This is a genomic window from Photorhabdus aballayi, assembly GCF_026153155.1.
Classification (GTDB): domain Bacteria; phylum Pseudomonadota; class Gammaproteobacteria; order Enterobacterales; family Enterobacteriaceae; genus Photorhabdus; species Photorhabdus luminescens.
This window is the reverse complement of sequence record NZ_JAPFCD010000001.1, coordinates 230,686-333,002: the sequence shown is the minus strand read 5'-3', so window position 1 is coordinate 333,002 and position 102,317 is coordinate 230,686. Positions and strand designations below refer to the sequence as shown.

The following is a 102,317-nucleotide window of genomic DNA, read 5'->3' as shown; positions in this document are numbered from 1 at the left end:
CCGTCGCCGCTGCCATTGCCAGGGTTAAGGCCAAAAAAGACGCTCAGGAACAACAGAAAATTTCAATAGAATAGTGATTGTTATAAATGAAATTCAGACCCGTTCAGACTGACAACAAAAAACTAAAAGTCGCAAGTTCGCCTTTTACACACAATCAGCAAAGTACCAGCCGCATCATGCTGTGGGTTGTGCTGGCAGCGATACCCGGTATTGCCGTACAAACTTACTTCTTTAGTTACGGTACCTTGTTCCAGATCCTGCTTGCAGTGATTACCGCCCTGCTTGCAGAATCATTTGCCCTATCTTTGCGTAAACAGGCAATTATGCCTCGTTTACAGGATAATTCGGCGTTACTGACAGGTTTACTTTTAGGGATCAGCCTTCCTCCGCTGGCTCCCTGGTGGCTAATTGTATTGGGGACGGCCTTTGCAGTAGTTATTGCCAAACACTTATATGGCGGCCTTGGTCAAAATCCATTCAATCCGGCAATGGTGGGTTATGTCGTACTGCTAATATCATTCCCAGTACAAATGACCAGTTGGTTGCCGCCTATGGATTTACTGACAGCACAAATTACACCACTAGACTGCCTGATGGTGATTTTCACCAGCCATACCCCCGATGGAACAACATTACAGCAATTGCAACAAGGCTTTGACGGGATTAGCCAGGCCACACCGCTGGATAGTTTCAAAACCGGTTTATTGACTCACAATATTGATGACGTTCTTCGCCAACCCATATTACAAGGATCTCTGGCTGGTATTGGCTGGCAATGGGTCAACATTGCTTATCTTGTTGGCGGGCTTATTCTACTGAACAGAAAAGTGATAACCTGGCAAATTCCTGTGGCATTTATCTTGGTATTAGGCTTATGTGCACTTACAAGCTGGCTGATTGATCCATCTCGTTATTCGCCGCCATTATTACAACTGTTCTCCGGTGCAACCATGCTAGGCGCATTCTTTATTGCAACCGATCCAGTCAGTGCTTCCACGACACCTAAAGGTCGTTTGGTTTTTGGCGCCATGATTGGCTTGTTAGTCTGGGTGATCCGTGTTTATGGTGGTTATCCTGACGCCATAGCCTTTGCGGTCTTATTGGCGAACATCACCGTGCCACTCATTGACCATTACACCCAACCCCGCGTTTACGGGCATAAATAAGGAGCCGTTATGTTAGAAACCATGCGACGTCACGGCATCACGTTAGCCATTTTTGCGGCCATTACTACCGGGCTAACGGCTATCGTGAATTCACTCACCAAAAGTACTATCGCAGAACAGGCCGCATTACAGCACAAATCGCTGCTTGATCAGGTTATTCCGCCCGCCCTGTACGACAACGATATACAAAGCGAATGCTATCTAGTCAATGCTGATGCTCTGGGCAATAATTTTCCTCATCGTCTCTATCTGGCCCGTAAAAATGGTCAGCCCGTGGCGGCAGCACTAGAAAGTACAGCGCCGGATGGTTATTCCGGTGCCATTCAGTTACTGGTTGGAGCAGATTTCTCAGGAAAAGTGCTAGGGGTCCGAGTTACAGAACATCATGAAACCCCAGGACTGGGGGACAAAATTGAAACCCGGATTTCAGACTGGATTAATGTATTCTCAGGGAAAACCATCACATCCAATCATGACCGGCACTGGGCGGTGAAAAAAGATGGCGGTGAGTTTGATCAATTTACTGGCGCCACTATTACCCCACGCGCCGTGGTAAACTCCGTCAAACGGACCGCGCTTTATTTACAAACCCTACCTGAACATCTCTCTTCTCTAGAATCCTGTGGAGAAAAATCATGAGTGAAACCAAAAACTTATTTATCCAAGGGCTATGGAAAAATAACTCCGCTTTAGTACAACTGCTAGGATTGTGCCCACTGTTGGCCGTATCTTCCACTGCAACCAACGCTCTCGGCTTAGGGTTAGCAACGACACTGGTTCTAGTCTGTACCAACATTGCAGTTTCCAGCTTGCGTCGTTGGGTACCCAATGAGATCCGTATTCCAATTTATGTTATGATCATCGCTTCGGTTGTAAGTGCTGTCCAGATGTTGATTAACGCCTATGCTTTTGGCCTATATGAATCATTGGGGATTTTCATTCCACTGATTGTGACTAACTGTATTGTTATCGGTCGTGCTGAAGCCTACGCCGCGAAAAACCCGATCATGCCCTCTGCGATTGATGGCTTAGCTATGGGATTAGGAGCCACTTTTGCGCTATTTGTTCTCGGTGCGATTAGAGAAGTTCTCGGCAATGGAACCCTCTTTGATGGCGCTGATTTACTTCTGGGTAATTGGGCTAAAGTATTACGAATAGAAATCGTTCATATGGATTCCCCTTTCCTGTTAGCGATCTTACCACCCGGCGCTTTTATCGGTTTGGGATTAATGCTGGCAGCGAAATATCTTATTGACGAAAAAATGAAAACCAGAGCAATAAAAGAAAAAAGCGGGGCAATAACAATGTCACCAGGATCGGAGAGTTCCATTTGATATGAACAAACAGAAACGTATCGAAATTCTAACGCGTTTACGGGATAACAACCCAAAGCCAACAACTGAATTAGTTTTCACGACACCATTTGAGCTGCTTATTTCAGTACTACTTTCAGCACAAGCGACAGATGTAAGTGTTAATAAAGCCACAGCAAAACTCTATCCAGTGGCAAATACCCCTCAGGCAATTCTGAATCTGGGGGTAGATGGGTTGAAAGAGTATATAAAAACTATCGGTCTTTATAACACCAAAGCGGAAAACACAATTAAAACCTGCCGGATATTGCTAGAAAAACATGCTGGCGAGGTTCCCGAAGATCGCGCTGCATTGGAAGCATTGCCAGGTGTCGGCCGCAAGACAGCCAATGTGGTGTTAAACACCGCTTTCGGCTGGCCGACTATTGCGGTTGATACCCATATTTTTCGCGTTTGCAACCGTACTCAATTCGCGCCCGGTAAAAATGTCGATGAAGTCGAAAATAAATTACTGCAAGTCGTCCCGGCCGAATTTAAAGTCGATTGTCATCATTGGCTTATTTTACACGGTCGTTATACTTGCATAGCCCGTAAACCTCGTTGTGGTTCTTGTATTATTGAAGATCTATGCGAATTTAAAGAAAAAATTTACCCTGAGTAACTATTGTAATTTTCAATGCAATTTCCATATTGTTTTATGCTATTTTGCAGATGTGGCTTGCTCGACACCGCCAATTCGCGTAAAACTGTTATTCCAAAAACTATCTGATAATAACCCTCAACTTTCTCCGCGGATATTATGTTTCAAAACAACCCGCTGCTTGCACAGCTAAAACAGCAACTTCATTCCCAAACACTTCGAGTAGAAGGTTTGGTCAAAGGTACCGAAAAAGGATTCGGATTCTTAGAAGTCGATGGGCAAAAAAGTTATTTCATTCCTCCTCCACACATGAAAAAAGTTATGCATGGCGATCGAGTCACTGCCGCTATTCATACTGACAAAGAAAGAGAGATCGCCGAACCAGAAACCTTGATTGAACCATTTCTCAATCGTTTCGTTGGCCGTATCCAGAAAAAAGAAAATGATAACCGTTTATGGATCGTTCCTGATCACCCACTGCTAAGAGATGCTATCTCTTGCCGGCCAGCCAATCAGGTTACTCATCCATTTCAGCATGGCGATTGGGCCGTCGCTGAAATGCGTCATCACCCATTGAAAGGTAGTCGTGGTTTTCATGCGGAAATTACCGGCTATATTACTGAGGGTAGCGATCACTACGCCCCTTGGTGGGTAACACTCACTCGCCATAATCTGGAACGTGATGCTCCCGCTATGACTGCCGATTGCCAAATGAACGATGGCGATCTTGAGCGCATTGACTTAACGTCGCTGGATTTTGTTACTATCGACAGTGCAACCACGGAAGATATGGACGATGCTTTACATATCGCTAAGCAAGATGATGGTAGCCTGAAACTCAGTATCGCCATCGCTGATCCAACCGCTTATATTGCGGCTGACAGCGAACTGGACCAAATCGCCCACCAACGTGCTTTCACTAACTACCTACCGGGTTTTAATATCCCCATGTTGCCGCGCGACCTGTCAGAGAATTTATGCTCTCTGCGCCCTAACGCCCGCCGCCCGGCATTGGTTTGTCAGGTTTCGATTTTGGAAGATGGTCAACTGGGTGATGATATTGCGTTTTTCTCTACCTGGGTTGAATCAAAAGCTAAATTGGTTTACGACGAAGTTTCTGACTGGCTGGAAGAAACAGGAACTTGGGAACCTGCCTCTGAAGCGATTAAGACCCAAATCACTCTCCTGAAAGAAATGAGTGATCGCCGTAACCAATGGCGCCACCAAAATGCGCTTATTTTCAAAGATCGTCCTGATTATCGCTTCATCCTTGATGATAATGGTTACGTACTGGATATCGTGGTGGAACAACGCCGTACAGCCAACCGTATTGTTGAAGAAGCAATGATCACTTCTAACCTGTGCGCCGCAAAAATACTACGCGATAAACTAGGTTTTGGTATTTACAATGTCCATATGGGCTTTGAGCCGCTGCAAATTGAACAAGTGGTTGAATTACTGCAAGAAAATGGTATCGATGCCAACACAGAAGAATTGTTGACCTTAAACGGCTTCTGCAAATTACGCCGTGAATTGGATAAACAACCAACCCAATTCCTTGATAGTCGTATTCGCCGTTTTCAGACTTTCGCAGAAGTTAAACCTGAACCAGGTCCTCATTTTGGTCTCGGTTTTGATGCTTACGCCACCTGGACATCACCGATCCGTAAATACAGCGACATGATTAACCATCGTTTACTGAAAGCGATTATTCAAAAAACGGGTGTGGAACAACCCTCAGAAGAAACCTGTTTGCAACTGGCTGAACGTCGCAGATTGAATCGTATGGCCGAACGTGATGTAGGAGATTGGCTGTATGCACGCTTCCTGCAACCACATGCAGGAACCGAGCAACGGTTTACCGCAGAAATCATTGATATTACCCGTGGTGGTTTACGTGTCCGACTGATCGATAACGGTGCGGTGGCCTTTATACCAGCGCCATTCCTACATGCCGTGCGTGATGAACTGCAATGTAGCCAAGAGACCGGCACTGTGATTATCAAAGGTGAAGTCGCTTATCGATTGAACGACATTATTGATGTTCGTATTGAGGAAGTCAGAATGGAAACCCGTAATATTGTCGCCCGCCCTGCGGCCTGATTTTTCCCATCACACCTTTCTGCGTCAAACTACAGCTCAATCGCTGTAGTTTGATATTAGAAATTCGCAATCAAGGCGAATGATTACATTAACCTCAGTTTCGTTTAAAAATAGCGATATCACAATCCCGTAAATTCAAGCTCGGTTTTTTAGGTGGGAATGTATAAGCAAATTAAGCCGCCTAAAGTGCCCTGTTATCCGATAAGCGCCTTTGCTTTAGCCTTTATATCCTCCAGTTCTGAAGAATTAACATGACCTTTTTTTGTTACTTTTCTGGCTCGCCAATCAACACATGTCACCTGATCAGCTAAGGCAACACTATTACGGCTTCCTGATAATTCAACTTCAAAAGGATAATCTTTCACTTTAGTTGTGCAAGGAACACAGAGCAGCAATCCCACTTTATTGTTATAGGCAAATGGACTCAGCACGACTGCGGGGCGATGGCCTCCCTGCTCGTGCCCAGCCACAGGATCAAAGTCAATCCAAATAATATCACCAGAATCAGGCACAAAACGAGAAACCATCAGATCAATTCCTTACCAACTGGAGCACCAAAATCCATTTTTTCATGAATATTTTCGGGTGTAATTCCAGCTAATAGTGCGTCAAGAGAATACTCTTTCGCTTTGACCGGAATAATGATAATTCGACCATCTTCAACAGCAATATCAACCGTATCATCAACATTTAGTGAAGCAGCTTGCATAATAGCGACCGGAAGACGTACAGAAGGGCTATTTCCCCATTTTTTCACGACGACTTGTGCCATATTTAAATCCTCATAGTATCAACAATGAAGATACTCTATCAGTGTTCATTTCAAGTATCAACTTTGTTGATACTGCACTTGCGAACCCTATCGGGGGGATGGGTAAAAAAATAACCAATTTCATTTGCAATTAACTGTTGATGCCAGAGAGGGATAAATTGTTGGCAAAAATCATCGACACAGCAGTAAAGTTCTTCTAAATTAGGCATGCCTGAGGATCTCCACAATTTTGTTTTCTTTGACAAAAACTTTGATCGTGCCTCAGGCACTGAGTTCCCTTCTTAAGCAAACCTCAGGTTACATTACCTTCTATTTCTGCGCGGGGCGTCACTATATTGAACCAGAATGGGAAACTGTCCAACAGACCGATAAATTCATCAAACTTGGTTCGGTCTCCCATAATCTTCACATTCTGTTTTTGCACCTCACTGCCAAATTTACTTTCCCCCAACTGAATTTTCTCCAGAACAGCTTTAGTCAACGTCAAGGTAACATCGGCTTGTACCGCCTGCTTCTCAGTATAATTCAGTACACCATTTTCCACCGTCAACGTGTAATGCTTATTGAGATCAGTGAAATTAACATTCATCACTAACTTCTTACCGGCAGCCTTAGGCCCATTTAACCGTACCGCCAAATAATCAAATAACATTTCCGGCGACATAGCACGAATAGTATCCGGACTGACAATATTCAAGTTATCGGATTTTGGCACGCCACGACGCAGTTCCGCAGCGCCCTGCAAATAAGCCGACCGCCAAGAATTTGATTCAGACTGGTAACCTAACTGCTCATAAGCTTTAGCTAACAATTTTTTTCCTGCCACACTATCAGGATTAGCAAAAACAACATGTTTGAGCACTTGTGCCACCCAACGATATTCCCCTTTATTAAAATCAGCTTGGGCACGTTTTATCACCGCTGCTTCGCCTCCCATATATTCCACATATTTAATCGCAGAAGGCTGAGGCGGCAGGTTATTTAGATCAGAGGGGTTCCCGCTGTACCACCCCATATAGAACTGATAAACCGCGCGGGCATTATGACGCAATGCGCCATGATAACCACGATTTGGAAAATAACTCGCCAGCTCTGATGGCAAGTTTATCATCTCGGAAATCTCCTCACCGGTGTAACCTTTATTCATCAGATTCACCGTCTGGTCGTGGATATATTTGTACAAATCACGTTGTTTTTTAAAGTAATCCACCACCCGCTCTTTGCCCCACATTGGCCAATTGTGACTCTGGAATTTCACTTCAACCTGATCGCCGTACAAATCGATGGTCTGATTAATATACTTTGACCAAGCCAAAGCATTACGCACCTGAGCTCCACGCAGCGATAAAATATTGTGCATGGAATTAGTCGTATTTTCTGACATCCACATTGCCTTCCATTGCGGAAACCAAGTATTCATCTCTGAAGGAGCTTCCGTGCCCGGCGTCATCTGGAATACCATCTCCACACCATCAATCGTCACTTTCTCACCGGTTACTTTGATAGTCTGTGTTGGTGGGATCAATGTTACCGTTCCAGTCGGTACTGTTGCACTTAAGCCAGAATTGACACTGCCTTGAGGATTACGGGGCAATAAAGTACCAAACATATAAACAACCCGACGGCCCATCGCATTACCGGCAATGACATTTTCACTGGCCGCATGTTCCATAAAACCTTCTGGCGCAAGGATCTGAACCTTACCTGCTTTAACATCATCCTCATTGACAATGCCGCGCACACCGCCGTAATGGTCAACATGAGAATGGCTATAAACTACCCCCACTACCGGCTTTTTACCTAAATTTTCGCTGACTAAATCATAGGCTGCTTTGGCTGTTTCCGCAGACGTAGCCGGATCTAAAACAATCCACCCGGTATTTCCCTCAACAAAAGTAACATTAGATATGTCATAGCCGCGCACTTGATAAATGTGATCACTCACTTTATAGAGCCCATATTCCATATTAAGCTGCGCATTACGCCACAAGCTCGGGTTAACGGTATCTGGAGCCGGCGTTTTATCGGTAATAAATTGACGATATCTGTCAAGATCCAATACCACTTTACCATTAGCATCACGAATAATCAGAGAATCAGGTCTGGCAATCAGACCGCGTTTAGCATCATCAAAATCAGATTTATCGTTGAAAGGTAAAGTAGATGCCATTTCAGCATTGACTTGTTTGGTTATTGTAGTCGCCGGAAGAGAACTATCAGAGTGACTCAATGCTGGCAGAGTAAAAATGGAAAACGACACTGCGGTTGAAATAGCTAGTAAATATTTATAATTCATAAAGTAATATTCCTTTAGAGATATTTAACTATAAAACCAAATATAACTTTATCCATAAAACCAAAACGATATGAATCATAGCTGACTAACGATAGATAATGAGATCCTTATTTCATGAACCTCCCATTATTAAAACTAAGCGCCCTGCTGAATTAAATCCAAAAAAAATAATACATAACCATTTGTTAATAAATAATTTTATTAACAAAGCATCATCATCTTCATATCAAAAGTTATAACACAATATTTATTCACGCCTTGATAAAAAAATATAACAATATGATTGAGAAACAATTTCAATATTAATTGTTTTTATAACCAATATTCACACATATTAACAATTGATATTTAAAACTAACAAACGTTGGTTATAATTTACCGTGATCATTAATGTGATCTTAGATTCACCAAATAACGTTCCTATGTAAAAAGTTCCTATATAAATAGTAACCAAGGAAAAACAGGTTAGTGCGGTAGCTATTGTCTATCGCTAAATGCTAAGAGAAATATATACCTAATAGATTTCAAGTTGCAGCGCGGCGGCAAGTGAACGAATCCCCAGGAGCATAGATAATTATGTGACTGGGGTGAGCGAGTGCAGCCAACAAAGAGGCAACTTTTGGCAAGCGCTCGGCAATCGCCCTCGCCTTTCTTTATTATATTCCATTACCGCACCGGTAAAACTGCAAAACAATAAAGACGATATAAAACCAATTAGCCAAATTTCCGCATCTGTGGAGCAAAAATCAACTCTGGATAACTCATAAATAAACCAAGCTTTATTTGATAAATTATGTGCCGATTTAGATTTCAATTAAATAAAAAATACAACCATAACGATAGGTTTATAAATGCTTAAAAATGATATTCGTGAAAAAGCAATTAAGAAATTGCATCCCAAAGATAAAAATCCAGATATCACTCGATTAGACGGATTACACTTGGAACTTCCTGATAATAAATCGGAAATATCAACCTAAAAAATACCACCATATCAAAAGATTTTATATTTCACTATTGTGATATGCAAAATGCATTACATCTCAGTCATTTTCATAAGTTAAACATTAAGTGAAAGTGATAGTATGCCAAACAATAAATACAGTAAAAATACTAGACATTGAAAAAATAGATAAAAATAAAAAATCTCTCAATAAAATAAAACCACCCTACTGGATATGACAAAGCTAACATAGAAAGAGAATTAATAGATCTGAATATTTCACCAAAGAGGAAATAAAACTGTCATATGAATTTGATATGCTAAATGAGTCTATGATGAAACTAAGTCAAACGTCATATACGTAAATTTAATGAAATACTCAAGGCGCATTTTAAGTTCTTTCTCAAAGAATGGGGGGATAAGGGGAGATTTAACACATCAAAAGTCAAAAACCAATTACACATTTTGAAACAAATAGTTAAAGAAAAAATCTAATCGCTATCTGAGATAACCCGCTAAAATACATATAATTATTCTGTAGGACAAAATTATTGCGTTAGATATGATCACTAAGCATACTGTTTATTTCAAAAGCATTTCTTACTTAAAACTAATAGGTAGGTGATAACATGGAACATGAATATAAAGAAAGGCAAAAAAGACGCTCATCACAGCCAAAGAATGCGACTCATCATGAAAGCGATTCATTAGAATTAGAACTCAATACGGCTCCAAACAACAATGGCTCAGGTCACATCATGGATGGACGTACTTCCGTAAATCATAATGAATTACCTGCTGACACTCAGCTATCTCAAATAGCTATGTTAGGTAGCCATGATGCAGGTACCTATGCTTACAGTAGAAAAAGAAATGGAATGTTCAGTAGCTTAGGAGCGGCATTGCCCTTTGCATTTAAAACCCAAAATAAGAGTTTGAGAGAACAAGCAGAGGCGGGGACAAAATACTTTGATATTCGCGTAGCACGGAACAAAAATGGCTCATTTAGCTTTTTTCATGGCCCTAGTGTTGCAGCCGGGGATGCCATTGCCGATGTTAAGGAATTGTTAAGTCATGCAACAGGAGATACCGATAATTTTTATCTTATTAAATTTGTATTTAAAGGAGAAGGTAAGAAAAAGAACACCGCTTCTGGAACGTCGGATTCAGATATCTTTTTGGAGAATGTACTCGAAGGTCATCGTGATAATCTTATTACCCGTAATGACACGCCGAGTTTAAGCGAAGCAACGGTTGATTTATTGGGTAAAGGAAAAAACATCGGAATTATGGTGCATGGTTATGACGGAGCTGAGCCACATTGGGCCTACAAAGAACAAGTTCACACCAAGTGGGCTAATCGAGCGAACGCAGGAGGTACAGCCAAGTTCCTTAGTGAATTTCACGCAAACCCTGCACCTGAAGGTAAACTTAATGTTATGCAGACAAATATCCCAGTAGCTTCTATTGGACGTAGACAATTTACTTCAGGAGTAAAAAGTTACCTATCTAGAAATAATGCCGTTTTAGCTGATGCTGTTGAGAAGATCCCTCATGCGGGAATAATCAGTGCGGATTATATAGATGACACTCATAGTGCAACCTCAAGATTTATAGAGACGATTGAAGCGCATAATCGACGTCTAATGAAGACAGACTAATTAAGGTAAGAAAATCGAGTATAAAAAAAGCAGCCTGATATATTTTCTTCCCCGCTCTCTATGCAGAGCGGGATATAAAATACAAAGGAGGATGCGAATATTCATGGATTTAAAAGAAAATATTTACATGAAATGTAATTTTTTAACGAAGATAAATAATTTAGTCGAAATGAATTTGAACAAGGATTAGATTTACCTCCAACTAAACAAAATAATCCGTCTCGCGATATTTTAAATTTGGAAGATAAGTATTAAGCATCGAAGAATTCCTTTAACAAAACCGGCCGAAATAAGCTATACCCAATGGATTTCAAGTTGCATCGCGACGGCAAAGGAGCGAATCCCCGGGAGCATAGATAACTATGTGACCGGGGTGAGTGAGTGCAGCCAACAAAGAGGCAGCTTAAAAGATGACGGGTATATTCCGTGCAATACAAATGATAACCGCTAATAAACGGTTTTTTTGGGAGGAATATAATAATAGTACGTTATAAAAAAATCTCTGGCGAATATTGTCAGGGATTTTTTAATTCCAATGATCAAAAAATAACATCACAACTCAGGTGTTGCCGCCGTTCAGGCGGCGCCTGTTTTTCTCGATCTTGAAGCTACCGTTGCAAAAACAATCACATTAATTGAATCAGCAGCCAAACATATGATTATGAAACAGGACTATTGCTGTGACAGCGAAGTCTGCATTGAAAAAGAGAACATCTGTGAGCCATCAGAAAAAATGCCTACAGCAATTAATATCGATATCAAATAATAACGGATAAAATTAATATAAAAGTTTATTTTAAATTTTGCAGCCGTAATTTAACTGAGTTAATCCCCAAATATACGGCTGCATTCTAATCAATCAAAACGTTTAATTATCATTATTTTCTCGCAGTGGTAACATTTCACTTTCCATTTATTTACAAATATTTACTACTTCTACTATTTACTGCCCGCCACAGAGTGCCTTTAATAAACACCTCGTATTGACTGCAAAAGCCTTTCAATCCGTTTCTCAACCGACATATTGGTTTATATTTAACCACATTATAAAAAACTATAAATAAATATTTATATATAGTTATACTAATTAATAATTTTATAATGTTATTAATTGATATTTGATATTAACCAAGATCAACTATAATCACCCTGCCTTACGATTGTGACTTAAAATCACTAAATAGTATTTTTATCTAAATAGCCATTTCTGAAAATCAGATGAATACGGTAGCTATGCAGTTCAATAAATAATAAATTTAATCAACCTGGAGGATTATATGTCACATTCTGAATATGATATCGTAGATAAAAACGATGCCAATCAGTCAACAGAAACGGAATATACCGTAGTCAATGGTAAATACTGGGAATATAAACAAGATGATAACAAAAATGGTGAAAAACCATTTGTTTCATTACTAAAAAGCAATCAAAACTATCCAACCTGGATAACCTCTGATATTAAAGATGTGGGTCTGTATACCATAGAAAATTTATTTTCTTATAATAAGTACTCAACTAAAATACAACAGACTTTGAAACAAGCTGTGGACGCTGTTTTTAATGAATATTCAGAAATAAAATATTCTGAGTTACTGCATAATATTAATAATATATTCAACCTTTTCTTTATAAAAAACTATAATAGTGCTGATGTCGATACAGCAGTCAATATCTTAATATCAAAAATAGAAATTCATGAAAAAATAGCAAGAATAAACAAGGATAAAACCGATTTAGATCAAACTAAAGTCGATATATGGCAGGAACTGGGTATCAGTGCCGAAGAACCTTTACTGAAAATATATCGCCAGGCATTCTCTACCAAAGATATCGATGATGAAGTCTATTCAGATGCACTGCTAACGTTTATGTCAGATGGCAATGTCGCGTTAAGTGATAAAGAAAAATCAGATTATAACCAACGAATCAAAGATAAAGAAGATCTTTTCAAAGCCTATAAAAAAGGCATTGAAAAGGTAAATAGTTTAATTGCCGATAATAATATTCATCCAGGTATTCCAATTATTCATCCAGAAACCAATCAAAGTATCAGCATTGGAGATGACATATTATTAGCTCTACTAGCCAAAGAGGAGATAGCATTAACAAAACAATATCGTACCGAGTATAGCCAGAAAGATATTTTCGAGCTGCAAACGCTACAAGCTGCTAAGTATCATTTATTAGTTCTATCTTCATTGGGTGCGCTATTACATCAGATTGTCCCTAAAGTCGGAAAAATGACACAAGGTCATGGTGATTATCGCGATATTATTTTTGCTCAAGATCAGGCTGAGTTATTATTTAAAAAACATAATATTCACTATGATACTGACCATGTTTTCTCCCAAGAATCCAAACATATTGAAATGGAAGGCTGTATTATTTTAACAGCGGCGATCATTTATCGAATGAGAAAAGAGAATGCTAATGTGGTTCAGGCATTCAATTATTCTACATTAGAAACAATAAAGTTATTTGAAAATGATAAGCAAAAACTTAATCCATTCAATAAAAATAACGTAAAACCAACAGGATATTTTTCTTTTATCGATTTCAAAAAGAGAGATAAATTTGATTCACAATATAATTTTAATGAGCAATTTAATGTTTATAAGAACAAATACAGTCATTATGAATCCATTTCACTCAGTAAACTGATACTTTCATCTCCGGCCGCACAATTAACTGTCGAAGAAATTATTAATCCACCAGAAGAAGCCTTTCTCTATTCAGTCGAACAGGGTATGGGAAATGTCGCCATGATCAAAATGCATCAAGGTAATTGGCTAGTTGTCTCAACGATACAAGGCGGAGTGAAAGCAAGAAAATATTCCCAACAGCAGGTTGATAGCCAGCCCACCTTACGTGCGATGTCCAGACCCAATGCACTATTTTTAATTGAACGAAAAATTATGATAGGCATCGGAATATTTATGGAAAATGAGATAGTCAATACAGGAAAACGACTGTTTCCAATTGGCTATCAGCGGGCCAAAACTCTGAGTGGTTTCTCAGAAACAAGCAGATATAAATATTCTTACGACGCATTTTGGAATGATTATTATGGCATAACTTCAGGAATGAATGCAGGAATTAGCTTCACAGATTCCCCTAAATTTAATTTTCATAAAGAAGAGAACTTACTTTCTGTTACCACAACGATAATTCAACAAGGTTTAAATGATATTGCAATAAAAAGTAAACAAGCGCTGGATATTACCTCTGGCTGGCATATAGCAGCAACTATTCTTATTCCTTTCTATAATGTTATCTATAAAGCAACAACCGATAGTGAATATAAATTGACTGGAGAAGATATTGGCTCAATTGTCTTTGATACAGCGAATGTTCTGTTGGTTGTTGCTACTTTGGGTATGTCATTGACTGAATCAATGGCTGCAAAAGTCACACAAACCACATTGCGCCTCAGACAAGCCGGTCTGACCGGAAGAGCATTAATTACAGCAGTTATCAGAACATTACCAGAGCATGGCGTAATCACTTTACGCCAATCTTCCAGCATTCTGCTCGGCGGATTAATCGATTTAATCGAACCTTTACCCATTAGATCAACACTGACTTTAACTTACCGAGGAGTCGTCAGCGCAGTAGGTGCGATAAAAAATAGCATTAAACTTGAGAAAAGTTTCGCTGATATTTTTAGCAAAAGTACCAGAGGGCTTGGAAAACTTAAAAATGAATGGCAAGTCAGCAATATTTCACTCGATAGAATGGTACCTCATGCAAATGAGGGAATATATAAAGGGATTTATTCAATACGCCCTATTAATATGGAAACAGCCGTTAAACAGAACTACTATATCAAGGAATCTGGCGCTAATTATCAAGTCAAATGGGATGAAGCAAACCACACCTGGCGCGTAGCCAACCCGGCTTATCCGGAACAATTTAGTTATTGGTCTGCGGTGAAATTAGATAAAAATGGACATTGGGTTACTCATACCGATATATCTAATAAGTCTCTTATCCTAGAACAAAGTAGAAAAATAGATCAGGAACTTGAAGCAGCACACAGTAGTATTAATAACGATAAAACATTGGATGCATTTATTCATATCAATATCGCATTCAAAAATTATGAAAAGTATGATATCGATAAACTATCAAATATTACTGACACACTAACCCATTTTTTGGAAAAATCGCTAAAACTTGGAAATAAAGAAGCTCTACTCAACACCAAGGTAGCGAATATCCAACAAGCTTGGATACGTGAAGTCACCTTGCCATTACAGAATAATCTCAGTATTTCGGCTGAAAAAATTAATGCCATCAAAACCGAACTGCCTTATTTATTGAGGGAAATCTATCCGATTGAAAATCAATTACCTAATGCATCAGCAATCAATAAAATCGCCCTTGCCATTGAAGAAATACCTAGCACACCGATGCCAAAATATTCTTCGGGTAATATCCAAAAAACAATACAATATACATCCATAGGGGGTAACCGTGTAGATATCCCTCCTGTCGGGATCACAATAACAGGCAACGATCTATTTATTAATAAAGTCACTCACGTATTAGATGAAATAAGTGAAATACCTTCTGGAAATATCGTTATTCAGGAACTTGAAAAACAGGGTTTAAATATCAAACCACCGACAATGGATGCCATTGTACGTGAAAAAGATGGTCAATTTTATGCCCGTAATAGTGCCGGTAGCAGTATTGCCTTTGATCCAGAAAATCATCTGATTGGCATAGAAGAAAAACTTGCCGAGGAGCCCTGGCGTTCCCGTGAACCGGCTGTCGCTTTATATCATGAGATGCTACATATCTATTATAATCGTTACCCAACATGGTTTACTTCTATCGATAATAAAATGATTGATCAAAAAGTCAGCGGCGGTTCTTCTTTGCTGGAAGAATCACGGATTGTGGGAACAAAATATTACGCCAACGATAAAAATACATTATTTGATTTCAGTAATTCTGACTATTTATTGGAAAACAATTCAGCCTTGTTGACAGAAAATAGATTCAGAGCTGAATATGCCCTATTCAAAGGTGAAAATGAGTATGTTATTCAACCTTATTATGGTAAAGGCGATAGCCAAATTCCATTGACAAGCATCAGAATAAGCACCAATGAATCACACCGCAATGTCATGGGTGTCGGTAGTGGAAAACCTGAAAAAATGCCCGGTGAATCAGCTACTGATTACCGTAATAGAGTGAGGGAATGGCGAAAAACCAATAAAAAACCGGAAGAAGACATTGGAACGGGCGATCTTAGAAAAACAAAAGCACAATCCAGAATAGGGATTTTACAAAAAGAATATCCTCAATTTGAACCACAAAAAATTGAGCTTGGCGGTGCATTCGAATTATGGACAGTACCTAATGAACCTGCGAATAAATTGATGCTCAGTTCACATGGCTATTTTTTCTCTGATAGTGCAGCGACGCAAGTTCCTACGGGAAAAACGATTCAATTTTTTGGTCCTCACGGTCAGACATTATTAGAGGCGCCGGAAAATCCATTAAACTCCCCTTTTGATGTTACATTAGGTAATAGTGGCTTTACGGTACAACCTTATGCAACGATAGATGCAGGCAATAAAGCAGGTTCGGCCAGTGTAAAAATAGGTGATAAAACATTTACCGTGAACGATATTCAGAATATGGCTGCCGATGATATTGAAAATTATCTGCTAGCCACTGGAGTAGAAGCCAATACAACCAATCATGGCAAGGTAAGAAATTACGGCATCAAATATTATGAGAAAATGCCTGATGAGGAAGTGAAGGCGGCAATATGGAAAAATAGAGCGGACAGTACGAATATCAATAAATATGATGCGCTATTAGTCAGCCCTGAGGCTGGAAATCGTAAAAAATTATCCGATATTTTTACGTTGCTGAGAACCGACGAAAGGATGGCAAAATATGATGAAATAACCTTTGTCGCCTGTCGTGAAGAATTGAATAGAATAAACATGAAATCAGTACATGATACCGGCCTTGGCGGTGGTTATGAGCCCAAACTACAACCAACGGTAATTCTTTCACGTTCAAAACGATCGGCAACACTCACGCCCGACGGAGCAATAATTTATTCTGTTATTGCAGTAAATCTGCATTACAATCTCATAACGGAAAAAATCGTCGGTATCGCCCCTTTCCTATTTATGGATAATTAAAAGGTTTCTTTGTATTACTTGAAACAATAAATTGAGGCGAGGAATTTTTTCTCGCCTTATTTATTTTAAACTGTACTAATTCTGCTTCTGGCAAAAATAACTGTACACTTCTGCCAGAAAACGCAGTACAAACGTATACCTAAGTGCCGATCTCATTGAATAGGCTAAGGCGCTGGATTTGAATTTGTCCACGACGCTAAACAAGGCGTTGGAACAGATAGTTAAAGAGCGCGAACGCTGGTTGGCCGAAAACCTTGCCGGTCTGGAAGCACTAAATGACTTCGTTGAAAAGAATGGTCTTTTTTCTGATCTCGCTCGATTTGACATGCCAGTTCAATCCAATGAACTTCTGCGTAAAACAATGCAAACTCCGGCACCTTGGATAAAGCGTAAAGATTTCAACACCAAAACTTTTGAATATGTACCACAATATTGACCCGTTAAAGTCTGGTGTAGAGAGCCCAGATATTGGCTCAAACGACGAGCCATGAAAAATCAAACAACTCGCCTATTATGCTTTAATCCCAAACACCATCGCTATTGATGCTGACTTCGGCTATTTTCGCCTCAATATATCAGATCCTCTCCTAGTAGCCGTTCTTGGTCGCCTTGATGTAGATAACTTAGTTACAAGCAAGGAATTCACTAGCATTTATTTTATAAGAGTCTCATATAAAACCCCAAAGTATCAAAAATACATTTATGAGATTTATATAGAACGTTTAAATTTTTATCCTTTCATAATTAAGTTTTGGCAAAATAAGAGGTACAATAAAGCCTCTTAACTATAAAATTTAAACTTAGGAGATGCGTTTGTGGCTCTAATGATTTATACCGAATCGGAGTTGCTGGCAGAAATTGGGCATCGCCTCCGGGAACATCGGCTACGACGTAACATGCTCCAAACAGAGCTAGCGCTCAGGAGCGGTATTTCCGTCTCTGCGCTCAAAAAACTTGAAGGCAGCGGGCGGGGCACGCTTGAGAATTTTATGAAGGTCGTCTTTGCTCTACGGCTAGAAAACGAGATTAAATCCTTGTTTATGCTACAACCGGCCAGCATTGCTCAACTCGAAGCCATGAAAGCGCCGGTTCGCCAACGCGCCCGGCGAACCCAACGTTCATCCCGGAAACCCTCCGGCAACGGCCGCGCTCATCAATCAGGAGACGCAAAAAAATGACGACGCGAAACTTTCAGTACCAGTCACTGGGCCGACTACAGGTGATCTACCACGGTCTTGGAGAACAGTGGGTATTGGGTCATCTGGCCGAAAGTACTGCTCGCGGCCGCTATTTATTTGAATACACCGACAAAGCTCTTGATAGCGGCATCGAATTCTCGCCTCTGCAACTACCGCTTTCCTCTGATACTTACGCGAATTTTGAATGCTTTCAGGACTGGCTCCCCGGCTTCATTGCAGATTCCCTGCCAGATGGGTGGGGACGGCTGATTATGGACCGGTTCCTTCGCCGTAATCATGTCGATCCTGGTCGGATTTCAGTCCTGGAACGCCTTGCATTGTTAGGCGATAACACGATGGGCGCTCTGACCTACCAACCTGCTCTGCCTTTACCTGACGACCAAGAAGACAAATATAGTATTCTGAACTTGACTGGGCTGGCTCAGCAGATTCGTCAGGAAGTAACTGGTCAGGACTCAGAGGCACTGCGTGAACTTTTCCTGCTTGGCGGCTCGCCTCACGGAGCCAGACCAAAAGCGCAAGTAGAATATAATCCATCTACCGGACAGATGAAAACGACTGCGTTCCCGGGGAGCGAGCCTTGGTTGGTCAAATTCCCCGCAGCAGAGGAAAATCCTTGGGTCTGCGCTCTTGAAGAAGCATATGCCTGTACCGCTAGAATAGCGGGCATTGATTTCCCCACAAGTCGCTATTTCCGCCTTGAAGGGGAACTCGCTGCATTCGGTGTCCGGCGGTTTGATCGTGAGAATGGCATGCGAGTGCCGGTACTAAGTATGGCCGGCGCCCTACATGCCGACTTCCGCTTACCCTGTATGGATTACATAGATATCTTACGGGCGACTGGTTCCATCACGCGCTCTGTCGTTGAGCGAGAAATCCAAGCCCGGCGTATGGTGTTCAACGTGTTGATGCATAATCGTGATGATCATGTGAAGAATTTTTCTTTCATTCTGAATGAAAGCAATGAGTGGGTGGTATCCCCCGCCTATGATCTGACCTTTGCAGACGGACCCGGCGGACAACATCAAACCTCAGTGACCGGCCACGGAACAGATATCACCCGCACCATGTTGCTCAAGATTGCCAAAGATTCAGGCATCACGTCGGCCAGAATGAACAACATTATTGATGAAATAGCGGATGTCGCCGCTGACTTCGCTCATATTGCACAGAATGTAACTGATGATATTCCCGCTGACGAACTTCATCAGGTCACAGACTGCATTAACCGAAATCTGTCCTGCCTCAAACGATAAATTCAGGGTGCGAGTCTTCCGAATTCTTCTGTTAAAAGGGTGCCACCGGAGTGGCAACCCAATTTACGGTTTTATATCTGCGATTAAATTATAATCCCAATTCAGATAATCCAGGATGATCATCAGGACGGCGACCTAAAGGCCAATGAAATTTTCGTTCAGACTCTGTTATCGGAAGATCATTAATGCAAGCATAGCGGTTGTACATCAAACCATCTTCGTTAAATTCCCAGTTTTCATTACCATACGAGCGAAACCAGTTACCGGAATCATCATGCCATTCATAAGCATAACGAACCGCTATTCTATTATCAGTAAATGCCCAAAGTTCTTTAATTAAGCGATATTCATGTTCTTTCGCCCATTTTCTGGTTAATAAACCCTGAGCCTCTTTACGGCTATGCACAAATTCAGCGCGATTACGCCAATGGGTATCCAATGAATAGGCCAATGCAACCTTTTCTGGATCACGACTATTCCATCCATCTTCCGCTAAACGGACTTTCTGAATAGCAGTTTCCCGGGTAAATGGCGGTACCGGCTGGCGAATTTCTTTTGTATCAGACATATTGTCTCCTAATTAATTACAATTAAATTTTTCATTAACTCACATCGCATTTATTCAGCAATGCCCTGGCAATATTCATCGCCTCTAAAGCATAATGTGCATCATTCATCACATGCGCAGTCGTAATTGCGCCTTCTATTAAGAGTAGGAATTTCTTCGCTAAATCCACCGATGAATCTGGCGATATTTCTTCACAAATCGAAAGTACGTAAGTAAAAACTTTCTCTTTATGTTCCTTAGCAATTATTCTTACCGGATCATCAGGGTTAGGGCGTTCACCAGATGTATTAATAAATGCACATCCTCTAAAATCATCACTCGCGAACCATCTTTGTAATACCAGAAAAATATTCAGTAATTTTTCTCCTGGCGTTTTATATTCAGCTAGTGATGAGGTAAACCACCGCATCCAGCGTTCATCTCGCCGACGCAGAACTTCTTCAATCAACCCCTCTTTCGTACCAAAATAACGATAAATTGTCTTACGTGAGGAACCTGTCGTGCGCGTTATCAGATCGATACCTGTAGCCGCAATCCCTCTTGTGTAAATCAATTCCTCTACAACATCCAACATGTTTTCCCTGATATTGGGCGCTTGCTCACCTTCCATGTTTTTCATGGTAGAACGATCATTCTCCATAGTCAACCTCTTTACTAAAAAAATGGATTTAAATTGTTATCTATATGATTTAAAAAACAATTATTAATACTCGCTGCCTTTATCATCAAAATTACTCATTTCCACATGAGAACACCTTTTAATAATGATCTTATCAGAGAAATAAAGAAATAATATTAAATTTCCTATTACCGTTTCTTGCTTATTATATCAATTAAAAAATAGAAATTTATTTTTAAGAGGAAAAATAATATTAACAAATTATTTCCATATAATATTTTCAAGAATATATCTTGCTTCTTCATTGTGAATGACTTTTAATTAAAACATTTAGGAATATTATTAATTAATATATTAAAATACTAACAACAATTAAAATCAGGAATAAAATGAATGAAGGGCGAATATCCGCCCTTCTGTCAGCCACCCGCTAATTTAACTGTCATGCCTTTGGCTTCAAGTAACTGTTTCAATAAATCTCTTTTATCGCCTTGAATTTCAATCTCACCTTCTTTCACTGAACCACCACAGCCGCATTTTTTCTTCAATTCAGCCGCCAGCTTAGCTAGCGTTTGATCATCAGCATCAATCCCGGTAATTACACAAACCCCTTTTCCTTTACGGCCACTGGTTTGACGCTGAATACGAACGATGCCATCCCCTTTTGGACGCTGAGGTTTAACTGTTTCTTCCTGAATGCGCCCTCTGTCTGTGGAATAGACTAACCGCGAATTATTATCTTGCATTAATAACTCCCGCAATAGATTGATTAATCTGGCGCAATGTTGCCGCAGGATCAGCGGAACGGGTAATCGGACGCCCAATAACCATATAATCAACGCCAGCCAATACCGCCTGTTCTGGGGTCATGATACGCCGCTGATCTCCCGCATCACTGCCCGTCGGGCGAATGCCAGGAGTAATTAATTGGAAATTCTGACCACAAACCTTTTTCAGTTGCTGAGCTTCATGCGCAGAACAAACCACACCATCCAGCCCACATGCCTGAGTCAGTTTTGCCAACCTTTCGGCCTGTTGCGCTGGCGCCATATCAATACCAATACCTTGTAGATCCGATTGTTCCATGCTGGTTAATACCGTGACAGCAATTAGCAACGGTGCATTATGACCATAAGGTAGCAGCGCCTCTTTCGCCGCCATCATCATTCTGGCGCCGCCACTAGCATGTACGTTTACCATCCAAACCCCCATCTCAGCGGCGGCGGCGACCGCTCTGGCGGTGGTATTAGGAATATCGTGGAATTTCAAATCCAAAAATACTTCAAAGCCACGTTGATGCAGCAATTTAACAAACTGCGGACCATGAAGGGTAAACATCTCTTTACCCACTTTCAGACGGCAATCCTGTGGATCAATTTTATCGGCAAAAGCCAGCGCCGCATCCTGATTGTCGTAATCTAAAGCAACAATGACAGGCGAGCTAATCTGTCTACCGAACGATGTTAAGGTATGAGATGTCATTTTTTAACCTTTTTGACTAACAAAGCAACATTACGATGACACTGTCACTGACCATCTAATCCACGGATCGGTTTAATTGAATCCCACGAACGACATGATGGACAGTGCCAATAAAGTGAATGAGAAGTAAAGCCGCATTTATGGCAGCGATAATTAGGTTTAGTCCGAATTTGCTCACCAACCATGTCCCGCAACAAGATAATACTTTCTTTCGCCCGCCCCTCTTCCGCCTCAGCTAAATGGTAATCCATCAGGCGATAAAACAGGCGCATGGTCGGATGACGCTCTAATCGATGGTTGATATAAATTTGCGCGACTTCATGTCCTTTTTGCTGCTCGATAATATCCGCCAACAAAAGCTCGGCCGTAGCCCCACAATCTTCCTCTACACAACGTCTCAGGAAATCTTCCCATTCATCAATCTGATTCAGATGCTGGTAACACTCCTGGAGAATAGGCAACACTTCACTAACCAACTTTTTATCTTGCTCAAGAACAGATTTTAAAGCATCCGCCGCTTTGATGTACTCTTGTCGGGCCATAAACAGGCGCCCCAACATGATAGAAACTCTGGCGCAGTTTTTATCTGCCTGAACCGCTTTATTGAGATAACTGATAGCCTCATCAAGATCATCACCACTCATCTCTTGTAAAGCGAGCTCACAATAAAAATGGGCAATTTTCTCCCGTAAATCATGTTTGCCGGATTTGACTAATTTCTCGGCGATATCAATGGCTTTTTTCCAATCACTGGTTGCTTGATAAATAGTTAGCAGCGATTGAAGCGCATTTTGCCGAAAATCTTTTTCATTCACCAACTGAGCAAACATATTTTCAGCACGATCATACAAACCCGCAGACATATAATCGCGGCCCAATTGTTGCGTCGCAAGCAGACGCTGATCAAATGTCAGAGAAGCGCTTTCCATGAGAGATTGATGAATACGGATAGCCCGCTCGACTTCCCCTCTGGAACGGAATAAATTCCCCAAAGTCAAATGCGCTTCAAAAGCGGAACTGTCCTCTTTAAGCATTTCAAGAAACAGATCCACCGCTTTATCTTGCTGGTTTGAAAGGAGGAAGTTAACTCCGGCAACATATTCTCGTGATAAGCGATCAGCATTTTGTTGCTTATCCTGTTGAGCACTCCTGCGCCCCATATACCAGCCATAAGCAGCGGCCACAGGAAGCAACAGAAACAGCAGCTCTAACATAGGAGTTTATTCCTTGCTAAGTGCAAGCGATGAATGAGTAACCGAAGGCTCAGCAGGTTGCTCCAGTTGCGCTTCGAGTCGCTTAATCTTTCGTTCCGCTCTGCCTAATGACAAACGAGCACGAAGATAAAATAATCCACAAATAACCCAACCTAACACGAAACCGCTAGCAAACAATACAGCTAAAAGTGTAGATACAGAGTAATTCCCTTTAGCAATCAGATAGTTAAATGTAACAACCTGATCGTTATTCGATCCAAGAGTCACCGAGATGACAAAGATCACCAACACCAGTAATAAAATCAGAAAATATTTCACATTTTTTCCTGTTATCTATTGTTGCTTGGACATTATGCTGGATAACGGCTCATTAAATTAGCATTTCCAGTCTGGATATAGGAAGCAATTTATCATGATAAATGCGTCTTTCAGCTTTTTTACGATATCTTCCCATCGATTAAGTGTAAATAAGAAGCAATTACACCGCCAAATCCTTTTTATCGTTAATCAGCCGCCACTTTTCTGTGAGATAACAAATAACCATCACTAATCCCGCACTAATTAACGTTGATGTGATAATATCCTGCGGCCAGTGCATACCTAATGCCATCCTGCTAATCAAAACACACATTGCCCATATCGTCACAATTATAGATAAAATATAGCGACGACGCGGCCATAAAAAATCGACTAAAAGTAGTGACAAACTTGCAGCAAACAAGGTATGTCCAGAAGGAAAAGCATATCCAGTCTCTCTTTTCCAATGAGTAAGTTGCCACTGTGGAATACGGTCATCAGCTTTTAAATAGCGCTGCAACAACTCGGCCCGCTGTTTTCGCTGATGCTGATAAAACTCATCTGTCGGTACCCGATAGTTTTTTTCTAACCAAACAACATAAGGGCGAGGCTCTTTAGTGGTATTTTTTACCAAAACCTTTATGCCTTGCCCTGTTAAAAGAAGCCCCAGAACAATAGCAACCAATATTCCTCCCTGTCTGACCGAAGTAACGAACAGCAACAGTAGCCCTAAAATAAAAAACAGAAAAACCAGATAACACCACGGCTCACCAGAAGTATTCGTAATCCAATACAGTATTTCAAGCCATAAATATTCTCCCATAGGCTGCCATTGCCAACCTGTCATCAATACGGCTACAGGCGGTAGCAATAAAATCAAAGTTGCGATAATAATAGGTTTGATAAATTGATTCATATCTGACACCGGACTATTTTTATACACATTTTAAAAACCTGTTCAGCGTTAACATGTTAGTGCCATAGCTACCATTTATATATGATTATTTGAAAGTTTTTGACAGATAATTTGCAGTAAATATGGCAAAATATCGTCACATTATGATCAGAGAAAATCTTTTACGCAGTGTCCACTGATTTCCCAGACCGGTATTGTTTTTCGCATCTATGTCTTGTAACGAGTCTGAATCAACATATGAACAATAAAATGCAATTAAAACGAGTCGCTGAGGCCAAGTTACCCACCCCCTGGGGCGATTTTTTAATGGTTGGCTTTGAAGAAGTCGCCACAGGTCAAGATCATGTCGCATTAGTATACGGTACTATTTCTGCCAATGAGCCTGTTCTTTCCAGAATCCATTCAGAATGTCTGACCGGTGACGCCCTGTTTAGTCTACGTTGCGATTGTGGCTTTCAACTTGAAGCCGCCCTTGCTCAGATTGCTAAAGAAGGACGAGGCGTATTACTTTACCATCGGCAAGAAGGTCGTAATATTGGCCTACTCAACAAAATTCGTGCTTACGCATTACAGGATAACGGTATCGATACCGTAGAAGCTAACCATCAGTTAGGTTTTGCCGCTGATGAGCGTGATTTTACCTTATGTGCAGATATGTATAAATTACTCGGCGTTCAAGCTATTCGTCTGCTGACAAATAATCCCAAAAAAGTGGAAATTATGACCGAGGCCGGGATTAATATTGTAGAACGTGTTCCACTAATTACAGGCCGTAATCCTAAAAATGCTTATTATTTAGATACCAAAGCCAGAAAAATGGGGCATTTGTTACCTGAGCAGAATTAGTTTTCCAGTAAGCTAGCGGGGAAAGACGGCGCTTAAATAATCAGTGCCGTCTTTAAGTATGATGTAAAAATTATTTCAACATGTGGCGAATAACGTAATGCAAAATACCGCCGTGATGGAAATAATCTAATTCAGTTCCGGTATCAATACGACACCGAGCATTGATGATTTCCTTACGTCCATCCACATAAGTCAGTTTCACCGGTACAATCTGTCCTGGCTTGAGGTTATTCATCCCCTCAATATCAATTGTTTCATCACCTCGCAGATTTAGCGTCTTACGATTTATTCCCTGAGGAAATTCCAATGGTAATACACCCATACCAATCAGGTTCGAACGGTGAATACGCTCAAATGATTCCGCAATCACCACTCTAACGCCCAATAACCGAGTCCCTTTTGCTGCCCAGTCGCGGCTCGAACCGGAACCATATTCTTTACCTGCAATGATAGCTAATGGTGTTTTTTCTTCCTGATAACGCATAGCCGCATCATAAATCGCTAATTGTGTTTGTGACGGAATATGACGGGTATATCCTCCTTCTACACCAGAAATCATCTCATTACGGATACGGATATTAGCAAATGTTCCACGCATCATGACTTCATGATTACCGCGCCTTGAGCCATAGGAGTTAAAATCTTTCGGTTCAACGCCATGTTCCTGAAGATAACGCCCTGCCGGACTGTCAGCCTTGATATTCCCCGCCGGAGAAATATGGTCTGTGGTTACAGAATCCCCAAGAATAGCCAATATATTCGCACCGTGAATATCCGTTATCGCTTCCGGCTCTGCTGTCATCTCATTAAAGAATGGCGGGTGGCGAATATAAGTGGAATCAGGCTGGAAGTGATAAGTTGCCGAGCTCGCAACGTCCAGCGATTGCCATATTTCATCACCATCAAAGACTTCCGCATACTCCTTGTGAAACATATCAGCCTTAATTTGCTCAACAGCGCTAGCAATTTCTTTGCTATCAGGCCATATATCTTTCAAATAGATATTATTGCCGTGTTGATCTTGACCAAGAGGATCTTTAGTTAAATCCTTTTTCATGCTGCCAGATAAAGCATACGCTACAACTAACGGCGGCGACGCTAGCCAGTTAGTTTTTATCTGAGGATGGATACGACCTTCAAAGTTGCGGTTGCCAGAAAGGACTGCGCCGACGGTAAGATCAGCCTGCTTAATCGCCGTTTCAATAGATTCAGGCAGCGGCCCTGAGTTGCCAATGCAAGTTGTACAACCGTAACCAACCAGATTGAAGCCCAGTTGTTCCAAATACGGCATCAAGCCTGCCAGTTCAAGGTAATCCGTCACCACTTTCGAGCCGGGCGCCAGTGAGGTTTTTACCCACGGTTGACGCTTAAGCCCCTTTTCAACCGCTTTCTTTGCCAACAAACCTGCGGCCATCAGCACACTGGGATTAGATGTGTTAGTACAGGAAGTAATCGCAGCAATGACGACAGCTCCCTCTTCTAACTCATATTCCTGGTTATCCAGATTAACCGGCGATGAGACGATTTTTCTCTGAGAATTATTCAATTCCAGATCAACGGCCGACTGAAACGCCTGAGGCACTCGCGCTAAAGCCACTCTGTCTTGTGGACGTTTCGGCCCGGCAAGACTCGCTTCCACCGTCGCCATGTCCAGTTCAAGACCGCTGGTAAATACCGGCTCATCACCGGGATTTCGCCATAATCCTTGAATCTTACAATAGGTTTCCACCAGCGCAATCTGCTGTTCTGTACGCCCTGTCAACCGCATATAGCTCAGGGTAATATCATCTACCGGGAAGAAACCGCAAGTTGCACCATATTCCGGCGACATATTGGCAATGGTTGCTCTATCCGCCAGCGGCAAGTCAGCTAACCCATCACCATAAAATTCTACAAATTTTCCGACCACGCCATGTTTACGCAGCATTTGAGTGACAGTCAATACAAGATCTGTTGCAGTAATCCCTTCGCATAACTTGCCGATCAGTTTAAAACCCACCACATCAGGAATAAGCATCGAAACAGGTTGTCCTAACATAGCCGCTTCCGCTTCAATACCACCTACCCCCCATCCCAGAACACCGAGACCATTGATCATCGTGGTATGTGAATCAGTACCAACCAAGGTATCAGGATAAGCCAACTCCCGTCCGTTATGCATTTCATGCCAAACCGTTTTACCCAGGTATTCTAGATTTACTTGATGGCAAATCCCGGTGCCTGGCGGGACAACACTAAAACGGTTAAAGGCTTTTTGCCCCCAACGCAGAAAGAGATAACGTTCATAGTTCCGTTCCATTTCTAGTTGAACATTTTGTTCAAAGGCTTTTTCCGTGCCGAATTTATCCACCATAACTGAATGGTCAATAACCAAATCAACAGGTGATAGTGGATTAACCTGTTCAACATCACCACCAAGACGCTGAACCGCTTCTCTCATAGCCGCTAAATCAACAACGGCAGGAACACCGGTGAAATCCTGCATCAATACACGTGCTGGCCGGTAAGCAATTTCTCTGTCTGCATGGCCGGTATTTTGCCAATCAACAATCGCTTTCAAATCATCATCCACAACAGAATTGCCATCAATATTGCGAAGAAGATTTTCCAGAAGAACTTTCATGGATTTGGGTAAACGGGAAATATCCCCCAAATGTTTAGCAACCAGTGGTAAGCTGTAATAATCATATTGTTTACTTGCAGCGGAAAGTGTTGAAACACAAACCTTTTTCAAATCAAACGACATAACTCCTCCTTATTCTTATATTGGCATAACTCAAAACTACCTTAATGATAATGGCACAAATTAAACATAACATATAAGTAAATATTTGTTTTTTATTACCGCACAATGGGTCAATTCAGTGTATCTATCAGAATTTCAGTAATAAATTTTGATAATTTAGTCGGGTAAACAATCGAATGATAATCAGTTAGAATTAACTCGCTAACAATTCAATTGGATTTAAATTATCAATAAAAAAACAAGGAAAAAATAATGGATATAAAAAACGCAATTACGAATAACCAGGAACATATCGCAAAAATCAATGAAGCTAATACGTTCTTTCATATCGACGACGCTCATTTTAGTATAGAAAATACCAATAAATATAACGAGAAAGATGGTTTAGTTCAGTTCATTATAGCCAAGCAATTATCTGATAAACCAGAAGTTATAGAGAAAACTAATAGATTAAGTCAAACATTAATTGCACTCTCCTCCATCGCAACCAATTATGTCAATAAATACGCAGAAAAGTATGGAGAGCAATATAAAACAGACATGGACTTTTGGACTAAAGTCGTTAACAAGTTACCTCTAATGGGCACCAGCAAAGTTGAATCTAAAAATTACACTGATTCATTAAATGGTTTAAGCATCTCAAAAAGCTTCCTTAATTTCATTATGAATGTAGTCGTATTCGAAAATACAGATATGTTGCCAGATTTCGCTAAGTTTCTTACTAAACAAGGGGAAACGATCCGCTTAGGTATACGGAAAAATAAAGGCTTCTATTCTACTGTGACACTGACGATTGCTATTGATACCTTGATTGTAGGAGATAAGACACTATATATTCCGAAACTAAAACTCTATCGAGTTAATTTTGATAGCACTAATTCAAACTTTTTATCAAGTTGTGCTTCTAATGAAAATGTCAACATTGATTTTGAGTATTCATCCTTAATATCGGTCTTAGACTATGAAGCACTCGACAATCCTGAGATTAAAGCCAGTTTTGATAGTTTCATTAACAAACAAAGAAAAACATCAATAGAAGATTCTGATGATTTCTTCAGTGGTGAGTTTGAACCCATCTGATAAGCAAAATTAGGAAGCTAATAGCAATATTAGCTCCCTAATTATTTTATTATACAATTGGTAATTTAATATCTTTAAACATAGCTTCGATATCTTCATTTGAGCGTAAAGCAACAGCCTGATCAATAACATCACGCGTCAGGTGAGGCGCAAAACGCCACATAAAGTCATACATGTAGCTGCGTAAAAAACTACTGCGACGAAAACCAATCTTAGTTGTGCTGTAGCCGAATTTATCACGCATATCAATGCAAACCAGATCTTTATCTTGTACCGGATCAACCGCCATGTTGGCAATAACCCCCACACCTAACCCCAACCGGACATAGGTTTTAATAACATCAGCATCTGTCGCAGTGAAAACAATTTTAGGTTTTAAGCCCACTTTATCGAATGCAATATCTAACTCAGAACGACCAGTAAAGCCAAATGTATAAGTGACCAGTTGATATTCAGCCAATTCTTCAATTGAAACGCTCTCTTTACCGGCCAGCGGGTGATCCGATGTCACCACCAACGTCCTGTTCCAATGGTAACAAGGCAACATTATCAAATCTTCATATAAATGCAGTGCCTCAGTTGCAATAGCAAAATCAGCACTACCTTTACTCACAGCTTCAGCAATTTGTGTTGGCGATCCCTGATGCATGTGTAAAGAAACCTGCGGATAACGTTCAATAAAGCCTTTAATCACAGGAGGTAATGCATAACGGGCCTGTGTGTGGGTAGTAGCAATATATAGCGAACCACGATTCGGATAAGTATGTTCACTAGCAACTGACCGTATTGCATCAATCTTAGATAATACTTCACGAGAAATTCGGACAACCTCTTCACCTGCGGGAGTAACATGCGTCAGGTGTTTACCACTACGGGAAAAAATCTGAATACCTAATTCATCTTCAAGCATTCTGACCTGCTTACTGATCCCGGGTTGAGATGTATACAATCCTTCTGCCGTAGATGAAACATTAAGGTTGTGGTTTACCACCTCCACGATGTAACGAAGCTGTTGCAATTTCATATAAACACCATCCCAAAATAAACGCTGTGAACAATTATGACTTAGAAACTTGGTATGACTTAGAAACCTGGACTGATATTGCTGTTTGCTATTTATTATAACGAATAGAAATAATATTGTTGTCGCATATAACCACTATAACACGATTATATATTTATATAACGAATAATCGAAAATTCATAATGAATGTTTAGCGCGATTCTAATTCATATATTTTAAGATACTGCCTATAGACGAAAAAAGCCAACCTATAAGGTTGGCTTAATAGAAGAAAATAATCCCTTTTCTGAGAAAAAGAGAGTGTTAATTCTGTCAGAAATTACTACTTTTTATCTTTCTCAACCCATTTTCCATCAACATAAAACACACTCCAACCCGTTGCCTTGCCATTTTTCTCCGAAGAAGCATATTGCTGTTTAGTTTTACGGCTAAAACGGATAACTGTTTTATTGCCTTCAGCATCTGCCACAGGAGCATCAGCCAAATAGCGTAATTTCTCCGGCAGACGCGCTTTAAAACGCGCTAGTTCTTCCACCAACGGCGCTCTGGTTTCTCTAGATTTAGGGAAAGTATTCGCCGCTAAAAACACACCAGCGGCGCCATCGCGCAATACAAAATAGGCATCAGATTTTTCACAAGGAAGCTCTGGTAACGGAACCGGATCTTCTTTTGGCGGCGCTACTTCCCCACTACGCAAGATTTTACGGGTATTTTTACAAGTTTCATCGGTACAGCCCATGTATTTACCGAAACGCCCCATTTTCAGGTGCATTTCAGCGCCACATTTATCACATTCGATAACCGGACCGTCATATCCCTTAATGCGAAATTCGCCCTCTTCCACTTCGTAACCATCACAAGCGGGGTTATTACCACAAACATGTAGTTTACGTTGGTTATCAATAAGGTAACTGTCCATCGCTGTACCACATTTTTTACAGCGACGACGGGCCCGCAACGCATTTGTTTCCGCCTCATCTCCTTCCAAGATATTAAGAATTTCATTCTCAGGGATAAGGTTTATCGTCTGCTTACAGCGCTCTTTAGGTGATAACGCATAACCAGAACAACCCAGGAAAACGCCAGTGGTTGCCGTCCGAATGCCCATAGAACGCTGGCAGGTCGGGCATTCAATAGAAGTAATAACCATCGGATTGGGCCGCATACCACCCTCTTCCGGCTCTTTATTGGCGACGTCTAGCTGCTCACTAAAATCAGTGAAAAACTCATCCAGAACCCCTTTCCACTCGGCTTTGTTAGTTGCGACCTGATCAAGCTGATCTTCCATGCGCGCGGTAAAGTCATAACTCATCAGCTCGTTGAAATTCTCTTCCAGACGATCAGTCACAATCTCTCCCATTTTCTCTGAGTAGAAACGGCGACTCTCCACGCGAACATAACCACGCTCCTGAATCGTGGAGATAATGGAAGCATAAGTGGATGGACGACCAATACTGCGTTTCTCCAGTTCCTTAACCAAAGATGCTTCACTGTAACGTGCCGGCGGTTTAGTAAAATGCTGGCTTGGTATCAGTTGTTGCAAGTCAAGTTCTGTACCAATTTCAACAACCGGCAACGTGTGGTCTTCGTCGCCTTTGCGCAATACAGGCATCACTTTTGTCCAGCCATCAAAACGCAATGTACGACCTTTAGCACGCAATTCAAAATCACCTGCCTGTACAGTCAATGTTGTGGAATCGTATTTCGCCGGCGTCATCTGACAAGCCACAAACTGACGCCAAATTAGCTGATACAGCTTCTGTGCATCCGCATCCATATCTTTCAGTTGTTCTGCCATGATATCAACACTGGAAGGACGAATCGCTTCATGCGCTTCCTGTGAATTCTCTTTACTGCTGTAAGTATTGGCTGTTTTTGGCAGGTAGTTATCGCCAAAATTATCATTGATATAACCACGAACCATATCCAGCGCATCCTGACTCAGGTTCGTTGAATCAGTACGCATATAAGTAATATATCCGGCTTCATACAAACGCTGAGCCATCATCATGGTCTTTTTAACACCAAACCCTAAACGCGTGCTGGCTGCCTGTTGCAATGTAGATGTGATAAACGGCGCACTCGGTTTACTGGATGTCGGACGATCTTCACGATCGATCACTTTGTAACGAGCTTTTTCTAGTAAAGAGACAGCGGCTTGGGTTTGTTCACTATTAACCGGCTTAAACGGTTTACCCTGCTGATGGGTCACTTCCATATGCAGTGAAATTTCGCCTTTCGCCAGCAAATCAGCATGTAATTGCCAATATTCTACCGGTACAAACGCTTTAATTTCACGTTCCCTTTCTACTACAAGGCGTACTGCTACCGATTGCACACGACCGGCTGAGAGCCCTCTGGCGACCTTTTTCCATAGTAGCGGAGAAACCATATAACCCACAACTCGATCCATAAAACGGCGAGCTTGTTGAGCATTTATCCGATGAATATTTAATTCACCCGGATTATCAAATGCCTGTTTGATGGCATTTTTAGTGATTTCATTAAAAACAACCCGACTAAAACGATCGCCATCACCACCAATCACTTCCCGCAAGTGCCATGCAATGGCTTCTCCCTCGCGGTCAAGATCCGTTGCGAGATAAACATGATCAACTTTTTCAGCCAGTGATTTTAGCTCTGCCACGACCTTCTCTTTGCCCGGCAAAATCTGATAATTCGCTTCCCAACCACGGTATGGATCAACCCCCATACGGTTGACTAATGCAGCTTTCTCATCTTTTTTAACCTTCTTCTTAGACTTATCAGTAGATGAGCTCGAACTCTTTTGGCTGGCTGAGCCGCTGGTCGGCAAATCACGGATATGACCAACGCTGGATTTCACCACGTAGTCACTCCCCAAATATTTGTTGATTGTTTTGGCCTTTGCCGGGGACTCCACTATTACAAGAGCTTTACCCATAGTTATCTTTACCTAATTATCTTTTCAGATGGTGGAATTCACTGCGCCATATCACGGTATTTAAAACCTCTTTTTATATTGCGATAGATTCTCAATATATCAACTTATTTTTATTCAGTTGATTTCCCCAAACTCGAAACATATTGAATTATCTAAGGTATTTTAGATACCGCCCATGAGCTATGCAAATGGATGAAATGATCACCGTAAACAAAATCTTCCATCTGCACGATGAAAAATTCACACTCTACCTGATAAAAAATGATGCGCAACAAATTATTTTTGATAAGGATAGAAAAAGACAAAACGGAACAACACCGATTAAAGGTAAACAATGACTAAAAAAAACCAACCATATTATCCGCTAACATGAAGATTTTATTCATGGCATGTATATAAATAGCGTAGAGCAAAAAGGAGATGTATTAGTATTAATGGTGAATCTTTTCTAAGCGAAAATGGTTTACCTACAGTCAAAAGTACTGCTATTTTCAATATGTTCGAACAACTGATGCATATCCTATCGAAGCAATATTATCTCGAAAATTAATAACAAAAATTTATTGAGCAATGAATAGGCAGATATATGAAAAAGATATAAAAATATATCTGCCGGATATATAAAGCACTTCTGATGATAAACTACAGGTATCAATTATGCTTCCAAGGTGAGATCAGAGAAAAAACCTGCCATCAACGGGTTAAACAGATCTGGTGCTTCCCAGAATGGCCCATGCCCCAAGTTGAGCAAGTTGTACACCTGACCAGTCCAGAGATTTTTATAGGTTATCCCGTTAATGTAATCAATATTAACGAATAAATCTTCTACACCATTAACGATAGCTAGTGGCGTTGGGTTTGTTTCAACCAATAACCGTTGATCCATAACGTCCGGTGAAACCGACGCTTCAGACATATATTGCCGCGCCAAACCATCGGTCCGCGCTACAGCGGCTCTTAAAAATGGCTCACAAAGTGCGTTTTCTCCATACAACGCCAGGGTATAATCCGTAATCTCCTCTTCTGTCAGCGAAGCCTTACCCGATATTGCCATAAACCGGCTCGGTTTAAATCCAAGACGGACATTCTCGGCACCTGGGCTAACCGGGGGAGTGCCGCAAATCATTATTCCAACAATCCCTGGGAATCGAGAGATAAGCTCCAAACCGATATGCCCTCCCAGTGACCATCCGAAAACAGCAACTTTATCGATACCTAATTTTTCCAGTACTTCGATGATGCAAAGGGCATAACCAGATATCGAATAGGTTCGGCGAGGGTCCACTGCATTTGATGAAGCACCATGCCCTGGTAAATCAATAGCCAAAATCCGGTATTCGTCGCCAAAACAGTGAATTTGATGGCGAAAAATTTCTTTACAACTTGAATTACCGTGTATAAGGAGGACCGGTAACCCATCACCTCCCGTATCAGCAACAGAGATGACAGCATGACTGGTATGAATATCGTATTGTGAAATAGCCATAATACTTTATTTCCTTATGAATATTATTGTAAGTTGCCATTCTTCGAGGATTTGCATGAATGCGTTTAAAGACGCCATAGCGCTGTGCAAAAGTGACTTGGACATGTTTGAAGATCAGCCAGGCAGAGACAGATAAACGCAAAGCCAGATTATCAACTATTGATGTAGAAAAGCCTGCGGCTCATCACAAGCAGGAAGGGGTATGTAAAGCAAATTATGTAACACCTGTAATATTTTAACAGGATCAAAATACCTGGTTTTTCAAGGGCAAAACATCACGATAATCAACGTCAGAATAAGCGTCGCTCTATTCAATTAACACATTACAATTAAGCAATATATCAAGGCGTCCCTGAACGTCGAAATAGAACGCCTTAGGATACGCCAAGATAATTGATCTAAAATAGCGGAATTTAATTAAAGCAGAGGCTTCTCTCCTCTTTGCCACCAGCGCAATAGAAGTTTATCAATACTTTCCATTGCGCTACCGGTGAAACGCTCTACCATACGTTTACGGCGTGTATAACTGACACCAATAACTTCACAATTATCTATTTGAGCAATCAGCAGATCATCGCTGACGCCAATTTCGTCAATCAATCCCTTCTCTTTCGCCTGTAAGCCATACCAGTATTCGCCTGTTGCCACACTTTCTACATCAAGTGATGGACGATGTGTATGGATAAACGCTTTGAATAGTTCGTGAGTCTGATTCAAATCCTCCTGAAATTTCTTCCGACCCTGCTCTGTATTTTCCCCCAACACAGTCAGAGTACGTTTATATTCACCAGCCGTATGAAGTTCTACATCGATATCATTCTTCTTCAATAGTTTATGAATGTTAGGAATCTGAGCGACCACGCCAATAGAACCAATAATGGCAAAAGGCGCAGCAACAATGCGATCAGCAACACAAGCCATCATATAACCGCCACTGGCAGCAACTTTATCTACGACGATAGTCAAGCGAATGCCTTTCTGGCGCAAACGGACAAGCTGAGAGGCCGCTAATCCATAGCCATGCACCATTCCTCCAGGGCTTTCAAGACGTAACAACACTTCATCTTTTGCATCTGCCACGGCCAAAATTGCGCTAATCTCTTCACGTAATGAATCGACTTCATGTGCATCCATACTCCCTTTAAAATCCAGCACATAAAGACAAGGTTTCTGTAACCCTTTATGACCAGCCTTAGCGTCACTTTTCTTCTGCTTAGATTCGAGCTTTTGTTGCTTATTAAACTCTTTCCGCCAAACTTTTCCTTCCGCTTCTGTCATGCGCGCCCGCTGCATTTGACGCTGCTTATCCCGGTATGACTCACCGAGATCGGTAAGTTTCAATTCTCCTTTCAGCGAAGATTTCCGCATTCCCATGCCAATACCAAACACAGCCAAAGCAATAACCGCCAATACCAGAGTAACTACTTTGGCTAAAAACAACCCGTAAAGAGATAAATACTCCACAAAATTCACCTTTTTCTGCTTAACCTGAATAACTAAAATAAATACATTTAAATTTTTTCATTTAAAAACAATGAATTATAATTTATTGACATTCAAAAAAACAAATTATGCACACAACTATGTACAAATGAAAACGTTCAGTATATCGGTCTCAGTAGCCAATTCTACACCATTAGAGGGGGAAATGGAGATCAGTTCAGAAATGATGCAACAATAGGAAAATGAGCTGTATGGTTGTGAGCAATAAGGGCCAAACGGCCCTATCATTATGCTGCCTTTACAATGTAGCTAAATGCAATATTGCGAGGGCGATTCTCTGAGGCTACAGGAACAACCCTTGACGCCAGGAATCCAAAGCCGTATGGAGTATCCGTGTTAGAAACATTTAACGATTTGAAACTGCCATCTGTCGCTATTCCAAGAACTTGACTAGCATAAATAGCACCTCTTGTTGCCAAATGATAGTTTGGTGCTATCATGCCGGGAAATGAGCCTTCGATATTTCTGATAGCATCCCCCTGAGGAGTTAAAATTCTACGGCCGCCATCAACACCTCGGCTATCATCCCAGCCTCGAATAAATTCCCCTCTTAAATCGGGTAATCTACCGTCAGGATAAGCTTCCGCTAATTTCGGGTACTGTAATTTATCAAAAGCGGAACCGTTACAAGTGAAATAGCCAGTCGGTGGATGAGGCAATGGCCAAGGAATAGGAGAACCAACAGGAACTTCACTGACTGTTTTAATTCGATCATCTGTATATTCACGTAATGAATTTGCTATTTCCTGAGCAAGCTTTTGTGTAACTGCCAATGTGTCACTATTGCCAATCACATTTGTAAGCTGAACAGCACCTTTTTGTGTTAATGAAGCGCAGGGAATGTCTGTTGTAATTTTTTGTTCTAATGCTCGATTTAATTGCGCGGTAAGTTTGGCGATGTCTCCATTATCCAAAACATCAGCGCCAGACTGTTCTGCAATAAAATTAGCCATAACAGATGATATTGTTGAAGATTGACGTAATACCTTATTTAATACATGAGTAGAAACATCATCTGGTGGAAATCCTGCCTGTAAACTCTGGCTTTCTTCATATTTTTCTTGACTCACTGCATTAGCATCATCACTAATAGAAAAGGCTTTAAAATCATTTCTTTGGTTCATATACCTTCCTCAAATTAAATAATATTATTTCGTAATCAATATATTTAAATCATTGTAAAAATAACATTCCTACAACTCATGCCAATCAAAGTCTAGTATTAGAAAAATAATCATGCGTTGTTTTTATTCCTTATAAGGTTAATTATTTTTATATAATTGGTTATAATAGATGATTCAATATCAAAAATTTACCATTCATTCCCCAAAAATGATGAAATGGCATATTTAATTAATGACATATCACCACCCACGGTTATTTTAGCTACAAAAAAACCGCAATTAAGCGGCATATATGAAAAAATTCACCGGAGCGGATTTAGTTGTATAATTTATCTTTGCTTATAATGTTAACGATATGATGGCAAGATTCTGGCGATAAAGGTCTTGGTTCCCACTTGGATAACTCACTAACAGGCAAATCTAAGACACTCCACGGAACAACACCATTTACACCAACGCCACGTGGGGTTAACACATCCAAGAACTTCTTCCTGATTACATCATAAATGCGAACTTCGCCTAATTTAACAATACTACCAGCCCATAGAGAACCACCTGACAGACTCTGAATATTGTCGCAAATAAGATATCTATGTTTCAATAATAGACTGTTATAAATGGAACTAGCCAGTCCCACCCTCCGATAATCTATGTCTATATAAACACCTTTTATTTGCTTACCAGTTTGAGTTATCCCGTTATCGATAAAATTAAAATCGTTATATAAAATTCTCCCAACTAAAACATCTTCTGACGATTCATGCATATCCAAAGAAAGTAATTCATCAATAATTCTCTTAGTACGATACCCGCATTTTCTCAGATATTCTGCATGTTCAGAGTAAAAATCAGGAGTAGAGCATCCCATATAAATTATTTCTGAATAGTAATCGTATTCACTTCCAGCAAGAGAGTATTCTATTATTTTCAATAAATCATCTTCCGGTGATAGATAATAAAATTCGTCAATAATATTTGACGAAACACAACTTGGCTTTTTGCTCAAGTCCTTTGAATATGAACTAATAAGATTGGGGGCCATCGCTATCCCTATTACATAATAATTTAATGGGTAGTCGTTAGTTTGTAATTATCAATGAAAATTTTAACAACGGACTCAATGCGTTGCATAATGAAGTTAATGTTATCGCCAAATTCTGGATATTGATTTTCAGGAGAAACAAGGTATTTCACTCTTTCCCTTCTGACAACCAATTCAGCGAATGGCACAATATAGAAATCATCGCTCTTATTATCATCTTTAAGAGTTACAATAAACAATTGCCTGTTAGCATCACGCCTTTCACTAAGGCGAAGGACGCAAAAAAGTTTATCTGTGCTCTTATCCTTGAAGGAATCAATAACTTCTGTTGAGTGGCTAATAGTCTGTATAGATCTGGTATGTTCAGTTCTCATGTATCTCATATAGCCCCCTAACATTATGAAATTGAAATGAGTAGTGCTTAGCATGGTACAAATTTATATCACTTAACGTGATAATAGCCGCATTGAACCTCTAGTTCAACAAATTTAACAACCAGATTATTGTACAATAATACCCAGTCGTAATCATGATCCCGGCCTGCTTCAGTTACCTAAGTTGCCGATTACGACATTGAACGGAAGGCCTCATGTGGAGCTTAATATTGAGGCCATAAATAATTCAGGTTGGCTTTAACTAAATAAAACCGTTACATAGCTCTTGTAATTTATCAATAACGCGCCCCACATGAAAACCGTCACAAGTAGCATGATGCACCTGAATTGCCAAAGGCAACTGAGTTTGATTTCCATTTTTATAAAATTTTCCTATTGTAAATATGGGTGGAAAATAATCCGTAAAATTCACAACGTTTAAGTTAAAGCCATCAAAACTCACCCACGGCACCGACGATATATGAAAATGGTTTTCAGGTAGTTCTGGTTTAGAAAACAAGCAAAGATCATCTTTATAGGTTTCATAATCAGCAGAATAGTTTTTCATAAACTCTGGCAGATCAGAATTGAACTCAGTCCAAATCGCTGAGAATGTTTCTGTTTCCTTGTGAAAGATTGTATATGCAGGATTTACATCATCCCATACAATTAATTCTTCATCTTTTATAGCCATTCTGAACTCAGAGTAAGAGTTCACAACTTTTGATATTAAGTAAATCATGGTTGGATAGAATTTATATTGTTTTTCTACTAACGAAGATAACAAATAGGTAATATCAATTTTCGTTGTTAGACTAAATCCGCATTGCACAACATTACGATAATGCAAGAAATGCTCTTTCCTATCCCAGAGATCTATATCAATCTTTGAGTAATTCATACTTTTCCCTTCTAATGTAAAATTTAACAAATTGATTAAATTAGAAGGGCTGCTCTCTCTGTTTGTATTGGGCTCATAATCACTCCGGTATGAAATTGGATTAAATATTCAATCTATGACGAAGAAGAATTATACATTAGCTAAAAACAAATAACTACCAACACAGCACTCCGCCGTTAACATTCGCTCACTCAACTCCGAAGAACGGGAAGGGGTAATTTGGAAAACAGAAAATAATGCTGTCCATGTTCAACATTGATCTTGATAATATAACAAATGCGTTATAGTCTTAATTATAACGAATAAGTTATGAGGCCAGTATGTGGGAAGTTATAACTACAAAGTGTTTTGACGAGTGGTTTCTGGCTCAGGATGATGAACTCAGGGAATCGATTTACGAAGCAATGGGTGTATTGGAGAAGTTCGGACCGAATCTCGGTAGGCCTTATGTTGATACGCTACATGGCTCAAATTTCCCAAACATGAAGGAGCTGCGTGTTCAACACGCAGGTGATCCGATTAGAACTTTCTTTGCATTTGACCCCAAGCGGCGTGCAATCGTTTTATGTGCCGGCAATAAAACAGGGATAAATGAAAAACGGTTCTACAAAGAAATGATCCGACAAGCTGATTTTGAGTACCGACGTCACTTGGACAACTTGGAGAAATAATTATGGCTAATTACAGAGAATTGTTAGCACAAGAAAGCCCGGAAATGCAGGCTCGTGTTGAAAAGCGAGTTGAACAAGCGAGTATCAAATTGGCTCTTAGTCAGTTACGTGATGAGTTAGACATGTCACAGGCGGAGCTTGCAGCCGTTATGGGTGTCCAACAACCTTCTATTGCTCGAATGGAAAATACCGATCACGATCCGCGCCTCTCAACGCTCAAGCGCTATGTGGCAGCCTTGGGGGGGGAATTAAGTATTGATGTGACACTTCCAACAGGTAAGCGTGTGGCATTTCATCTATGATTCAGAAGGTCAAAAAAGACTTATCGCAGGCGGTATATACATAACGGCAATTTCACTGTCACTTAAAGTGAGCATGGCAAGCCTCTACCCTTAGAGGCCCCTTCGCCTTATTGTAAACAAAGTAAAGCTAACGACGCCCGCAATGTTTTCCGTTTATACCCTGAACAATCAACCTTGGCAAATTTGACTCAATATATAACTTTCTGTTTTGATAGCCCGAACGGCCTCCGACGGTAATAAATCGCGCCGTCAACAACAGGGAATCTTCAAATGTTACATTACCAACCAAAACATGACCTTCTACAACAACGTATTATTTTGGTGACCGGCGCTGGAGAGGGTATTGGTCGTGAAGCGGCTTTGACCTATGCACGCCACGGTGCACAGGTGATCTTACTTGGCAGAACAACACACAAACTGGAAGCTGTCCAAAAAGAGATTGAACAAGCAGGTGGCGCCCCTGCAACTATTCACACAATGGATCTGCTTACCGTCACAGCCGAAGAGTGCCAGGCATTCGCTGACAATTTAGCGCAACATTATCCGCGTCTGGATGGTGTATTACATAATGCCGGATTACTTGGGGCTGTCGCACCGATGGCAGAGCAGCCAGTGCAATTATGGCATGATGTTATGCAAGTCAATGTCAATGCGACTTTTATGCTAACTCAAGCGTTGCTGCCACTACTATTGAAGTCCCCTGACGGATCATTAATCTTTACCAGTTCGAGCGTTGGCCGCGAAGGCCGTTGTGGTTGGGGAGCCTATTCTGCCTCTAAATTTGCAACCGAAGGCATGATGCAAGTTTTAGCCAAAGAATATAAACACACTTCTCTACGCGTTAACTGTATTAATCCCGGCGGTACACGCACGAATATGCGCGCCCGTGCATTCCCTAACGAAAATTCTGCTAAACTGAAAACACCGGCAGATATTATGCCGCTGTATCTTTACCTTATGGGCAGCGATAGTCTGCATAAAACAGGCATCAGTTTTGATGCACAACCTGGACGCAAAACAGGACCAGCCGAATAATGACAATCAATGACAACCAGCATCAAAAAAGGCAACAACGTCTAAAAGAAAAAGTGGATTCCCGTATTGAAGCAGCCCAGTTAGAACGGGGTATTCTTATCGTTTTTACCGGCAATGGCAAAGGCAAAACCACCGCTGCATTTGGCACAGTGACCCGTGCGATAGGTCATGGATTTCGAGCCGGCGTGATTCAGTTTATCAAGGGTAAATGGGCGAATGGCGAGAAAAATCTGCTGGAACAACATGGAGTGAATTTCCACGTTATGGCGACAGGTTTTACCTGGGAGACTCAAAGCCGGGAAACGGACACTGTAGCCTGCCGTCAAGTATGGCGCCATGCGTTAGAGATGTTATCTGATCCGAATTTGGATCTGGTTGTCCTGGATGAACTGACTTATATGGTGAGCTATGGCTATCTTCCGCTGGAAGAAGTTGTTACTGCGCTCAAACACCGACCGGAGCACCAATCCGTTATCATCACCGGTCGTGGTTGTCACCGTGAATTATTGGAAATGGCAGATACCGTCACAGAGATGCGCCCGGTAAAGCATGCCTTTGACGCCGGCATTAAGGCTCAAAAAGGGATAGATTGGTAAAAAGGCCCCGTTATGACACGAGGCCCAAAAAACTTAACGGCCTTTTGGTGAGGTCGTTCGCCCCGCCTTCTGGCGTGAACTACCTGGACGTTTTCCTGCCGATGGACGCGATGCGACTTGAGCATGGCGTTTAACCGCTCGGCGGATCTGGTTAGCTTTAAGACGACGTTGATCAGGTCCCACTGCCACTTTAGAAACCGTCTCTTCATTCAAACCCACTAATTGACGCAAGTAGTTGATTTGCTCCAGACCCAATTCTGTCCACCCCCCACGTGGTAAACCTTTTGGCAAGCCAATATCGCCATAACGCACACGAATAAGGCGGCTCACCTGTACATCAACCGCTTCCCAAAGACGACGAACCTCCCGATTACGTCCTTCTGTCAGCGTGACGTTATACCATTGATTCATCCCCTCGCCGCCTTTAAACGCGATAGTGCGGAATGAAGCGGGACCATCTTCCAGTTGAATCCCCTTAGCCAATTGCCTCACTTTAGCATCATCAACTTCACCAAAGACACGGACAGCATATTCGCGTTCAACTTCACGGCTTGGATGCATCAAGCGATTAGCCAGCTCCCCATCCGTGGTAAACAGCAACAAACCACAGGTATTCACATCCAGACGCCCGACCGCTATCCAGCGGGAACCTAGCAATTTAGGCAGACGATCAAAAACGGTTGGCCGCCCTTCTGGATCATGACGAGTACAAAGCTCACCCTCTGGTTTGTAATAAGCCAGAACACGGCAAACCGCTTTTTGTAATTCTTTGATATTTAATATCCGTCCATCAAGGCGGATTTTCGTGGCGGGCTGAACTTCAAGGCGATCGCCTAAAGTGGCAATCTTACCGTCAACGCTGACGCGCCCCTGTTGAATATAACCTTCTATTTCGCGGCGGGAACCGTGGCCGGAACGCGCGAGGATTTTCTGTAACTTTTCAGATTTCTGTGTCTTACCGCTCATTGAGCAACCTCTATTGTCGCCTTCACAGGCGTCGTGTTATATATCAATCAATGCGTTATGGTAAAATTCAATCATAACAAACTGATTTTAATACATTTGATAGCATAGAATGTCAGAAAATACACCATACATTCTAATTCCGTAGTTACGCATTCTACACGAATTTTAAAATCAATGATGCTAATAAATGTATCTATTTATCACTCAACATTGAATTTGCTCAGAAAAAGACAGAGATATTACTGCACCAATTGGACTAAAATATAGCTACAGAAAATAAGCGGCTCTAATCCTCAAAAGATCAAAAAAACCCAAATATAATAAAGTCATTAATCCCAAGGAATAGTAAGATTTTTATAATTATTTAACTCACCCATTCTTTCAATTATCAAATAATTAATAATATATAATTTTGAATAATATAGAAGTGGCCCTAAATTATAAATTTCAGGCCACCATTTCATTGATTTTTATTTAAATTTCCATTAACACCAAGCACTAATATTAAATTAATGGATTAAAAGTCAACCTTAGTAAAGAGCGATATCCTATCACTCTTGAATTGGTGATGGATTTGCAATACTTTTCAGTGAATCAGGAAGTGTTTCACTAAGATACATATCACTAATTTTTGGCAAATTTTTAACATAGAGATCATATGGCATCCAGAATGATTTCCCCTCAAATCGGTTATTCTGGAATATATCATTTTGTATTTCTTCTGGAATATTATCCCATTCAGCAGAACCGGGAGAATATGGACCTTTGTATTTAACGACATTCCACGGATTATGCAATCGTACCAATTTAATATCATTCCATTGCTGAGCATCTAATATTAAATAGGCATGACCTGATACCAAATCCGTAGACGAGCCGGTTCCTTGATAAGTCACATGATGTTTTACTGTAAAGATATCGATAAATTTCTCATCCCAAATACGATCTTTATTATCCTGATTAATACTGGTATTTGCTGTTGATTCTATACCAAAATAGATTTCATTACCGCCGCCTAAATTCTCATAGCTTCCATGCAATTTCGCAAATGCTTTTTCAATTAGGTAATACCAAAACTCATTTTTATCTTCCATAGCAGAAAAACTGACTCGTGGCAGATCATCATCAATCAATAAATAACCAATCATCGATTGATTGATGATTCTGATCGAATAAACGCCCGTTGGATTATAAACCGGCGGATAGATAGCAGAAAATAACACATTATGCCCTTCAGGATGGGATGCAATTGCCCCAATGGCGCTAACAAAGCCGCAATTACCAAGATAAAGCTGGCCCATATCGATCATCTCTACCCCTTTAATAAACATACTTGGGGATTCAATAAAATCTTTAATACGCTTATGTTTGTCAACTCCCCCACTTTGCCATTGCTCAGGAGGATATGAATCATCGATTAAATAGGCACTCTTCGCTGATAACGCTTTAATTAAGGCCAATACCGGATCTTTTGCATATAAAGTGACGCCTTTAAAGTCAAAAGGTTCACAGGTAGCCAAAATATCATTTAATTCACTTAATTTTACCGCTTTATCAGGATCTCCGCTCAATGCTTCTTGCACTGATTTTTCAGTATATGCGTCACGTCCACATGCGATTAAATCCCTATCCGGTGATTTCGGCCATGTATGAACATTAGCGACATAAACTGGTTTATCGGAGAAATTAACAACTGACATTTTCAATATCCCTTGATCTTATAATGAATGGATAACCTTATGCTGTTATTTATATTAAATAACCAGCCCAAAGTTTTATACCTAATAGTATGATTAAATAATTAGCAAATAAACTTATCTTAGGTGCGGTAAATATTTCCTTATTACGCTATTAAAATCAACTTAATTATTAAATAAATGATAGTTCTATTTTATTGAATCAGTATTAATAATTCGAAATAATAATAACCGTTCCAATTCAATTAAAAAATCAAAAATATAAAGCCCGTATATAATACACAGGCTTTATATAGATTCTGAAAATAATTACGACATAGCTTATAAGAATGGTGTGATATTGCCGGCACCTTCCCGTATTACAACTGGCGTATCTTCCGTTAAATCAATTACAGTGGTCGGTTGTTGCCCTAAATATCCTCCATGAATAATTAGATCAACCAGTTTTCCCAAATTATCTTTAATTTCTTCAGGATCAGATTCAGCAAAATCATTGCCTGGCAAAATCAAGCTAGTGGACATCAATGGCTCCCCCACTTGTTCAAGAAGCGCCAAGGCAATTGGATTAGATGGAACACGTAACCCGATGGTTTTCCGCTTATCATTCATCAAACGACGAGGCACTTCTTTCGTCGCACGCAAAATAAACGTGTAATTGCCCGGTGTATTATTCTTAATCAGACGAAAAGCCGAATTATCGACATAAGCATAGGTCGATATCTCCGACAAATCTCGGCACATTAAGGTGAAATTATGATGACTGTCTAACTGGCGAATACGACATATCCGAGTCATCGAATCTTTATCTTCCAGATGGCAACCAATCGCATAACCGGAATCAGTAGGGTAAACAACCACCCCACCCTTTTTAAGCACATCCACACTTTGCCCTATTAAACGCGGTTGCGGATTATCAGGATGAATATAAAAAAACTGGCTCATAAATTACCTCTTAATTTTATGCAGCCCCTACAGTGACCAGTTACGCCATATTGGTACCACATCACCGGGCAACCACAATTTACGCCCTAGCTCTATCCATGAACAAGGCTGGTGAAAATCAGAACCTAACGAAGCCATCAAATCATATTCCCGCGATAATTGACCGAGATATTGCCGCTCGTTAGACGCCTGCTGGCACTGTGCAACTTCCATCGCATCACCACCATGTTGTTTAAACCAGACAATCAGACGCTTCAACCATTTGGTCGATAAATCATATCGTCCCGGATGAGCGATGACTGCTTGACCACCTGATTGATGAATGGCATCAATAGCTTGTTCAATTGTACACCATTGCGGTGGGACGTATCCGATTTTTCCCTTTGCCAGATACTTTTTAAATATTTTCGCCACTGTTGGCTCCCTGCCTATTTCAATTAAATAACGGGCAAAATGGCCTCGTGTCACTTGTCCACCATTCGCTAACCGATTAGCCGCCTCCCAAGCATCGGGAATACCCACCTTTGCCAATTTGCGACCTATCTCAATTCCTCTCTCTTTTCTGAGCTCAGTTTGTTTTCTGAGTAATGTGACCATTGCATTTGATTGAATATCAATATTCAAACCAACAATGTGAATCTCCATATTTTCCCACAGAGTGGATATTTCAACCCCAGATATGAGCTTTAATGGCAAATCATGTTGGTTGATATATTCATGGGCTGGCAAAATAGCATCCGTCGTATCGTGATCAGTCACAGCCAAGACATTAACGCCCATTGCCACCGCTCGTTCGGCCAACTCTGACGGTGAAAGTAAGCCATCCGATGCGGTCGTATGGCTATGAAGATCGTAAATTGTCACCCATTCAGTGACTGAATTTGTCATTATTCTTTTCTCTGCCCAAATACGCGATGGGATAGCTTAACGGTAAATGGGGGCGTTTTACAGAAAGAACGATGTTCAGCCCTAAAATGTCAGGCTGAACATGATTATTTTAAGAATGAAAAAATTGACGGATAAGAAAAATGATATCCCTTTTTACTGGCAAAGAAGAATTAATCAGCGTTTTTCTTCATCTCGCCAATAGATTTCAAATAATAGGGCTGACCCGGATTATAAAGTGGCCCCATGTCGATGGTTTCATCATTAGATTTAGCAACATAGCCCACTCCTTCTCTGGCTGCATTCGCCAACAAGCCGCAATCTTGATCGCCCGACCAAGAAAATATGCCGCCCAATTTATTCTTAGCGACGTATTCCGCTTTTTGCTTCACTGTGCGAGGGGTATCTAATGAAATAAAGTGCCCCTCTTTTTCACTAAACAAGAAATCGGCATCAGCATTGGTATCCGTCATTAACACAAAACCATTTTTCCCGGTAGCGAGAGTGTGTTCACTATCCAGATAATTATTAACAATATCAAAGAATTCAGGTGAACCTTTTTCCATTGTTCCTAACGCATCGCCAGGTTTATTATATCCGCGCGTTTCAAGATTTGCCCCTTTGCCTGCACGACCATAGTTAGCATAGCCTAAATGAATTTTTTCCAAAGGTACGCCAAGCTCCTGATGTAAGTAATTAATAGCCACTTCCGCGGATAAATCAGACTCACCTGATGGATCAGGATCTTTTGGCGAATAGAGATTCGTATGGTGACCGATATAAGGGGCCCACCCGGTACCAAAATAGTCGTAACTCATTAAGAAAATATTATCCAGACCATTTTTGACTAATTCAGCAATATTGGATGTTGCTAATTTCGTTTTTACACCACTACAAGCAATAGAGATCTCTTTTCTATCCTCTCGCCCAAATCGACTATCCAAAGACTGACGTAATTCTTTAATTAACAGAGCGTAATGTTCTCCATCTTTTTCCGGATCATAAATATTACCCTCCTCACCTGGGCTGCCGGGATATTCCCAGTCAATATCGACACAACTGAACATAGGAAAGCGCTCAAAAAAATCAACAATACTGCTAACAAAAACGCCACGTTTTGTCTCATCAGCGGCCATCACGGAGAAATAACCGGACATACTCCAGCCGCCAATACTAAAAGCTAATTCAAGTTTATGGCCCGCTAAACGCGCCGTTTTTTGCAATTCGCGTAACCCACCTAATAAACCCGAAGCTCTCTTTTGTTGATAATAAGGCAAAAATGTTCCTGGCCCGATATCAGTATTCGCACTTTCTTTCGGTAATCCCACATTACGGGCAGTCCCTAAATCACCATAAGGATCAAGTGGAACAATATGGCCTTCCGTAATTTTTATTTCACTCTGGCTATTCCAACCCTCCGCCACTTCTTTGATCTTATCTCCTTTTACGCCAGTATCACCGTAAATACCCAAAAAGCTGAATATTAATTTATCATAGGCAGTCACATTGATAGTACTTAAATCAAATCCTCTGCCCCGATAATCCGCCCCTTTATCCTCACCATCTAAACGCGCATCATATTGGCACCAATCAGTAATATAAGCAGAAAGTTTCGGTCTGGATTTATCGCTTTCATATTCATTAAACATCGGGCGGCAAACACGCGTCGCAGTATAAGAAAGGTTGCCCGCTGAACCATCCGGTTTAAAATTAACATCCGGCCGTTGATAGGTTTGTTCTGTAATAGCATCCGGTTGTAAAACTGGTGAAGGAATATCTTCGGTTGGGTCAACACGCCCATCGGTAGGATTTCCATGTTGTTTTATCTCTTCGTCCGTCGCCTGACGAATATATTTCCAGGCATTATGCGGTGTTCCCTCTTTAGCCTCAGGATCGGGAATATGCCAGCGCTCAACCCAATAGGTATTGGTATAAACACCACTATTAAAAATAACATTATAAACTTGGCCCCCTGCCTGATTATTCCATGCGGTTAATGGTTCACCAATAATATCACTTATGTCGGACATGGATTTCGATGAGGTATAAGTATATTTGTTTACCATTTATAAACTCCAATGCGATTTATATTTAGCCTCCACATAAATAGAAGAGGCTAATTTGAATGTTAATGATAACGAGTAAGAACTTTAAATTCAGATGACTGATTCATTTAATTCTTAATTCTCGTCATGCCAAATCTGGGTTTTCCTTGTTCAATAATGCTTTAACAGCCGTGCCAAATGATGCAGACCCTTCCTGCGCGGTATATCGAATATGAAGAATAATATCGTTCAAACTTTCTAAATCCTGCGAGGTATTGGTAAATTGGAAATTCCAACTCGATCCTACCCCTACGCCTTCAAAGGGTAAGAAACGTTCATCATCGAAATTAAGCGTAAACATTCCGCTATCATTAATACCCGTAGATAAAGCGATTTGTTGATTAGGTTGTATGCTGCGGACCGTATAAGGCGTTTCCGCCCGAATTCCTTCTTTTAACATCTTTTCAACAGTTTTGAGATCTGCTTTTGTCGTATAACTGCTCACACCCGACAAGCTTAATTTAGCGCAAATATCTTCATAAGGCCCAATTAACATAGGCAATGTCACTGAAACAGATTTAATCCTCCGATTAAATAAGCCAGTATAATCCGGAACAAAATGTTTAGTTTCATCTAGATTAAAATCAATCTTTTCATGATTTTTCAACTTCTTGAGGTCACTATCCCAAGACTCGCCTAATAAAGATTTAAGCGAAATCGTTTTGATAATTTCTAATTTACGTGAATTTTGCTCAACATAAGTACGTTCCATACGTTGCAGAGCCAATTTCAAATTTTCACCGACCAACAACCCTTGGTAGAGATCATTCCAACTCGCGCCATCAATAAAATTCTGCTCGCCTAGCCCGAGTTCATACTGTAAAGAAGCTTGTGCGGATAAACACAGAGATGAAACAGCATCATAAGCCTGTAAATAAAGGCTTGAGATCTGGCTAATCATCCAAGTATATAAACTTTCATTAGTAAAACGGCTGGAGAAATAAGCCAACAGTGCCTGAGATTGTTGTTGTTGCGCTTCAACTTGCGCCAAACGCTTACGTGCGGCACTGACCTGCAACTGCTGAATATTAATCTGCTGATCAATAGATTTTGCTTCCCATTCAGCCTGTTTATATTGCAGCTCCCACTCCTGCCGGCGACGGCGATAAGATTCAGAAACACTGAGGCTGTCAGCTTTAGTACTATCAGACTGATGTTTCAAAGTTGCTATTTCAGCAACCGCATTTAAAGCTGCCCCCCAATGTGAACCCCCAACTGCCAATCCATAAATATTGGGAACTAAATCCAGGGCCGCCGCCGCCGTTCTTGATACCTGTGAAGCTAATAAAGCAGAAGATGCTTGAGCCTGTAATTCAATAACCTGCTGTTCCGTTGACGAAATATTTTCATCATAAAGACTTTTATAATGTTCGTACCGCTCTTGAGCAGATTGTTTGCTCACCTGCAACGCATCAAGACTGGCCTGATTAATATTGATATCTTGTTGCTGGAGGTCAACAGCAAAACGGTAGAGATCATTATTCTGAACCATCTGAAATGATTCAAAACTCAAATTATCTTTCCGTTCCAACAAGCTTAACAACGTGCTGCCAAATTGTATCAACGTATCGACGCCCGATTTCGCCCGCGCCAACATCGGCTCAAAACGATAATTTGGTACTCTGAAATTCATTTTGCTGGCATTTCTGGCAGCAACAACCCGCTGATAACGCTGATTCATTAATCCACGAGGAGAAATTTTCGAATCATAAAGATCCATAGAAATTTCTTTACCATCTAGGGTTAAATTATGGCGTAAATTGTAAATCCGGTTTTCTATTTTATCCCACAGGGCCGTTAACTCTTCATTAATAGGTTTCATAAAGAGATCATTATCCAGCGCACGAATCGTTTTATCATGAACCACCGGGGCATAAGGCAAAGGATAACTGATCATCTCCAATGCACGCACGGCGCTACTCTTCTTATAGGATGCATCCTCAAGGGTTATCGGCTGCCAGGAACTGGCTAATTGAAGATCAGGACGCGCGCCTAATAATGAACTTGCCGTTGCATAGCTCAGACGCGCCAACGTTCTGGCAGTAGGCTGTAACTTGCGATATTCCATATCACCCTGATCGATAACATTCTTAACATAGAAGTTAAAAATAGCTTTACGATAATGAATAGGTTCACTGGCAGAAATTGCATCAGGATCAGCCGGCTCTATCAGACTACGTAATCTCTTGGGCTCATCAATTATCGGACGACTATTCCAATAACGCGGCTTATCTTGTTCCAACGCCGGTTCATCATTACTTTCAAAAGGATTAAAAATAAACTTTATCCAGCGACTGGCTTCTTCATAACGCTGTTCGACATTAAACCGCCAGGCCACCATAAATGGCATATGGAAGAATAATTCCCAGAAATAAATACCATTTGCCCCTTTAAGGTCGATAGGTTTTGAAACATTGCCGGTAATCGGCTCTTCATGAATGTTTTGAGTTTCCCAACTGAGAACTTTGTCCAGTTTTTGACTCGCCTTACTAATTAATTCTTTTGCAAAAAGGGTATTTAAACGAATCGCTTTGTCAGAATACCAACTTTCTGGCTGCTCCTCTGGCTGTTCTTCTTTTGGAAATTGTAAATATTGAGTTTGTTTAGTCTGTTTAATCTGGACCTTGGCACGAAGCGATTTACCTACACTCAGTTTAGTCTTAATTCTGCCGGCAATATCAGCTCCAGTTTCTGACGGCAGACTAAAACCTGTAACAACCATCACATCATTTCGATCACACCGATTCAATGCCACACTTAATTTTGGATTATAATCTTCTGGAGTCAGTATTTTATAATCAAGCCAACAGCGTTCACCGTTGCTATCTTCCAGCCAAATACAATAAAGGATATTTTTACTTATGCTAAAATCATATTGATACGTTGAAGTGGACGTCAAATACATATTCAATGTCCCATCAACATAAGTCGCATCCAGCTTGAAATCGTCTATTTTACCTAATTGTCCTTCAAATGTTGGTGGTTCGGCTATCGGCCACTTCATATTATTATTTACGGGATAAAGAACTAATTGCTTATATTCCTCTGGCCCGCCATTCGAAGGTTCCCGAAAATAGAACCAGACTAAAGCAGCGCCATATGCATCCAGATCAGATAACCTTGAAGTGGATTTAGGCAAATCCGTTGCTTCCATTAATAAGTTATCACAAACATAAGTGAAAACTTCATCATAATCATACGGCGTTCCCTGATCCGTACCTTTTAAGCGCACAAATGCGACCAACGCTAAACGTTCAACGTCTCCGGTACGGTCGAGCACCGCAATCAACTCTTTCATAGAGTGATCAAGTAAATCTTCACGAACAGTAGTGCCGGTACTCCAGGTACCATCAAATGCCAAATGAGCTAAATTAAGTTTTGTGCGATATTTAGTACTATCATCTTGTTTTTCTTCAGAAACTTCAAACCAACTAATATATAATCGGTTATTTAAAATAATCGGACGAATAATACCGTTATACGCATTTTCTAAAGGAACATTAATCAGCTTCCACTCACCCCAAGCGGTAGGATAGAGTTCGTCAGTCTGATTATTACGTTGTTGGGCATCTAAAGTTCGCCAAAAATAACGGTAAGGTTGAGTACGGGTCTTGGCAATGAAATAGATCTTATCATCGGCAATATCAATACCATCTTCGTAACCAGCAATAACTTCTAAATTACTCACCTCTTCAAAATTATTCAAATATCCTAATATCGCTTTCTGAGCAACATCATCCGTAAGCTTGCCTTGATTAAGCGCACTTTCAAGTTGGAAGAAGAATTCGGTTTTAGTTAAACGTAATGTGGGATCAACATAAACTTCTGGGTAAATAGCCAGTTGTTGATTAGCCGACCAATAACCGTAACGATTAGCAAACTCCTGCCAATTGTCTGCCTCTTCCTGAGTCATGGATAAACCTGACTCTAAATTCAAAACAATACGGTTGATATATTGTTGTACCGATTGGGTCACATGCGCGACACGGGCTGTTTTGACTTTGGAAGAAACCTGAGTGTCTAATAATAGAAAATCATACAAATCATCAACGTTTTTAATTTTTTCATTCTGAGATTGAAAAGCGGTATCATGCGGAACAATCTGACCAAGATAATAGTCAACCAATGCATCACGCAAATTTTCCTGTAATTTTGCTTCAATTAAATTAGACATTCTCATCATCTCCTTGCGCTTTTAATGCAGCCATTACCGCTTCACCGATGTTTTGGAAAGCTTCAAAACTTGAATTAACATCAAGTGCGCCAGCACCTAATAAAGGCTCAACGGATAAATTGGTTTTCACATAAAATTGTTGTAGCCGTCGTATCCAATCTATTTGAGATAAAGTCATGGCACGTTTTCTTTCTAATCCTTCTTTTTCACAAGCAAGATAAATTTCATCAGGGTCCCAATCTAATATTTCAGCCAGTAATTGCGCACATTTATAATTGTCATCATCCTCTTCTGTTTTCGGTACAATCTCACTGTTAGCGAAAGTAAAATACTCCTGAATTTTATCTTCATTTTGTTTCGCATTTTCCAGTAAATCTTGATAGCGATTCAATAGGAAAATTTCATCTAGTGACAGTGATATTTCTGTTGTTTCATCTATGTTTAGCCCAAGCCATTTAGGATTTGTCAGGCGCAATAACAATAAATTATTACTTATGCTCAATGCATTAATTAATTGAGTATAAACTAACAGACTATAAGTCAAGTCCAGAAACTCTTTTTTAATATCTTCAACTTTCTCTGCTGTATTCTCTAACACCATTTTCAAAACTGAATAAACACTACTTCCTAACCAACGCAATTGTAGTGGCACAATATCTCTTGATACCCCATATTCACCCGCAATAGCACTAGATAATAGACTCTCCTGTGCGGTTTTAGCTTGCAATATGATCTGCACGACAATATTAATTTGATTATTATCTGGGTTTATCTCTTTTTCTTTTACAATATCTTCAATCTCTTTTCTTAGAGATTCTTCATCTGTTTTTCCCCATATCAATGGAATATCTTTGACTAAACCATTATCCTTATCGAAAACGCCATGTTCATCTGATAGAACAGTCCACCAATCTATATCGTTTATTTCTTGCCGATTAAAATCAGATTCTTGTAAACGTACATTATCAGTGAGACCATCTGAAATTCCCTTATAAAAGGTTAACATGCCACTTGTTGGCACTACCGGAAGCTGAGTTTTACCTAATAATAGAGAAAACTTGATGGGCGTCAATTTTGTTTTAACCAACCAGGAAGTTAAAACCTCCATTTGAGTAATGATGCTGAGGATGTCATCTTGCTCTCCTAAAGCCGGTATATTTGCCAGATATTCGCTTTTATCGGTTAAAATATCCGCCAGAATTAATCCATCTTCCGCAGAAAAACCGAATAATCGTGGAATCGTCACCAAGCGATAAAGCCTAGACATGACATCAAGATTACGCACCAATTTGCCAGAAGAGAGTTTCAGCGCTTTCTCAACGATAGGTGCAATCACTTGAAACGTGGATAAAGAAATAGCTAACCCTGCACACAATTGTTTAACTGTTTTTGCTCCATCGCCTTGATTTTCTGCATAGTTAAATTCTTTCCCATCCAAAATTAAAGGCTGGTCAAAAAGTTTAGATTGATTAAAAAGCTGATCAAAAAATGGAATATTATTACTAATAGCAAATGGCGTAATTTGATATATCCATCCAGCAAACGTTTCCGGCAATACTTTATATTGTGTCGATAAATGGCGGAATAAACCCAAAGCTCTCAATGTATTATTAGAAATAGCCAGATCGGTATTATTGGATTCAGCTTTTATTGCCGAAGTTACCAGTAAATCAAGCTGATGATAAGGTAACGATAACCAACGCTGTAAACGAATAAAGCGGTTCATTCGATCATAACGAAAATCAGAAACTGCATCTATTTCACGTCCAGAATTCGTTCTTACAATACTTAATGCATCCAATTGCCCCGTATTTATATAAACACCACCATAATGGTAAGGTGCAGGAAAGTGTTCTGATGTTTGCCCACTATCGAAGATAGGATTAGAAAATACCACATTTGGCGAAACTAAAGGCCGAAAATCACCACTATTAAACAAGTGTTCGAGATCTGTCACTTTCGATCCTGTTTGTTGACCAAAAGATAGAACCCCTTTTAATTTCACGCTATCATCCGCAGAAATACCATAATTATTCTGGAAAAATGATTCAGCTTCCGGCAATAATTCTGATTGTGAAGTACCTTGTTTAGCAATCGCAAAACGGTAAGTCATTGTCAGGAAACTAATACCTTCAATGTTTACCGAACTATTATTTGTGTTCTCTTTGGGTACCGCAGCATAAACTGTCATTTCACCAAAGAAAGGACCATTATCTAAATTACCAATATCACTATTATCACTTTCTACATAAGTCAATTTTAACTGTCGGCTAAATGGCGATGAATTATTAAAAGGTTCCATCCTCGCTTTTACACGATTATAAGTCAGAACATTTTCGCCACGCAGTTTAACTTTTATAGTTTCTTTATTTTTATTTTCACAAGTGATGACAATCTCATCATAGGCTTTATCAACATTATCACTCAACAATGTCGGGCCTGTGATATTTTCATCAGCATGAATAATATAAGCATGTTTTGCAACATCACGCTCAGGTAATACTTCTGTTGTGCTGGCACTGAAATAGCTGTTAATAAGTTGCTCACGTGACAAAAAGTTTTGTGCAAATGGACTTTTTTCTGTCAGTAAAGTCATTTGTTCCTTACTTAATTGAGTATAGGCAAGCAAAGCCTGATCACGCTTTTCAGTTAAAATATGCCAGGGAAATTGTTGATCTACTTGCTGAATAATCGTGCCTAATTCAGTCTCTTTTTCAGCCAAACCTTTATTGATTTGTTGAGAAGGCAAATTATAGGGCAATGTAAAGGGAAAACGAGTCTCTCCCAAAACCTGATTAACCGGTTTATCTGCGTGGCCCGTCTGATCAATATATTCCCTGGCGCTTTTCGACAACACATCATTCACAATAGATATTGCCGTAATTTCTTTATAAAGATTATCACTATTCAGTAATAAATCAGGAATATCAGCGCGTCTTTGCTCTAATCCCACCGCATTATTGGAACCATCTAATTCTATTTGTTGTACAAATTTATAAAGATCAAGCAGATAGTTTACCGGACTATCAAGAGCCTCAATAGCGTTTGGCTGACAGAAATCATCCCAAGGTTCAGGAAATAAACTGCTATAATCAGGCAATTTTTCTTTATCATCAGTATTGTCACTAATATAAGAAGAATATTTTGCCTGATGACTCGCTTTTTTTAATGATGCGCCATCGTAATCTCTCAATTGTCTTTGCCGATAACTTTGTACCAATTGATTAGCCGCACTCGCTGCTTTATCAAAAATCACCTCTGCATGACCCGATAAAGATTCATTATGGCGTTTAATAAATCGCTGTTTTGATACTTCAATAATGTCAAAAATTGAGTTATAACCCAGACGCTGGAGTGTATTAACCAGAGTAACCGTGGAATTATCTTCCTTCTGCTCTGAGTTTGACAACATATAACTTGTCGGCAATATTGGCGCTGCTGATGGTTTTATTTCTGCCGCCGCAGCCAACAACGGTGATACTTTTGTTATACTTTGTTTTTCACGAGAAATGCTTTTATATTTATCCATTTTATTATTCCCAACCTAATTAATCGGAAACACTCGAATAGCACAGTTATAGAGCCTATAACCACTTTAAATAGTGAGATTTTTTCAAGTACAAATTCAATTTAATTTACATTCTTCACACTGTTTCTCTTTCGGTTTATCGTAAGAAGGAAGTTCACCACCACCATCGAAATAAAACGGTTCCATGTCAATAACTTTTTTAACCGCTTTACGGCCTAATCCTTCATGAGCCGCATTGGTTAACAAACCATTATCCTGATCGCCGCTCCAAATAAATAAACCACCAAGCCCTTTTTCTTTAACATAGCGACCTTTTTCCCTGACTGAACGAGGCGTATCTAATGACATAAATACTTTGAGATCTTTATTATAAAGATAATCAGCCTGAGCAGTTTTATCGTGGAAAACCGTAAAGCCATTACGGCCTATTTTATTTTCATAATCAACATAGTTATAGATAATATCTGTCCATTCAATCACACCATGTTCGAAACTCCCTACCGTGGATGTTCCATCAGTATATTTCCCAACTAGTTGTTCATTATCCTTACTCTCTAACTCCGCAGTTCTGGCATTACGAGTATAGCCAGAATAACCAATATAAATAAATTTCTTATTAATACCTAAAGAGATAAGATAATTAACTGCATCATCGACTGAGTATTTAGAATATTGATCATCCTTATTGCGATAAAGATTGGTATGATGAGAAAGTTTTCCATCGCCCAATGTAAAGAAATCATAAGTCATTAAGTTGATTTCATTAACACCGGCGGCGATCAATTCTGGAATATGCGCTGCTTTGATTTTTTCTACATCAGCAGAAGCTGCAATACTAATTCCTTTCAAATTACTGATGTTTGCATTCTTTAAGTCCTTAACTAGCTCAACAAAATATTTATAATCATCTTCGTCGTATTCATTATTGTCCCCCGCAGAACCCGGATATTCCCAGTCAAGATCAATATGGGTTAGCATGGGAAATTTGGTGTATAAATCTTTAACACCGTCAACAAACCGTTGACGCAGTTTCTCATCACGACAAACTTTATAAAAAGCACCGCTCATTGACCAACCGCCAACGCTAACAGAAATTTCCAGATCCGGATTTTCGTCTCTAAGTAAGCGTAAACCTCCTAATACCCCTTGGGCTTTATCTTGCTGATATAAATCTATAGGATTGCCTGCCCATAGAGTAAAACCACAATTAAGATAGGCTGCAACATCAGCCCAGGGATCAATTGGAATAGGTTTGCCTTCGTGATTCTCAAGAATATCTTGTTCAGCATTCCCCATTTGCCATCCATCTACACCCGCAGCAGCGATGATAGTTGTTTTCTTCTCACCAGGGTCGCCAATAATACCTGCAAAGCTAAAGATAATTCTTTTAAACGGCTTTCCCTTGTCTTTATCGCCTTTAAAGCGCATTAAATCAGCACTTCTGCCGCCATTCTTTTTAAAATCATCTTCGCTTGCTGTGTCAACTAAACGCGCATCATAGATTGACCAATCAGATAAATAACAGAAAACGCCAAAATCATCGTTCTCCTCGTAAATATTAAAAACGGTTTTAGCAAGTCTTGTCGGTGTATACGATAACGCGCCATCTGTTGTTTTAGGATCAAAACCATTTAACCGATAAGTTTTTTGCGCTGCACCTTCTTCCGAGTCCTTAACCTTATGTGGATCAGTTTCATACACTAATTGGCTATCTGCTTTTGGTTCATTTTCACTCATATCTTACTCCACTAATAGTACAATTATTTTAAACATCAGAGAGTTAAATCATGGCAACCTATGCCAAAATTAAGTAGAGATCTATAAGTATTCAAATTAAAAATTGTTCCCCCGGCATACTTATAACGTATTGAATACAAAGGATTACATAGCTTATCTGTATAAGGATTCAAATTTTAAATAACACAATATATTAGAGTCCTGAATGTTACTTCCCACCGTAATATCTGTTAAACCTCTTTTTTTCATATACAGATATAAAAATTAATAATCTCTTGCCTATTGACTCAAACAAAATCCAGCCAGTTCTGCCTTTTAACCAAATTTTTCTATTACTAAATTCTTTTTTTCATAAAAAATAATTTATATATTTAATTCATTAAATATATATCATGAATATATCGTAAAATGATAATATGAGTTATTTATGACAGTAAGATAATAATTTTATTAAAATTAAATAGCCAATCTCTGGCTATTGACATATTTTATGTTACATCGTAATAAAATGCCCGCCAATTAACCTTAAATTTTCTCTAGTAATATTAAAATAGGGTTAGAAAAACGATCGTCCCTACCTCTAACTGCATAAACTAATAAATGCGCAAAAAAATCCTTGACACACCAATTACGTTCCAGTTTACTAGTACACGAGTGAGAATGATATTGTCTTGTATACCATCTATATCAATACAAAAGAGGCACTGAAAATGGCTGTATTTATGACGTCTATCCGTTGGTGGCATAACTTCCTAGTAAGGGCGGTACGGTCACGCACATAAATCAACAGTGCCAAATTACCAAAACCCGCCTGATAAGCGGGTTTTTTTATATGTGTAATTTATTAATAGGACGAAAAAATGACGGATAAACAACCCAAAATTACAGTAATCGAGCAGGAAACCACTTATCAACCCGATCCTACTCTGCTATTCAATCAACTCTGCGGTGAGCGACCAGCAACTTTATTGCTGGAATCTGCGGAAATTAACAGCAAAAAAAACTTAAAAAGTCTGCTGATTATCGATAGCGCCTTGCGCATCAGCGCCAACGGCAATCAGGTTACTTTTGACGCTTTGACAGAAAATGGCCGGAATTTATTACCCATTTTGGCTGACAAACTTTCCAGCAACGCCCAATCTGAAATGACACATAATGTTCTTCAAGTTACCTTCCCGCTAACCAATCACAATATAATAATAGATGAAGATAATCGTCTGAAAGCGGTATCCGTATTTGATGCGCTGCGTGCTCTGCTTTCACTGGCGGAAGGGCATTCATCTCCAGATAATGCAGAAGCTATATTTGTCGGCGGTCTTTTTTCCTACGATCTGGTAGCCGGATTTGAACCATTGCCCGCCGTAAAAACCGTTCAACGCTGCCCTGACTTCTGTTTTTATCTCGCAGAAACGTTATTGGTGATCGACCACCAAAATAAAAATGCACGTTTGCAAATCTCCCTTTTCAGCGATTCTCAGGCAGAAGAGCAACGCCTTAAGCAACGATTAAAAACATTAGCGAAACTCATTACCGAACCAACTGAACCCGTAAAACAAATCTCTCTGCCAACCATGAAAGTTTCATACAATCGGGATGATAATGGCTATGCAGAAATGGTGGCGCAATTGCAGCAATATATCCGCCAGGGAGATATTTTTCAGGTGGTGCCATCAAGACGCTTCTTTCTGCCCTGCCCGGCACCGCTTCATGCTTATCAAAAGCTTAAATACCGCAATCCAAGTCCCTACATGTTTTTCATGCAAGACAAAGATTTCTGTCTGTTTGGCGCTTCTCCTGAAAGCGCGCTTAAATATGATGCATCCAATCGCCAGATTGAAATTTACCCGATCGCCGGTACCCGTCCCCGTGGGCGCAATGCAGCCGGCGAGCTAGATGCCGATCTGGATAGCCGGACCGAACTGGAGATGCGAACAGATCATAAAGAATTAGCCGAACACCTGATGCTGGTTGATTTGGCCCGTAATGACCTGGCTCGCATTTGTGAACCGGGCAGCCGCTATGTCGCCGACCTAACAAAAGTTGATCGCTACTCTTTTGTTATGCATCTGGTTTCCCGCGTAGTGGGAACATTGCGCCATGATTTGGACATCTTTCATGCTTATCAAGCTTGTATGAATATGGGCACCCTTACTGGCGCACCGAAAGTACGCGCAATGCAACTTATCGCTCACTATGAAAGTGAACGTCGGGGCAGTTATGGTGGTGCTGTTGGTTATTTCACCGGCAAAGGGGATATGGATAACTGTATCGTTATTCGCTCTGCTTACGTAGAAGATGGCATAGCGACTATTCAGGTTGGCGCAGGTATCGTATTGGATTCCGATCCTTTAGCCGAATCCGAAGAAACTCGTAACAAAGCAAAAGCCGTCATTCGTGCAATTATTGAAGCTCATCAGGCAGAGGAGATTTTCTGATGGCAAATATTCTTCTACTCGACAACGTGGATTCATTTACCTATAACCTTGTCGATCAATTACGTAATCATGGTCATCAGGTTGTTATCTACCGCAATACTGTGGCAACTGAAATGATTATGCAGCAATTAAGAATGCTGTCTTCTCCGTTATTGATGCTTTCACCGGGGCCGGGTAAACCCTCTGACGCAGGTTGTATGCCTCAATTACTGCAACAAATCATCGGCAAAATCCCAGTGATCGGCATCTGCCTTGGGCATCAAGCCATTATTGAAGCCTATGGCGGAGAAATTTCCGCTGCTGATGAAATCCTACACGGCAAAGCTTCTCTGGCAGAACACGATAATCAGGCTATGTTCGCTAATCTGGAAAACCCTCTACCCGTTGCACGTTATCACTCTCTCGCGGGTAACAAAATTCCATCCGAACTGACTATTTCTGCCCGTTGTGGCGATACTGTTATGGCGGTTCGTCACAACAAACATAAGGTTTGTGGATTTCAATTTCACCCAGAATCGATTCTCACAACTCAGGGTGCTAAATTGCTTGAACAAACGCTGGTCTGGGCACTAAATTAAAAGGGAGATGAAAATGCAGGCTATTTTCAATAAATTGTTTAACGCGCAGACACTGACACAACAAGAAAGCCAGCAACTATTTGCAGCCATTATTCAAGGAGAATTAAGTGAATCACTACTCGCTGCTGTACTTATCAGCATGAAATTACGTGGTGAACAACCCCAGGAGATCGCCGGCGCAGCCCAGGCATTACTGGCAAATGCCCTGCCATTTCCACGGCCGGATTACACTTTCTGCGATATCGCCGGAACAGGCGGCGATGGTACTAACAGTATCAATATTTCAACCGCCAGTGCTTTTGTCGCTGCAACTTGCCAGCTTAAAGTTGCCAAACATGGCAACCGCAGCGTTTCCAGTCAATCCGGTTCTTCTGATTTGCTGGCAGCGTTTGGTATCGCCCTTGATATCAGCGCGGAATGTGCCCGTAGCGCACTAGATGAAATCGGCATCTGTTTCCTATTTGCACCGCAGTATCATCTTGGATTCCGTCATGCAATGCCGGTACGTCAACAACTGAAAACCCGGACGCTGTTCAATATATTAGGTCCTCTGATTAATCCGGCTCGTCCGCCACTGGCTTTAATTGGCGTTTACAGCCCTGAGCTCGTTGAACCTATTGCCCGCACTTTACAGGTTCTCGGCTATCAACGGGCCGCGGTTGTTCACAGCGGCGGCATGGATGAAGTCGCACTGCATGCGCCAACGAAAGTTGCAGAGCTTAATGATGGAGAAATTATCCATTATCAATTAAACGCTGAAGATTTTGGTTTACAACATCATCCAATATCCGCATTAAAAGGAGGTTCACCCGAGGATAATCGTAAAATGCTCAGTTTATTGTTACAAGGACGAGGCAAGAAAGCTCATGCTGATGCCGTTGCGGCTAACGTTGCCCTGTTAATGAAAATTCATGGACAGGAAAATTTACGTCATAACACCCAACAAGCTCTCGAAGCCATTCACAGTGGCCGAGCTTATGAACGAGTCATAGCACTTGCAACAAGGAGTTAATCATGCAAGCCACCATTTTACAGAAAATTGTTAATGATAAAGCCGAATACCTTATTAATCGCAAACAACAGCAACCATTAGAAAGTTTTATTGATGCCGTTGTTGCCAGCAATCGTGATTTTTATCAAGCGCTAAACAGTGAACAGACAGTTTTTATTCTGGAATGTAAAAAGGCATCTCCTTCTAAAGGCGTTATTCGTCAGGATTTTGATCCAATTCACATAGCGAAAATTTATCAGCCTTATGCTGCCGCCATTTCTGTATTAACTGATGAAAAATATTTTCAGGGTAACTATGAATTTCTTCGTTTAGTCAGTGATGCCGTTCACCAGCCGGTATTGTGCAAAGATTTTATTATCGATCCTTATCAGGTTTATCTTGCCCGTTATTATCAAGCCGATGCAATTTTGTTGATGCTTTCCGTCCTTGATGATCAGCAATATATTGCGCTGTCTGAATTTGCACATAGTCTGAATATGGGTGTACTGACGGAAGTCAGCTCAGAGGAAGAGCTAACCAGAGCGGTTGCGTTAAAAGCTAAAGTTATTGGTATCAATAACCGTGACCTGAGAGATCTTTCTATCGATTTAAACCGTACCAAACAACTTGCGCCACAGTTACCGGAAGGAACCATTGTTATTAGCGAATCGGGCATCCACCAGCATCAACAAATTCGCGAGCTTAGCCATTATGCTAATGGCTTTCTCATTGGCAGCGCTTTGATGGCCCAATCCAATTTGGACTTAGCATTACGCCAACTGATTTTGGGTGAAAATAAAGTCTGCGGGTTAACTCGTCCACAAGATGCTAAAGCGGTATTACAGGCAGGTGCTGTTTATGGTGGTTTGATATTTGCTGAACATTCGCCACGTAAGATTAATATCCAACAGGCCCAACAAATTATTAATGCAGCAAATCTCAAATATGTAGGGGTATTTCAAAATCAATCATCCGCATTCATCAGCCATACCGCCCGTACCCTTTCTCTGGCTGCGGTACAATTACATGGCGCAGAAGGCGAAATTTATATTGCGGAACTGCGAAAAACACTACCTGAAAATTGTCAAATTTGGAAAGCAGTTGATATGTCGAAAGATGCCTTTCACGCCAAAGCCGAAAATGTTGACCGTTATTTACTTGATAACGGCAAAGGTGGAACCGGCCAAAGTTTCGATTGGCAATTACTTGACAAGCAATCACTCGCCAATGTCATGCTAGCCGGTGGGTTAAATGAAGAAAATTGCCAACAAGCAGCAAAATATGGCTGTTGCGGACTTGATTTTAACTCTGGCGTCGAAAGCGCACCCGGCATCAAAAGCAGCCATAAATTAAATAAAGTGTTTCAGCTTCTACGCTGTTACCAATAAGCAACAATTTCCCGATTCATATAATGGACAAGCAGAACAATGAGTAAACTTAACCCCTATTTTGGTGATTTCGGTGGACAATTTGTACCACAGATCCTTATTCCAGCCCTTGAACAATTAGAAGCCGCATTTATTGCGGCTCAGCAAGACCCAGAATTTCAGCAAGAATTTCAGGATCTACTGAAAAATTATGCGGGCAGGCCAACAGCATTAACTTTATGCCGTAATCTGACGAAAGGCACCAAAACCCGCCTTTATCTGAAACGTGAAGATCTATTACACGGCGGCGCTCATAAAACCAACCAAGTACTTGGTCAGGCATTATTAGCAAAACGCATGGGAAAAAGCGAAATTATTGCGGAAACCGGCGCTGGTCAACATGGTGTAGCAACCGCCCTCACCTGTGCGCTGTTAAATATGAAATGCCGCATTTATATGGGCGCTAAAGATGTGGAGCGCCAATCCCCTAATGTTTTCCGCATGCGTCTGATGGGAGCCGAAGTCATTCCAGTTCATAGCGGCTCTGCCACCTTAAAAGATGCCTGCAATGAAGCATTACGTGATTGGTCTGGCAGCTACGATAAAGCCCACTATTTATTAGGGACTGCCGCTGGACCACATCCCTATCCGACGATGGTTCGAGAGTTCCAGCGTATGATCGGCGAAGAAGCCAAATCCCAAATTCTGGCAAAAGAGGGGCGCCTGCCTGATGCCGTGTTGGCCTGTGTTGGTGGAGGTTCCAATGCCATTGGCATGTTTGCGGAATTTATTCCTGAAAAATCGGTCCGCCTAATTGGTATTGAACCTGCCGGGCTTGGCATTGAAACCGGTAAACATGGCGCGCCACTGAAACATGGCAAATTGGGTATCTATTTTGGTATGAAATCGCCAATGATGCAGACAGATGAAGGCCAGATTGAAGAATCTTATTCTATTTCTGCCGGTCTGGATTTCCCTTCCGTTGGCCCTCAGCATGCCTATCTGAACAGTATTGGACGGGCTGATTATGTTTCCATCACCGATGATGAAGCATTAGAAGCGTTCAAAATCCTTTCCCGTGAGGAAGGCATTATTCCAGCCCTCGAATCCTCTCATGCGCTGGCTTACGCTTTGAAAATGATCCATCAAGCTCCTGATAAAGAGCAATTACTGATCGTTAATCTATCCGGTCGCGGTGATAAAGACATATTTACTGTCCACGATATTTTAAAATCCAGAGGGGAAATCTAATGGAACGTTACGAGCAGCTATTTAAACAACTGGAAAGTCGTAAACAAGGTGCTTTTGTCCCCTTTGTCACACTAGGCGATCCAACCCCAGAATTATCGTTGAAAATTATTGATACTCTGATTGCAAGTGGCGCTGACGCTCTTGAGTTAAGTATTCCTTTTTCTGATCCGCTGGCTGACGGCCCAACCATTCAAAATGCTAATTTGCGTGCCTTCTCCTCAAATGTAACCCCCACGCTCTGTTTTGAACTATTAACAAAAATTCGGGCAAAATATCCTGATATTCCTATTGGTTTATTGATGTATGCCAATCTGGTTTTTCATCATGGAATAGACGAATTCTATCGCCGTTGCAAAAATGCAGATATTGATTCAGTATTAGTCGCAGATGTTCCTATGTCAGAATCACGGCCATTCCGTACCGCAGCTATGAAACATAATATTGCCCCTATTTTTATTTGCCCACCCAACGCAGAAGATGAATTATTACGTGAAATTGCCTCTTATAGCCGCGGATATACCTACCTATTATCAAGAGCGGGCGTAACCGGTATAGAAAGACGAGGTGAAAAACCGTTAAATCATTTAGTCAATAAACTACGGGAATATCATGCTGCACCACCGTTACAAGGATTTGGTATTTCAGAACCTGAGCAGGTAAAAGAAACGTTAGCAAGTGGAGCAGCGGGCGCCATTTCCGGCTCTGCCGTCGTTAGAATTATTGAACAAAATCTTTCTCAGCCGGAAATAATGCTGAAAAAATTAACTGAATTTGTATCAAAAATGAAGTCTGCAACACAACTGTAGTGTGAAAAATAACTGTAATGTGAAAAGTATTGTATAAAAATGGGGCAAAACCTGCCCCATACTTTTCATATCAAACAACCATGTCAAACAAACGCGGCTTTTTTATCAGAAGTGATAACCGGCACTAAACATAAATACCCACGGATCAATCCGGGTATCAATTTTATGATGCTGGTCACCCGCTTTAAATTTTACATCCGTTTCGATGTTTATCCACCATACAGAGGCATTTATTATCCAGTTTCGATCTAACGCATAATCCAGACCAACTTGACCGGCAACACCCCAGGAATCTTTCAGATCCAGACTATGCAAATTACTATCTTTAACAGCATCACTGCCATTAAATTTTTCATTAAAGAAAGTCGTGTAGTTTAGACCAATACCGACATAGGGGTGGAATCTATTTTCTTTAGAGCCGAAATAGTATTGCGCCATTAATGTCGGCGGCAAACTTTTTATTTTAGCGATATTCCCGACACCCGGTAAACTTACTCGGTTCTGGAAAGGTGTGCCAGCGAGTAATTCCACACCAATATTATCTGTAATCATATAACCGAAGGTCAAACCCATCTGAGTATTATTATCCGCACTAAGAGAACCTAAACCTAATACATTATCAGAGCCAGTATTGGGTCTGACAGTCGCACTACCTGCACGGAAAATAAAGTCACCCGCTTCATGAGCGAAAGCGAATGATGGTGCTAAAGTTGCCGCTGCTAATACAAATGCAGAAATTTTTTTCATTATTCGTCCCATTCCTGTGATTTAAAGTCAGAAAAATATACCCATATATTGGAAACTATGATCTAAGACAGATCACATCTTTTAAAAAATTTCAGTAAAACCGTATATTTATAATATTATTATTTCAATTAGGAATTATTTTAAATTGATCTAGATCAAAGTTTATTTATTATTAATCAGTTAGAAATCTTTTATTTATATATTTATTCAGATGTTTTATCTTCTCTCTCATTATATTTCCATTATGTTTTAATAAGGTTAATTTTATGTTTATTTTTATCTTAAAAATATAATGTGAAGAACTTTTTTCCGCCATCAATAATCACAGCTAACCATCAATTTATCCGCATCATCTCGTTTCTACTATCCACCTTTCCCCATAACAAGGTACAATCATCCCCTATGCATTGTTGTTTAACCTGATAGGAGCAGTCTTCATGCCAATCACGGCGAATACCCTGTACCGTGACAGTTTTAACTTTTTCAAGAATCAACTGTTAAGTACCCTGACCCTGGCCGCCCTAGCGGCTCTGGTTACCACCTTATTGGGGCACCTGTTTATTCCTGACAGCGAACAGATGAAGTTGCTGACAGAAGCAGAATTTACGTTTGCCACCTCAGGCAAGGCCGGTATTCAGGAGCTGGTGTCTCAAATGACTCCAGAACAACAGTCAATGATCATGCGGGCGGGAATCGGAACCATTTTCTCCAGTATGATTGGCAGCGTGCTACTGGTCGGTGGTGTACTGACGCTGGTCGCGGCAGTTTCAGAGGGAAATCGTATCTCTTCATTACAGGCAATTGGTTTATCAGCAACCCAATTACCGAGACTGTTCCTATTACTGCTTATCTGTACCCTGCTAATTCAACTTGGCTTAATGCTTATGCTGGTGCCTGGCATTATTTTGTCGATCGCACTGGCTTTATCACCCGTTATTATGACTACCGATCGTTGCGGCATTTTTGCTTCTATGAAAATAAGCTGGAAACTGGCATTTGCTAATATTCGCCTGCTGGTTCCGGCAATTCTTTTATGGCTGACCGCGAGGCTCTTGCTGGCATTTATTATTGACCGCCTAACATTCATTCACAACGAGATGGCAGGGATTATTCTTGGGGTGTTTAATAACCTCATTTCAGCCATTTTGCTGATTTATCTGTTCCGGTTGTATATGCTGGTTACCTCTTCACAACAAAAATCAATATAAAATAGCGATTCAAACCAAAAACCCCATAGCAATAAACTATGGGGTAAGCAGAATAAGCTAGTGATAACTGGATTGAGCTAAAATGCAAAAAAATTCCCTGTTTTTCAACAGGGAATTCTATAGAAAAGAGAGCTAATTAAATATCAATTAGCAAATTTCGGTTAGAACCGATAGCCGACACCAACTACCCAAGTGCCTACTTTAAGGTCACCCAATCTGGCGTCATCAAATTTTGCGTATTCATAGGATGTATCAATAGTCCAGTTTGGAACAGGGTTAAACTGTAATCCCAGTCCATAGCCAATAGATGTTTTACTGTGACTGAAACTCTCTGAACCAACAAAATCAGAGACCTTAACCTTTCCATGTGCAGCACCAACCAGACTGTATACGCTAACATATTCATTAAAACGATATGTAGGCCCCGCCATCAGGGAAACATAATCCAGACTTGATTCAGCTATTTTTCTGCCACCCAGATAATGATCGTAACCTAGATATGTATATGTAAGTGAACTAATAACACCCCAATTATTATCTAATTCGTAGCGGTATTTTAAGTTGAGGCCCTTTGGATGATCATCAGCCTTATCATCTCCAAACTTTGCATGACTTTGAGCATAACCACCAGAAATCGTGTGTTCAGCGGCATTTGCCGCAAATGCGAATACAGATAAACCTACTGCTACTACTGAAGCCACCAATGCTCTTTTCATTGAAAATCCCTAATGTTTTATAAAATTATAGAAAAGACTAATTACAAGGCGCGATTATTTATCAGCAATCAATAGAAAACAACTCAATCCCGTTTTTTGTTAAGTTTTCATTTAACAAGATAAAGTAATAACCGCTTCCCACCCTGATCAGGAGAATCTTCCCATCTTAATTGGCTGTTTTTCGTACTTATAGCATTTCATCACTTCACTATTGAGATAAAAAGCAAAAAAATTCCCTGTTTTACAACAGGGAATTTTGCATAGAATATACAGTGATAACTAATAAAGGAATAATCGTCAGATTACATTAAGCTAAACATGGACTAGCAATTTCAACTAAATACTAAATAGATATATGGACACTAAACCAACACAAATCTATAACTGGCAAAGTCGTCGAAAACATATATCCGGTTTTAATAATCCCTGATGAAAATCCGTACTCTCTATCCTCATTATTTCGATAGCCTTTAAATCAACCATCTAACAAGCTAACAGAGAGTTGGTGCTAACATTAATTTATTATTTTCAGTCAATTAATGGGATTTCTCAAATCACAAAAGTTGGACTGAATTCCCTTTAAAGGAACGACTACATTGGAAACACTATTTAGAATCGATAACCCGCACCAATTACCCAAGTGCCTACTTTGAAATCACCCAGTTTTGAATATTCATAGGATGCATCAATAACCCAATTTGGCATAGGGTTAAACTGTAATCCTAGGCCATAAGCAGCAGAGGTCTTACTTTCTTCATAGTCGTAACTATAGTTAATATCAAAAATAGAAACTTGACTATTTGCCTTTGCCTTTCCGTGTGCAGCACCAATCAGACCGTATACACTCACGTACTCATTAAAGCGATATGTAGGACCTGCCATTAAAGAATAATAATCTAAATCACCAGTACCAATCTTTTTACTACCATAGTAGTAATTATAACCCTGATGTGTTAGGGTGAACGAGCCGATAACACCAAAATTATTATCCAGTTCGTAGCGATATTTCAGGTTAAAGCCTTTTGGGTTTTCATCAAGCTTTTCACCATCGGCCTTCACATGACTCTGAGCATAACCACCCGAAATCGAACTTTCTCCAGCATTTGCTGCAAATGCGAATACAGATAAACCAACTGCCACTGCTGAGGCTATCAATGCCTTTTTCATTGGAACGTCCTAAATAGTTATTGTACAAGTAATAATGATTTTGCTTTGTTAAAATATACTTATCAAAAAACAAAATGTAACGTGGTATTAAATACTTAATGCCTCAATCACATTGTTTTTTAACAGGAAATCTTAAAATAAAGCAGGTATTTAGGATCTGATATCTCAAATTAATAGAAAAGTAACGGTCAATAATCACACAAACGAAAATTAAGAACTATTTTTTCAAATATAATTTCATATATGATTACTTTATTTATCGTATTCATTTGCCAATCCCAATAATTCTCTTACAAATGAATCATAGATTAATAATTGTTCAATCAGACCTCACAGCGATAAAACTATGAGGCTGAAAGTCATAAATAAGTTTACGTTGTATTAACTTACATCGTATTAAATTTGCTATTTCAAGCTGCTATATTTTTAGCCCCACAAGATGACATAACTCTTTCACTGATTTCTTGCTCAATTTTTATTTCAAAATCAGTAAACAGCGCCTTTGGTTTTACACTTCTATTACTTTTTTCAAGCGTTACAAAACCGTGGCGGCTAAGCGTCTTTAATGTGACTGACAGGTTACTTGGTTTCCTTCCTGATAAATTAGCCAGCTCCGCAATTGTCTCTGGTTTGTGCTCATTTATAAGACGCAGAAGCGCAATATTATCACTGCTAAGTACTTGAGCAAGAGCAATCATGGAAGTAAACCAGATTTTAGGCTCATCAGGTTGAACAACATACTCACCTTTAATGATAGCCAATGTGCGCTTGCGTATAAGTTCTTCATTCATCACGCCAATGAGTGCTTTCATCGTATTACCCTCTTTTTTCGCGTTCAGCGATAATTTCATCAATTTTAGTAAAGAAATCCTCAATTAACTGATATGCAGAAGTAAATTCATACGGAACACCCTTATCTATAGAGTTTCTGTGAACATGGTCATACACCAATCGTCCTCGATACTGACTTCTCTTTGGTGGAGTAATTGCGTGTGCATTATCCATGCCAAATACTCGCGTGTTGTATTTGTCATGTAGCGTTAAGTTATAACGAATACCATGTGGAATGAAATTCGTTGGCTTAACTGTCCATACTTCAATTTTCCACCAATAACCATCATCCCGATAGACCCTCTGACCATGCAACCCAAATAAGACGTCCAAACCTGAATCAGATTGCATGACTAAAACCTCCTTGTTTATTATGATCTAATCATATGTTTTTATTCAACGAACTTCAAGCTAACAACCAACTGTAAATTATTATCTTTTAATGTAATTAGAGTACCATTCAGGCTTACTTTGGATCATTCGTACTGCAAAATAGAGATCGGGCACCACAATCAGATCGTCATCGCTACTTTGTAGTTTATTCTGTTTTATCCAACGGGTAAGCTCCGTCCGGCGACCGGCAAGCACCAATGTGACATCTCTTACTTTCAATTCCCTAATCAACTCATCAATAGCGGCAAATACACTGACATCATCATGGGTAAAGCTCACAGCCGCATCGACAACCAGCCAACCCGGACGTTTTTGCGTTTTGTTAAGTTTTTGAATTCTGTCAACATGCTGTAACACCCGTTTTTTAAAATAGCTGACATTGAAATAAGTCAATGGTGAATTAAATCGATACATCATCACACCATCTATTGGTTTAATATCATTGCCATGATTAATTGAATGAATCATTCCTTGGTCATTCACTCCTAAGAACTGATCTGTCGGACGGAATATAATTCGCAAAAACTGTAATAAACCAAGCAGAACGGCGAGACCAACACCGTTAATCAAACCAACTACCAGCACGGCAATAAATGTAAATAGCGATAAAGTAAATGCCTGATGATTTCTTTTCCTCAGCGACCAGATCCGCCGTAAATCCAACAGTGACGATGCCGAATAAATCAACACCACACCAAGTGATGACAACGGGATATAGGCCAGGAAACTGGTCATAAATAACAAAACCAGCAAAATAATGGTCGCTGCGATAACAGAAACCAATTGCGTTTTCCCACCAATCGCATCATTAACCGCAGTACGACTGCTGGCAGCACTAACAGCAAATCCTTGTGATAAAGCAGATGCAATATTCGCAATGCCTAAGGCTCTAAGTTCACAATCTGCATCAACCTGATAACCGTTTTTACTGGCAAAGCTACGGGCCGTCATCATAAAACTGACAAAACTGATAACAGCAAGGTTCAGAGATGGGATAACAAGCTCACGCATAATGCCTGGCTGGAAATCGGGTATTGGCACAATAGGTAATCCCCCGCCGCTGACACTGCCAACAATCTGAATGCCATATTTTTCCAGACCAAATTGCCAGCTTACGTAAGTCGCTAATACCATTGCCAACAAAGGCCCCGGCCAAGTCGGACGCAAGAAACGCACAGCGAGCAAAATCAACACCGTAGCAACAGACATTGCTAACGTCGGTAAATGCGTATCCATGAGTTTGGCAGGTAATGCGATCACTCGTTCAATCAATCCCTCTGGGACGCCAGCAAAGCCAAAGACTTTAGCTAACTGATCGACAATGATTGTCAACGCAACGCCGTTCATTAATCCTTTTAGGATCGGTTTGGAAAGAAAATCAGCAAATGCGCCTAATCGGAAGTGGCTGGCGAGAACACACCATATCCCGGTCATTAAAGTCATTACAATAGTAAGCTGCCAGCGTACATCTTCATTATCAAACACCAATGGCGCGACAGCCGCTGCAATAACGGCACACGTTGCTGCATCTGGCCCGACAATCAACTGTCTTGAGGTACCAAATAATGCATAAGCGAACATGGGTAAAATACATGCATAAAGACCGATAATCGCACTTATTCCCATCAATTCGGCGTAAGCAATAGCAACCGGCAGAGCAACTGCGGCGACAGAAAGCCCGGCCCTTAAATCATGACTCAACCACTCTTTGCGATAATGAGAGAAATTGCCTAACCCTGGCATCCAACGCTGTAGTTTTTTCCACTGCATTTGGTTTATGCCCTCTTATTTTTCAACGGGTTTTAGCTATAATGCTGCGTTATATGTCCACTGACAACCGGAAGTTAATTACGCCGCTCTTTATGATAGAATTATGCGAAACCGATCGATAAAAACCTTTTTTATTGAGAGATAAAGCTATGCCGTTGCTGCCAGTCCGTTCAATTACTAAAATCGGATGATAATCAAATGCCGGAATTACGATAGGTTCAAATATGAAACAACTTTTAGACTTTCTACCTTTAGTCGTCTTTTTTGTCGTATACAAAATGTATGATATTTTCTACGCTTCTGGAGCGCTGATCGCCGCTACCGGTTTAGCTGTCGCTATTACTTATTTCATTTACCGGAAAGTAGAGAAATCCTCCCTGATTACTTTTATCATGGTGGCTGTTTTCGGTACTCTAACTTTAGCTTTCCACAGTGATCTCTTTATCAAATGGAAAGTGACAGTAATCTATGGGTTATTCGCATTAGCCTTGCTAGGCAGCCAATGGTTTATGAAAAAACCACTGATTCAGAAAATGCTAGGAAAAGAGTTAGTTTTACCCGATTTTGTCTGGAACAAACTCAATATGGCGTGGGCTCTGTTTTTTATCGCCTGTGCATTGGCTAATATTTATGTCGCGTTTTGGTTACCACAAGATGTCTGGGTTAATTTTAAAGTATTTGGTCTGACAGCCCTGACTCTGGTTTTCACCGTGCTCAGTGTAGTATATATTTACCGTCACCTGCCACGCGAACAGAAGTAACCCCATTCAAATGGATACCTGCCTGCTATCGCCTGTAGGCAGGTATTGTTTTTTCATCAAATAAAGTAAAGTTTTCAATGACACAACAACAATTACCTAACGGAGAGTTAGTCCTCCGCACACTGGCTATGCCCGCTGATACCAACGCCAATGGAGATATTTTTGGTGGATGGTTAATGTCACAAATGGATATTGGCGGGGCAATTCTGGCAAAAGAAATTGCGGAAGGCCGTGTTGTCACTGTCAGAGTAGATGGCATTACTTTCCTGAAACCTGTCGCCGTTGGTGATGTCGTATGCTGCTATGCACATTGTCTCAAAACTGGTAACAGTTCAATTACCATCAACATCGAAGTCTGGGTGAAGAAAGTCGCCTCTGAACCTGTCGGTCAACGCTATCGCGCAACCGAAGCGGTATTCACTTATGTTGCCGTTAATGAAGATAATACCTCCCGTCGATTGCCAGAAGGCAAAACTCACTTTCAACTCGCTAGCAGTACTCGCGAATAAGGCTATACCCTATGGATTTCAAGGTGCATCGCGACGGCAAGGGAGTGAATCCCCGGGAGCATAGCGAACTATGTGACCGGGGTGAGCGAGTGCAGCCAACAAAGAGGCAACTTGAAAGATAACGGGTATAATTATTAATGGAAAAAGGGGCATGTTAATGTGTTAATAATGCTCCTTTTTTATTCTCATTTCCCCAACAATCAGGATTGAGATATACCCGTAATTTTGAATTCGACGGTTGTGATATAACCAACCGCAGGTATTTTTTCAAAACGCCATTTTCTCATCGCTTTTTTCACCTCCCTTTCAAAAACATTGGGTGGATTAGCGCCAACGACTTCTATATTTTTTACCCGTCCATCTTCATCAATATCATATTTGACTTTCACATAGCCTTCGGTACCCAATGCTGAAGCTCTAGATGGGTAAACAGGTAACGCTTTACTTAATGCCCTTGGCCCATTCTGCGGTTTAACCACCGGTTTATTCTGATTATTATCAGTACGGTTAGCCAGCGCATTCTGATTAAACTGCGGTTTTTCCGGTTGTTCAGCTCTCTTTTCAACGGGTTCAGATTGCTTTTTAACAACCTTCTTCTTCACTTCTGGTTTCGGCTTCTTCACCTCTGGTTTTGGAATTACCGGCTCCGGAACAGGTTCCGGCTCTTCTGGCTCTGACTCAGGTTCAGGCGCTGCCGGTTCCGAAACTGGAGCTTCTTCGGCAGCTAATTGAATCATAGCGACAGACATAAGCGCAGCATCAGGCTGTTTTTCCGATATTGAAGAACAAAAAAGGGCGGCAGCAACAGAAATGTGTAAACAAACTGACAACAATATTGGCCAATGTATCCATCGCATAAGGGAATTCTTGATTAGCAGCATAATATCAATCCTCGAATGACTGCTAGTTTAAATGCAAATAGCAATCATATTCAATAAAGATTGTAGGTGAGCGTGAATATAAGGCCAAAAATATTATTTCTTCAATGTATCCATTCGCCATGCTGGACAAACAATAAAGCTCGACGCTGTTTATAACCATTTAATTTACGTAGTGAATAAATACGCAAATTACGTCTTGATTGCCCTTCCAGCCAACGGCGGCGGCGATTAAAATTCTGGCGTAACATACGCCACCGTCCTACTTCGTTCCGGCTACGTTTCATAAAACCCCTACCTATAAAAACATCACGCTCATTATAAGCCTTTAAAAAAGATATCCAAGGCGTATCTGGATAGTACTTTTTATATCAATAATGCGAAATGACCAATATCAAGTATGATGCTTGCAGTATATTTGCTAATTTTTTGGTAAATTCATCGGGTTAATTAGATCGTTTATATCTCGTGTCTTGAGGAAACCATGTTAAACGCCACCAAAGATGTCTGAACAAAACAGGATTGATTGCCGAATATGACAACCTTTTATTCCGTCCTAAGTTGGCTTGCTATTTTCTTTTATTGGCTGATTGTTGCCAGTATCACCTTACGCATTCTGATAAAACGCCGGCCTGTCACTTCTGCTATGACCTGGCTGTTGATTATTTATATCCTTCCCTTAGTTGGAATCATCGCTTACCTGTCATTTGGTGAGCTACATTTGGGAAAACGCAGAGTTGAACAAGCAAAAGCCATGTGGCCTTCAACAACCATGTGGCTTGAAGAATTGCGTAAATCTCGTCATATCTTCGCTACGGAAAATAGTGAAGTCGCGACACCTTTATTCCAGCTTTGCGAACGACGGCAAGGGCTTGCAGGCGTTAAAGGTAACAAGATCCAATTACTGACAACCTACGACCATTCACTAAAAACCATCATCAAAGATATTGAGAATGCTAAGCACAGCATTGATATGGTGTTTTACATCTGGCAAGCCGGCGGCTTGGTTGAGCAAGTGACCGATGCTCTTATGGCCGCAGCGCACCGAGGAGTCAGATGCCGTATTATGGTGGATTCAGCCGGTAGCTGGTTATATTGCCGTAGCCAATACCCAGATATCATGCGCCAGGCGGGAATTGAATTTGTTGAAGCTTTGCAAGTCAATATATTCCGTCTATTTCTACGCCGAATGGATCTGCGACAACATCGTAAAATTATCTTGATAGATGATTATATTTCTTATGCCGGCAGTATGAACATGGTAGATCCACGTTTCTTTAAACAAGATGCCGGCGTTGGGCAATGGATCGATATCATGGTGAGAATGGAAGGGCCGGTTACCACGACTATGGGGGTTATTTACGCTTGTGACTGGGAAATGGAAACAGGTCAACGCATCTTTCCGCCATCGCCAGATACCAATATCATGCCGTTTGAACAGGCCAGTGGGCACACAACTCAGGTTATCGCATCCGGCCCCGGATTCCCTGAAGAATTGATTCAACAATCTTTAATGACGGCTATTTTCTCTGCCCGTAAGCAACTGATTTTAACTACCCCTTATTTTGTTCCCAGCGATGACCTGATAAATGCTATTTGCACCGCCGCCTTACGAGGAGTTGAAGTTATTATTATCGTTCCACGCAGAAATAATTTCTTCTTAGTTCGTTGGGCAAGCCGGGCATTTTTTGCTGAACTGTTAAATGCCGGTGTTAAGATTTATCAGTTTGAAGATGGCTTGCTACATACCAAAAGCGTTTTAGTTGATGGTCAACTCAGCATGGTGGGTTCAGTTAATCTCGATATGCGTAGCCTGTGGCTAAATTTTGAAATTACCGTGGTTATTGATGATGAAAACTTTGGTAATGATCTGACGCTGGTGCAATACGATTATATAGCCCATTCCACATTGCTGGAGAGCAATGAATGGGAACAACGCCCTTTGTGGCATCGGATTATTGAGCGTATTTGTTACTTCTTTAGCCCGCTATTGTGACCAATACCCTCGTCTTGTAAAGACGGGGGTACCAATCAACGCTTCAACATGCTTTAATTCCTTCATCATGACCCACGAATAAATCAATATGGACAACAGATCCTCACCAGCTATGGATTTAGACCTCAATAACCGAATGACAGAAGATGAAACCCTTGAGAAAGCTTATGACATCTTTCTTGAACTGGCTTCATCCAACCTCGATCCCGCTGATATTCTGCTATTTAGCTTACAATTCGAAATACGTGGCGGCGCAGAATTATTGCCCCCTTCTGATGAGTGGCTTGAACACGTGGATTTCAATCCAGACCCCAATTTTTTTGCCGAAGTCATTATCGGGCTAGCAGAAGCTGAGGATGCTGAGATCAACGATGTTTTTGCTCGCATTCTTATTTGCCGGGAAAAATCTCACCCGATTTACCGTATTTTGTGGAAAGATTGAAAAATTAAAGTCAGTTATTTTGATCTGCTTTTTTCTTCTTCAAAGAGTGAGAGCTACTCGTTTTGATGCAGGTCTGAATCCAAAACAAACCCCAAAAAAGTAACTCTCACATTTAATGTCTTATAAAACTCCGCAATAACTACAACCTTAACTATAATAACCTTAACTACAATGGATCAACCTTCAAACAAGATACAGCATGGCGGAAACTCCCCTCCATCAACGGCCGTGTTTTAGCACATTCAGGATCTGCCATTGGGCAACGTGTACGAAAAACGCACCCTGATGGCGGATTGATCGGTGACGGTAATTCGCCTTCCAATAATTCAATGTGTTTATTTTGTTCTTTATCTGGATCAGGCACCGGCACTGCTGACATCAACGCCTTGGTATAAGGGTGCTGTGGGTTATGATAAACCTCATCATAAGTGCCCAATTCCACCGCATGCCCGAGATACATCACCAATACACGGTCAGATATGTGCTTAACCACCGCCAAATCATGGGCGATAAAAATTAGCGACAGCCCCATTTCCCGTTGTAATTCCTGCAACAGGTTCACTACCTGAGCCTGAATAGATACATCAAGTGCAGATACCGGTTCATCACAAATCACCAACTTAGGTTCAAGAATAAGCGCCCGGGCAATCCCGATACGTTGGCACTGACCACCGGAGAATTCATGCGGGTAGCGGTTAATCAGATTCGGCAGTAATCCAACCTTCATCATCATGGTTTTTACCCGCTCTTTAATTTCAGGCCCTTTCATCTTTGGATGATAGGTGCGCAATGGCTCAGCGATAATATCGCCAATCGTCATTCGCGGGTTTAAGGATGCTAATGGATCTTGGAATATCATCTGGATATCACTACGAATATCCTGCCACTGCTTATCATTCATATCCAGCAGGCTTTTTCCCAACCACGTCACCGAACCACCGGAAGACTTGACCAATCCGATAATTGCACGAGCAAAAGTCGATTTACCGCAACCTGATTCGCCAACCACACCAAGCGTTTCCCCTTCGTATAACCTTAATGTGACGCCATCAACCGCTTTCAAGGTCTTTGTTGGTTGCCAAAACCACTGTTTGCCATCTTTGATATCAAAGTGAACTTTCAAATCTGCTACTTCTAGCAGCACACGTCTTTCTTCAATCGGACTCATACCAATTCCCCCGGCGCTTTAAAACAAGCTCGCAAACGTCCGTTGCCAAATGTCTCCAATCCTGGCTCACAATTTACACAACGATCTACTGAAAACTGGCAGCGTGGCTGGAACGGACATCCTTTCGGCAACCGTAATAAGTTGGGCGGATTTCCGGGAATGGTCGTCAGTGATTCTTCATCACCATCAAGACGCGGAACAGCATTAAGTAAGCCAATAGAATAAGGATGGGTTGGTTGATAAAACACTTCACGGGCCGAACCATATTCCATCGTTCTCCCCGCGTACATCACCAATACTTTGTCACAAATACCTGCAACTACCCCCAAATCGTGAGTAATCATAATAATCGCAGTGTTAAACTCTCGTTTCAGCTCATTCAGTAGCGTCATAATTTGAGCCTGAACCGTGACATCAAGTGCGGTCGTCGGTTCATCAGCAATCAACAATTTCGGCCGACATAACAACGCCATAGCGATCATCACACGCTGACGCATGCCACCAGAAAACTCATGAGGATACATCCCCATGCGCTTACGCGCTTCCGGCATTTTGACCGCATCCAACATTCGAATCGATTCGAAGTGTGCTTCATTTTTACTCATATGCTTATGCAACATCAATACTTCTGTAAGTTGATCGCCGATACGCATATAGGGATTGAGAGATGTCATTGGGTCCTGAAATATCATCGATATCTCTTCCGCTCTCATGCGGTTAAGCTCTTTCTCTTTAAGGTTAAGAATTTCCCTGCCATTAAAAATAGCGGAACCGCCGATTGTGCCGTTTCTGGCAAGCAGCCCCATCAAAGCGAAAGCGGTTTGTGATTTGCCAGAACCAGACTCCCCTACAATTCCCAGAGTTTCCCCCGCCCGTAAATCAAAATTCAGCTTATTCACCGCGGTAACATCCCCGTCAGGGGTGCTAAAAGTCACGTCCAATTCTTTAACAATTAACAACGGCTCAGAACTTTTCTGGTTTTTAACGCTGTCCATGTTACCTCCTTAACGATCTTTCGGATCGAGGGCATCACGCAAGCCGTCGCCGATAAAGTTAAAACAAAACAGTGTCACCACCAGAAAACCGGCAGGAAACAACAGCAACCACGGGGAAACTTCCATCGAATTCGCACCATCACTTAACAATGCGCCCCAACTGCTTAATGGCTCTTGAGTTCCCAATCCCAGAAAGCTAAGAAATGATTCAAACAGAATCATGCTTGGCACCAATAAAGATGCATAAACCACCACCACTCCCAATACATTAGGGACAATATGACGCAGCACAATATGACGGGTTGATACACCACACACCAACGCCGCCTCAATAAACTCCTTACGTTTTAGGCTCAATGTCTGGCCACGGACAATACGCGCCATATCCAGCCATGACACCATACCGATGGCGACAAATATCAGAAAAATATTCTGTCCGAAGAAGGTCACCAGTAGGATCACGAAAAACATGAATGGAAATGAGTTTAGAATTTCCAACAGACGCATCATAACTGAATCTATTTTTCCGCCTATATAGCCGGATAATGATCCATATAAGGTTCCGACGACTACCGCCACCAAAGCGGCTGCCACCCCAACCATCAATGAAATGCGCCCCCCAATAGCAACACGCACCAACAAATCACGACCGGAAGAATCTGTACCAAAATAGTGACCCGATTCAAAATCGGGTGGCATCGACATCATGGCCCAGTCAGTATCATCATAAGTAAATTGGGCTAACATCGGCGCCAGGATCACAAACAAAGTAATCAAAGATAGCAGACACAAACTGGCAATCGCTGCCCGGTTGTGAATAAAACGACGTCGTGCATCCTGCCACAAACTGCGGCCTTCAATTTCCAGTTGCTCAGAGAAATTTTCCAGAGCTTCGCTGTTTTGTTTATTCACTATCATTGCGTGCTCCAGTCTTAATAACGAATCTTCGGATCGATAACAGCGTACAACACATCAACAATCGCATTAAAAAAAATAGTCAAGCTACCAACTAAAATAGTCAGACTTAACACCAACGAATAGTCACGGTTCAATGCGCCATTAACAAACAACTGCCCTATTCCCGGCAACCCGAAGATCGTTTCAATCACCATCGAGCCGGTAATGATGCCGACAAAAGCCGGCCCCATATAAGAGATAACCGGTAACAACGCTGGTTTTAAAGCATGGCGGAAAATAATGATGCGCAATGGCAACCCTTTGGCCCGCGCAGTACGAATAAAATTAGAGTGCAGCACTTCTATCATCGAACTACGAGTAATACGGGAAATACTGGCGATATAGGCCAAAGACAACGCTACCATCGGCAAAATCATATATTTAGGCGCACCGCCATTCCAGCCTCCTCCCGGCAGCCATTTAAGATGAATAGCGAACCCCAACACCAGTAACGGCGCCACGACAAAACCCGGGATAACAACCCCCGTCATGGCAAACCCCATAACCGTATAATCCCATTTGGTATTTTGGTTAAGTGCAGCAATAACCCCGGCGCTGACCCCCAAGACAACCGCCATGATAAATGCCGAAGCCCCTAATTTAGCCGACACTGGGAATGCTGTTGCTACCAGATCGTTAACCGAGTAGTCCTTATATTTGAAAGAAGGCCCAAAATCTCCTTTAGTGAGTTGAATTAAGTAATCAAAATATTGTTTATAAATTGGGTCATTCAAATGATATTTCGCTTCAATGTTCGCCATCACTTCTGGCGGCAATTTCCGCTCGCCGGTAAATGGGCTGCCTGGCGCCAACCGCATCATGAAAAACGAAATAGTGATAAGAATAAAAAGTGTCGGGATCGCCTCTAAACAACGGCGTAAAATAAACTTAAGCATCGCCCGTTCCTATGTGTTGGCCCTTAACCCTGGCCTTAAAATAATTTGACACTAAAGCAGCCCTTTCCGGGCTGCTTTACAACGATTAGTGTTTGATAATATAAAAATCTTTGGTGTGTAAATTATCCAAAGGATCTTTCCCTGTATAGCCGCCAACATAGGGCTTCACTAACCGGGTATTCACATAGTAATAAAGGGGGACAATAGCCGAATCTTTATCTAACTGCGCTTCTGCTTTCTGATAAACCGCAGCACGTTCATCATCTGTCGCCACTTTCAGAGATTCCTTCATCAGCTTATCAAACTCATCACTCTTATAATGAGCCGTGTTATTACTACTGTAAGAAAGCATTGCATTCAGGAATGAAGAAGGTTCGTTGTAATCAGCACACCAGCCAGCACGGGCCACGTCATAATTACCCTGATGTCGAGTATCGAGGAAAGTTTTCCACTCTTGGTTTTCCAAACGAACATCAGCACCTAAATTTTTCTTCCAAACAGAAGATACAGCGATTGCAATTTTTTTATGCAGATCAGAGGTGTTATAAAGCAAGTTAAATTTCAATGGATTATCTTTATTATAACCTGCTTCGGCCAGTAATTTTTTGGCTTCTTGGTTGCGTTGTTCCTGACTCCAACCAGCAAACCACACTGGTTTTGTTTCTTTAAAGCCATCAGTAAACGGCGGTGTATAACCGGAAGCAGGGATATCACCCTGTGCTTTGACTTTATTGGTCACAATATCGCGATCCATAGCCAATTTCAGTGCAGTACGGACGCGGGGATCATTAAATGGGGGTTTTTCGTTATTAATTTCGTAGTAGTAAGTACATAAATGCGGGTTAATATGCAACTCGTTCGGGATCTCTTTTTTCAGTTTCTGAAATAGTTCAATCGGCAAATTGGTATAAGTCATATCAATTTCGCCACTGCGATAACGGTTTACATCCGTGACCTCTGACGAAATTGGCAGAAAAGTAACCTGATCAATAACGGTATTTTTATTATCCCAATATGTCGGGCTACGTTCCATCACAATACGTTCGTTAACTACCCAATTTTTCAGTTTATAGGCCCCATTACCGACAAAATTCTGTGGCTGAGTCCATTTTTCGCCATATTTTTCTACCGTAGCTTTATGAACCGGTGACATTGAAGAATGAGCCAAAAGTCTTGGCAGATAAGGAACCGCTTCGCTCAATGTAAGCTGCAATGTATAGTCATCCAGCGCCTTTACTCCCAGCGTATCTGGTTTCTTTTTACCACCGATGATGTCATCAATATTGGTGAAATGGGCATACTGGAGATAACTTTCATAGGGAGAAGCAGTATTAGGATCGGCCAGACGTTGCCAACTGTAAACAAAATCATGCGCCGTGACAGGATCACCATTAGACCACTTAGAATCTTTACGCATATGGAATGTCCAGACGGTAAAGTCTTTATTTTCCCAACTGGTCGCAGAACCTGGCAAAATTTCGCCATTCGGACCAACAATGACGACACCCTCAAACAAATCACGCGCCAAATGTGCTTCTGGCACCCCTTCAATCTTATGCGGATCTAACGATTGCGGTTCAGAGCCGTTATTACGGACTAAAACCTGTTTATCAGCTAATTGAACACCATCAGGCACTTTTGCAGCAAAGACCTGACTTGCGATTATCATACTCAGTGCAGCGCTGATGCTGACAGTAAGTAGTTTCTTTTTCGTTGTGTTTATCATCTTTTTCTACTCCAATTTTATACCGTCAGATTTGTTATCAGCCGACGGCCCAGAAATAAAGGGTGAATTACCACCTGCATACAAAAGGAACGATTTTGTTTGCAGGGTCTCAGTAACTCTTTTGAATCAAGCCACTGTCTAATTTTTTATCATATACAGTCGCTTAATATCCATATAATCCAATGGGTCTTTCCCTGAAAACCCTCCCACTGATGGGCTAATAAGCCGTACACTCACCCGGTAATAAACAGGAATCAATACTGAATCTTTATCCAGTTGAAATTCAGCTTGTTGGTATAATTTCTTACGCTCAACTGCGTCTTTAGTGATTAACGCTTGCTCCAAATAACTATCAAAATTTTTATTCTGGTAGAAAGCCGTGTTATTACTGCTGTCTGACAGCAACATGTTTAAAAACGCGGTAGGTTCATTGTAATCAGCACACCAGGTTGCTCTGGTCACCTCATAATTCCCCTGATGGCGGCTTTCAAGAGAAGTTTTCCATTCCTGATTCTGCAAAATCACATCCGCTCCCAGATTCTTTTTCCACATGGAAGCGGCGGCGATAGCCTGCTGTTTGTTTTGCTCAGATGTGTTGTATAGCAATGTGAACTTCAATGGATTCGCCTGATTAAAACCAGCCTGGGCCAATAATTCTCTGGCGCGTTTATTGCGCTGTTCCTGTGTCCAATTAGCCCATTCTGGTTTAGCAAAATCGCCGCCCCCGATAAATGTTGGCGTAAAACCATAAGCCGGTATTTGCCCCTGCCCCATAATTTTCCCCGCAATAATATCCCGGTCGAGACTTAGCTTGACGGCTTCGCGGACTCTGACATCAGTAAACGGCGGTTTTTCATTGTTAATTTCATAATAAAACGTGCAAAGGTAAGAACTGACACGAACCTGATCGGGGATCTCTTTTTTCATTTTCTGGTACAGAGTCGGCGGAATGGCGCTGTGGGTGATATTTATCTCTCCACTACGATAGCGGTTAATATCACTGGTTTCAGATTGAAGAGGTAAGAGAGTCGCTTGATCAATAACTGTTTTTGCATTATTCCAATATCTAGGGTTGCGTTCGAGCACTATCCGCTCATTGACCACCCACTCTTTCAACGAATACGCCCCATTACCGACATAATTTTCTGGCAGCGTCCATTTATTGCCCCATTTTTCAACCACATCCTTTTTCACCGGTTTCATTGCCGTATGGCTGAGCATACTGACGAAATAAGGCACAGGATGCGTCAGAATCACCTGTAAACGATGATCATCCAACGCTTTTACGCCTAACTGATCAGGCGATTTTTTACCTTTCAAAACATCACTAACATTTTCAACATAAGCATATTGAAGATAGCTGGCATAAGGTGAACCTACCTTGGGATCAGCTAATCGTTGCCAGCTATAGACAAAATCGTGGGCAGTGACAGGGGTTCCATCACTCCATTTAGCATTATCACGCAGATAAAAGGTCCATACCTTGTAATCCTGATTTTCCCAATGAGTTGCCACGCCCGGCACAATTTCTCCTTTGGGGCCTGTACTCACCAATCCTTCCAATAAATTAAGAATAACGTTGGTTTCCGGTACACCTTCGACTTTATGTGGATCAAGCGAGGCAACTTCTGTGCCATTATTAATAATAATTTGCTGTTTATCCGCAAGTTTCACACCATCTGGAAGTTCAGCGGCAGACACGGCTGTAACAGGAAATGCTGATAATAAAAATATACAGGAAATAAACTTATATAATTTTAATTGTTTGATCTTCATTTTTTACCTCCAGTTTGATGGACTTGTTCATTCCACATATCACATCAAGGCCGGTATCTTCACATTATTTAGCCCAAAGTAACGGATTAAATATTAAAGCGGACTTATCATATCAACTGTTAAAATATCGCTCTTATATTGCAAAAGCCATCCTTACAAACAACTTAGTGCGACCTATTACATTAATTGATAAAATATGCCAACAACCATTACAACTAATTGATATATATACAATTATTAATTTTAAACTTAACTAAAATAGCAAACAAAGCTAGACCAAAGATGAAAATAAACATAATTTTAACAAATTGCAATCAATGCAAATTAAAAACCTACATTCATCACAAAACAGTGGTGGAAGCAACCAGTTACACATTGAACTCACAGGAAAGAATAATTTAGAAAAATATTGGGTTATTTGTATAAAATTCAGAGAGTACCGGTAAAAGAAGTGCGAAAAGCCTATGATATAGGCTTTATAATAAAAATGATAAGAATATTATAATTTGTAATTTCAATAGAAAGAAAATTGACGCCGTTTATCGCCAATTGTATCAAAGCAACCCTGGGAATAGCGCTTTGATCCCTGTCACAATCAGTTCAATTCCTAAAGACATCAATAGCAGTCCCATAATCCGAGTGATAACATTAATGCCCGTTTGCCCAAGATATTTGACGACTAAAGGTGCAGATCGAAATAATAACCAGCAGCAAAAAGCAAACAACGCGCTGGTAAGCACCAACCCAATAAAATTCTGCCATCCTTGATAACGAGAACTCCAGACAATACAAGAACTGATTGCGCCGGGGCCTGCCATTAACGGCAATGCCAGCGGCACAACACCAACACTTTCTCTAACAGCAGTTTCTGACTTTTCCTGCTTATTCTGTTTATCCTCTCCAAGCTTACCGTTAATCATCGACATCGCGATGGTCACAACCAAAATCCCACCAGCAATACGAAAAGAGTCAATGGAAATGCCAAACATACGCAGTATCGAGTCACCTAACAGCAAAGCTATCCATAAAATGATGGCGACAGAAGTATTAGCAACCAAATTGGTTCTATTACGAGCCGGCCGGGGTTGATAGTGAGTCATACTGATAAAAACCGGCAAAATACCAACAGGATTGACCAGTGCAAACAGTCCAACAAAAAACTTAATGTAACCAGAAAGATCCAGCAGTAAGTCACCCACAAATAACCTCTATAAAGTTACACTGTGTTATTAAAAATATTCTCATGATCGCTCACCAAAAAATCTATAAAACTTAATTTTTTCTTCACTTTATACTGGTAAAGCTCCATTTTCCATCGATCACAACGCATTTTCCAATTTAAAATATCTTATATAACAAGTTGTTAACTCAATATTTTCATTAGATGAAAAATTCAACCTTTCAACCCTATTTACACCCAACCAACAATAATTATCACCGACCCAAGCTGAAAGGAGTCAGCTTGGAATTTATGTGATTAAGATCAATATATATTTAATACCAAATGGTAACCTGTAGCTACCAAAAAATCACCAGGCTAAATAGTCTAAAAAATACTTATTCATTGATATTAAAAGATTTTTAATATTTTCCAGGAGTACTTCTTTATGACTGTAACTCATGTTACTGAACTAGACGAACTGGTTGCCAGGGTAAAAAAAGCACAACGTGAATTTGCTAACTTTTCTCAGGAGCAAGTTGACAAAATCTTCCGCGCTGCGGCCCTCGCAGCAGCAGATGCACGCATTCCTTTAGCAAAATTAGCCGTAGCAGAATCCGGTATGGGAATTGTCGAAGACAAAGTAATCAAAAACCACTTTGCCTCCGAATATATCTATAACGCTTATAAAGATGATAAAACCTGCGGCATTCTGTCTGAAAACAAAACATTCGGCACCATCACTATCGCTGAGCCTATTGGCTTAATTTGCGGCATCGTGCCAACCACTAACCCAACATCTACCGCTATTTTTAAGGCCCTCATCAGCCTAAAAACCCGTAATGGCATTATTCTCTCCCCCCACCCACGCGCCAAAAAAGCAACAACCAAAGCAGCAGAATTGGTTCTATCCGCTGCGGTTGCGGCTGGTGCGCCAAAAGATATTATTGGCTGGATTGATGAACCTTCCGTTGAACTTTCCAATGCATTGATGCACCACCAGGACATCAATCTCATCCTAGCGACCGGCGGGCCAGGTATGGTAAAAGCGGCTTACAGCTCGGGTAAGCCGGCAATCGGCGTCGGTGCTGGTAACACCCCAGTTGTTATTGATGAATCGGCTGATATTAAACGTGCTATTGCGTCTATTCTGATGTCCAAAACCTTTGACAATGGCGTCATCTGTGCTTCAGAACAATCCGTTATCGTGGTGGATACTGTTTATGAACAGGTCCGTAAACGGTTTTTTACACATGGCGGTTATCTGTTACAAGGCGAGGAACTGAAAGCTGTTCAAGATATCATTCTAAAAAACGGTTCTCTAAATGCAGAGATTGTGGGTCAACCTGCAACAAAAATTGCCGAAATGGCAGGAATTAATGTTCCTGAAAGGACCAAAATCTTAATTGGAGAAGTGAGTTTGATTGACGAAGCAGAGCCTTTTGCTCATGAAAAACTGTCTCCATTGCTCGCTATGTACCGCAGTAATAGTTTTGAAGATGCTGTAGAAAAGGCAGAAAAATTGGTTGAAATGGGTGGAATTGGTCACACTGCCTGCTTGTATACCGATCAGGACAATCAGGCGGCCCGAATCAAATATTTCGGCGATAAAATGAAAACAGCGCGTATTTTAGTAAATACACCTGCTTCTCAGGGAGGTATCGGTGATCTCTACAACTTCAAACTTGCTCCATCTCTGACACTAGGTTGCGGTTCTTGGGGAGGAAATTCCATCTCTGAAAATGTGGGGCCCAAACACCTCATCAATACCAAAACCGTAGCAAAAAGAGCAGAAAATATGCTGTGGCATAAACTTCCGAAATCAATTTACTTCCGTCGCGGTTCCCTGCCTGTGGCATTAGAAGAAGTCGCCACTGACGGTGCAAAACGCGCCTTTATCGTAACAGACCGTTTCTTATTCAATCATGGTTATACTGATCAAGTCACTGATGTGCTGAAATCTCACGGGATAGAAACGGAAGTTTTCTTTGAAGTTGAAGCAGATCCTACCCTAAGCACAGTTCGTAAAGGTGCGGAACAAATGCACTCATTCAAACCGGACATCATTATTGCCCTAGGGGGAGGTTCCCCAATGGATGCAGCCAAAATTATGTGGGTGATGTATGAACACCCAGAAACGCATTTCGAAGAACTGGCTCTACGATTTATGGATATCCGTAAACGCATCTATAGATTCCCCAAAATGGGGGTTAAAGCGAAAATGGTAGCCATTACCACAACGTCCGGTACAGGTTCTGAAGTAACACCATTTGCGGTTGTCACTGATGATGCAACCGGTCAGAAATATCCACTGGCTGATTATGAATTGACGCCTAATATAGCTATCGTTGATGCCAATCTAGTCATGGATATGCCGAAATCACTCTGTGCTTTTGGTGGACTGGACGCCATCACCCACGCTCTGGAAGCTTACGTATCGGTCTTAGCAAACGAATACTCTGACGGACAAGCACTACAAGCGTTAAAACTACTAAAAGAGTTCCTTCCTGCCAGCTATCACGAAGGCGCCACTAATCCAGTTGCCCGTGAACGGGTTCATAATGCAGCGACTATCGCAGGGATTGCATTTGCTAACGCTTTCTTGGGCGTATGCCACTCAATGGCACATAAACTAGGTTCTGAGTTCCATATCCCGCATGGTTTAGCTAACGCACTGCTAATTTGTAATGTTATTCGCTATAACGCTAACGATAACCCAACCAAACAGACTGCATTTAGCCAATATGACCGCCCACAAGCCCGCCGCCGTTACGCTGAAATTGCCGATCATCTCGGTTTATCCGCTACTGGTGACCGTACTGTCACAAAAATCGAAAAACTGTTAGCTTGGCTAGAAAAGCTCAAGTCTGAGCTAGGTATTCCAACATCTATCCGTGAAGCGGGCGTTCAAGAGGCTGACTTCCTGGCAAAAATTAATAAATTATCTGAAGATGCTTTCGACGATCAATGTACCGGAGCTAACCCTCGCTACCCGCTGATTTCTGAGCTGGAACAATTGCTGTTGGATTCATACTATGGACGAGAATTCACAGAAACTGTTACAACAGCAGAAAGCCGGTAAGAACAAATTTATTAACTGATTAAATACTACTTAAGGGTGCTAATATCAGCGCCCTTTAACTCACCTCCGCCCTATTAACAGAGCACCTAACCGCTTCACAGAAAGACTATCCACTACATATTGCTTATTTTCTTCACCTCACTGACAGCATCCAGATAGTGCTTACGGCAAACAGACACATATTTTTCATTACCGCCGATATCAACTTGTTCACCATCATAAATGACCACACCTTCGCTATCCAAACGTAATGTACGGTTTGCCTTGCGTCCACAGTAACAGATAGTTTTCAACTCAACTAACTTATCAGCCCACGCCAGAAGATACTGGCTACCGCTGAAAAGCTCGCCTCTGAAATCGGTTCTCAACCCATAACAAAGGACCGGAATATCATCGTAGTCAGTCACCTTACATAGCTGTTCAATCTGTGCTTTCGTGAGAAAATGGCACTCATCAATCAGCACACAATGCACTTTTGCCTGCTTATTTTCATCTCTAATCAACTCGCCAATATCTGTCTGTTGACTAAACAGAAGCGCATCAGAAGATAATCCAATCCGAGAATTGACTTTTCCCTTTTCAAACCGGGTGTCAATTTCTGCGGTAAACACCAGCGTTCTCATCCCTCTTTCATTATAGTTATAAGAAGATTGCAACAGGGATGTTGATTTTCCAGCATTCATTGCGGAGTAATAAAAATAAAGTTGAGCCATTAGCCCTACCCCTTAACAAAATTTATAAAGCCATATAGTCAGATGAGTTTACCATAAACTTTAGCCGTGATTATCCATCCCAGTAAGCTGTACCGGTTGATATACCGAAATATTTAGCTTAGTGATGTCTTAATGATTCATGATCATCATCACACCAACCGAGTAATAAAGCGCATTTGAATGACAAATGTTCATGTTTAAATTAAGAAGCGAAAGCCAGACTGATTTGTTGCATATCGTATGCAAATTAATAATGTGCGTGATTTACTTCCAGAAAACGGTAACAGTAAATCAGCGATAACTCATGGATTAGTCATAAGTTTTTTTTAACTTAGTATTATTCTGCTTTAGCAGGTATGATAAGAAACAGTTAAAATTACTTACCGATTTAGTATATACCTGGTTTATAAATTAGAGAGATTATCATGTTCCCCTTTGTTAAAGGTACCCTGAACATGTTATTGGGGAATGACAATCGAAATAGCTGTATAAAAAGCGCTATATAACTTTTGTAAAGAAATTACGTTTAAAAAAAAGAGCCATTTTATCCGAATATGATAAATTGACTATTGCAGAAAATAAAATAGCATTCTATTATTATATCCACATCAGCCATCATCATTAATAATTTGAGACCAGGACAATGAGCGATTTAAAAACCCTAAATAACATCCGTACTTTACGAGCTCAAGCAAGAGAATGCCAACTTGAGTTCTTGGATGAAATACTTGAAAAACTGACCGTCGTTGTTGAAGAACGTCGTGAAGAAGAAAGTCAGGTACAAGCTGAATTAGAAGAACGTACACGTAAATTGGAAGAAGTTCGTAAAATGATTCTTGACCAAGGAATTGATCCAAGCGAATTACTTCAGACAATGAGCGCCGGCAAATCTGCTGGTAAAACAAAACGTCCTGCTCGTCCAGCTAAATACCAATACGTTGATACAAACGGTGAAACTAAAACTTGGACTGGCCAAGGGCGTACACCTGCTGTTATCAAAAAAGCAATTGAAGATGAAGGAAGAACGCTGGAAAGCTTCTTACTCTAATTCATTGTTTTTGAAGTTAATTTAATTAAAAACACCCTTTTAAAATAGAAGGGTGTTTTTATTATTAAGCAGCTTAGATAACAAAAGAATTAATGTCTATCGAATGAGCGTGTATAAGTAGCCTTGGGAAGGATTTAGTCGGATTGCCCGTTTTTCTATCACTTCTTTACGATAAAGCAGGCGAGTTACTCGCTTAGCCAATGCCTAGGTAAATTAATAGTCAAACAGACGCAACTATTTACTTCTCTCTGATCACTATCGTTGATTCAATAGAAAAGGAGCCAATGGCTCCTCATCTTATTTAGACTTATGATAGAAACTTAAATACCACTCTACAAACTGCTTCACACCCTGCTTCACAGGTGTATTTGGGGCAAACCCTATTCTTTGGAAAATGTCACTTGAATCAGCACAGGTCGACAGAACATCACCATCTTGCATGGGCATCAAATTTTTCTTAGCCTGAATGCCTAATGATTCTTCTATTGCTTCAATAAAATCACCTAGTCTAGTTGGTTGACCATTACCAATATTATAAATACAGTAAGGGGCAGAGCTGGCAGATATTTGTCCATCTTCAACCGTCCAGCTCTCATTTGGCACCGGAATGATGTCTTGCAATCTGATTATTGATTCAACGATATCATCTATATAAGTAAAATCTCTAACCATATTACCGTGGTTATAAACATCAATCGGCTGCCCTGATAACATAGCCTTAGTGAACTTAAATAAAGCCATATCAGGACGTCCCCACGGGCCATATACGGTAAAAAAGCGCAAGCCTGTCGTTGGCAACTGATAAAGATGAGAGTAACTGTGAGACATTAATTCATCTGATTTTTTTGTTGCTGCATATAGTGAAACTGGATGATCAACTGAATCGTTTGTAGAAAACGGTTGCTTCCTATTTAATCCATAAACAGAACTAGAAGAAGAATATAATAAATGCTCAACATTATTGTGACGGCAACCTTCCAGAATATTGATATGCCCTATTATATTCGAATCAATGTAAGCCATCGGGTTTTGCAACGAATAGCGAACACCCGCCTGAGCCCCCAGGTGGATAACCCGCTGAAATTGGTGTCGAGAAAAAAGATCGGGAATGGCTATTCTGTCAGCCAAATCCAGCTTTTCAAATTTAAAGCCCGACTTATCAAATAATAGATCTAACCGCGCTTGTTTGAGATTCACATCATAATAGTCATTAAGGTTGTCGATACCTACAACCTCATGCCCCATTTGCAATAATCTCTGGCTCACATGAAAGCCAATAAAACCAGCCGCGCCTGTGACTAAGAATTTCATTGTATTACTCAGATAACTGGATTAATGGATGCGCCACGACCAATCCCATAATAAGTAAAACCTCGGGATTGCAGGCGCTCAGGATCATAGAGATTTCGTCCATCAAAGATAACTGGTGTTTTAAGAAACTCTTTGATGACATCAAAATCTGGCGCACGAAAACTTTGCCATTCAGTACAAATAATCAAAGCATCGGCCCCCTTAAGCGCCGCTTCCTTGGTCCCCATCAGTAATAGATCATCGCGCTGACCATAAATACGCTGAGCTTCCTGCATCGCCTCGGGATCGTAAGCCTGTATTTTGGCTCCCGCCTGCCATAATGCTTCCATCAAAACACGACTTGACGCTTCACGCATATCATCGGTATTCGGTTTGAACGATAATCCCCAGACAGAAAATGTCTTACCGGATAAATCTTCACCAAAATGGCGCATGACAAAAGAAGGCAATTTATGCTTTTGCAGTTCGTTCACTTGCTCTACAGCACGCAGAATTTTAGGCTGATAACCAATTTGCTCTGCGGTACGAATCAATGCTTGCACATCTTTTGGGAAACATGAACCACCATAACCACAGCCTGGATAGATAAAATGATAGCCAATACGGGAGTCAGAACCAATTCCTTGACGAACATGCTCAATATCAGCGCCAAGCATTTCAGCTAAATTCGATATCTCATTCATAAAACTGATTTTCGTTGCCAGCATACAGTTAGCAGCATACTTCGTCAGTTCTGCACTACGAATATCCATCACAATCATACGATCATGATTACGGTTAAATGGTTCGTACAATTCATGCATCAGGTTAATGACTCTTTCATTGTCACACCCGATAATAATCCGCTCAGGACGCATACAATCTGCAACCGCCGCGCCTTCTTTAAGGAATTCAGGGTTAGAAACCACATCAAATGGAATATCAACATTACGTTGACACAGAGTTTCATTAACAACGGCATTAACTTTATCTGCGGTACCAACAGGAACCGTAGATTTATCGATAATCACCTTATAGCTATCCATATGTTCCGCAATAGTACGGGCAACCGCTGTCACATACTTTAAATCTGCTGAACCATCTTCATCAGGAGGAGTGCCGACAGCAATAAATTGTAATTTACCGTGCGCAACACCAGCCTTTGCATCCGTACTAAAATTCAGGCGGCCTTCTTCATAATTTTTTTTAACCAGTGGAGCTAAGCCAGGTTCAAAAATGGGAATTTGACCATTTTTCAGATTTTCAACTTTATTGGCATCTATATCAATGCAAAGAACATTATGACCGACTTCAGCTAAAACCGCCGCCTGAACCAAGCCAACATAACCAATACCAAATACCGTAACTTTCATATAATACCTAAATTTCCGTAAAATTATTCTTTAACCTGATCCTGCAAAGTCACTAACCAACCAGTAAACTCTTTTCCCAAAGCATGATGTTTCATGCCATACCGGACAAATGCCTGCATATAACCGAGCTTATTACCGCAATCATGGCTCACACCCTGCAAGTGATAGGCTTCCACAGACTCCTGTTCTATTAACATGGCAATTGCATCAGTAAGTTGAATTTCATCACCGGCGCCTGGCGCTGTTTTTGATAATAATGGCCAAATTTTCTCGGACAACACATAACGCCCAACAATAGAAAGATTTGATGGCGCTTCTTCCGGTTTAGGTTTTTCAACCACTCGCTTAATTGGTTTGCTGTCACCGGGTTGAAGATTTTCTCCTTGGCAATCGACAATACCATAACTCGAAACTTCTTCATGAGGTACAGGTTCTACTAATATTTGACTCGCACCCGTTTCATTATAGCGAACCAACATCTCGCTCAGATTATATTTAGTCAGATCCGTACTGTATTCATCAAGAATAACATCCGGGAGTATCACAGCAAAAGGCTCATCACCAATTAAAGGCTTGGCGCATAACACCGCATGCCCTAATCCTTTAGCAATTCCTTGACGAGTTTGCATAATAGTGACATGACTTGGACAAATAGATTGAACCTCGTCCAATAACTGACGCTTCACCCTTTGCTCAAGGATAGCCTCTAACTCAAAACTGGTATCGAAATGGTTTTCAATTGAATTTTTTGATGAATGAGTCACCAAGATAATTTCATTAATGCCAGCGGCAATACATTCATTAACGACATACTGAATAAGAGGCTTATCCACTAAGGGCAACATCTCTTTGGGAATGGCTTTCGTAGCAGGTAGCATCCTCGTTCCCAAGCCCGCTACCGGAATAACAGCTTTCTTTACCATTTTTTCTACTGATGGTTTTTCTACTGATGGTTTTTCTACTGATGGTTTTTCTACTGATGATTTTTTTACTGCTGTCATTAATCTTTCTCCCGATGTTTTTTGACTGAAATAAATTCGTCTTCAACTCAAAATCAGCGACAACTCTTTTAATAAGACGTCATTATTACTGACTATTTCTTGTCAATAAACCGCAAGCCCGAACGGCTCACAGAAACCGATGCATACACAGAGTTCACTGCTTCGTTTACCTATCTGGCTACTCAAAAAGTTATCACTTTTACCTGAGCAGCGCTAAATCCGCTCTTTGTAGTAAAGAGCGGCAAATAAAATAGCCTGATTAGATAGATTTCAAGCATAATAGACGGAGTATATCAGCTAATTCTCTCCGATAAACAGCACCATTCTGTTTAATTACATTATCGTGACCTAATGTTTAAAATCCATTTTAAACAAAATTCCACCTTGGTAATATTCACCCAGAATACATTGAAGAAAGCATCAGATTTATTTGACTATTTGTATTCCAGATCCGACATTGCCATTCAGCACTATGAGAACAAACTTGATTCGAACAAATCGTTTTCAACGTCCCAAGAGGAACACCACTATCTAATTGGATTTGGCGATTACCCGACTTAATACTGGCATGTAACCCTGCGGAGGTGAGCAGAACCGTTTTATTGATTGTATGATAATACCCAAGCAGCAATGGAAATTGCCCTTGTAACCCTGCACCTTCCAACAAGTTATTAATTCTATTTAGAATACCTGCCATACTGGGTAAACGCCGGGAATGGTGGACGATATGCTCCTGTAACAAACTGTTAAATACGACTCTAAGTAATAATGCTGAAATCACACCATACTCTTTTGAACGGCTAATATCCAGACAATAAAAAGCTAATTCATTGTCAGATAACGCCGCCATATCGAGAATCAATCCTGGTTTATCAATCATATTTAATTTTCGGTAATTAACTTTACAGTGAGCGATCACTTGAGAAACCGGAGGTTGTAACTGCTTAAGCATATTTAATGCTTCATCTGAATTATGCTTTAGAGTTAACCAATCTTTATTCAAATTATTCTGTTCAATCGCACCAGACATAAAGACCGTAGGATGTAAATAGGCCAACACCGATTTTTTTATCTCATTAAGATCTGAAACAGGTTTTAATAAAACATCTTTTGCTCCCAAACGAAGCACTTCATCAATTTCGGCCATCTTGTTAGTCGCTGAAATAATAATAACTGGAATACTAATCCCCTCATTCGTCAATTTCGCAATAAATTCAATGCCATTCATAACCGGCATATCTAAATCACATAAAATAAGTTCAATATGAGCTTCGCGTCCTAGCACCTGTAGTGCAACAGCCCCATTAGATGCAACTAATACCTTAGCACCCAACGTTCGCAAGTACCCTGCCAGCAAAGAACAAAAAACAGGTTCGTCCTCTACAATCAGAATTTTTTTGCCTGCCAATGCCTTTTCCATAAATGCGCTTCCTTATCTTAATCTTAATATTGCGACCTTCACCTTTTCTTAGGTACTATCACTCATATTAGTTCAATTAAGTGACTATCATTTGTTCTCTTACGTTTCTTTGCAATAAAAAACCCATAAAAATGGTATTTCACCCTTTACAATTGGAGTTATTTTGACAGAGCTATGTCCTTGTGGTAGCGGAATAGATTTTGCGGATTGCTGTTCCCCTTATCTTCAAAACATAAAAATTGCCCCGACTGCCGAATCACTGATGCGTTCCCGATACAGCGCCTATGTAAAGCACAACGCCGATTATCTTATTACCAGCTGGCATCCTGACTGCCAGGCTGAAAAATGGCGTTTAGATATAGAACAAAGTTTTATTGTTACCCAGTGGCTCGGACTAAATGTCATTACGACGGCAAAAGGCAAAAATGATAACGAAGCCTATGTTGAATTTTCAGCTTGCTTTCTTGATCAGAAATCCCAAGATAAGCAACTTATTCATGAGCGTTCACGTTTTCTTCGTATAGACCAGCGTTGGTACTATATTGACGGTGTAAAACCTATCATTGACGGTATAAAACCTATCATTGACGGTATAAAACCTATCATTGACGGTATAAAACCTATCGACGGCGTAAAACCTCAAATTGGCCGTAATAGCCCCTGCCCATGCGGTTCAGGTAAAAAATACAAAAAATGTTGTGGTTAAGGCCCACAAACAGAAAACGCAAAATATTTAAGGATAATCCTATTCATGCAACATCAACATATACAAAAAAAAATTCTACGCACTATTTGCCCTGATGCCAAAGGACTGATCGCCAAAATTACTAATATTTGTTACAAACACCAACTGAATATAGTTCAGAATAATGAATTCGTCGATCATCGCACAGGCCGCTTTTTCATGCGTACTGAGCTTGAAGGAATTTTCAATGATGAAACATTTCTTGCTGATTTAGATGACGCACTTCCGGTGGGTTCGCAACGGGAATTAAATAGCGCGGGTCGTCGGCGTATTGTTATTATGGTGACAAAAGAAGCGCATTGTCTTGGGGATTTGCTCATGAAAAGCGCTTATGACGGGCTTGATGTTGAAATTGCTGCGGTTATCGGCAACCATGCAACATTACAATCGTTAGTTGAGCAATTTGGCATTCCTTTCCATTTAATCAGTCACGAGGGTTTAACCCGTGAACAACATGATGAAAAACTGATTGCCCAGATTGACCAATACAAACCTGACTACGTGGTATTAGCTAAATACATGCGAGTACTGACACCGGAATTTGTCCAACATTATCCAAATCAAATTATTAACATTCACCACTCCTTTTTACCTGCATTTATCGGGGCGCGTCCTTATCATCAGGCTTATGAGAGAGGGGTAAAAATCATCGGAGCAACAGCGCATTATGTGAATAACAATCTGGATGAAGGTCCAATTATTACTCAGAAGGTCATTAACATAGACCATACATACACTGCTGAAGACATGATGAGAGCGGGCCGGGATGTTGAAAAAAACGCGCTGAGTCATGCTTTATATTGGGTTCTTGCTCAACGAGTTTTTGTTTACGGCAACCGTACTGTCATCCTTTAAAGCTGAATTACCTGGGGCCAAAAAACAGCACACGGTAACTTATTCAAGCATACGCTTTACAGCGGCGATTCATTTGATGTGATCCTAGCCGCTGTAAGCAATAGTAGTACCAGAAAAAATGTCGTTTTCTTTCCCCTCGTTACTCAACACGAACTGAAGTAACCAAATTCTTACTGTATAAGTGTGGGTCTTCCCTGATCATCGTGAGGATGATATGGTTCTCCACAGGTCACTTACTCAATTTATTACAAGGATCTCGCATGCGGCTATCTATTCAAACTTTATCCGTCTTTACCTCTTTTGCTTTGCTCATTGCTCCATTTTTCACTCAAGCACATGACAGCAACACTGCTGCTGGTATTAACGTTGAAAAATTGCTTGAGACTGAAAAGTCTTGGGATGGCGTGTCTTATCAGGAATATCCCAAAGGCACTCCTCAGCTTTCAGTTCTCAAAATTACTATTGCTCCAAATACCAGCCTTGACTGGCATGAACACCCGATACCTAACGCAGCTTATGTGCTGGACGGAGTGTTAACGGCAGAGAAAAAATCCAGTGGCGAAAAACGTCTTTTAAAGGCAGGAGAGGCGGTATCCGAGATGGTTGACAGCGCTCATCGCGGTTACACAGGCAAAGAAGGGGTTACCCTCTTGGTCTTCTACGCAGGGCAAAAAGGAATCCCTCTTTCTAAACCTGTTAAGTAAAAACCGCTCAAGGGGGAAGTGCCCACTGCAATCAACAGTGATACATTTCAAAATCGGGTGAAGTTTCCGAACGGCCGAAGGGAGCAGACGGTAAATAAGTCGTCATAAACAGACGACTTATTTGTTCACAACAGGATCAACAAGGATAAAAAAACAGCACACGGTAACTTATTTGTAAATATATGCTTTACAGCGGCGGCTTATTTGATGTGATTCCGCCCGCTGTAATCTACAGTGATACTTTTCAACATCGGGTGAGGTTCCCGAACGGCCAAAAGGAGCAGACGGTAAATCTGCCGTCACAGACTTCGAGGGTTCGAGTTGAGCGCAGCGAAACAACAATGCGGCGCTTGCGACGCGTTGGCCCGCAGGGCGAGGAACGTAGTGACGAGTCATCCTTCCCCCGCCGCCACTAACAGACGACTTATTTGTTCACAACAGGAGCAACAAGGATAAAAAAACAGCATACGGTAACTTATTTGTAAATATATACTTTACAGCAGCGCCTCATTTGATATGATTCCGCCCGCTTTAAGCAACAGTGATACATTTCAAAATCTGGTGGGGTTCCCGAGCGGCCAAAGGGAGCAGACTGTAAATCTGCCGTCACAGACTTCGAAGGTTCGAATCCTTCCCCCACCACCAAAAATTGCCTTCAAGCCTTACAAACAAACTCAATAAAAACATATTCCTCATTTGGAGGAAGGTCGAAAACCTTCGCCAAAGTTCGAACTTTACAACAGCGGCTCATTTGATGTGATTCCGCCCGCTGTAATCAACAGTGATACATTTCAAAATCGGGTAAAGTTCCCAAATCGGGTAAAGTTCCCAAACGGCCAAAGGGAGCAGACTGTAAATCTACCGTCACAGACTTCGAAGGTTCGAGCTGAGCGCAGCGAAACAACAATGCGGCGCTTGCGACGCGTTGGCCCGTAGGGCGAGGAACGCAGTGACGAGTCATCCTTCCCCCACCACCACAAACATCCTTCAAGCCTTACAAACAAACCTAAATTAACATCCGATACACCCTTATTCCTCCGAAAACAACCTACCTCTATCACATGCCTCTAAATTATCTATTCTTAAACAGATCCAGAGACTAACTAACATCTTCAAAAGAATTCAGCAAAAAGCGCTTACCAACCTTAACGTCCCCACAATCATATTCCCTATCACACCTTTACGTGAAATTTAACATTTCACAACAATCAATTATAAACAATATAAATCAAATAATTACAAGAATAGCTATCGCCAATCAGAGGATTTTCAAATGTGATAACTGTCCTGTATTTGTGAAATTACGTGTGAAATAATGATAAAAAATAACAAATTATAACAACAACACCAGGGAACCATCATGAACCAATCAACACAAAAAATAGGGATTATAGGATTGGGGGCTATGGGTATGGGAATTGCCTGTTCGTTAATACGCGCAGGCATTCCCACATATGGATTTGATTTAAATCCAAAAGCCTGTGACCAGCTTCTGCGAGCGGGCGCTAAAGCGGCAACAACCAACGCAGCAGAATGGGCATCAGAGCTAGATGCCATTTTGCTCGTAGTCGTCAACGGCGATCAAATAGAAAGCATACTGTTCGGGGGCGAAACACCGCTGGTTAGCCGACTAAAAGCCGGTACGATCATTGTGCTTCACAGTACCGTTGCCGCAGAACAAGCTAAAGATTTTGCCCATCGTCTTAGCCAATACAACCTCAACATGTTGGATGCGCCTATTTCAGGCGGCGCACTAAAAGCTGAACAAGGCCAACTCACTGTTATGGCTTCTGGCGAACCCGCATTATTTGAAAAACTAAAGTCTGTATTTGATGCCGCCACCGAACGACTTTATCATGTTGGAAACGAGATTGGTCAAGGATCTACTGTCAAAACAATCCATCAATTACTTGCCGGTATACATATTGCCGCCGCCGCAGAAAGTATGGCATTAGCAGCCAAAGCCGGCATTTCCTTGGAGTTGATGTACGATATTGTAACCCACGCAGCGGGTAACTCTTGGATGTTTGAAAACCGCGTTCCCCATATTCTGGCAGGGGATTACACCGCCAAATCCTCTGTAGATATCTTTGTCAAAGATCTGGGATTGGCATTAGAAACAGGTAAGGATCTGAAATTCCCACTACCATTATCAGCCACTGCACATCAAATGTTCCTTGCCGCCAGTAACGAAGGTTTCGGCCAATGGGATGACAGCGCGGTTATTAAAACATTCAAAGGTATCACTTTACCGGAGAAAAAATAATGACCATTAAATTGGGCGTTATCGCTGATGACTTTACCGGCGCGACCGATATCGCTGGTTTTATGGTGCAAAGCGGCTGGCAAGTCGTCCAGCTACTGGATACACCTGATGAGAATACCGCCATTCCACCGGATATTGATGCTATTGTTATCAGCCTGAAAAACCGCTCCTGCCCGATAGACCAAGCCGTGAATAACGCGGTGAAATCCTGCCGCTGGTTACGTCAGAAAGCCGATTGTCAACAAATATTCTTCAAATACTGCTCAACTTTTGACTCTACCAGCAAAGGCAATATTGGCCCGGTCACTGATGCCCTGATGGATGAACTACAAACAGACATCACGCTGATCTCTCCTGCCCTCCCAATTAATGGGCGAACCGTTGTGCATGGGCATCTATTTGTTAACGGCCAACTGCTTAATGAAAGCGGTATGCAGCACCATCCCGTGACACCAATGACAGATGCCAATCTACTGCGTCTGATGGAACAACAAGCTCAAGGGAAAGCCGATTTGGTGGATCTGGCCTGTGTACACCAGGGAGAACAGGCAATTCGCGTGAGGCTAAATCATTTACAACAACAAAACATACGCTACGCAGTAACAGATACCCTCTCCATGAATGACTTGCTGCCTATTGCCAGAGCGGCATCAGAGCTGAAATTAATCACTGGCGGTTCCGGTCTTGGCGCTGCCCTTGCCAGCACAGACACCGGTAAACCATTGATGCCATGCCAACCAGAAGGAGCAACACCACCCGCCGAGAACAGACGCGCCGTGATCCTTTCTGGCAGTTGTTCTGTCATGACCAACAAACAAGTTGCCCTGTACCAGAAACTGGCCCCTGCTCAATCCCTGAATATTGATTCATGTATCAATGATCCACAATATGCCGAAAAACTGGTTGCGTGGGTTATTCTGCAATCAGAAAACTATCTGGCTCCCATGCTATACGCAACTCAATCCCCAGAAACATTACAGAAAATCCAACAGCAATATGGTGCGGCTACTGCCAGTGAAGCAATAGAAAACACCTTAGCCAGTGTTGTAAAAGGCTTGCGTCAGTTCGGATTCAATACCTTCATTATCGCAGGCGGCGAAACTGCCGGTAAAATAGTACAAAGTCTGGACATTCAACAATTCAGTATCGGTGCGCCAATTGCCCCAGGCGTACCTTGGGTACATGATCAACAACACAATTATTGGCTGGCATTAAAATCAGGCAACTTCGGCGATATTGATTTTTTCCTGCATGTACAGGAGATGTTTCATGAGTGAACAAGCATTACGGACAGAATTAGTCGAATGGGCTCGTTCAATGTTCTACCGGGGTTATAGCAGCGGCGGTGCAGGTAACATCAGCGCCAAACTAAAAGATGGCACGATTATCATCACACCGACCAATTCCAGCTTTGGCGACTTACAAGCTGAGCGCCTGAGTAAGCTGGACGCAGAGGGTAACTGGCTATCTGGCGACAAACCCACAAAAGAAGTTTCCATGCACCTGGCAATGTACCGCAACCGTCCCGAATGCCATGCAGTGGTCCATCTACATTCTCCTTGGTTAACCGCCCTTTCCTGTCTATCCAATCTGGATAAAAGTAACTGCCTGCCACCCATTACACCCTACTATGTAATGCGAGTTGGAAAACTGCCTCTGGTCAAATATCTACCACCAGGAGATGAAAGAATCGGAGAGGAAATTGCGAAGCTGGCCGCAAAACACAACGCAATCCTGCTATCGAACCACGGACCTGTTGTCGGCGGCAAAACTTTACGGCAAGCTTTTTTCAATGCAGAGGAATTGGAAGATACCGCCCGGCTCTATTTAACGTTACTGCCACATGGCTTCACCGCATTAAATGAAGAGCAAGTACAAGAACTTGAAACTCGTTACCCCAAGAATTGAGTAAATAAACAAGGAATTCATCATGGCTAAATTTGCGGCGAACTTGAGCATGATGTTCAACGACGTACCGTTCACAGAACGTT

86 protein-coding genes, 2 tRNA genes, 1 other RNA gene, 3 pseudogenes and 1 other annotated feature (1 of these 93 running past the window's edge) are annotated in these 102,317 nt (G+C 40.9%); of the genes and pseudogenes, 44 read left to right on the top strand and 48 right to left on the bottom strand.

The genetic code is table 11. The features are described from left to right. The first annotated feature begins 86 nt into the window (after positions 1-86). From rsxD to OO184_RS01285, 5 genes are all read left to right on the top strand, one after another. Entirely contained in the window at positions 87-1,166 is a 1,080-nt protein-coding gene (gene rsxD / locus OO184_RS01305) for an electron transport complex subunit RsxD (RefSeq protein ID WP_265377645.1), read from the top strand. A 9-nt stretch (positions 1,167-1,175) separates the two neighbouring features. After that, complete coding sequence (rsxG, locus tag OO184_RS01300; RefSeq protein ID WP_265377644.1) at positions 1,176-1,805, top strand: electron transport complex subunit RsxG; 630 nt, start codon at positions 1,176-1,178, stop codon at positions 1,803-1,805. Further along, positions 1,802-2,500, top strand: coding sequence for an electron transport complex subunit E (locus OO184_RS01295; RefSeq protein ID WP_088374290.1), 699 nt, complete (start codon positions 1,802-1,804; stop codon positions 2,498-2,500). Before rsxG ends, OO184_RS01295 begins: the two co-directional genes overlap by 4 nt. A 1-nt stretch (position 2,501) precedes the next feature. Next, positions 2,502-3,140 (top strand): endonuclease III, encoded by a 639-nt coding sequence (gene nth / locus OO184_RS01290; RefSeq protein WP_036776177.1) that lies wholly within the window; start codon positions 2,502-2,504, stop codon positions 3,138-3,140. Positions 3,141-3,278: 138 nt separating this feature from the next. Beyond that, the gene (locus tag OO184_RS01285; RefSeq protein ID WP_265377643.1) at positions 3,279-5,222 is read left to right on the top strand and encodes an exoribonuclease II; all 1,944 of its coding nucleotides are present in this window, start codon (positions 3,279-3,281) and stop codon (positions 5,220-5,222) included. A 194-nt stretch (positions 5,223-5,416) separates the two neighbouring features. Here the strand turns inward: OO184_RS01285 and mazF are convergent, their stop codons facing one another. The 4 genes from mazF to OO184_RS01265 all read right to left on the bottom strand — a co-directional run bounded on the left by mazF (position 5,417) and on the right by OO184_RS01265 (position 8,290). Continuing rightward, entirely contained in the window at positions 5,417-5,749 is a 333-nt protein-coding gene (gene mazF, locus OO184_RS01280) for an endoribonuclease MazF (protein ID WP_265377642.1), read from the bottom strand. Further along, positions 5,749-5,994 carry an AbrB/MazE/SpoVT family DNA-binding domain-containing protein gene (locus OO184_RS01275; RefSeq protein WP_265377641.1) on the bottom strand — a complete coding sequence of 82 codons (246 nt, stop codon included), beginning with the start codon at positions 5,992-5,994 and terminating at the stop codon, positions 5,749-5,751. Before OO184_RS01275 ends, mazF begins: the two co-directional genes overlap by 1 nt. A gap of 50 nt (positions 5,995-6,044) precedes the next feature. Then, entirely contained in the window at positions 6,045-6,203 is a 159-nt protein-coding gene (locus OO184_RS01270; protein WP_265377640.1) for a hypothetical protein, read from the bottom strand. 83 nt (positions 6,204-6,286) lie between these two features. Next, on the bottom strand, positions 6,287-8,290 hold the full coding sequence (locus OO184_RS01265) for an alkyl/aryl-sulfatase (RefSeq protein ID WP_265377639.1): 2,004 nt from the start codon (positions 8,288-8,290) through the stop codon (positions 6,287-6,289). A 611-nt stretch (positions 8,291-8,901) separates the two neighbouring features. Between OO184_RS01265 and OO184_RS01260 the strand changes: the two are divergent. From OO184_RS01260 to OO184_RS01225, 8 genes and pseudogenes are all read left to right on the top strand, one after another. Next, positions 8,902-9,054, top strand: a pseudogene (locus tag OO184_RS01260) (DUF4255 domain-containing protein); the annotation flags it as partial. Positions 9,055-9,141: 87 nt separating this feature from the next. Beyond that, positions 9,142-9,270 carry a hypothetical protein gene (locus OO184_RS01255; RefSeq protein WP_265377637.1) on the top strand — a complete coding sequence of 43 codons (129 nt, stop codon included), beginning with the start codon at positions 9,142-9,144 and terminating at the stop codon, positions 9,268-9,270. A 311-nt stretch (positions 9,271-9,581) separates the two neighbouring features. Beyond that, positions 9,582-9,728: pseudogene (locus OO184_RS01250) on the top strand (IS1595 family transposase); the annotation flags it as partial. A gap of 134 nt (positions 9,729-9,862) precedes the next feature. Next, positions 9,863-10,894 carry a PI-PLC domain-containing protein gene (locus OO184_RS01245; protein WP_265377636.1) on the top strand — a complete coding sequence of 344 codons (1,032 nt, stop codon included), beginning with the start codon at positions 9,863-9,865 and terminating at the stop codon, positions 10,892-10,894. Between the two features lie 1,277 nt (positions 10,895-12,171). Further along, positions 12,172-17,067: a putative adhesin gene (locus tag OO184_RS01240; RefSeq protein ID WP_265377635.1), complete on the top strand. Its 4,896-nt coding sequence runs from the start codon at positions 12,172-12,174 to the stop codon at positions 17,065-17,067. Between the two features lie 172 nt (positions 17,068-17,239). Continuing rightward, entirely contained in the window at positions 17,240-17,503 is a 264-nt protein-coding gene (locus OO184_RS01235; RefSeq protein ID WP_312023671.1) for a type II toxin-antitoxin system CcdA family antitoxin, read from the top strand. A 388-nt stretch (positions 17,504-17,891) separates the two neighbouring features. Further along, positions 17,892-18,245 (top strand): DNA-binding protein, encoded by a 354-nt coding sequence (locus tag OO184_RS01230; RefSeq protein WP_265377658.1) that lies wholly within the window; start codon positions 17,892-17,894, stop codon positions 18,243-18,245. Continuing rightward, on the top strand, positions 18,242-19,522 hold the full coding sequence (locus tag OO184_RS01225; RefSeq protein ID WP_265377633.1) for a type II toxin-antitoxin system HipA family toxin: 1,281 nt from the start codon (positions 18,242-18,244) through the stop codon (positions 19,520-19,522). Before OO184_RS01230 ends, OO184_RS01225 begins: the two co-directional genes overlap by 4 nt. A gap of 88 nt (positions 19,523-19,610) precedes the next feature. Here the strand turns inward: OO184_RS01225 and OO184_RS01220 are convergent, their stop codons facing one another. The 7 genes from OO184_RS01220 to pgpB form a co-directional block, all read right to left on the bottom strand. After that, positions 19,611-20,090, bottom strand: coding sequence for a nuclear transport factor 2 family protein (locus OO184_RS01220; protein ID WP_265377632.1), 480 nt, complete (start codon positions 20,088-20,090; stop codon positions 19,611-19,613). A 34-nt stretch (positions 20,091-20,124) separates the two neighbouring features. Beyond that, the gene (locus OO184_RS01215; RefSeq protein WP_265377631.1) at positions 20,125-20,730 is read right to left on the bottom strand and encodes a TetR/AcrR family transcriptional regulator; all 606 of its coding nucleotides are present in this window, start codon (positions 20,728-20,730) and stop codon (positions 20,125-20,127) included. A 398-nt stretch (positions 20,731-21,128) separates the two neighbouring features. Continuing rightward, on the bottom strand, positions 21,129-21,455 hold the full coding sequence (gene yciH / locus OO184_RS01210; RefSeq protein WP_265377630.1) for a stress response translation initiation inhibitor YciH: 327 nt from the start codon (positions 21,453-21,455) through the stop codon (positions 21,129-21,131). After that, positions 21,445-22,191 carry an orotidine-5'-phosphate decarboxylase gene (gene pyrF, locus OO184_RS01205; protein WP_265377629.1) on the bottom strand — a complete coding sequence of 249 codons (747 nt, stop codon included), beginning with the start codon at positions 22,189-22,191 and terminating at the stop codon, positions 21,445-21,447. Before pyrF ends, yciH begins: the two co-directional genes overlap by 11 nt. 44 nt (positions 22,192-22,235) lie before the next feature. Further along, positions 22,236-23,405: a lipopolysaccharide assembly protein LapB gene (gene lapB / locus OO184_RS01200; RefSeq protein WP_265377628.1), complete on the bottom strand. Its 1,170-nt coding sequence runs from the start codon at positions 23,403-23,405 to the stop codon at positions 22,236-22,238. Between the two features lie 6 nt (positions 23,406-23,411). Next, positions 23,412-23,723: a LapA family protein gene (locus OO184_RS01195; RefSeq protein WP_036805770.1), complete on the bottom strand. Its 312-nt coding sequence runs from the start codon at positions 23,721-23,723 to the stop codon at positions 23,412-23,414. A gap of 160 nt (positions 23,724-23,883) precedes the next feature. Continuing rightward, positions 23,884-24,618 carry a phosphatidylglycerophosphatase B gene (gene pgpB / locus OO184_RS01190; protein WP_265377627.1) on the bottom strand — a complete coding sequence of 245 codons (735 nt, stop codon included), beginning with the start codon at positions 24,616-24,618 and terminating at the stop codon, positions 23,884-23,886. Between the two features lie 249 nt (positions 24,619-24,867). On the opposite strand from pgpB, the gene ribA reads away from it, so the two are divergent. After that, positions 24,868-25,464 (top strand): GTP cyclohydrolase II, encoded by a 597-nt coding sequence (gene ribA, locus OO184_RS01185; RefSeq protein WP_265377657.1) that lies wholly within the window; start codon positions 24,868-24,870, stop codon positions 25,462-25,464. Between the two features lie 70 nt (positions 25,465-25,534). Here ribA and acnA read toward each other — a convergent pair whose 3' ends face one another. Then, positions 25,535-28,210 carry an aconitate hydratase AcnA gene (acnA, locus tag OO184_RS01180; protein ID WP_265377626.1) on the bottom strand — a complete coding sequence of 892 codons (2,676 nt, stop codon included), beginning with the start codon at positions 28,208-28,210 and terminating at the stop codon, positions 25,535-25,537. Positions 28,211-28,462: 252 nt separating this feature from the next. Between acnA and OO184_RS01175 the strand changes: the two genes are divergently transcribed. Further along, on the top strand, positions 28,463-29,290 hold the full coding sequence (locus OO184_RS01175) for an Evf family palmitoylated virulence factor (protein ID WP_265377625.1): 828 nt from the start codon (positions 28,463-28,465) through the stop codon (positions 29,288-29,290). Positions 29,291-29,339: 49 nt separating this feature from the next. Here OO184_RS01175 and cysB read toward each other — a convergent pair whose 3' ends face one another. Then, complete coding sequence (gene cysB / locus OO184_RS01170) at positions 29,340-30,314, bottom strand: HTH-type transcriptional regulator CysB (protein ID WP_139656613.1); 975 nt, start codon at positions 30,312-30,314, stop codon at positions 29,340-29,342. A gap of 322 nt (positions 30,315-30,636) precedes the next feature. Further along, complete coding sequence (topA, locus tag OO184_RS01165; protein ID WP_265377624.1) at positions 30,637-33,237, bottom strand: type I DNA topoisomerase; 2,601 nt, start codon at positions 33,235-33,237, stop codon at positions 30,637-30,639. A 188-nt stretch (positions 33,238-33,425) separates the two neighbouring features. On the opposite strand from topA, the gene OO184_RS01160 reads away from it, so the two are divergent. Both OO184_RS01160 and OO184_RS01155 read left to right on the top strand, forming a co-directional pair. Then, positions 33,426-33,575 (top strand): hypothetical protein, encoded by a 150-nt coding sequence (locus OO184_RS01160; RefSeq protein WP_265377623.1) that lies wholly within the window; start codon positions 33,426-33,428, stop codon positions 33,573-33,575. Between the two features lie 18 nt (positions 33,576-33,593). Further along, positions 33,594-33,787: pseudogene (locus OO184_RS01155) on the top strand (DUF2498 family protein). Positions 33,788-33,892: 105 nt separating this feature from the next. Here the strand turns inward: OO184_RS01155 and OO184_RS01150 are convergent. From OO184_RS01150 to catA, 6 genes are all read right to left on the bottom strand, one after another. Continuing rightward, complete coding sequence (locus OO184_RS01150; RefSeq protein ID WP_265377622.1) at positions 33,893-34,723, bottom strand: alpha/beta fold hydrolase; 831 nt, start codon at positions 34,721-34,723, stop codon at positions 33,893-33,895. Between the two features lie 417 nt (positions 34,724-35,140). After that, positions 35,141-36,187, bottom strand: a complete 1,047-nt coding sequence (gene sohB, locus OO184_RS01145; RefSeq protein WP_265377621.1) for a protease SohB — start codon at positions 36,185-36,187, stop codon at positions 35,141-35,143. A 266-nt stretch (positions 36,188-36,453) separates the two neighbouring features. Then, positions 36,454-37,350: a phage tail protein gene (locus tag OO184_RS01140; RefSeq protein ID WP_265377620.1), complete on the bottom strand. Its 897-nt coding sequence runs from the start codon at positions 37,348-37,350 to the stop codon at positions 36,454-36,456. Positions 37,351-37,666: 316 nt separating this feature from the next. Beyond that, positions 37,667-38,392, bottom strand: a complete 726-nt coding sequence (locus OO184_RS01135; protein WP_265377619.1) for a hypothetical protein — start codon at positions 38,390-38,392, stop codon at positions 37,667-37,669. Positions 38,393-38,415: 23 nt separating this feature from the next. Beyond that, positions 38,416-38,775, bottom strand: coding sequence for a hypothetical protein (locus OO184_RS01130; protein WP_049581451.1), 360 nt, complete (start codon positions 38,773-38,775; stop codon positions 38,416-38,418). A 253-nt stretch (positions 38,776-39,028) separates the two neighbouring features. Further along, a complete protein-coding gene (gene catA / locus OO184_RS01125) occupies positions 39,029-39,667 on the bottom strand; it encodes a type A chloramphenicol O-acetyltransferase (RefSeq protein ID WP_265377618.1) in 639 nt (212 codons plus the stop codon). 320 nt (positions 39,668-39,987) lie between these two features. On the opposite strand from catA, the gene OO184_RS01120 reads away from it, so the two are divergent. The 4 genes from OO184_RS01120 (at position 39,988) to cobO (ending at position 42,271) form a co-directional block, all read left to right on the top strand. Continuing rightward, on the top strand, positions 39,988-40,338 hold the full coding sequence (locus OO184_RS01120; protein WP_265377617.1) for a type II toxin-antitoxin system RelE/ParE family toxin: 351 nt from the start codon (positions 39,988-39,990) through the stop codon (positions 40,336-40,338). A gap of 2 nt (positions 40,339-40,340) precedes the next feature. Continuing rightward, a complete protein-coding gene (locus OO184_RS01115; RefSeq protein WP_049581449.1) occupies positions 40,341-40,640 on the top strand; it encodes a helix-turn-helix domain-containing protein in 300 nt (99 codons plus the stop codon). A gap of 270 nt (positions 40,641-40,910) precedes the next feature. Beyond that, a complete protein-coding gene (locus OO184_RS01110; RefSeq protein WP_265377616.1) occupies positions 40,911-41,675 on the top strand; it encodes a YciK family oxidoreductase in 765 nt (254 codons plus the stop codon). Continuing rightward, entirely contained in the window at positions 41,675-42,271 is a 597-nt protein-coding gene (gene cobO / locus OO184_RS01105; RefSeq protein ID WP_283256178.1) for a cob(I)yrinic acid a,c-diamide adenosyltransferase, read from the top strand. Before OO184_RS01110 ends, cobO begins: the two co-directional genes overlap by 1 nt. Positions 42,272-42,304: 33 nt before the next feature. Here the strand turns inward: cobO and rluB are convergent, their stop codons facing one another. The 8 genes from rluB to OO184_RS01065 form a co-directional block, all read right to left on the bottom strand. Next, complete coding sequence (gene rluB / locus OO184_RS01100) at positions 42,305-43,237, bottom strand: 23S rRNA pseudouridine(2605) synthase RluB (RefSeq protein ID WP_265377615.1); 933 nt, start codon at positions 43,235-43,237, stop codon at positions 42,305-42,307. 551 nt (positions 43,238-43,788) lie between these two features. After that, the gene (locus tag OO184_RS01095) at positions 43,789-44,937 is read right to left on the bottom strand and encodes a C2 family cysteine protease (RefSeq protein ID WP_265377614.1); all 1,149 of its coding nucleotides are present in this window, start codon (positions 44,935-44,937) and stop codon (positions 43,789-43,791) included. 318 nt (positions 44,938-45,255) lie between these two features. Beyond that, entirely contained in the window at positions 45,256-45,876 is a 621-nt protein-coding gene (locus OO184_RS01090; RefSeq protein ID WP_036805745.1) for an L-threonylcarbamoyladenylate synthase, read from the bottom strand. Between the two features lie 27 nt (positions 45,877-45,903). Then, the gene (rnm, locus tag OO184_RS01085; protein ID WP_265377613.1) at positions 45,904-46,764 is read right to left on the bottom strand and encodes an RNase RNM; all 861 of its coding nucleotides are present in this window, start codon (positions 46,762-46,764) and stop codon (positions 45,904-45,906) included. Between the two features lie 170 nt (positions 46,765-46,934). Next, entirely contained in the window at positions 46,935-48,827 is a 1,893-nt protein-coding gene (locus OO184_RS01080; RefSeq protein WP_265377612.1) for a glycoside hydrolase family 18 protein, read from the bottom strand. A gap of 124 nt (positions 48,828-48,951) precedes the next feature. Next, on the bottom strand, positions 48,952-53,040 hold the full coding sequence (locus OO184_RS01075; protein ID WP_265377611.1) for a Tc toxin subunit A-related protein: 4,089 nt from the start codon (positions 53,038-53,040) through the stop codon (positions 48,952-48,954). Further along, positions 53,033-56,569 carry a Tc toxin subunit A gene (locus OO184_RS01070; RefSeq protein WP_265377610.1) on the bottom strand — a complete coding sequence of 1,179 codons (3,537 nt, stop codon included), beginning with the start codon at positions 56,567-56,569 and terminating at the stop codon, positions 53,033-53,035. The genes OO184_RS01075 and OO184_RS01070 overlap by 8 nt, the downstream gene beginning before the upstream one ends. 96 nt (positions 56,570-56,665) lie before the next feature. Continuing rightward, positions 56,666-58,306: a glycoside hydrolase family 18 protein gene (locus OO184_RS01065; protein ID WP_265377609.1), complete on the bottom strand. Its 1,641-nt coding sequence runs from the start codon at positions 58,304-58,306 to the stop codon at positions 56,666-56,668. Between the two features lie 731 nt (positions 58,307-59,037). Beyond that, positions 59,038-59,138 (top strand) — a sequence feature (Trp leader region). A 28-nt stretch (positions 59,139-59,166) separates the two neighbouring features. On the opposite strand from OO184_RS01065, the gene OO184_RS01060 reads away from it, so the two are divergent. From OO184_RS01060 to trpA, 6 genes are read left to right on the top strand one after another with little or no spacing between them, the layout of a single operon-like run. Then, positions 59,167-60,741 (top strand): anthranilate synthase component 1, encoded by a 1,575-nt coding sequence (locus OO184_RS01060; RefSeq protein ID WP_265377608.1) that lies wholly within the window; start codon positions 59,167-59,169, stop codon positions 60,739-60,741. Continuing rightward, on the top strand, positions 60,741-61,319 hold the full coding sequence (locus OO184_RS01055) for a glutamine amidotransferase-related protein (protein ID WP_265377607.1): 579 nt from the start codon (positions 60,741-60,743) through the stop codon (positions 61,317-61,319). The genes OO184_RS01060 and OO184_RS01055 overlap by 1 nt, the downstream gene beginning before the upstream one ends. Before the next feature lie 13 nt (positions 61,320-61,332). Next, positions 61,333-62,331 carry an anthranilate phosphoribosyltransferase gene (gene trpD, locus OO184_RS01050; protein WP_265377606.1) on the top strand — a complete coding sequence of 333 codons (999 nt, stop codon included), beginning with the start codon at positions 61,333-61,335 and terminating at the stop codon, positions 62,329-62,331. A gap of 2 nt (positions 62,332-62,333) precedes the next feature. Further along, positions 62,334-63,698, top strand: a complete 1,365-nt coding sequence (trpCF, locus tag OO184_RS01045; RefSeq protein ID WP_265377605.1) for a bifunctional indole-3-glycerol-phosphate synthase TrpC/phosphoribosylanthranilate isomerase TrpF — start codon at positions 62,334-62,336, stop codon at positions 63,696-63,698. 39 nt (positions 63,699-63,737) lie between these two features. Further along, complete coding sequence (trpB, locus tag OO184_RS01040; protein WP_265377604.1) at positions 63,738-64,928, top strand: tryptophan synthase subunit beta; 1,191 nt, start codon at positions 63,738-63,740, stop codon at positions 64,926-64,928. Next, on the top strand, positions 64,928-65,734 hold the full coding sequence (gene trpA, locus OO184_RS01035; RefSeq protein ID WP_265377603.1) for a tryptophan synthase subunit alpha: 807 nt from the start codon (positions 64,928-64,930) through the stop codon (positions 65,732-65,734). The genes trpB and trpA overlap by 1 nt, the downstream gene beginning before the upstream one ends. Before the next feature lie 105 nt (positions 65,735-65,839). Here trpA and ompW read toward each other — a convergent pair whose 3' ends face one another. Continuing rightward, the gene (ompW, locus tag OO184_RS01030; RefSeq protein ID WP_265377602.1) at positions 65,840-66,481 is read right to left on the bottom strand and encodes an outer membrane protein OmpW; all 642 of its coding nucleotides are present in this window, start codon (positions 66,479-66,481) and stop codon (positions 65,840-65,842) included. 437 nt (positions 66,482-66,918) lie between these two features. Between ompW and OO184_RS01025 the strand changes: the two genes are divergently transcribed. After that, a complete protein-coding gene (locus OO184_RS01025) occupies positions 66,919-67,689 on the top strand; it encodes a YciC family protein (protein WP_265377601.1) in 771 nt (256 codons plus the stop codon). A gap of 161 nt (positions 67,690-67,850) precedes the next feature. Here OO184_RS01025 and OO184_RS01020 read toward each other — a convergent pair whose 3' ends face one another. The 5 genes from OO184_RS01020 to OO184_RS01000 form a co-directional block, all read right to left on the bottom strand. Continuing rightward, positions 67,851-68,405: an Ail/Lom family outer membrane beta-barrel protein gene (locus OO184_RS01020; RefSeq protein ID WP_265377600.1), complete on the bottom strand. Its 555-nt coding sequence runs from the start codon at positions 68,403-68,405 to the stop codon at positions 67,851-67,853. Positions 68,406-69,014: 609 nt separating this feature from the next. Beyond that, positions 69,015-69,572, bottom strand: coding sequence for an Ail/Lom family outer membrane beta-barrel protein (locus tag OO184_RS01015; protein WP_265377599.1), 558 nt, complete (start codon positions 69,570-69,572; stop codon positions 69,015-69,017). Positions 69,573-69,982: 410 nt separating this feature from the next. Beyond that, on the bottom strand, positions 69,983-70,384 hold the full coding sequence (locus OO184_RS01010; protein WP_265377598.1) for an HVO_A0114 family putative DNA-binding protein: 402 nt from the start codon (positions 70,382-70,384) through the stop codon (positions 69,983-69,985). A 4-nt stretch (positions 70,385-70,388) separates the two neighbouring features. Further along, positions 70,389-70,754, bottom strand: a complete 366-nt coding sequence (locus OO184_RS01005; RefSeq protein ID WP_265377597.1) for a toxin-antitoxin system TumE family protein — start codon at positions 70,752-70,754, stop codon at positions 70,389-70,391. Between the two features lie 81 nt (positions 70,755-70,835). Next, positions 70,836-72,566, bottom strand: coding sequence for a SulP family inorganic anion transporter (locus tag OO184_RS01000; RefSeq protein ID WP_265377596.1), 1,731 nt, complete (start codon positions 72,564-72,566; stop codon positions 70,836-70,838). Between the two features lie 224 nt (positions 72,567-72,790). Between OO184_RS01000 and OO184_RS00995 the strand changes: the two genes are divergently transcribed. Beyond that, positions 72,791-73,327, top strand: coding sequence for a septation protein A (locus OO184_RS00995; protein WP_265377595.1), 537 nt, complete (start codon positions 72,791-72,793; stop codon positions 73,325-73,327). A gap of 77 nt (positions 73,328-73,404) precedes the next feature. Then, positions 73,405-73,836: an acyl-CoA thioester hydrolase YciA gene (gene yciA / locus OO184_RS00990; RefSeq protein WP_265377594.1), complete on the top strand. Its 432-nt coding sequence runs from the start codon at positions 73,405-73,407 to the stop codon at positions 73,834-73,836. Between the two features lie 200 nt (positions 73,837-74,036). Here the strand turns inward: yciA and tonB are convergent, their stop codons facing one another. Both tonB and OO184_RS00980 read right to left on the bottom strand, forming a co-directional pair. Further along, positions 74,037-74,717 (bottom strand): TonB system transport protein TonB, encoded by a 681-nt coding sequence (gene tonB, locus OO184_RS00985; RefSeq protein WP_265377593.1) that lies wholly within the window; start codon positions 74,715-74,717, stop codon positions 74,037-74,039. A 101-nt stretch (positions 74,718-74,818) separates the two neighbouring features. Next, positions 74,819-75,001 (bottom strand): YciY family protein, encoded by a 183-nt coding sequence (locus tag OO184_RS00980; protein WP_036805691.1) that lies wholly within the window; start codon positions 74,999-75,001, stop codon positions 74,819-74,821. Between the two features lie 248 nt (positions 75,002-75,249). On the opposite strand from OO184_RS00980, the gene cls reads away from it, so the two are divergent. Together cls and OO184_RS00970 are read left to right on the top strand one after the other, a co-directional pair. Next, complete coding sequence (cls, locus tag OO184_RS00975; protein ID WP_265377592.1) at positions 75,250-76,710, top strand: cardiolipin synthase; 1,461 nt, start codon at positions 75,250-75,252, stop codon at positions 76,708-76,710. A 112-nt stretch (positions 76,711-76,822) separates the two neighbouring features. Beyond that, positions 76,823-77,152: an HI1450 family dsDNA-mimic protein gene (locus tag OO184_RS00970; protein ID WP_265377655.1), complete on the top strand. Its 330-nt coding sequence runs from the start codon at positions 76,823-76,825 to the stop codon at positions 77,150-77,152. 166 nt (positions 77,153-77,318) lie between these two features. On the opposite strand, the gene oppF is transcribed toward OO184_RS00970, so the two are convergent. The 7 genes from oppF to OO184_RS00935 all read right to left on the bottom strand — a co-directional run bounded on the left by oppF (position 77,319) and on the right by OO184_RS00935 (position 85,869). Then, positions 77,319-78,320 (bottom strand): murein tripeptide/oligopeptide ABC transporter ATP binding protein OppF, encoded by a 1,002-nt coding sequence (gene oppF / locus OO184_RS00965; RefSeq protein WP_088374229.1) that lies wholly within the window; start codon positions 78,318-78,320, stop codon positions 77,319-77,321. Beyond that, a complete protein-coding gene (locus OO184_RS00960) occupies positions 78,317-79,315 on the bottom strand; it encodes an ABC transporter ATP-binding protein (RefSeq protein ID WP_265377591.1) in 999 nt (332 codons plus the stop codon). The genes oppF and OO184_RS00960 overlap by 4 nt, the downstream gene beginning before the upstream one ends. Before the next feature lie 9 nt (positions 79,316-79,324). Next, positions 79,325-80,233 carry an oligopeptide ABC transporter permease OppC gene (gene oppC, locus OO184_RS00955; protein ID WP_139656039.1) on the bottom strand — a complete coding sequence of 303 codons (909 nt, stop codon included), beginning with the start codon at positions 80,231-80,233 and terminating at the stop codon, positions 79,325-79,327. Between the two features lie 14 nt (positions 80,234-80,247). After that, complete coding sequence (gene oppB / locus OO184_RS00950; RefSeq protein WP_088374227.1) at positions 80,248-81,168, bottom strand: oligopeptide ABC transporter permease OppB; 921 nt, start codon at positions 81,166-81,168, stop codon at positions 80,248-80,250. 85 nt (positions 81,169-81,253) lie between these two features. Continuing rightward, complete coding sequence (oppA, locus tag OO184_RS00945; RefSeq protein WP_265377590.1) at positions 81,254-82,894, bottom strand: oligopeptide ABC transporter substrate-binding protein OppA; 1,641 nt, start codon at positions 82,892-82,894, stop codon at positions 81,254-81,256. A 138-nt stretch (positions 82,895-83,032) separates the two neighbouring features. Beyond that, positions 83,033-84,670: an ABC transporter substrate-binding protein gene (locus OO184_RS00940; protein ID WP_265377589.1), complete on the bottom strand. Its 1,638-nt coding sequence runs from the start codon at positions 84,668-84,670 to the stop codon at positions 83,033-83,035. A gap of 554 nt (positions 84,671-85,224) precedes the next feature. After that, complete coding sequence (locus OO184_RS00935) at positions 85,225-85,869, bottom strand: YchE family NAAT transporter (protein WP_265377588.1); 645 nt, start codon at positions 85,867-85,869, stop codon at positions 85,225-85,227. 408 nt (positions 85,870-86,277) lie between these two features. Between OO184_RS00935 and adhE the strand changes: the two genes are divergently transcribed. Then, positions 86,278-88,911 (top strand): bifunctional acetaldehyde-CoA/alcohol dehydrogenase, encoded by a 2,634-nt coding sequence (gene adhE, locus OO184_RS00930; protein WP_265377587.1) that lies wholly within the window; start codon positions 86,278-86,280, stop codon positions 88,909-88,911. Between the two features lie 113 nt (positions 88,912-89,024). Here adhE and OO184_RS00925 read toward each other — a convergent pair whose 3' ends face one another. Further along, on the bottom strand, positions 89,025-89,624 hold the full coding sequence (locus OO184_RS00925; RefSeq protein WP_265377586.1) for a thymidine kinase: 600 nt from the start codon (positions 89,622-89,624) through the stop codon (positions 89,025-89,027). Between the two features lie 643 nt (positions 89,625-90,267). On the opposite strand from OO184_RS00925, the gene hns reads away from it, so the two are divergent. Beyond that, entirely contained in the window at positions 90,268-90,672 is a 405-nt protein-coding gene (gene hns / locus OO184_RS00920) for a histone-like nucleoid-structuring protein H-NS (RefSeq protein ID WP_046397237.1), read from the top strand. Between the two features lie 297 nt (positions 90,673-90,969). Here hns and OO184_RS00915 read toward each other — a convergent pair whose 3' ends face one another. From OO184_RS00915 to rssB, 4 genes are all read right to left on the bottom strand, one after another. Beyond that, a complete protein-coding gene (locus tag OO184_RS00915) occupies positions 90,970-91,983 on the bottom strand; it encodes an NAD-dependent epimerase (protein WP_265377585.1) in 1,014 nt (337 codons plus the stop codon). Between the two features lie 8 nt (positions 91,984-91,991). Then, positions 91,992-93,335, bottom strand: a complete 1,344-nt coding sequence (locus tag OO184_RS00910; protein WP_265377584.1) for a UDP-glucose dehydrogenase family protein — start codon at positions 93,333-93,335, stop codon at positions 91,992-91,994. Between the two features lie 23 nt (positions 93,336-93,358). Then, a complete protein-coding gene (gene galU, locus OO184_RS00905; protein ID WP_265377654.1) occupies positions 93,359-94,258 on the bottom strand; it encodes a UTP--glucose-1-phosphate uridylyltransferase GalU in 900 nt (299 codons plus the stop codon). A gap of 472 nt (positions 94,259-94,730) precedes the next feature. Continuing rightward, a complete protein-coding gene (gene rssB / locus OO184_RS00900) occupies positions 94,731-95,756 on the bottom strand; it encodes a two-component system response regulator RssB (protein WP_049581413.1) in 1,026 nt (341 codons plus the stop codon). Positions 95,757-95,919: 163 nt separating this feature from the next. Between rssB and OO184_RS00895 the strand changes: the two genes are divergently transcribed. From OO184_RS00895 to otnI, 10 genes are all read left to right on the top strand, one after another. After that, positions 95,920-96,462, top strand: a complete 543-nt coding sequence (locus OO184_RS00895) for a YchJ family protein (RefSeq protein ID WP_265377583.1) — start codon at positions 95,920-95,922, stop codon at positions 96,460-96,462. Positions 96,463-96,507: 45 nt separating this feature from the next. After that, the gene (purU, locus tag OO184_RS00890) at positions 96,508-97,356 is read left to right on the top strand and encodes a formyltetrahydrofolate deformylase (RefSeq protein WP_046397232.1); all 849 of its coding nucleotides are present in this window, start codon (positions 96,508-96,510) and stop codon (positions 97,354-97,356) included. A 260-nt stretch (positions 97,357-97,616) separates the two neighbouring features. Then, positions 97,617-98,060 (top strand): cupin domain-containing protein, encoded by a 444-nt coding sequence (locus OO184_RS00885; RefSeq protein WP_265377582.1) that lies wholly within the window; start codon positions 97,617-97,619, stop codon positions 98,058-98,060. Between the two features lie 253 nt (positions 98,061-98,313). Further along, positions 98,314-98,472 (top strand) — tRNA-Tyr (locus OO184_RS00880). 148 nt (positions 98,473-98,620) lie between these two features. Beyond that, positions 98,621-98,705, top strand: a tRNA-Tyr gene (locus OO184_RS00875). A gap of 184 nt (positions 98,706-98,889) precedes the next feature. Then, a non-coding RNA gene (locus OO184_RS00870) (RtT sRNA) lies at positions 98,890-99,037 on the top strand. Between the two features lie 383 nt (positions 99,038-99,420). Next, on the top strand, positions 99,421-100,326 hold the full coding sequence (gene ltnD, locus OO184_RS00865; RefSeq protein WP_265377581.1) for an L-threonate dehydrogenase: 906 nt from the start codon (positions 99,421-99,423) through the stop codon (positions 100,324-100,326). Beyond that, positions 100,326-101,603 (top strand): 3-oxo-tetronate kinase, encoded by a 1,278-nt coding sequence (otnK, locus tag OO184_RS00860; RefSeq protein ID WP_265377580.1) that lies wholly within the window; start codon positions 100,326-100,328, stop codon positions 101,601-101,603. Before ltnD ends, otnK begins: the two co-directional genes overlap by 1 nt. Continuing rightward, positions 101,596-102,234, top strand: a complete 639-nt coding sequence (gene otnC / locus OO184_RS00855) for a 3-oxo-tetronate 4-phosphate decarboxylase (protein WP_265377579.1) — start codon at positions 101,596-101,598, stop codon at positions 102,232-102,234. The genes otnK and otnC overlap by 8 nt, the downstream gene beginning before the upstream one ends. Before the next feature lie 22 nt (positions 102,235-102,256). Next, positions 102,257-102,317, top strand: partial view of a 2-oxo-tetronate isomerase gene (otnI, locus tag OO184_RS00850; RefSeq protein WP_265377578.1) — the start only. It continues 719 nt past the right edge of the window; the window shows 61 of its 780 coding nt (coding positions 1-61); the start codon lies at positions 102,257-102,259; the stop codon falls past the right edge of the window.

What these genes read in the sequence shown, in the direction of transcription:
- rsxD (WP_265377645.1), top strand. Translation starts at nt 87, where the DNA reads ATGAAATTCAGACCCGTTCAGACTGACAACAAAAAACTAAAAGTCGCA.
- rsxG (WP_265377644.1), top strand. Translation starts at nt 1,176, where the DNA reads ATGTTAGAAACCATGCGACGTCACGGCATCACGTTAGCCATTTTTGCG.
- OO184_RS01295 (WP_088374290.1), top strand. Translation starts at nt 1,802, where the DNA reads ATGAGTGAAACCAAAAACTTATTTATCCAAGGGCTATGGAAAAATAAC.
- nth (WP_036776177.1), top strand. Translation starts at nt 2,502, where the DNA reads ATGAACAAACAGAAACGTATCGAAATTCTAACGCGTTTACGGGATAAC.
- OO184_RS01285 (WP_265377643.1), top strand. Translation starts at nt 3,279, where the DNA reads ATGTTTCAAAACAACCCGCTGCTTGCACAGCTAAAACAGCAACTTCAT.
- mazF (WP_265377642.1), bottom strand. Translation starts at nt 5,749, where the DNA reads ATGGTTTCTCGTTTTGTGCCTGATTCTGGTGATATTATTTGGATTGAC.
- OO184_RS01275 (WP_265377641.1), bottom strand. Translation starts at nt 5,994, where the DNA reads ATGGCACAAGTCGTCGTGAAAAAATGGGGAAATAGCCCTTCTGTACGT.
- OO184_RS01270 (WP_265377640.1), bottom strand. Translation starts at nt 6,203, where the DNA reads ATGCCTAATTTAGAAGAACTTTACTGCTGTGTCGATGATTTTTGCCAA.
- OO184_RS01265 (WP_265377639.1), bottom strand. Translation starts at nt 8,290, where the DNA reads ATGAATTATAAATATTTACTAGCTATTTCAACCGCAGTGTCGTTTTCC.
- OO184_RS01255 (WP_265377637.1), top strand. Translation starts at nt 9,142, where the DNA reads ATGCTTAAAAATGATATTCGTGAAAAAGCAATTAAGAAATTGCATCCC.
- OO184_RS01245 (WP_265377636.1), top strand. Translation starts at nt 9,863, where the DNA reads ATGGAACATGAATATAAAGAAAGGCAAAAAAGACGCTCATCACAGCCA.
- OO184_RS01240 (WP_265377635.1), top strand. Translation starts at nt 12,172, where the DNA reads ATGTCACATTCTGAATATGATATCGTAGATAAAAACGATGCCAATCAG.
- OO184_RS01230 (WP_265377658.1), top strand. Translation starts at nt 17,892, where the DNA reads ATGATTTATACCGAATCGGAGTTGCTGGCAGAAATTGGGCATCGCCTC.
- OO184_RS01225 (WP_265377633.1), top strand. Translation starts at nt 18,242, where the DNA reads ATGACGACGCGAAACTTTCAGTACCAGTCACTGGGCCGACTACAGGTG.
- OO184_RS01220 (WP_265377632.1), bottom strand. Translation starts at nt 20,090, where the DNA reads ATGTCTGATACAAAAGAAATTCGCCAGCCGGTACCGCCATTTACCCGG.
- OO184_RS01215 (WP_265377631.1), bottom strand. Translation starts at nt 20,730, where the DNA reads ATGGAGAATGATCGTTCTACCATGAAAAACATGGAAGGTGAGCAAGCG.
- yciH (WP_265377630.1), bottom strand. Translation starts at nt 21,455, where the DNA reads ATGCAAGATAATAATTCGCGGTTAGTCTATTCCACAGACAGAGGGCGC.
- pyrF (WP_265377629.1), bottom strand. Translation starts at nt 22,191, where the DNA reads ATGACATCTCATACCTTAACATCGTTCGGTAGACAGATTAGCTCGCCT.
- lapB (WP_265377628.1), bottom strand. Translation starts at nt 23,405, where the DNA reads ATGTTAGAGCTGCTGTTTCTGTTGCTTCCTGTGGCCGCTGCTTATGGC.
- pgpB (WP_265377627.1), bottom strand. Translation starts at nt 24,618, where the DNA reads ATGAATCAATTTATCAAACCTATTATTATCGCAACTTTGATTTTATTG.
- ribA (WP_265377657.1), top strand. Translation starts at nt 24,868, where the DNA reads ATGCAATTAAAACGAGTCGCTGAGGCCAAGTTACCCACCCCCTGGGGC.
- acnA (WP_265377626.1), bottom strand. Translation starts at nt 28,210, where the DNA reads ATGTCGTTTGATTTGAAAAAGGTTTGTGTTTCAACACTTTCCGCTGCA.
- OO184_RS01175 (WP_265377625.1), top strand. Translation starts at nt 28,463, where the DNA reads ATGGATATAAAAAACGCAATTACGAATAACCAGGAACATATCGCAAAA.
- cysB (WP_139656613.1), bottom strand. Translation starts at nt 30,314, where the DNA reads ATGAAATTGCAACAGCTTCGTTACATCGTGGAGGTGGTAAACCACAAC.
- topA (WP_265377624.1), bottom strand. Translation starts at nt 33,237, where the DNA reads ATGGGTAAAGCTCTTGTAATAGTGGAGTCCCCGGCAAAGGCCAAAACA.
- OO184_RS01160 (WP_265377623.1), top strand. Translation starts at nt 33,426, where the DNA reads ATGGATGAAATGATCACCGTAAACAAAATCTTCCATCTGCACGATGAA.
- OO184_RS01150 (WP_265377622.1), bottom strand. Translation starts at nt 34,723, where the DNA reads ATGGCTATTTCACAATACGATATTCATACCAGTCATGCTGTCATCTCT.
- OO184_RS01140 (WP_265377620.1), bottom strand. Translation starts at nt 37,350, where the DNA reads ATGAACCAAAGAAATGATTTTAAAGCCTTTTCTATTAGTGATGATGCT.
- OO184_RS01135 (WP_265377619.1), bottom strand. Translation starts at nt 38,392, where the DNA reads ATGGCCCCCAATCTTATTAGTTCATATTCAAAGGACTTGAGCAAAAAG.
- OO184_RS01130 (WP_049581451.1), bottom strand. Translation starts at nt 38,775, where the DNA reads ATGAGATACATGAGAACTGAACATACCAGATCTATACAGACTATTAGC.
- catA (WP_265377618.1), bottom strand. Translation starts at nt 39,667, where the DNA reads ATGAATTACTCAAAGATTGATATAGATCTCTGGGATAGGAAAGAGCAT.
- OO184_RS01120 (WP_265377617.1), top strand. Translation starts at nt 39,988, where the DNA reads ATGTGGGAAGTTATAACTACAAAGTGTTTTGACGAGTGGTTTCTGGCT.
- OO184_RS01115 (WP_049581449.1), top strand. Translation starts at nt 40,341, where the DNA reads ATGGCTAATTACAGAGAATTGTTAGCACAAGAAAGCCCGGAAATGCAG.
- OO184_RS01110 (WP_265377616.1), top strand. Translation starts at nt 40,911, where the DNA reads ATGTTACATTACCAACCAAAACATGACCTTCTACAACAACGTATTATT.
- cobO (WP_283256178.1), top strand. Translation starts at nt 41,675, where the DNA reads ATGACAATCAATGACAACCAGCATCAAAAAAGGCAACAACGTCTAAAA.
- rluB (WP_265377615.1), bottom strand. Translation starts at nt 43,237, where the DNA reads ATGAGCGGTAAGACACAGAAATCTGAAAAGTTACAGAAAATCCTCGCG.
- OO184_RS01095 (WP_265377614.1), bottom strand. Translation starts at nt 44,937, where the DNA reads ATGTCAGTTGTTAATTTCTCCGATAAACCAGTTTATGTCGCTAATGTT.
- OO184_RS01090 (WP_036805745.1), bottom strand. Translation starts at nt 45,876, where the DNA reads ATGAGCCAGTTTTTTTATATTCATCCTGATAATCCGCAACCGCGTTTA.
- rnm (WP_265377613.1), bottom strand. Translation starts at nt 46,764, where the DNA reads ATGACAAATTCAGTCACTGAATGGGTGACAATTTACGATCTTCATAGC.
- OO184_RS01080 (WP_265377612.1), bottom strand. Translation starts at nt 48,827, where the DNA reads ATGGTAAACAAATATACTTATACCTCATCGAAATCCATGTCCGACATA.
- OO184_RS01075 (WP_265377611.1), bottom strand. Translation starts at nt 53,040, where the DNA reads ATGTCTAATTTAATTGAAGCAAAATTACAGGAAAATTTGCGTGATGCA.
- OO184_RS01070 (WP_265377610.1), bottom strand. Translation starts at nt 56,569, where the DNA reads ATGGATAAATATAAAAGCATTTCTCGTGAAAAACAAAGTATAACAAAA.
- OO184_RS01065 (WP_265377609.1), bottom strand. Translation starts at nt 58,306, where the DNA reads ATGAGTGAAAATGAACCAAAAGCAGATAGCCAATTAGTGTATGAAACT.
- OO184_RS01060 (WP_265377608.1), top strand. Translation starts at nt 59,167, where the DNA reads ATGACGGATAAACAACCCAAAATTACAGTAATCGAGCAGGAAACCACT.
- OO184_RS01055 (WP_265377607.1), top strand. Translation starts at nt 60,741, where the DNA reads ATGGCAAATATTCTTCTACTCGACAACGTGGATTCATTTACCTATAAC.
- trpD (WP_265377606.1), top strand. Translation starts at nt 61,333, where the DNA reads ATGCAGGCTATTTTCAATAAATTGTTTAACGCGCAGACACTGACACAA.
- trpCF (WP_265377605.1), top strand. Translation starts at nt 62,334, where the DNA reads ATGCAAGCCACCATTTTACAGAAAATTGTTAATGATAAAGCCGAATAC.
- trpB (WP_265377604.1), top strand. Translation starts at nt 63,738, where the DNA reads ATGAGTAAACTTAACCCCTATTTTGGTGATTTCGGTGGACAATTTGTA.
- trpA (WP_265377603.1), top strand. Translation starts at nt 64,928, where the DNA reads ATGGAACGTTACGAGCAGCTATTTAAACAACTGGAAAGTCGTAAACAA.
- ompW (WP_265377602.1), bottom strand. Translation starts at nt 66,481, where the DNA reads ATGAAAAAAATTTCTGCATTTGTATTAGCAGCGGCAACTTTAGCACCA.
- OO184_RS01025 (WP_265377601.1), top strand. Translation starts at nt 66,919, where the DNA reads ATGCCAATCACGGCGAATACCCTGTACCGTGACAGTTTTAACTTTTTC.
- OO184_RS01020 (WP_265377600.1), bottom strand. Translation starts at nt 68,405, where the DNA reads ATGAAAAGAGCATTGGTGGCTTCAGTAGTAGCAGTAGGTTTATCTGTA.
- OO184_RS01015 (WP_265377599.1), bottom strand. Translation starts at nt 69,572, where the DNA reads ATGAAAAAGGCATTGATAGCCTCAGCAGTGGCAGTTGGTTTATCTGTA.
- OO184_RS01010 (WP_265377598.1), bottom strand. Translation starts at nt 70,384, where the DNA reads ATGAAAGCACTCATTGGCGTGATGAATGAAGAACTTATACGCAAGCGC.
- OO184_RS01005 (WP_265377597.1), bottom strand. Translation starts at nt 70,754, where the DNA reads ATGCAATCTGATTCAGGTTTGGACGTCTTATTTGGGTTGCATGGTCAG.
- OO184_RS01000 (WP_265377596.1), bottom strand. Translation starts at nt 72,566, where the DNA reads ATGCAGTGGAAAAAACTACAGCGTTGGATGCCAGGGTTAGGCAATTTC.
- OO184_RS00995 (WP_265377595.1), top strand. Translation starts at nt 72,791, where the DNA reads ATGAAACAACTTTTAGACTTTCTACCTTTAGTCGTCTTTTTTGTCGTA.
- yciA (WP_265377594.1), top strand. Translation starts at nt 73,405, where the DNA reads ATGACACAACAACAATTACCTAACGGAGAGTTAGTCCTCCGCACACTG.
- tonB (WP_265377593.1), bottom strand. Translation starts at nt 74,717, where the DNA reads ATGCTGCTAATCAAGAATTCCCTTATGCGATGGATACATTGGCCAATA.
- OO184_RS00980 (WP_036805691.1), bottom strand. Translation starts at nt 75,001, where the DNA reads ATGAAACGTAGCCGGAACGAAGTAGGACGGTGGCGTATGTTACGCCAG.
- cls (WP_265377592.1), top strand. Translation starts at nt 75,250, where the DNA reads ATGACAACCTTTTATTCCGTCCTAAGTTGGCTTGCTATTTTCTTTTAT.
- OO184_RS00970 (WP_265377655.1), top strand. Translation starts at nt 76,823, where the DNA reads ATGGATTTAGACCTCAATAACCGAATGACAGAAGATGAAACCCTTGAG.
- oppF (WP_088374229.1), bottom strand. Translation starts at nt 78,320, where the DNA reads ATGAGTCCGATTGAAGAAAGACGTGTGCTGCTAGAAGTAGCAGATTTG.
- OO184_RS00960 (WP_265377591.1), bottom strand. Translation starts at nt 79,315, where the DNA reads ATGGACAGCGTTAAAAACCAGAAAAGTTCTGAGCCGTTGTTAATTGTT.
- oppC (WP_139656039.1), bottom strand. Translation starts at nt 80,233, where the DNA reads ATGATAGTGAATAAACAAAACAGCGAAGCTCTGGAAAATTTCTCTGAG.
- oppB (WP_088374227.1), bottom strand. Translation starts at nt 81,168, where the DNA reads ATGCTTAAGTTTATTTTACGCCGTTGTTTAGAGGCGATCCCGACACTT.
- oppA (WP_265377590.1), bottom strand. Translation starts at nt 82,894, where the DNA reads ATGATAAACACAACGAAAAAGAAACTACTTACTGTCAGCATCAGCGCT.
- OO184_RS00940 (WP_265377589.1), bottom strand. Translation starts at nt 84,670, where the DNA reads ATGAAGATCAAACAATTAAAATTATATAAGTTTATTTCCTGTATATTT.
- adhE (WP_265377587.1), top strand. Translation starts at nt 86,278, where the DNA reads ATGACTGTAACTCATGTTACTGAACTAGACGAACTGGTTGCCAGGGTA.
- OO184_RS00925 (WP_265377586.1), bottom strand. Translation starts at nt 89,624, where the DNA reads ATGGCTCAACTTTATTTTTATTACTCCGCAATGAATGCTGGAAAATCA.
- hns (WP_046397237.1), top strand. Translation starts at nt 90,268, where the DNA reads ATGAGCGATTTAAAAACCCTAAATAACATCCGTACTTTACGAGCTCAA.
- OO184_RS00915 (WP_265377585.1), bottom strand. Translation starts at nt 91,983, where the DNA reads ATGAAATTCTTAGTCACAGGCGCGGCTGGTTTTATTGGCTTTCATGTG.
- OO184_RS00910 (WP_265377584.1), bottom strand. Translation starts at nt 93,335, where the DNA reads ATGAAAGTTACGGTATTTGGTATTGGTTATGTTGGCTTGGTTCAGGCG.
- galU (WP_265377654.1), bottom strand. Translation starts at nt 94,258, where the DNA reads ATGGTAAAGAAAGCTGTTATTCCGGTAGCGGGCTTGGGAACGAGGATG.
- rssB (WP_049581413.1), bottom strand. Translation starts at nt 95,756, where the DNA reads ATGGAAAAGGCATTGGCAGGCAAAAAAATTCTGATTGTAGAGGACGAA.
- purU (WP_046397232.1), top strand. Translation starts at nt 96,508, where the DNA reads ATGCAACATCAACATATACAAAAAAAAATTCTACGCACTATTTGCCCT.
- OO184_RS00885 (WP_265377582.1), top strand. Translation starts at nt 97,617, where the DNA reads ATGCGGCTATCTATTCAAACTTTATCCGTCTTTACCTCTTTTGCTTTG.
- ltnD (WP_265377581.1), top strand. Translation starts at nt 99,421, where the DNA reads ATGAACCAATCAACACAAAAAATAGGGATTATAGGATTGGGGGCTATG.
- otnK (WP_265377580.1), top strand. Translation starts at nt 100,326, where the DNA reads ATGACCATTAAATTGGGCGTTATCGCTGATGACTTTACCGGCGCGACC.
- otnC (WP_265377579.1), top strand. Translation starts at nt 101,596, where the DNA reads ATGAGTGAACAAGCATTACGGACAGAATTAGTCGAATGGGCTCGTTCA.